Source organism: Cytobacillus mangrovibacter (assembly GCF_042865275.1).
GTDB lineage: Bacteria > Bacillota > Bacilli > Bacillales > Cytobacillaceae > Cytobacillus > Cytobacillus mangrovibacter.
In genome coordinates, this window is record NZ_JBIACJ010000002.1 from 287,545 (window position 1) to 402,887 (window position 115,343).

Sequence of the window (115,343 nt, forward strand, 5' to 3'; positions counted from 1 at the left end):
GAGGAACTACAGCCAATTGCAACATCTCTTTCAATTGAATGCAACCAGCAGCTTAAGCGAGCAGAGTTAGTTCAAATTCTTCTTCTTAAGTTTGAAAAGCTCTATACATTATATTTAGAAAAAGGTTTCTACCCACTTAAGCTGTTGTGGGAAAGTTATGCTATTAGTATTGGAAGAAATATAACAGCAAGAACGGTTACTGGAAGTCTTTACGGCAAAGCAATGGGTATAACCGATGACGGAGTTCTTCTGATTGAGGATTCGGCAGGGAAAGTCCATCAAGTGTATTCTGCGGATATAGAACTGGAAAATTAAAATTTCTATAGTCAGTTTATCCTCTATTTGTTATACTTTATTTGAAAAACGACAGTGTTTTTCTCGGGCAGTATCCTTTAGCTGAACTGCACCATCTTGTTTTAAACCAATTAAAGATTTTCTGCCTAGATCCAAAACGGACCGGGACAGAGGGATGAATCTCAAATCAAGAGCTGTAATGCGCAATCCTTCTGCTTTTTTAGAAGGATTTTATTTTTCCAAAATAGCTCTGCTATTATATCGCCCTCTTCCTTAAAAAAAGGAGGATTTGGAATGAAGCAAACTTCTGATTTCTTGAAAATGAAAGAGAAAGATGAAAAAATCGTCATGCTGACGGCCTATGATTACCCTTCAGCAAAACAGGCTGAAAACGCTAAGGTTGATATGATCTTAGTAGGCGATTCTCTAGGTATGGTTGTTCTTGGATACGATTCAACCGTTCCAGTTACGATGGAGGATATGATTCATCACGCAAAGGCTGTTAAACGTGGAGCGAAGGATACATTTATTACGGTTGACATGCCCTTTATGAGTTACCACTTATCCATCCGAGATACGCTTTTGAATGGGGCAAGGCTCATTCAAGAAACAGGAGCACATGCGGTAAAAGTTGAAGGTGCAGATGAAGTAATCGATCATATTAAAGCTTTAACAAAAGCAGGGATCCCTGTTGTTGCACATCTTGGACTTACCCCACAATCTGTAGGTGTACTTGGGGGTTACAAGGTTCAAGGCAAGAATGCCGAAGCAGCAAGAAAGTTAATAGAAGATGCGAAGAAATGTGAAGAAGCAGGAGCTTTTGCTCTTGTCTTAGAATGTGTGCCTAAACAGCTGGCAAAAGAAGTCTCTACATCAATTAATATTCCGACGATTGGAATTGGAGCAGGTGTTCACACGGATGGACAAGTTCTCGTCTATCATGATCTGCTTACTTATGGGGTGGAAAGAGTACCGAAATTTGTCAAGCAATATACACAATTGAACGGAATGATTGAACAAGGATTAAGTTCGTATGTAGCTGAAGTGAAACAAGGCGAATTTCCTGAAGAGAAGCACAGCTTTTCAATGAAGGAAGAAGAATTGCTTAGTTTGTATGGAGGGAAAGCATGAGAGTTATTACAACAATAGAGGAAATGCAATCAACAATCACTCAAGCGAAGAATAGCGGCCAATCTATCGGGTATGTCCCAACGATGGGCTTTCTTCATGAAGGGCATCTAACGCTTATTGAAAAAGCGCGAGGAGAAAATGATGTGGTTGTTATCAGCATTTTCGTTAATCCGCTTCAATTTGGGCCAACAGAGGACTTTAGCTCTTATCCAAGAGATTTCGAACATGACAAATGGCTGGCTGAGCAGCAGGGAGTTGACTTTATCTTTCATCCATCTGTTGAGGAGATGTATCCTAGATCATCATCTGTTACAGTAAAAGTGAATGAAAGAACAGATGTCCTCTGCGGTAAATCAAGACCAGATCATTTCGACGGTGTCGCCACTGTGTTGACTAAGCTTTTTAATATTATTCAGCCAGAGAAGGTTTACTTTGGGACAAAGGATGCACAGCAAGTTGCAGTTGTAGAAGGTTTAGTCAATGATTTCCACATCCCAATTAAAGTGATTCCTGTAGAGACTGTACGTGAAAGTGATGGACTTGCAAAGAGCTCAAGAAATGTGAACTTGCTTCCTAAGGAAAGAGAGCAAGCGCCAGTACTCTATCAAAGTCTTTTAAGCGCAAAAAAGCTTATTCTCGAAGGAGAAAGAAATCACGAGAAAATTATTTCCATCATTAAAGAGATGATTACGGAAAAAACAGACGGCATAATTGATTATATTGATATATACTCGTATCCAATGTTAGAAGAAATACAATTATTAGAGGGGAAAATCATCATTGCGTTAGCAGTGAAGTTTTCAAAAGTACGTCTAATCGATAATATAATCTTAGAAATAAGCGAGAAATAGGGGGAAACATCATGTTCCGCACCATGATGAATGGCAAAATCCATCGTGCAGTTGTTACAGAAGCAAATTTAAATTATGTTGGAAGCATTACGATCGATACAGATATTCTTGATGCAGTTGGAATGCTGCCAAATGAAAAGGTTCAAATTGTTAATAATAATAATGGATCAAGATTTGAGACGTATATTATCCCAGGAGAAAGAGGAAGCGGCGTCATCTGTGTAAATGGGGCAGCTGCTCGTCTTGTGCAAGAAGGGGATATTGTTATTATTATTTCCTATGCAATGATTTCAGAAGAAAATATTCTGAATCACAAACCAAAAGTAGCAATAATGGGTGAACATAATAAAATTAAAGATATGGTCGATCACGAACCAGAAAAAACAATTTACTAATGTATGCAGGAAAGGGCTGACTGGAAAATCTGGTCAGCCTTTCTTAAAAGCTCTTTTCTAAAATGTATGGGTATGGGTGAAAATAGTTAAAAATATAAATAGAGAGTATTATATCTTTTTCTTTTTCCGTTTTTATGATACCGTTTGAGTGACTCAAATGTTAGAGGTGTGTAGGATGGGTAATAAATATGTTGTGATTGATCTAGAAACGACAGGAAATGCCCCGAAGAAGGGCGATAGAATCATACAATTTGCTGCTGTTGTCATTGAAAACGGAAAAATTATTGAAGAATATTCTTCTCTCGTCAACCCTTTACAGCTAATTCCTCCTTTTATTGAAGAATTAACAGGATTAAATGATGAAATGGTTGAGGATGCACCTGTTTTTTCTGAGATTGCTCCGAAAGTACTAACCCTTTTAGAGGGAGCCTATTTTGTTGCTCATAATGTTCTGTTTGACCTCTCATTTTTGCAGGAAGAATTAATTGAAGCAGGATATAATGGCTTCTATGGTCCGATTTTAGATACAGTGGAGATGTCAAGGGTACTTATTCCAACAGCGGATAGCTTTCAATTATCTGAGCTTGCATTGAGAGAGGGCTTAAACCATGAACGGCCACATCAGGCTGATAGTGATGCCTATGTGACGGCCGAGCTGCTGTTGCTCCTTCTTGCAAAGCTTGAACGCTTGCCGCTTAATACAATCAAGCAGCTCCACAAGCTTTCAAGTGGTTTGAAAAGTGATTTAGATTTACTTATGGACAATATAATGATAAAAAAAGAATCATCGATCGAAACCATTCCTGACTTTCTCGAAATCCATCATGGAATTACGCTTAAAAGAGGTCAAGACCAAGAAGGACTTGATGATGGAGAAAAAATGGAATATCCAATAAGCCAATCTGCAAAGGCAGAAATGTTTAAGAAGGCTTTTTCAACCTATGAAACGAGATTAGGTCAATTTTCAATGATGGATTCTGTCTATCAGGCATTTAATCAGGAGAAGCATGCCATGATTGAAGCAGGTACAGGTGTTGGGAAATCTCTTGCCTATTTGATCCCGTCATCCATTTACGGGAAAGAGAATAATCAACCCATTGTTATCAGTACATATACGACCCAGCTGCAAGAACAATTGCTTTTAAATGATATCCCTAAATTGCGTCAGATGCTTCCTTTTTCGCTGAAAGCCGTATTGCTAAAAGGAAGAAGCCATTATTTAAGTATGGCTAAGTTTGAGCAGACATTAAAGGATTATGAAGATAATTACGATACGATCCTGACAAAGATGCAGATTCTTGTTTGGCTCACTGAGACAGAAACAGGGGATATTGATGAGTTGAATTTATCGAGTGGGGGCATGCTTTTCTGGAATAAGATTAAGAATGATGAGACGGTTTTTCTCAAAAGTAAATCATGGCTTTCAAGGGATTTCTATTTGCGAGCAAGAAAAGCAGCATTGCAATCAGATCTCATCATTACGAATCATTCATTGCTGTTAATCGATTTAGTCGCTGAAAATAAGATTTTGCCGGAATACAGTCATGTCATCATTGATGAAGGCCATCATTTGATGAAAGTATCTGGCAAGCATTTTGGCCACACATTGGATTATTTGACAACTCGCTTGCTGCTTAGTCAAATCGGTCTTATGGAGCAAAAGCAATTGTTATTTAAGCTTGAACAACTTTTAGAAAATGAAGAATTAAAGAATCATGAAGAGATTCATTCATTTGAAGTGAATCAAATGATGGTTGAGCTTAGCTATGAAACAGATGAATTCTTTAAAGTCATAAGCGTTTATGCAAAAAAGAAAACGAAGTCGAAAAAGGGATATAATCGAATTAGCTCTCGATTTACAGCAGATGAATCAAGTAAGGACTGGCAGACAGTTCATATAGAAGCAGAGCGATTTTTCTTCCTCTTAAAGGATTTCACTCAAGTTATGACGACTAGACTTGAATTAGTAAAAACAATTCAGGGATCAATGTCAGCTCGTGAGAAATCATTTATGGAAGAACTGACTTCATTGGTGGATGAGCTAAAGGAAACAGCCATTACCATCAAAAGAATGTTTTTGAACCCAACTGATGAGTTTGTTTCTTGGATTGAAATGGATGAGCGTTCCATGCAAAATGCGACTACAGTTTATGCACAGCCGGTTTCTGTAGGGCAGTATTTAAAAGAGCAGTTTTTTAGCAAAAAGAAGAGTGCTGTTATTACATCAGCCACTTTATCTGTGAAAAATTCGTTTAATTATATGTTAAAGGAGCTTGGATTACAGTCTACAGATTGTTCTGTTGAACAAATTCAATCACCTTTTAACTATGAAGAACAAATTAAGCTAATTATTCCGGATGATTTGCCAGAAGTGAATGCTGTACCATTAGAAGAATATGTTGCGTCCATTACAGAGCATATTATTTCAATTGCAGAAGTGACTAAAGGGAGAATGCTTATTTTATTTACCTCCCATGAGATGTTGCGAAAAACGTATGAGCTTATTAAAGAGTCCGGATTTCTCCATGATTATGCGATTATCGCTCAAGGGATCTCAAGTGGCAGCAGATCAAGGTTAACAAGGAATTTCCAGAAATTTGATAAGGCAATCCTTTTAGGAACAAGCAGTTTTTGGGAAGGTGTAGATATTCCAGGGGAAGATTTAACCTGCTTAATAATTGTTAGATTGCCTTTCTCGCCGCCAGATGAACCCATTACAGAAGCGAAGTGCGACCAGATCAAACAAAACGGCGGGAACCCTTTTTCAGATTACACATTGCCAGAAGCAATCATTCGTTTTAAACAAGGCTTCGGCCGATTAATCCGAACAAAAAATGATCGGGGACTGATATTTATTTTCGATCGCCGACTAGTAACAACGAAATATGGAAATGCCTTTTTACAATCCATCCCACCAGTAAAAGTTGAAAAAAGTACAATTAATGACACCATTACGTTAATTAAGCAATGGTTATAAAATAAAGGCTATTCTCTAAAAGATTGTTGTTTTATGAATAAATGTTGTGAGTGAAAATCGTAGACAAATTTGTCTAGTTGATTGTAGCGGAAGGCGCGAGACTCCTGCGGGAGTAGTGGGACAGGTGAGACCCCGCAGACGCTTTAGCGTCGAGGAGGCTCACCGCCCACCCCGCGGAAAGCGAGCGCCTGGAGCGGAAATCAACTTCTACCCAACCATGTGTTAAAGCAACCATGTTTGCGAAACCAGCCAAAATAAAAAAGTGCTGCGCTTTTTTAGCGCAGCCAATTGACGTAGTGGATTAGAAGTAAATTTTAAGTTGACTATTTCAATGCATTTCATTTAGCTGTTATACTAATTTAACAAGGTTAAACTGTTACGTACATATAGTTTGTCCTAGGCTTTCAAGCATATGAATTACAAATTTTGTTGCATATGAGGAGGAATTCCAGTATGGAAAGTAAAATAGAAATTTTATCGACAGTGAAAATCCAGCTAAGTCCAGATCTTTATAAAGTTGTTGATGCACTAAACCGAACGTTAAAAGAAAAAGATTTGATGTTTGGTTTGGCACTTGACAAAGAAGATCAAAATAAAGCTGTTTTTTCAATATATCGTACATAAGAAGAGTGACATTTGTGAAAAAAATAATTATTATAATAATAATCATAGTTGCAATTGTTCTTGTTTCTGGAATTTTTGTTTATCAAAATGCATTAAAGCCAATGAAAACAGCCGAGGATAAAGCGATTCAAATGGCTTTGGAGGAAACAGAGATCATAGAGGCTGAGGACTTTCATCTATATCATGGACAAGAAACCTATTATGTTGTAAAAGGCAAGAATGAAAATGGAACAAATCTCTATGCTTGGATTCCTGAAAAGGAAGGAAGAATCATTGTTCGTAAGCAGTCGGACGGTGTTTCAAAACAGGAAGCGATCGATAAGCTTCTGGAGGAGAAAAATCCGCAAGAAATTATTTCCGTTCGTCTGGGCATGGAAAAAAACATCCCATTATGGGAAATTTACTATCGTTCTGAAGGCGATTTAATTAATTATTATTATGTTGACTTCAAAACTGGTGAATGGCTAAAGAAAATTGAAAACTTATAGGTGGAGGAAAAAGGATGGACATTCAACTGGCGCAGAGAGTAAAAGCATTAACACCTTCTTCGACGCTGGCAATTACAGCAAAAGCGAAAGAACTGAAGGTACAAGGATTGGATGTGATTGGACTAGGGGCAGGAGAACCGGATTTCAACACTCCACAGCATATCATTGATGCGGCAGTACTTTCAATGAATGAAGGACATACGAAATATACTCCTTCCGCTGGGCTTCCGGCTTTAAAAAAGGAAATTATTAATAAATTTGCTAAAGATCAAGGGATTGACTTTGATCCAAGCGAAATTATTGTTACAAGCGGTGCAAAGCATGCATTGTATACGTTGTTTCAAGCATTGCTTGATGAAGGGGATGAAGTGATTATCCCAACTCCTTATTGGGTAAGCTATCCTGAACAAGTGAAGCTTGCAGGGGGAAAGCCTGTTTATATAGAAGGCAAGGAAGAGAACGATTATAAAATCACAGCAGAACAATTAATCTCCGTTATTTCTGAAAAGACAAAAGCGGTTATTATAAATTCACCAAGCAACCCAACGGGAATGCTGTATTCTGAATCTGAGCTGAAAGAATTGGGCGATGTTTGTCTTAAACACGAAATACTTATCATCTCTGATGAAATTTATGAAAAGTTAGTTTACGGTGAAAACAAGCATGTGTCTATTGCAGAACTTTCACCTGCATTGAAAGAACAAACAATCATTATTAATGGTGTATCAAAATCACACTCAATGACTGGTTGGAGAATCGGCTATGCAGCTGGAAATAAAGCGCTAATTAAGGCAATGACCAACTTGGCAAGCCATAGCACATCAAATCCAACAACAACGGCCCAATACGGCTCCATTGCCGCTTATTCTGGGTCACAGGAAATGCTTAACGAAATGCGGGAAGCTTTCGAACATAGATTAAATACAATTTATGATCAATTAATTGCGATACCTGGCTTTACATGCTTAAAACCACAAGGGGCCTTTTATTTATTTCCGAATGTGAGTAAAGCGGCAGAATTAACTGGCTATGCTGATGTAGATGACTTCTCCCAAGCATTATTAGAAGAAGCAATGGTTGCGGTCATACCTGGTTCAGGCTTTGGCGCACCGAATAATATCCGCCTCTCTTACGCAACATCATTGGATTTATTAGAAAAAGCAATTGAACGAATCCATCAATTTGTGGAGAGTAAATTAAAATAAAGATAAAACGTGATGATTTTGGTGCGCCACATGAACATGCTATTTATGACAAACCAATATTCATTACGAATTATCCAAAAACTATTTTATATGCAGCCGCTATACCCATAATCGAGAGGTTTAATTGGAGGAAATCGGTAATAAAGCCGATTTCCTTATCAATTTCTAGAAGAGAATCCGCATGAGCGGATTTTTCGTTTTTTTGTAAAGTCAATCATTATTAAAAGGAAATACTGCCTATTATATTCTCCTTACTAGCTTGGGACAGTTCATGCTATACTGATAGGGAGGTGTCAGGAATGTCAAAAACGAATTTATTAAAGTGGCTCCAGGAAGGAAATATTACAATTCCTGGAGTGTTAATTTCTCAATATAAAGATATGAATTTAAATGAGCAAGAGCTTGTACTATTACTGCAGGTCATCTCCTTTATTGAAAATGGAAATGAATTTCCTACTCCTTTTGAGTTGTCTTCCCGCATGACCGTATCCGTTTCAGAGTGTACAGAAATCCTCCGAAAATTAATTCAAAAAGGTTTTATTGAAATTAAAGAGAGTCATTCAGGAGACGGGATTCGATATGAACAATATGATATCAATCTTTTATGGGAAAAGCTGATTGATCATTTTCTGATGAGAAATAAACAGGAAGCAGTAATTGCCAATCAGCAAAATGAAACCGATTTGTATACATGCTTTGAACAAGAATTTGGACGGCCATTATCCCCATTTGAATGTGAAACACTTGCAATGTGGATGGATGATGACCATCATGATCCACATATAATTAAAGCAGCTCTGAGAGAATCAGTAATTTCCGGGAAGCTAAATTTCCGTTATATTGATCGAATTTTATTCGAATGGAAAAAGAATGGGATTAAAACAATTGAACAAGCAAAAAGTTATGGGAAAAAGTTTAGGCAGAATCAAGTGCCCCAGCGCAATAAACCGAATGAGGGTGCTACCCAAACATCAAAGTCTGTTCCTTTCTATAATTGGCTTGAGCAATAATGAATTGAAAAAATAAGTGGTGATCGATTTGTTAAATAAAAATCAAATTAGATATTGTCTTGATCAGATGGGAGAAATGTTTCCAGATGCCCATTGTGAACTCAATCATTCCAATCCTTTTGAACTAGTCATTGCGGTAGCTCTGTCGGCACAATGCACAGATGTGCTTGTTAATAAAGTAACAAAAAATCTATTCGAGAAATATAAAACGCCACAAGATTACTTAGATGTTTCATTGGAAGAGCTGCAAGGCGATATACGTTCCATTGGATTATTCCGTAATAAGGCGAAGAATATTCAGAAACTCTGTCGGCTTCTGCTTGATGAATATGATAATATTGTCCCACAGGATCGGGATGAATTAACAAAGCTTCCTGGTGTCGGCCGAAAAACGGCCAATGTCGTTATGTCGGTTGCTTACGGAATTCCTGCGATTGCAGTTGACACCCATGTGGAGCGAGTGAGCAAAAGATTGGCCTTCTGCAGGTGGAAGGATTCGGTTTTAGAAGTAGAAAAGACATTAATGAGGAAGATACCGATGGATGAATGGTCTGTTACCCATCATCGAATGATCTTTTTTGGAAGATACCATTGCAAGGCTCAGAATCCGCAATGTAATATTTGTCCATTATTAGACTTATGCAGAGAAGGGAAAAAACGAATGAAGGAGAAGGGGGCATCATGAACGAGCAAATGATTCTATCTATACCAGTTGAGCTAATTCATCCTTTCTTTTTTTCAACTAATGATCATTTAACTTTAGATAAAGATGATAGGCAAAATCTTAATCCTAAAGTCCCTTTTCTGTATGAAGCAGCTTTTTTTTCAAAGATTGATGCACTTAAACCATGGCAAATGCATGAGCAATGTATTCCATTATTAATAAATGAATGGTCCACTGAAAAAGTAAATTTGGAAAAGCTATTTACAATTAGGGATTATAAGAATACACTTGCACCAATGAAAAAGGGAATTGGTCTTTTTCTACAATTCGTTTATTGGGCAAATGACAATCCTGTTAATTTCCAAAAACCATTTACGAGTGAAGACTTGAAAGTACAGCCTGTAAATATGGGGGAAAGAATCGGATTTATTATTCAGCGTCCGACACTTTATCATTCATTTGCCCAATTGAATGAATTAATGATTGAAATGGAAAAGCAATATGTCAAGCATATGGCCATAAAAAAGGCGTCTAAGCATAAAGCTTAAGACGCCTTTTTTCTATCCTATTTATTGACCGCCTGATTCTTGGGAATCCCCATTCGGATTGGTAGGATCGATGTCTGGAATATCCTCGCCTCCGGAGTTGTTTCCGCCTCCTTGGCCGTTGCCATTCCCGGAGCCAGGGCCATTGCCGTTTCCGTTTCCGTTTCCATTCCCATTTCCGTTGTTTCCTGGCGTTCCATTTTCGATATCTTCATCATCTTCAAAGTCATCCATCGGATCACCATCTCCAAATCCATCATCAATCTCAGAATCTGGCAATGGAATTTCAACCCTTACAGTAGCAGGATCACTTCTCTGTTCCCCTCTAATGGCAATCACCTTAAATTGATAAATGCCTCCAGGGACAGGATTTGCAATCTTTAATCCTTTTTCTGTTAAGACTTGCAATGGCTGGTCAGATCCATCATCAAGGGCGACAGAGACTTCAAACTGAATATCCTCTGCCTCTTCTGGATATTCCCAGTTTAATAAGATTTCATTTGTAAGCTCATCAAAAGTCCCGCTTAAATTTCCAGGGGCATCAAGCTTATCGAATTTCTCAGAAACCTCTTTAGGTGCTTGGCCTTTTACTGCATATTCATAAATAATCTGATCTTTAGGTGTGAACTCACTTGCCAGCTTTGCAGGCATTGTCCCTTTTTCAATAGCAACCTTTTCGACACTATTAGGCATTTTAAAGTCAGGTGTATCAATATCTTCTGAAACATATGACATTAAATTTTTAAATAGTGCTTGGGCAATCTTTTGATCACTAGGAGCAATGGAGCTCTTCATGTTTGAATAACCCGTCCAAATAGCTGCTGTATAGTTTGTTGTATAGCCAGCAAACCAAATATCAGGGACACCGCCGCTTTGGATCTGCCAATCTTTCTTTTGTTCACTAGAATAGTTTGTTGTACCTGTTTTACCTGCTAAATGAAGACTTGGTACATTTGCCTGCTTTCCAGTACCGAAGGAATCCTTTACAACACTTTTTAAAACATCTGTGATCATGAACGCTGTATAATCATGCATAACAGCTTCCGTTTTTGGTGTAGTATCAATGGTTGTCTTATCTCGCATTTCAATTTTCTTAATGGAATGCGGTTCTGTATAGAAGCCTTCATTACCAAAAGCACTATAAGCACCAGCCATTTGTAAAGAAGAAACTTCCACCGTACCAATTGAGTGTGATTCATATACTTCATCCAACTCAATGCCAAGATTATTAACGAATTCCTTCGCCTTATCTAAGCCAACTTCTTTTTCTACTGCCTGTAAGGTTTGCAGGGCAGCTGTGTTACGCGAACGTGCTAACGCTTCCCGTAATGACATTTTCCCCATATGTTTTCGATCCCAGTTATTCATTGTTTGGCCACTTGAATAAGTGGTCGGCTTATCATCAAGTGTATGATAAGTTCCCCATTTTAAATATTCGATCGCTGGACCGTAATCCATAATTGGTTTAAATGTCGAACCTGCTTGTCGTTTTGAATCGATAGCATAGTTAAAGCCTCTTTTTACTTCTTGGTTTCTGCCGCCGCCAATGGCTCTAATTTCCCCTGTTTTCGTATCCAGAAGGGTAATCCCTGCCTGGAATTCATCATTTGGGAATTGAACAATATCGTTCGAATTAAGCATTTTTTCTACATAGTCCTGTGCTTTTGTATCTAAAGTTGTATAAATAGTTAATCCATCAGAAGAAATATCTAAATCAGGATATTTTTCTTCTACTTCCTCGATAACAACATCAACAAAGGAATCGTAAGGTGAATCATTGCTTTTCCGATCTTCAACCTTTACAAGGCTTGATTCAACTGGAATCGCTTGTGCAGCTTTCATTTCTTCCTCTGTAATAAATCCATGCTGGTTCATTAAGGAAAGAACAATATTTCTTCTCTTCTCAGCACGGTCAGGATGCTTAAATGGATTGTAATTTTCTGGGCTTTGTGGCATACCAGCAAGCAAAGCCGCTTCATGTAATTCTAATTCGTCAAGTTCTTTGCCGAAATAAATATGGGAGGCAGTCAATACACCATGGCTTCGCTGTGACATCCAGATTTTATTGACATACATCTCAAAGATTTGCTGTTTCGTATATTTTCGTTCTAGCTGGAAGGCAAGCCATGCCTCCTGCGCTTTTCTGCTTAATGTTTTTTCATTATTAAGGAAGGAGTTTTTAACAACCTGCTGTGTAATCGTACTAGCTCCTTCTGATCCAAAGCCACGTGTAACGTTAGCAAGTACCGCACCGCCTAAGCGGATTAAATCCATGCCATTATGTTTGTAGAACCGAACATCCTCTGTAGCGAGAAAAGCATCCTCAACTAATTCAGGGATGTCTTCATAATTCACATATTCCCGATTCTCTAGGCCGACTTCAGTAATTAACTCTCCATTAATATCTAAAATTTTTGATGAAATCGGATCTTTCAATGCTTTCTCATCAAGCTTAGGTGTATCCTTTACCATAAAGGCAAAAGTGCCAGCTCCGATTAGCATACCAGCAATACCAAGGGCTATCAAAATTAAAAAGATTCGTTTAAAGACACCTTTCGGTTGCTTTTTACCCTTGTTTTTCTGTTTTAATGTACGCTGCTTTCGGCGCTCCTCTCTTGATTGATAGTTTTCTGACATATATATTCATCCTTTCTGGACTGGTTAACACGGCTTTCAGTTTTCCTCTGACTCAGCTTTTCTTGTAAGATTATAAAGATAATCGATTTTTTTAATATAGTCAATTCTGGGGTTAAAGCCTAGTGGGATGTGATGACCATAGGTTTCAATTTCATCTTTCGTGATTGACTTCCTTCCCCCATCCTTCATTCTTTTCCAAAATCGAAGCAAGTGGTGTGCCTCAAGTAGAAATATTTCCTCTGTTAATGAAAATCTAAGAAGGACAAAGCAAATGCCATCTTGTTTCAAAATGGTTTCCATATGCTTTATTTGGTGTTCATGAAAGTTCTGTAATGGGAAGGATGCCGAGTTTTTTGTTTCCTTCGCTTCAAAATCAATATATTTTCCATTATAGACCCCATTATAGTCAGTTGTTGAAGCTTGTTTAAAATATGCCTCTTTAATGACAGCCGCACTTCTTTTTGGATAATCTACTTGGACAATTTGAATTGGTGTTGGCTTTTTATGGATTGAAGCAATATTTTGTACTAAGTAATAATCATTTGTTTCGTTGATGTCTTCCTCCAATGTCATGCCTCGATTACTATAAGACCATTTTTTCTCTTTCTTTATCCCTATTATCTCCTTTTTTGCCGGTATATATCTCTTGCCGTTAGGATAATGGAAATTCATTTATAATCACCTCACAAGCTATTACTAATCATACCAAAACTTTGTTCGGTTTGGTTGAATAAAACAAGTAAGTTTGCAAATGTTAAGCCATATCTGCATTTGGAGGCTATAAATAAATGCGTATAAATGAACTTAAGATGGACGAAATTCAATTAATACAACAAATTCAAGAAAAAACTAGAAAATATAATGTTGATAATATTTCTAGAACGAAAGCCTATTTTACATTTTATAATAAAAATCCTGAAATGAAATGGTCCTTTCTTGCTAGTATGGTGTCCCGGAATGCAGGATGGAATATGTGCGATCTTGAAGGAATTTCCTTTTCAAAAGTATTAAAGAAAAGTTTTCGGAAGAAGCTATTTTCTACATATGAACGGGCAAATTGGCTTATTTTTCAAGATGCTTTTCCACAATTGCTGCTCTACGAATATTCGACGAAAATAAATCGTCCAATGTTTCATTTATTGAAGTTTTTTCACATATCTTCATTTATGGAGAGGGAATGGTTTCAATTTTGGAATAAGGAAAATCGTGATCGATTAATGATTTCATTAATAATAAATGAACAAAATGTCATTCAGAAACCTGTTATTAAGCATCCCGTCTATCGATCAAGAGTGTTCAGGTCTGTTCTATTTTTATTCCAGGATTGGCTCCATTTCAGTTCTGTCGTATTTCCAACATGTGAGGGGGAGTTATTTGGGGCAAGTGTGAATGGATTTAAGTCAGTTACCAAACGAATTGATCTTGGAAAAAGATTAGCAGATATTTTATTTAATGAAGAATTATACCCTCGGTTTTATGAATTTGCGCAGAAAACGGAGCATACAGGTTCAAGATATGACTATGAGCATTACTTTAAAGAAAAACCAATAAGGTCAACGCCATTCTTACGCTTTACGTACCCGATTATCAAGCATAAACGTGATCGATGGATTGATTGGTCTGAGGAAACTCGTATAAAGAAAAAATGGGTTGAGGAAGCAGTTGAGCATCAGGAACCAATCCAATTAACTGATTGGTTTTTGAACAAGCAGAAGCAAATTCAAGCATTTGTCTATCTAAGTGAATGGGTAAACCCAAACAAATAACTGGAATCGACATCAGCGCCGATTTCCAGTTATTCTGACTTTGCTTATGTAGAGGGACGATCAGGTCCTTCTAGCTTTTTATCACCATAACCAGTTTTCACTTCTTCCTGCTTTTGGGGATGTCCCTTACCTTTTTCTTTAGGCTTTTTCATTTTATACACCTCCGGTAATTAGTGTGAACAAATTTAATTCCTTTATGCTTCCAAACATTTGTCGAATGGGAGGTTAATCACCTGAAAAAAACTTCTTTCTTTGCCGAATCACTTCTAGTTTTGTCAGCGGTGAAGGAATGGAAAAAGGGAAGAACGAATAGATGTAACAACACATAAAAAATCGAGGGTCAAGCTTTAACATTGTTGCTTTAATAAGGAGGACAAACAGATGAATGAGAAATTGATAGCAAAAGAAGAACTGTTAAATATGCTTACAGAAATTTCTGATCAATTAGAAGATCTAGAAAATATTCTCGAAAAAAATCTTTCAAAAGTTCGTCAAGCTGTTCAAAATGATCATTCAGAAAAAATGGTCAACTGTGAGGAGAGAATCACCGCATTGGAGAAGCAAACCTCTATGGATTTAGAGGCTGATGAAGCGATAGGTATAAAAAGTCAGTCCAATCGTCCAAAAACGATGAAGCTTGAACTTGGTTTTTAATTACATTAGAATATAGTCATTATTTAGTAGCTTGTATATTAAAGCTACTTTTATTTTTGGAGCTGATAATGTGATGCAAGAATATAAAGAACTTCTACAATTAACTCAAACTTTATTAGACTATCTTGATACACTTTCTAATAAATATGCAGAAGTGAAGGAAACAGGGGAGAAAGGTGACTTTTATGAAGAAGTCAAGCCGTTTGCCGATGAAGTGAAAGGGATAAATGATGCTTGGAAAGAAGAAGCGATCAAATGGGTGAAAAATGTGGGGCCAAAGAATTTATATAACCAGCAAATCGATTCTGCTCACGAGCATGTCGAAACCGTTTCAGTACAAGCTTTTTTTCCTGATACGAGCCGTTCAAGATTCAACAGCTCAATTGCTTCAGCAAGATATGTGCTAAATAACATGATTCATTTATTAATAGAAAAAGGGAAGCCCTCAAAATAGGGCTTCCCTTTTTAGTTTTTTACTAATTATTTGGGAACTAGATTAGAAGCTTTCCGGTATTTCGGCTCCTTGGGCTTCTAGCTCACGAACAAGCTTCCGATAAACACTAATACAAATATCGTTGTAAATATACGCCCTTTTTGTGAAATCTAGTAATTCATTTACATTTTCAGGCTTGTAATTTCGAATTTGAAGAAACTTCATATTTAGTTCGTGAACATTCATTTTAATTCCCTCCTCAATTTGGGTAAAAAATGTATATGCTTTTTAATATCCTACCATGAAAATCAAGCTGTCCTTTGTTTTTAAAAAATTTAGACTTCCGACAGTATATTTCATATTTTGACAAAGAGAATAGTGTTTATTTCAATCACAAGCTGGGCAATGCTGACATAAATTACATTAGTGAATAAATTTAAGGAGGAAGTCTGCCCATGTTTGACCGTAGAAGATATAGAGCACCTTTTGAACGTCACATAACTTACAACTCCCAATCAAACATGAATCCTTATACATTGGGAATGTATAATCAGTTCCATGTCCGGCAACAGCCGCAAGCTTATTATCCTAATCTTACAGAAAATTGGGGAGGACCATATTTGCCACAACAAGCTGTTCAAAATCAACCTTCACAGCCGGGATATCATCCTTTTCCGATCACACAAAATCCAATGAATCATTCATATCCTGGAATGAATCCTTATACTAACTATCATATGCAGCAATATGGACAGCCAAAACAACAAAGTTATGCACAAAGTATATTTCAAAACCCATTAGAGCCAGAAATGGAACCATCAATGACTAATTCTAATCAGCTATATGGAGCCAATCCATATATGAATCCATATCCAAAGCAGTCATTTATTCCGAAGCAGCCATCGGGTGTTAAATCTATTATGAACTCCTTTAAAGCCCAAGATGGTTCAATAGATATCAATAAAATGATGGATACTGCTGGGACGATGATGAATGCTGTAAATCAGGTTTCATCGATGGTAAAAGGACTAGGTGGAATAATTAAAGTTTAGAACGAATAATTTGTGAGAATATTAATCAATGGCCGAATAGGCCTTTTTTTCTTTTATAAAGGCTATTTTCGCAGACTTTGTAGACTGACTACTTTTTAAATTATATGAATTAGCATAATTTTATTGACAATTACTGATTAGAAGTGAAAAAATAGATTATTGACAACAGAGGGGGGTTGGATGTGTTAAGAGTTTTACAGCAAATAGTTATAATATTCCTCTTAATACTTACTTTAGCCGCATTACCTGCGATTATTGAGGTCAATTCAGCGGATAATAAATTAGAATGGAACTTTGAACAGCTGCCAACAATTTATGGTGATTTCATAAGTGAAATTAGTAAAGGTAGTCTTGGAAACTATCAATTAGGAGAACAGGTTCGGGCAATTGAAGAAGATATTGGGGATAACTTTTTTACGAGTTTGAAAGTCATGCTGATAGGTGTCAATTCAGCCATTATTATTAGCTTGATCTTTGGCATTTTTCTTAGTCGGTTTCATTTAACAAAAGTATTTAACCTAATTTTGAACATTCTCTCCACTATACCCGATTTCATTATCATTGTTATATCGATGATTCTTGCGGTGAACATTTATCGATGGACTGGGATTAGAGTGATTTCATTACGGCCTGATGCCGGGGCATTAAATACTTGGTTCCCAACTTTGCTTGTTGCTATTGCACCAACACTTTATTTATTCAAACTAATCACAGTTAAGTACTTCCAAACAAGCAGTGAAGATTATATAAAAACAGCTGTCGCAAAAGGGATGAGCTTAAACTATATTAATTTCCAGCATGTTTTCAAAAATATTGAGCCGTTTATAACTGCTGAATTAGTGAAAATTATTTCTTTAGCTATCGGCAATCTGTTTATTATTGAATACATAATGAATGTTTCAGGGATTACAAAATTTATTTTTCAAAGCAATGAGATTCAGCCGATTGCCATTGGACTGTTTTCTATGTTGCTCATATCTGCTATCGTCTACCTATCTGTACGACTAGTATTCTATCTTTTCAAACGAGGATTTATTTATGAATAAACTATTTAAAATCAACTACTCATTTTACATAGGTGTTTTCTGTGTTTCTGTTTTACTTTTTCTTTGTATATTTGGCCCGATAATGGCACCTCACTCATTGACAGAAACATTAGAAACACAATATACAAATGGAAAAGTAATATCTCCTCCAATGGAACCGTTTGAATCCAAGGAATATCCGTTAGGGACAGATAAGTGGGGATATGACTTAATGTCAATGATTCTTCACGGGATTCGTTATACTGTATTCATAGCATTGGCCATTACATTAATAAAAATGCTATTCGGTACAGTGTTTGGTTTATACATTGGGCTGTGGAAACGGACGCCAAGCTGGATGATTGCATTTGAAAATGCCTGGAGCTATGTACCGTTATTTTTAATTCTTTACTTTTTTCTAAGACCAATCAACTTTAATAGTCAATTAGAAACGAGTACACTCCTAGGCTATTTCATTTTCATTGCCTCTATTATCAGTATTCCAAGTATTGTTTCATCTGTGAGACTCAAGACTTCTGAACTGAATAAATCTGTTTATATAGAGGCAGCAAGGGCTTTAGGTGCACGAAGGAACAGGCTAATTTGGAAGCATATCTTTCCGCAGTTGAAAGAAACCTTGCTCGTAATGTTTCTGTTGGAAATTGTTTATGTTATTACGATTATGGGACAGCTCGCTCTAATGAATATCTTTGTTGGAGGAACCATTGTACGATTTGACCCACTTATTTATCTTTCAGTAACAAAGGAATTATCTGGGTTAGTCGGGCAAGCAAGAACAAATATTTATGGGAATACCCATATTCTTACCGTTCCGCTGATTGTATTATTAATAACAACGATTTCATTTAGCCTGCTAGCAAATGGATTAAAAAATCGATTCCAATCTAGCTATGCACGAACACCTTGGATAAAAATTGGTCAAGTACCAAGGTTGAAGCCTGTTAGAAAGCAGTTTGGTCAAAATCGTAAATTTTGGCCGCCAAGCGGTGAAAAGCTAGCTATTATTACGCTGCTTCTTACCTTTATCGGTGCAGGCGGATATGTTTATCTGACTAAAGATGCAGATGTCGGTGTGAAGAATGGCAATAAGGCTGCATATGATTTGCAGCTTGTGATGGATGAAAATGGTGTATTTGATACAGTTGCAAATATTCAGGTGAAAAATAAATCAGATGATGAATGGGATGAACTCGTGTTTTATTTTATTCCAAATGTATTTAAAGAAGGACATTCTTTCGAATCTGTAAAAGGTCATTCCGAAGTGGAAATGAAGGGAATCGAAATTAATGGGGAGAAGGCCGAGTATAGCCTTGAGAAAGATACATTAAAAATCACTCTTCCTGCAAATATGAAAAAGAAGACGAAACATCAAGTGAAAATTGCCTATCAGTTTACCCCGCCGGAGCAGGGAGTCCGCTTTTCTAAAGAAAAAGATAATTACTATTTAGCTCAGTGGTATCCAATGGTTGCTACTTACCAAGACGGCAAGTGGAATAAAGAGGATTATTCTGATGGGGCGGAAACATATCATACAGATTTCTCGAATTATAAAATTGGCTACAAGATTCCTGAGGGCTATTCATTTGTCTCTACTGCTGAAAGTGATGCAGAGCTTGGAAAGCATGAGGGAAACGTAAAGATCAAAAAGGTACGGGACTTTTTTATTGCCGTTGTTAAGGATATGGAGACCAATGAAACGACAGCCAATGATGGTGTGAAAATCAGGTTGTTTTCAACAAAAGATCATGATAAAAATGTGGAGGACACACTGGAGCTTGCAAAAGATGCTCTGACATTCTATCAAGAAAAGATTGGCGAGTATCCATATAAGCAATTAGATATCATCCTTGATAACGGGCCGTTTATGGAATATCCAGGAATTGTGACGATTAATCCATATATTCAGGATACAAATTTTTATCGAAATGCGATCGTTCATGAAATTGCACATCAATATTTCTATGGAATTGTTGGCAATGATCAGTACAATCAAGCATGGGTTGACGAAGGGATCACAGAGTTTGCGACTTCGATGTATTTTTACGTCGGGAAGGGTCAGGCTGAGGGACAAGCCTTTGGTATGCCTAAACGACGAATGGAAATGGCAAAAGAAGCGGGACTTGGGAGACAGTACTCAAATGTACCGATTCATGAATTAAAAGGTACAGCCTTTATATATGGACAGCCAGCGGTAGAACTGCTGAAAATGATGAAGGATAAATATAGGCTTAAAGGAGAGAATGTGAAAGCAGTGGGTATGCAGTATCTCTCAGACTATTATCATCATTTTCAATATAAAGAAGTGGACACAGAAGAATTCATTCGCTTCACAAAGAATTATTTCTTAGTGCCATCAGGGTATTTTAATAGCTGGCTTAATAATTAAATCCTAAATAGATTTCTGACAAACCTGGTATGTAAATGTCGGTCTGTCTAATTTCACTGCACTGGTTATTCCTGCGTCATAAAGGCTTGTTCAATTAATCAGACCGACCATTTAATTTTTCACAGAAAAAACAAGCAGTTCAAGGGCTGCTTGTTTTTTTAATCTAGATGATCAATCATTATTTGTTTTCCTTTTTGTTTCGGCACTCGAATTTGCAATAGACCATTTTGATAGGAAGCCTTTACCTTACTCTCATTTATTAGCTGTGGCAGGGGGACCGTTCGAATTGATTTTTTGATGGATGTCTGTTTTTTGATCGTTTTCTGATGTTCATTTTCTTCAGTCATTGACTCTGTTGAAAGGACAGTGATTGTAACATAATTATCTAGAACATCGATCTGTATCTGTTCTTTGTTTATACCTGGAAGTTCGGCTGAGATGATATGTTCATCATTTGTTTCGCTTACATTTACATGAAATGATGATGTGGAGGAAGGAAATGGATTTTTGAAGAATTCATCCATTGATTGTAAGAAACCTTTAACCGGCTTTTCTTGGAAAAATTGATTCATTGATTTCATTAAATCGCCAATCGGTTCATTTTTCCCTTTATTATTATTATTACGTTCATTCATATTTTCTGCCCCTTTCATATGAAAAATGGCTTTTGATCTATTTACGCCATGATATATTATGAGAGCGACTAGGTATTTGTTCCATTTATGATCTAATAAAAAAGAACCGCGGTAAACCGCGGTACTCATTAAATAATTTCCTCTAATAAACGTTCAGAGTCAATAATGATATTGCCATGCTCGTCTGTTTCAATTAATTTCTCTTTTTTTAGCTTTGTTAATGTACGGCTGACAGTTTCTCTCGTCGTGCCAATCATGTTGGCTAAGTCTTTATTCGTAAATTCAGCCTTAAGAAGGAAGGTGCCGTCTTCAAGTGCTTCTCCGTGGAGTTTTGCTAACCGTACAAGCAGCTTAATGATTTGTTCATACGTATTATTGAGTACCTGTGCCTCTAGCCGTTCTTGTAAGTCGACTATTTTTTCGCCGAGTACATTAAATACTTTAATGCATAGCTCAGGATTCTCGATTAATACATTTTCAAATTGGTCAATAGGAACGACAACTAATTTGGAATTTTCGAGTACCTCTGAAAATGCCGGGTAACCACCCTTGCGGAAGAAGCCAACATGGGGGAACATCTCCCCGTTTTTTGCAATTGTAACAATCTGTTCTTTTCCGTTTATATCACTTTTATAAATTTTAATGCGGCCACTTTGAATGAAATATACATTCTCAAGTGGATCATCCTGCATAAAGACATGGCTGCCCTTCTTCCATTCTCTTGAGATTGAAATTTCAACGATTTTATCCATCTCTTCATCGCTAAGCCCACGAAAAAGAGTAAATTGAGAAAGCATTTTTTTAATTTCTAATTTCTCCATTTTTTTCACCTCTGCTGCTAAAGCCATTATTACCAATATTGTAACAAAAAAAACATTTGAAAAACGCTTATTAATGACAAAAGTATGAACTTTATTTGAATGTCAGACATAATGGTGGTTAAATTTGGCAATAAAAACAAGAAAAAAAGTAGCAGGATTCCCTTTTTAAACGAACGCTTATTCGCTAGAATAGTAGATACGAGGTGAATGAGATGAAAGTACGGAAAGACCTTTTTGAAATAATGAAAGAATGGAAAGGAATAGACTCGTTCAAAGAAAATATCGTTCATTGGCAGACAATCGAGGAAAAGGAAGCGAAAAGCGCGGACCTGCCAACAGATATCCATCCTAGACTTAAGGAAGCATTGCAAAAAAGGGGAATTACTAGCCTGTATACCCATCAGAAATCAGCTTATGATACAGCGATGACTGGAGCTAGTCTTGTTGCCGTAACCCCAACTGCTTCCGGGAAAACTTTATGTTATAATCTTCCAGTCTTACAGACTATCATAAATGACTCTAATTCTCGAGCTTTATATATATTTCCGACAAAAGCATTAGCACAAGATCAAAAAAGTGAAATCAATGAAATCATAGAAGAATCAGGTTTGAAAATTAATAGCTATACATATGACGGAGATACCTCTTCGAATATTCGCCAAAAAGTTCGCAGGGCTGGACATGTCGTGATTACCAATCCAGATATGCTCCATTCAGCTATTTTGCCTCATCATACGAAATGGGTCTCCTTATTTGAAAATCTGAAGTTTGTAGTTATTGATGAACTCCATATATACAGAGGGGTCTTTGGGAGCCATGTGGCAAATGTCATTCGGCGGTTGAGGAGAATCTGCCGTTTTTATGGGAGTGATCCAACCTTTATATGTACATCAGCTACCATTGCGAATCCGTTAGAACTAGCGGAAGAGCTAACAGAAAAGCCTGTTGTGCTTATCGATAATAATGGAGCTCCAAGCGGTCGGAAGCATTTCGTTTTTTATAATCCGCCCATTGTTAATAAGCCATTAAATATCAGAAGAAGTGCCACTTTAGAAGTAAGGAAGCTAGCTGGAGAACTATTGAAGAATAAGATTCAGACGATTATTTTTGCAAGAAGCCGAGTTCGAGTCGAAATATTGCTTACCTATTTACAAGAGTTAATCAAGCATAAACTTGGGCCAAAGGCAATTCGGGGCTACCGGGGCGGATATTTGCCGACGGAAAGACGCGAAATTGAAAAAGGACTCCGCTCTGGTGAGATTTATGGGGTAGTAAGTACTAATGCGCTTGAACTAGGCGTAGATATTGGTCAGCTCCAGGTTTGTATTATGACTGGTTATCCGGGAACAATTGCAAGTTCATGGCAGCAAGCAGGCCGAGCGGGCAGAAGGCATAGTGAATCGCTTGTAATTATAGTTGCTTCAAGTAGTCCGCTGGATCAATATGTAATTCAGCATCCAGATTATTTTTTCAATCGGAGTCCTGAAACAGCTAGGATCAATCCAGATAATTTAATCATTTTAATCGATCATATCAAATGTGCAGCATACGAGCTCCCATTTAAAGATGGAGAGCGCTTCGGTTCGTTTGAAACAGAAGAAGTTCTAGAATACTTGGCTGAGGAACGCGTTCTTTATCAAAATGGTGATAAATTTTATTGGATGAATGACTCTTTTCCTGCTCATAATGTCAGTCTTCGTTCAGCTTCTCAAGAAAATGTAGTGATAATCGACCAGTCTGATGTTGCAAATGTGAAGGTAATTGGTGAAATGGATCGTTTTTCAGCGCTGACTTTATTGCATGAGGAGGCGATCTACCTTCATCAAGGGACGCAATTTCAGGTTGAGCTGCTTGACTGGGAAGAAAAGAAAGCATTCGTAAGAGAAGTGGATGTTGACTATTTCACAGATGCTAATCTTGCTGTTTCACTCAAAGTTCTTGAACAAGATAAAGAGCGGTCTGCTCATTCAGGTGAAATTGGCTATGGAGATGTAAGTGTTACGGCAATGGCAACCATTTTTAAAAAGATTAAGTTTGAAACACATGAAAATATCGGTTCAGGGCCAATTTCGCTTCCAGAAGAGGAACTGCATACGAGCGCTGCTTGGATATCCTTAAATAAGGAAATATTACCGTACAATGAGGAGCGTTTGGAACAGGGGTTGATCGGTACATCCCATGCATTAAGGCATATTGCGCCGCTGTTTGTTATGTGTGATCCGCAGGATATTCATGTGGTCCCTCAAGTAAAAGCTGCTCATAATGAAAAGCCAACGATCTTTTTCTATGATCGCTACCCAGGCGGAGTGGGGTTAAGTGAAAAAATATACGATGGAATCACGTTTGTTCTGAAAGAGGCAAGAGAAATGGTAAATAAATGCCAATGTGAGAGCGGGTGCCCTTCATGCATAGGGACAGATAGCTCGTCAGAAACAGCCAAAAGAGATGTATTGAAACTATTGACCTATTTCAATGTTGGTGAACTACATGTCAATTAAAAAGAAACTAAATCGGCTAAAATCACATCTAACTCATGAGGTGAGTGAGAAAAGTGTTGTTACTAATCAGTCACATCCAGCAATCGCCGATATCCCGTTCAGTGATGTGTGGGAGAAAGCAGGAGTGACCCCCTATTACTTTGAAGGAAGCTATTGTCTAATTAGAGAAGTTAAATTTCCTCTTGATCAAAAACATGGAAGATACTCTTTTTCACAGTTTGCAGAAGCTGTAGCCGCATGGAATAACCAACCGATTAATCACCCGCTATCTGCATTGGACCATAAACCAGAAGATTTCTTTTTCTTTGATACAGAAACGACTGGATTAGGTGGAGGAGCGGGTAATTCAATCTTTATTCTTGGCCATGCAAGCTTGAATGAAAATCAGATAATATTGAAACAGCATATTTTGCCGCATCCTGGTGCAGAAGTGCCTTTCTACAAAAGCTTTCTTGAACATGTCGATTACACAACAATGGCCACCTATAATGGGAAATCCTTTGATTGGCCACAAGTAAAAACACAGCACACGCTCATACGGGAGCATTTGCCTAAGCTTCCGTCATTTGGGCATTTTGATTTATACCATGCATCAAGAAGAATGTGGAAGCATAAATTAGATCGTTTGAAGCTTTCGATTGTAGAGAAAGAAGTATTAGGAATTGAGCGAAAAGATGATTTGCCAGGCTTCCTTGCCCCAATGATTTACTTTGATTTTGTTGAACGAAAAGATCCTGAGGGGATGCTCGGAATATTAAAGCATAATGAAATAGATATCTTATCACTCATCAGTTTATATACCCATCTTTCTTTTCAGATTCTCCAACTTGATAAAGAACAATCCTCCCAGGAGATTTATGAGGTTGGAAGATGGTTTTCTCATTTAGGTGAATCATCCGCGGCAAGACAAGCTTTTTCGCAGCTATCTGCAGGCAATGATGATGGCGCTTTAAAAGCAAAGCATGCGCTTGCTTTTGAATACAAAAAGCAGAAAAGGTGGCAGGAAGCCTTACAATTATGGGAAAAGGTTGTAGATGAAGGAACGGATGAGATAAGGCTAATAGCATGTATTGAATTAGCAAAAATCTATGAACACCGAGAAAAGAACTATCCTAGAGCCATCTTTTTTACTAAAGAGGCAGAGATAATTATGCAAAAACAGGAGAGCCATTCTACTAATAAAAGTCAAATGAGTCATGATGAGGCCGCTAAAAGACTGGAAAGACTTCACAGGAAATTAGAAGCCTAAGGGTGATTTAGAAGGATATTTGCTTGTATTGTTACAAATATCAAAAACCCACAAATTCCTAGTTGTCTGTACATTTCGAAAGCTGTAAAATAGATTAATGTGTGATATATTAATTTGGAATAAAATGAGTGAGGCTGGTATCATGTATAAGGCAGTATTGTTCATATTTTTTATCGTGATTATCTTTACAGCAGTTCTTTTTTCTAACTTTAAGGATAATTTTTATAGTATGTTCTAAACAAGAGCTTCCAATTCATACATCGTTAGGCAGATTGTTTTTTGAAAAAATAGGTTTAAATTAGACATTTTCATTAGTACAAGATTCACCCTTTCATCATAGGCTGTTAATGTAAATAAACTTTGATGAAAGGGGATCTTTAAATGTATTGCGGACCTAGACCTACAAATGTATTACCAGCAATCGTTCATCCGACAAAATGCTGTGTAAACAATACGTTCCAAAATAATGTGGTACCACATATTCATCCTACACATACAACAAATGTTAACCACATTAACTTCCAGCATCAACATTATTTTCCACAAACACAATCAACTGTGAATCAAGTAACGAATCAACAGTTTATTGCTGGTGGAGGACCAGTTCCTGGCGGTTTCGGAGGACCTGGACCAGGTGGTTTTGGAGGCCCAGCTACTGGAGGCTTCGGTGTTCCTAGACCTGGATTTTTTGGAAGATAATAAAAAGCGGAAGAGTCTCTTATAATAGCTTATGACTTCTGATAGGAATGGCGTACTAGTATGGATATTGTACATGTGCGTTGCTTATTGGACGACCGTGAAGTAGACAAGGGCAAAAGCTGCCCTTGTTTTCTTGTAATGAAAAGCACCTAATGAAATAATAATTGACTCTAAATGCCTTTTAGGGCAAAATTTCAATTAATAGAAATACATAAAGAGGGGCTTTTGAAAATTGGCAAAGGTTGCTATCGTTTCTGGTTACAAGCCTTTTGAGATTGGAATCTTTAAGAATGACGACCCTGCAGTCGATTACATCAAAATGGCATTAAGAAATCAGCTTATCTCTCTATTGGAAGAAGGGCTGGAGTGGGTAATTATTAGCGGTCAGCTTGGTACGGAATTATGGGCTGCAGAGGTTGTCTTTGCATTACAATTAGAGGGATATAGTGAATTACAGCTTGGTGTGATTACGCCTTTTTTAAATCAGGAAGAAACATGGAAGGAATCAAATAAGGAATGGTATGAATCGATTCTTGCACAGGCAGATTTTATTGATTCGGTCTCACGAAAACCATATGAAAACCCTATGCAGTTTCGTTTAAAGAATCAATTCTTTGTTGAAAAAAGTGATGTTCTACTAATGTTTTATGATACAGAAAAAGAAGGCAGCCCCAAATTCCTTTATAACACAGCAATAAAACATCAAGAAAAGACAAAATATGAAATTCGACTGATCCAATTTTATGACTTACAGGTTATTGTAGAAGAAGAGCAAATGAAAGAACAGGACTATTTTTAAGTCTTATCTAAAAGGTTAGTGTTTTTGAATGAGTTGTGTGAATCAAATGGTTGACAAAATAGGTCTGTTGATTGGAGCGGAAGGTGCGAGACTCCTGCGGGAGTAGTGGGACAGGTGAGACCCCGCAGGCGCTTTAGCGCTGAGGAGGCTCACCGCCCACCCCGCGGAAAGCGAGCATCCTGAAGCGGAAATCAACTTTTACCCACTACATTTTATAAGCACCATTGTTTGCAAAAAGACCCATTTTTAATAATTGCATTAGAAAAATTGACAAATATGCATATCTTTGAAAAAATATAAATATTGATTGGTGTATACTGAGGTGAGTGTCATGCTATCGGATAAAATTAATTTAACGGCAAAAGATATTTTGGAAAAAGAATTCAAAACAGCTATGCGCGGTTACAAACCTGAGGATGTTGACAAATTTTTAGATATGGTTATTAAAGATTATGAAACATTTCAACAGGATATTGAAGATTTACAACAAGAAAATATACGCTTAAAAAAGCAATTAGAAGAAGCTTCTAGACGACCAACACCGCCGCAAACAGCGGGTACTACAAACTTTGATATACTGAAACGGCTTTCTAATTTAGAAAAACATGTTTTTGGCAATAAATTGTACGAGTAACAGAAATCCCTGTAATTCCCAGTTAATAACCATTGCTATATGCAGGAAAGTTGCATATAATAACCTTTGTACTCATTAATGACGTTCGGGTAATCGCTGCAACAAGCTTTTAGCATTGTTGTAGAGGAAAGTCCATGCTCGCACGGAGCTGAGATGCCTGTAGTGATCGTGCCTAGCCAATTCATAAGCTAGGGCAGTTTGGCTAACGCTAGACTGACGGCAGGGAAAATGCCTAAGTCTTTGGATATGGCATGAATACCTTGAAAGTGCCACAGTGACGTAGCCTTTTCAGAAATGGAAAGGGTGGAACGAGGTAAACCCCGCGAGCGAGAAACCCAAATAATGGTAGGGGCACTTTCTCTTAGGAAATGAACGAGGAGAAGGACAGATTATTTCTATAATCTGTAGATAGATGATTACCACCTAAGTACGAGGCCTATGGTCGTTTGTAGTACAAAGGAACAAAACATGGCTTACAGAACGTTATTAGTGAATTATCTTTGAAATATGAATCCAGCTCTCCTTTTTTTTAAGGAGAGCCTTGTTGTATTTATAGATAAATACATATATCATGATTGTGAATATACGTGTAATATTTAAAATGTTTCTTCTATCGTTATCATGTAAATAGTTGAAATGGACCGATCGTAACGTTAAATGTATAAGGATGAAACCAACATGTGGGAGTTAACAAAACAATTAGATTTACATAATATCGTTAAGATTGCAACGAAGGTGTTTGAGAATACGAGTGAAGGAATTATGATTACAGACGTCCGCGGTAGAATTATTTCTGTAAATCCAGCTTTTGAAATTGTTACAGGATATAGCGCGGATGAAGTAATTGGCAATAATCCTAGTATTCTTCAGTCTGGAATACATGATGAAGCATTTTATAAATCAATGTGGAAACAAATAGCTGAGATCGGATTTTGGAAAGGTGAAATTTGGAACAAACGCCAAAGTGATGAACTTTATCCAGAATGGCTAACCATTAGTGTGATCAAAGATGAACAAGGAAATGTAACAAATTATGTTGGCATTTTCAGTGATATTTCAGATCAAAAGCATACGGAGAAACAATTAAGGTTTTTAGCCCATTATGATTCATTAACAGGTGTTGCCAACCGGTACAGTCTAAATAAGCGGCTAGAGGGTCTTCTGCAAACGGCAAAGAAGTATGATCAGCAGTTAGCAATCCTTTTTCTTGATTTAGACCGATTCAAGCAAATAAATGATACTTTAGGCCATAATTATGGGGATTTGCTTCTTAAACAAGTATCCTCCAGATTGAAAGGTTTGCTCAAAAATAAAGATATGATTGCTAGGCTTGGCGGGGATGAATTTGTTATCGTTTTGCCTAATCTCAAGCACCCAAAAGAAGCCATCCATATGGCTGATAGGATTATAGATGGTTTGTCCAAGTCGTTTCTGCTTGAGAACTATGAATTATATGTCACGACAAGCATTGGCATTAGTTTGTATCCTTTAGATGGAACAAATATGGAGAAATTACTAAGGAATGCAGATAAAGCCATGTACGAAGCTAAATCAAGCGGCAAGAATCAGTATGAACTTTATCATTTAGAAATGCATCAAAATGAATCGCGGCATATGATTCTTGGGACATATTTACGTAAAGCACTGGAGAGAAACGAATTTTACCTTGTGTATCATCCTATAGTAGACGCTAACACGAAGGAAATAGTAAGTGTAGAGGCCTTAGTAAGATGGAAACAAAAAAAATTGGGTGAAATAGCGCCATCTGAATTTATACCTCTTGCCGAGGAAATAGGATTAATCATTCCTATAAGTGAGTGGATTATTCAAAAGGCATGCGAGGATCTTAATAATTTCCATTTCAATGGTCATTCTAAATTAAAAATGTGTATTAATATCTCTGCATTGCATTTCAATCAAGAAGGATTTATCAAATCACTTAATGACATTTTTGTGAATACGAATGTCAGTACCCATCATATTGAGTTAGAATTAACTGAAAGTATGGTCATGCCGAATGCGGTTGAAACAGTTGATAAGCTTATCAAGTTAAAAAAGCTTGGAATTAAATTGTCTATTGATGATTTTGGTACAGGTTATTCCTCACTAAGCTATTTAAACCGTTTTCCGCTTGATACACTTAAAATTGATCAAAGCTTCATAAGTGGAATTTCAGATTATAAAGAGGATAGTTCAATTGTTGAAGCGATCATCATGATGGCCCATCGCCTGCATTTAAAGGTTGTAGCTGAAGGGGTAGAGAATAAAAAACAATATGAACTTCTTAAAAGGGAAAAATGCAATTTTATTCAAGGGTTTTATATAACAAAACCCCTTCCAAAACATAAATTATTGGCATTTCTAGAGGACTGGGACGGGGAATTATTAAAGTAAGGGTGAAATTATGTTTGATATTATTGCTACGTCAGCAATGGGGCTTGAAGCTCTTGTTGCAAAAGAAGTACGCGATCTAGGGTATGAATGTGAAGTGGAGAATGGCAGAATCTCATATAAAGGGGATGCACTGGCAATTGCACGCTCCAATCTTTGGCTTCGTACAGCAGATCGTATTAGAATCAAAGTAGGCGAATTTAAAGCAACAACCTTTGATGAGCTTTTTGAAAAAACAAAAGCACTTCCATGGGAAAACTTTTTGCCAGAGGATGCGGAGTTTCCTGTAACAGGCAAATCCGTGAAATCGCAGTTGTTTAGTGTCTCTGATTGTCAGGCAATCGTAAAAAAGGCAATTGTTGAAAGAATGAGAAAGCACTATAAAAAAACAGGTTGGTTTGATGAGAACGGTCCATTTTTCAAAATAGAAGTAGCGCTGCATAAAGATGTGGCACTATTAACGATTGATGCAAGCGGAAGTGGTTTGCATAAGCGCGGATACCGGGCAGGGCAAGGGGAAGCTCCTTTGAAAGAGACGCTTGCTGCTGCACTGGTTATGCTGACAAATTGGTCGCCAGATAAGCCATTTGTTGATCCGTTTTGCGGTTCAGGCACAATTCCGATTGAAGCGGCTTTAATTGGACAAAATATTGCACCTGGTTTTAACCGTGAATTTGTTTCTGAAGGATGGCATTGGGTTCCTGAAAAAGTGTGGGAACAGGCGAGAATGGAAACAGAGGATTTGGCTAATTATGATCAGCCCTTAGATATTACAGGTACCGATATTGATCACCGAATGGTCAAAATTGCTGAAGAAAATGCCTTTGAAGCTGGTCTTGGAGATTTAATTCAATTCAAACAAATGCAGGTGAGAGATTTTACGACAATGAAGGAATACGGCGTCATTGTAGGGAATCCTCCATATGGAGAAAGACTAGGCGATAAGGAAGAGGTTCAAAAAATGTATGCAGAAATGGGTGCGGCACTTGCTCCATTAGATACATGGTCTGTCTATATCCTTACTTCAAACGAACAGTTTGAACAATTCTACGGCAAACCAGCAACGAAGAAACGAAAGCTGTTTAACGGATTTATCCGAACCGATTATTATCAATATTGGGGTAAACGCCCGCCAAGAACAAAATAAAGTCCTGGAAACAGGGCTTTTTTTTTGTATTGAAATTTTGGGGGGTTTTTGAATACTGATATTATGCGAAGAGACGGGTAAATCGTGGAAAGTGACGGATAACATAAGGAAAGAGACGGGTAAACTAAAGAAAGTGACGGAAATGTCAATAAAAGTGACGGATAACATACATGAGGCAGTAAGGAAAACATAGAATAATGAATTAAAGAGCTTTGATCCGGTTTTTCTTAGCAAATATGATTGGTTTTAAATATATAAAGAATATATTCTCCTGATCATGAATAACATATATTTATATCAGAAATGGTCAGGAGGGCTTTAGAAGATGTACAGTTCAATGATCGATTTTAATAAAATATCCCAATCCTTAGCTGAAACAATTGAAGCGATAAGGAATGAACAGGATTTATCTCCATTTGCTCTCGAACAATTGGAAAATGCACAAAATGAACTCCAGCAGGCAATGTCCTATTCATTATCATCTTTACATAAATAAAAATGAAAGCATGAATCCCCGATTGCAAAGGCAAGCGGGGATCTGTTTTTTATTATGACACTTTTTCGTTTACATCAACCGCGTTTCTAAGCTGCTTAAATCTGAAATAGAAGGAAGCTGTCATAATCAGAGATAGGATCCCGAAAATGATGGCCATATGCTGGAGACCGACTGTATCGAGCAGAAATCCTGTCATTAAGAGAACGACCTGGAAGGTAACACGGTCAAGCATATTTCGGAATGAAAAGAATCTCCCGTGAAACTCCTTTGGTACTCTTGTTTGAAAAATGGTTGCAGCTGTTGGGAAGAAACAGCCAACAGCAAAGCCGAACACTAAAAAGGCCAAAACGGTTAGTATCGGTACATCGGCAAAATAAAGCAGCAGCTGGGAGAAGCCAATCACAAATGAAAACAAAAACAGAATCGTGTAAGGTGAGCTTTTTAAGCTAATTTGTTTGACAAGAAAAGCGCCAAGCATGAAGCCAATCCCTTCAGTCGCGTATATCCAGCTTTTAATGACTGAGCTATCCTGAATCTCGCTTATATTAATGACCATTAAGTTAAATCCGCCGATAAACAAAAGAGGGACAAGCGTTAATACTAAGGTCATAAATACAATCGGAAGTCCTTTGATGATCGGGAACACATCTTTAAAGCTTGTGCCAGCTGCCGAAGCCTTGCTTGATAGGCTCTGTGCATTGTTATTGTTTGGTTCATCGATCTTTAGGAAGCATGTAATAATGAATAATCCTGCGTATGCTGCTAATGACATAACATAAAGCATGGATAGCGGCATGATTACTAATAATATACCGGCAACTGCCGTTCCTAGCACACGAGAAAGGGTGGAGACATTCATATGCACCCCATTCAGCTGCAATAGGTTCTTTTCTTCAACAACAAGTGGAATCGCCGCTTGTAGAGCCGGGAAATAGAAGGCTGCTGAGATCTGAAGAAAAACAAGAAAGACGACCATCCACCAAACAGAACCCGTTTGAATGGCGATAAGCATAAAGACGACACTTAATGTCCGGACAGCACCAGAAACAAGCATAACTGTTTTTTTATTAATTTGATCCGTTATTTTTCCTGCCCATGGACCGACGGCAATCCCAGCAAGCAAGCCTCCGGCAAGAATAAGTGATTTAACAAAATCAGAGGGAACCATTTCCTGCATAAATTCAAGGTTTCCAATAATACCAAGCCACAGTCCTAAGCCCGCAATAAATTCACCGGTGAGTAAAATCCATACATTTTTATTTTTCCACATGTTTGTGCCTCTCGTTCGTGTTTATTTCGTTTCTCTAAAGATACTATAAATATTTACAAAAATGAATCAATTTGAAAAATATTTTTACAGATACATAGTGGAAAGAATCGTATACTTAAACTAGTTTTGTTAAAAATCTAAAAAAAATTAAAATGATTCCAACACTTTGAGCTAGTTAGCCGTTATCTATATGAGAAACAAAACAGAAGTGAGTGATCCATGTGGACGGGTTAGGGCTATTCTTTTGTTGAAATAAAAATGGAAAAAGTGAAACCATCTAGATTGGACAAGCGTATTTCATGTGAGAGGGGTGGATAAAATTTTGAAAAAAAGACTGATTTTCATATTTTTAATATTCATAATAATTTCTATGATTACTGCTTGTGAAGCAGAAAAGAATGAAGTGAGAACAATCCCAGAAAGCATTACAGATACGATTGAAAATCCAGAGACAGGGCAGATGTATACAATTGTTCATGCATATGAATTATATGATGGTTTTCTAGAAAAAAGAGAAAATACGCCTAGAAACGAGCAATTGGATTTATACAAGAAAGAAATTATTAAGCCAATCTATGACTCATGCTTTCAAGGTGCAGAATACTTACATATGGTTGATTCACTGCTAAACGAGCTGCCATATAACTTCACAGAATTAAAGGAGATTGCAGATGGCATCAGCAGGGAAGAGACGAATGAAGTGATTAAGAGTGCACTGATTAAATCCTCTGAATTACTGCCGTCTGAACATGAACAAACAGTATGCATATTTCCTAATACAAAAGAAAGAAGTTCAACTATGATTGCAGCAGGAGCTGGAAAGATTACAGTTCTATATAATCGGTTTTACACAGATGATGTAATTAAAGCAGGAATCGCCCATGAGTATCATCATAGCGTTTGGACAGAGAAGCATTTCCAAAAGAAATTGAATTTTACTGTATTAGACAATCTTATTTTTGAAGGAAAAGCCGTTTTCTTTGAAAAGCTTGTGTATCCAGAAATTACGTTTACACAAATTGACCCCGTTTTTTATCAAGAGCACTGGGGGGAAATTGAAATGGATTTAGATAAAGTAGATGGAAATCGGTCGCATCAAATTATTATGGGCGGTGGAGGTCTTCCGCCATCTTACGGATATAGTGAAGGCTATAAAATGGTCAGATCTTATATAGATTTGCACCCAGAAATTAGTCCTTTAGAATGGACAGAAAAAAGTGCACAGGAAATATTTACACAAGGTAAATATATACAAAATTATCGCTAACTGGACAGGATGATCCGAGTGGCAAGGGGATGAAGGACAAAATCTAGTAAAAAGAAGAAAAAAAGTCCTTCATCAAGCGAATGAAGGACAAAATCTAGTGAAATGGTGAAAAAAAGTCCTTCATCAAGCGGATGAAGGACAAAATCTAATAAAAAGAAGAAAAAAAGTCCTTCATCAAGCGTATGAAGGACAAAATCTAGTAAAATGGTGAAAAAATGTCTTTCATCAAGTGAATGAAGGACAAAATCTAGTAAAATGGTGAAAAAATGTCTTTCATCAAGTGAATGAAGGACAAAATCTAGTGAAATGGTGAAAAAATGTCTTTCATCAAGTGAATGAAGGACAAAATCTAGTAAAACGGCGAAAAAATGTCCTTCATCAAGTTTTCATTCGAAATATGCCCATTGATGAACACCTAGTAGGGTAAAATTTTCATTTAAAATTCTTTGTATTCTCTTTTTAGAATTCACTATTCTACACCACTCATGTATAGCATTTGTAGTGATTTTTCTTTCGGGGAAAAGCAGTTTGAATTCCTTCACACTTCTTAATACGCCAGCTTCAACCGCTTCTTCATTTCCACATTCACGACAAACGCAAAGTTTACCCTCAATTGAAACCGAAATAGAGGTGCAACTTCCACAGGTGATTCCCTTTTGGAGCTGCTCATATTCATATGAAGGTAATTGTTTAAAAGGAGAATCCACAATATGATGTGAAATTAGAGTGTCAGCTAGCTTTATATGTTTTTTATTTAAAGTTGAAGTGTTCTTATTCAGTTTTTTCAAATAGCTGTTAACTTGTGTTGGCAAAATAAATGGTTTGTTGAGAGGTAATTGGTACAAGGTGAATTCAGGATTGATAAAAACGACAGAAGCATGGATGGGGATATTGAATCCAAGTGTTTGAAGTAACTGGCGCAGAAGCAATTCACATCTATTTAATTGATTTAATGGATTAGTAACTTCAGTATTAGGTAATTTGTATAATCTATCTGATTCGTAATTATAGTCTCCTCCAAAATTTTTCACTTCGAAAACATAAATCTTAGTAGGCATGATAATAATTGAGTCAATTTGGAAGTGAGTGTTATTATGTTTGAGCAGCAGATCATTTAAGATCAGACATTCACATTGAAGTGTTTCTGTCAATGAATCAAATAATACCTCCCCTTCGTATCCTTTTTTAAGGGTAAAATAATGCTGCTTTTCTGTGGGCAATAAACAAATTCGTGAGTTTAAGAATTTCAGCATTAATAATTCTATAGATTCGAAACGAGGTTTGTAAGGCATAATCCACACCCTTTCTTAGTTTTAAAGTTACAATTCTATTATATTAAAAATACGAATATATCTCACTTAAAATAGTTGAAAATTCTAAATGAGATACATAGTTTCTCTCCTACCTTACTCTTATTAAATTCTCATTTTCTATCGTATACACACCATAACCTTCACTCGCTTCAACAATCCCATTAAGAAAGTAGATTCCAGTTTCTTCATCAATTCCAAAATTGAGATGATTTTTAAATTTACTGATAGCATATCTTAAATGATCTTCATCATTCCATTGTGAAAAATGTACAGCAATTAATACATTGGGGATTAAACCTAATCCCTTCCTTTGTTGAAATTCGCAGTTCACACTATCCTTAGGAGAAATAATACACCATGTAGGACATATTAGTGCACCAGCTGAAAATCCAGCAACAGGGATACCAGACTCATAGCTCTCCATGATTGATTTAGAAATTTCAGTGTCAACGATATAATCGGCATATAAATTCGTATTACCGCCTCCAATAATAAGACCAGAACTATTTTTTATGGAGTAAATGACTTGTTCAATAGGGGTTGATGGAAGTGGTAAAAAAGTAAACTTATTTAAACCTAGCTCCTCTAGTAACCTTGTATATTTAGGCATGTACTCTTCCCAGCCTTTTCTTTCTACTAATAAAATAGAAACGGGTGCATCGACTTTAGAGGCTAATTTTACAAATTGTTTGGCTATTTTAATAGTGAATGGCGGACTACCTCCGAAAAGAAATAAATGCTTACTCATTGGCTCACCTTTTGTTTTTAGGATAAGTGTATTCTCATATTTTTAATAGTTACTATTATACTGTACAAGGACCACATATTTACAATATGTTACAATAAAAGTGACAAATAATTACGTAAGGAGGGGACGATCCTGGACAAAATCATCTTGTTTGATGGTGAGTGCAATTTTTGTGATCATAGTGTTCAATTTATTATTAAGAGAGAGAAAGGAGCGCTCTACAAGTTTGCTGCTCTTCAAAGTGAGGCTGGACAGGCGTTATTAAAAAAATATCGTGTTCCTTCAGAGATAGATAGTATTGTCCTGCTTGATGGCGACCGATGCTACTTTAGATCGTCCGCAGCTTTGAGAATTTGTAAAAATTTAAAGGGCGGATGGCAGCTGTTATACGGTCTTCTAATTATGCCAAAACCGATACGGGATTATTTCTATCGTATTTTAGCAAAGAACCGGTATAAATGGTTCGGAAAAAAGGACAGCTGCATGATACCACCACCAGAAATAAGAGACCGTTTTTTATAATATAAGGTTTAAATACTGTAATTCTAAGCGCTGTTAACTAAGCAAACAATGAAAAAGCGGGCTTTCTGCCCGTTTTTTCATTGTTTGCAACACAGACTTTATACGCCAGAATGAGAGATCTCACTTGACACTGTCCTAATATAAGATACAATAATTGTTGGTCTTTTTGTTTATATAACAAGAATAATGAAATACTGATATCATTTAGAAATATTAAATTCCTAGAGCGGATTGAAATAGAGTAGGAATGTTGAGGTAGATATTGCTGATTCCATTCATACCTTCTCTAACCTCCAAAACTCTAGAACGGAGGGGTACTATGCAAAACAGGATGCCTTTTGCATTGTCCAAAAGTGAATCTTTTTTTGAAAAATTAGGCGAGTGGATCGGTGATGTGTTTTACGATATATTGCCTGAGGCTGGCTTTGAACTGCGTGATGAACAAATCTTTATGGCCTTTCAGGTTGAAAAGGCATTTAAGGAAAAGAAGGTTATTTTTGCAGAAGCAGGAGTAGGAACAGGAAAGACTCTTGTTTATTTGCTTTATTGTATTGCTTATGCAAGATATGTGAACAAGCCTGCAATAATCGCTTGTGCAGATGAGACATTAATAGAGCAGCTTGTGAAAAAAGAAGGAGATATCGCTAAGCTTGAAAAGGCACTAGATTTAACGATCGATGTAAGGCTTGCTAAATCGAGAGATCAATATTTATGTTTGAATAAGCTGGATAAACTTGTGGCAAATGAAGATATGGATGCCTATAATGCCATCTATGACAGGCTGCCAGAATTTGTTCATTCTGGTTCTTCTATGCAGAGTTTTGAAAAATACGGTGATAGGAAGGAATTCCCGGAGCTTGCAGATGAAAAATGGGGAAATGTTGCATGGGATCCGCTTCAAGATTGCTTTACTTGTGAGAAGCGTCATCGTTGTGGACAAACATTAAATCGTGATTATTACCGTAATGCCAAAGATATTATTATTTGCTCTCATGATTTTTATATGGAACATATTTGGACGAAGGAATCAAGAAAACGAGAAGGCCAGCTTCCATTGCTGCCGGAAAGCTCCTGTGTTGTATTTGACGAAGGACATTTACTTGAATATGCTTCGCAAAAGGCACTGACCTATCGTCTGACAGAGCAAACACTGGAATCTTTGCTCACTAGGCTAATGGAAAATGATGTAAGAGAAAAAACATTGAATATCATTGATGATGCAATTGTCCAAAATGAGCTGTTTTTCTCCGTTTTAACAGATGCCTCGACTGTGACGGAAGGATCAGACAAAAGAACCATTCACAAAACAGCAGTAGTGATTAAAGAAGGAAAAAAACTGCTTGATTTAATCAGTTCCCTTGAAGAAGAACTTGTATTTGAAAGTGAAATGTATGTGATCAATGAATATGATTTAAAAATTGTTGAGGAATATTTAGAACAGATTTCGTATTCTCTTTCCCTGTTCTTAAAAGACTTAAAAGGGATCATCTGGTTTGAAGAATATGATGGAGAGCGAACCCTCGTCATTATGCCGCGAATGGTCGAAGATATTATGAGAGAAGAAGTTTTTTCGCAGAAGAAACCGTTTATCTTCTCATCTGCAACCTTATCAGAGAATAAGTCATTCGATTATATGGCGAAGAACCTTGGGATAGACAGCTATCTATCATTTTCTGTTTCCTCTCCATTTGATTATGAGGAAAATATGGTCATATCAATGCCGCAGTTTTCTGAAACTGATCTAACTGCTAAAATGCAATATGTACATGAGCAATTGGAAAAATCAGAGGGCAGAGCATTAGTATTATTTACTAATAAAGGAGAACTTGCGAGCTTTAAGGCATATATTCAAGGAAAGACAAATCTCACTCTTTATTTTGAAGGGGATGCAGAAATAAGTACACTAGTCTCAAGTTTTCAAAATGATGAGCAATCTGTGCTTTGTTCTGTTCATTTATGGGAGGGCTTGGATATTCCAGGAAGATCGCTTGAGAACGTTATCCTTTTTTCTCTGCCATTTCCTCCACATGACCCAGTTTTTACTGCAAAGAGAGAAAGTGTAGAAGATCCATTCAGAGAAGTTGACCTTCCGTATATGCTTCTCCGTTTAAGACAGGGAATAGGCAGATTGATTCGTACACATGAAGATAAGGGAACTGTTCATATTTTAATGAAAAATAACGAAAAACAGGAAGTTATCGAATTAGTGAAGAGTGTGCTGCCAACTGCATTATCAGTGAAATAAATAGCTACAAAAAAATCCCCTCGGCTGAGGGGATTTTTTAAAAATTATCGGCCTAATTGTTTTAATCCTTCAGGAGTCATCTTCTCAGGCGACCATGCAGGCTCCCAGACGAGATTGACATCTACATTAGATATTTCATCCATTTCCTCAAGACAATACTTTACACCGCTTGTGATGCTGTCATGCAGTGGACATCCTGGCGTAGTCAATGTCATTGTAACGAGAACGGTACCTTCCTCTGGAAACTCTACATCATAAATTAAGCCTAAGTCGACAACATTTATATTAAGTTCAGGATCCAATACTCTTTTTAAATTGTTCATAACCTTTTCTTTTAATTCCATGATCTTAACCTCCTATTTTGTAACTACTTTGGCAATGGCAAAGCAAAACATGAAGCATGCGAGTGTAAACAATAGCTGACTTGGAATGAACAATGCATGACTGCCAATGATGATAGCAACGGCAACACCTAGTATTCCTAGCACTAGGCAGACAAACACAGGGGTAGCATTCCGGTCATTTACCATATCCTTTAATGCTGGAACTTCTTTCTTGCCAATCTCCTTGCTATATTTGGCTGTCCACCATAGGAAGGGGACAATTTTGTATAAATAACCAATAATACTAAAGGCGATCCATAAGAATAAATATAAAAGCATTAATGGGCCAACTGCACTTTGAAATACACCAAATAGAGCTGTAATAAACGCTGCTAAATGGATGAGCCCGCCACTAAGAATAGCGATAAGGGCAAATGAAAATGAGCGGTCAAGCTTCTTCTTCACTCTTTTCTTAAGGATTAAGGAAATATGGTAGATAAATATTCCAAAACCAATTAATTGAAGCAATAATCCAATCGTTAAGGCTCCTTGCGACTTGATAAAGAAAGAGACGATTGCAACAATTAGTCCACCTGCATAGAACGGATAAACAAAATTCGCTGGCTTCATGCTATATCCATGGGATAAAGAGAACATCGGTACCATCTTATAGGAAAACCCGAAGATTAGCATTGTGAACCAGCCGGTCGTTCCAAGCATTAAATGACTTTTAAAAATAGCAAGATAATGATCGGCAGCAGCACCTGTCTTCATGCTATACAGCATAGTGATCCCCAGTACGATCGTTAAGAACAAACTAATCAGTGCAGTGCCAACATATAAGGTTAAAATATTTGGTTTCGCTTGTTTGCGTAAAGTCATTCCCATTTGAAATACAAACATGAGAATTCCAATTAATGTAATGATCCCAGGGATTAATGCATGCTGAGGATCATGAAATAGAAAATGAGCAAAAGAGAATGTCCCAATGGCCGTCACACCAAACTGGATAAAGCCAAACTTTTCATTCCATATAGGTGTCAGAAACGCAACAGGGACAAGCTGGTACATGGCTCCCATCGCAATCATTAGCGCCCAGCCAAGAATAAACAAGTGGGCAGCAGACCAGATGCCTGGCACACGGAATTGTCCGTTAAGTAAGAAATCACCTTGGAACAGGAGTAAAATCTGCGATGCCATCAATGAGACCATGCTTAAAAAGATAAATAGAAACGGCAGCTTTATATTTGTTTCATTGCCTGATTGTGAAGGAATCAACTTTAACACCTTCTTTATTTCGTGATTTCAATTAAAAAACTTCCATCCTCACGCTCAGATGTTACGTGTTTATATCCTTTTTCTTCTAATTGTTCATATAGAAACATCGGTCTTCTATCATTAATAATTGATAATGTTTCACCTGTTGATAAGGATTCAAGTGCATCAAGGGTTCTCATCATTGGTTGGGGCGGTTCAAGTCCGCGATTATCTAGAATCATCATGATTACCCTCTTTTCGTAAATGTAACTTTCCAATGTTTACTTTCGATTTCTTCCACTTCATTATCAAACCCTTTTGCTTTTAATACTGTAAAAAGGGGTGCTGGCTTAAATGGCGCGTGAAGAATAAAAACATCACCTTTTTCAAGTCCAGTAATAGCTTGCATAATCTTTTGGAAGGGCTCCAATTTATTTTTGATATCTTCTCTAACGTCTAGTTCAACAATTTTATTTTCCATTATTATTCTCTCCCTTGGATAATATATATATTTAATTAAAGAATTTCCTGTTTTAGGCCGTCTCGATTAACTAAGAAGAATCCTTCTTCATCTGTTAAAAGGAAGTCTTTCTTCTTCAATTGATTGATTGTTCTGCTGACTGTTTCTCTTGATGTTCCAATCATATTGGCGAGCTCTCGGTTTGTGAAATGGGTGGTTATTTTATATGAATTATCTAATCTCATTCCATTTGTTTTGCATAATCTAAGCAGCAGCATAATAATTTGCTCATACGTATTATGGAGGATTTGTTCCTCCAGACGGTTTTGTAAATCAACAATTTTTTCACCCAAAACTTTAAATAGCTTGATACAAAGAATGGGATTGGAAAGAAGAAGTTTTTCGAACTCATCGATAGGTATAGCGATTAATTGTGCTTCTTCCATTACTTCCGCATGGGCAGGATAATTCCCTTGTCTGAAGAAACCTGCATGTGGAAACATTTCTCCCGCTTCCAGAACGGAAACAATTTGCTCTCTTCCAGATGAATCTGTTTTATAAATTTTTATTTTCCCTGAGTGGATGAAGAAAACACGATCAAGCGGGTCCCCTTGCATAAATACATATAGTTTATGCTTATAATTCCTTGTTTGAGCTATTTCAACAATACGAGATAGTTCATCCTGCTCAAGTTCCCTAAATAGAGGAACAGCTTTCAATCGTTTCTCGATATCCTCAATTCTCAATTAGTTCACCTTCTTACCTGTTTCTATCTTTATTTAACCCAAGTGTAGCATTATATTTTCACTAGTTAAGTGACGAGAATCATAGTATTTTATTATTTTGATTCTCATTCTCAATAGTTCAGCTTATTCCTATTCAAAAAAAAGAACCCACAGGTTAATCTGTGGATTCCTTCTCTTCTTTAGCACAATCAAAGCAAAGTGTTTGTTGATCCTTCGTAAGTACTCCATTGAAAAAGCCATCCATGCAATAAAGGTTTTTTCCGCATAAGTGGCATTTATTAACGAGTTCTTTCAATTAAATCACCCCATACTTTTCTTTATCCTTGCTATGTTTTTAAAATAAACAAATATTCCAATAGTGGTTGTGAATAAAATGCATGCAGCAATAATAAATCCTGTTCCAAAAGAAACGGCTAACACCCCTGTTAATGAAGAGCCAGCAACAACACCGAGAGAGAAAAAGGCATAGAATAAACCAAAAGCCTTTCCTCTCGTTTTTTCATCTGTATGTTCAACAAGCATGGCTGAAATAGATGGGAACAAAAAGGCAAAGCCAGTGCCATAAAGAATCATACATATAAATATAAAGGGCAATGAAACAGCCATACTTAATAAAATGAGAGCAAAACCAATAATACTCATTCCAAGCATCATGATATGACGATGCTGAAAATGATCAAAAATTCGATTCGTTGGCAACCCAAAAATCAAAATGGCTGTGATCCCGAATGTGCTTAGAAGTATCCCGCTATAGTGGCTGCCATATTGAAGTACTTCTACCTGTAAAGGAAGCATATAGGCTAAGACCCCTTGAGCAAACATGAGTGAAAAAGCGCCTATGAAACTAATGGCTAGGGCCGGTTTTTTCAAAAGTGTCATAAGTGTTTGGATGGGCGGCTCTATCTTTCTTGTATTTTCGGCAGGTTTATTAGGCAGTACAAAAAATGAAAAAACTGCAATCATGCCCATTGAAATCGCAATAATGATAAACACCCATTCAATGGTATATTTCGAGGCTACAATACCTCCAAAGGCTGGACCGATAATGGCAGATATACCAACCGCAACTCCTGAAATAGCCATCGATTTTCCTTGTTTTCCTTTATTCTCTTTGTTCGCAAGCACAGTAAAGGCCGCTGGAACAAGAAACCCGCTAAATAAACCATGGAAGAATCTTACTGCCATTAACTGTTCTGGGGAGGTGACGATTGTATAAAGGAGTAAAATAGCTCCGGTAAAGGAAAAGCCGAATAGAAGTACCTTTTTTCCGCCATGTTTATCAATCCAATAGCCTGCAAGAATATTTCCGAACATATTGGAAAAGGAATACATTCCAACAATCATCCCGATTAATGCGGGAGAGGCTCCTAAACTTTTGGCAAAAGGACTCATAATGGGTAACTGGGAAAACATATCAATAAAAGAAATCAAAACGATGATTAAAATAAATTGTCTCATACAATCTCTTCCTATTTTATAGATTCTTTCTCATTATAACTGTTTCTTTTGTATAAAACGATTATAGTATCTTATTAATAGGAAAGGATTTGAGTATTTCATTTATTTGATGGGAAATATCATAGTCTATATGTGACACCCCTCACTCATCTCTTAGTCTTTATTTTATAAAATAAAGATGTTAATTAAAGATGATTAGGGGGAAATAAAAATGTTAGAATTTGCTCAAACTGTTGTGGCACCAGATTATCCACCTCGTGAAAAACATCCAACTATTTTTAGAACATTTGATTCATTACAATCAGGGGAATTTATGCAATTAGTTAATGATCATGATCCAAGACCTTTACAGTATCAATTTATGATTGAAAGAGAAGATCAATTCACTTGGGAATACATTGAAGAAGGACCAGATACTTGGAGAGTAGCAATCGGAAAGAAATAAACTTTAAGTTTCTTATATAGAGAAGGCCAAAAGACAACAGACATTACGCTGTTGTCTTTTTTCTATTTTTTTCAGAAGAATATGATAAAATAAAAAGAAATTTGATTATAGGAGGAAACAGAATGAGTGAGACAACTAAACAAGTTGAAAAGGAATTCCTGGATTATGTGAAGAAGATGGAAGCATACAAGGAAGCCCTTGCATTAATCTATTGGGATTTACGTACAGGTGCGCCGAAACAAGGAATGGAGCAGCGTTCTGAGGTAATTGGCATGTTATCTTCAGATGTATTCAAAATGTCTACATCAGAAGAAATGGCATCATACATAGCAAAATTATCAGGTGCTCAATCCGAACTTACAGAAATAACAATAAAGACATTAATGGAATGTAAAAAAGAATATGATCGCAACAAAAAGATTCCTGCGGAAGAATACAAGGAATATGTAATCCTTCAGTCAAGAGCAGAAAGTGTATGGGAAGATGCAAAGGAAGGATCTAATTTCGATATGTTCCGCCCATATCTTGAGAAGCTAGTAGAAATGACAAAGCGGTTTATAGATTATTGGGGATTTGAAGGGAATAGATATAATACATTACTAGATATGTATGAACCGGGAATGACGGTAGAAGTGCTTGATGAGGTGTTTGGGCAGTTGCGAGAAAAAATTGTTCCGTTAGTTCATCGCATTTCACAATCAGAGAATAAACCGGAAACAGGCTTCTTGTTTGAACATTTTCCAAAGGAGAAGCAGCGTGACTTCAGTTTGGAAATTCTTAAGCAGATGGGTTATAACTTCCAAGCAGGGCGCCTGGATGAGACGGTTCATCCGTTTGCAACTGGATTGAACCCTGGGGATGTCCGTGTAACAACGAAGTATGATGAAAGTGATTTCCGTACAGCTGTATTTGGAACAATCCATGAAGGCGGCCATGCATTATATGAGCAGAATATCTCCATGGATTTAATCGGAACTCCTTTATGTGACGGTACGTCTATGGGAATACATGAATCACAATCATTGTTTTACGAAAACTTTGTAGGACGGCAATATTCTTTCTGGAAGAAGAATTATCAATTATTAAAGTCGTATTCAAGTGGGCAATTTAATGAAGTTGGCTTAGATGACTTTTATAGAGCGATTAATGAATCGAAGCCTTCACTTATTCGAATTGAGGCAGATGAATTAACCTATCCACTTCATATTATTATTCGGTATGAGATTGAAAAGGGATTGTTTAATGGAGAAATGGAGGTTAAAGATTTGCCGGAAATTTGGAATCAGAAATATGAGCAGTACTTAGGAATTAAACCAGAGAATGAAGCACAAGGAGTTTTGCAGGATGTCCATTGGTCAGGTGGAAGCTTTGGTTATTTTCCTTCCTATGCTTTAGGGTATATGTATGCAGCGCAACTAAAGAACGCCATGCAAAAGGATATCTCAAATTACGATCAATTAGTTGAAGAAGGAAACTTATTACCAATTAAAGAATGGTTTACCGAACATATTCATCAATATGGAAAAATGAAGAAGCCACTTGATATCTTAAAGGATGTAACTGGCGAAGAACTAAATGCCAACTATCTAATTGATTATTTATATGAAAAGTATAGCAATGTTTATCAACTAAATTAGGCTCTTTTATTAAAGCTTGTTGATTGGAGTGGAAGGTGCAAGACTCCTGCGGGAGAAGTGGGACAGGTGAGACCCCGCAGGAGCGAATGCTCCGAGGAGGCTCACCGCCCACCCCGAGGAAAGGGAGCATCCTGAAGCGGAAATCAACCTGCACCAACTATGTGTTAATTAGCAGTAATGTTTGTGAAAACAGCCAAATAATAAGATAAAGGGGATGGCTACGGTCATCCTCTTCCATCATATTTGGAGGAGGTATATATTGAAAAAAATACTGCCTTATCTAATGATTGCTTCTGGGGCTAGTCTCTGGGGAATTATTGCTTATTTTGTAAAGGGATTAGCAGACTACGGATTTACATCAATGGAAATTGTCGCAATTAGAGTCATCTATGCAGCTATTTTTCTATTATTAATTGGCGTGGCTCGATATCGCAATCAAATGAAGTTAAAAAGTTTAACGGATCTTCGGTTATTTGTCGGGACAGGCATCTTTAGTATTGTCTTTTTTAATTTCTGTTATTTTACAACAATTAGCCAGATGAATATCTCTATTGCAGTGATTCTGCTATATACGGCTCCAGCTTTTGTAACTGTGCTTTCATTTATTTTCTTAAAGGAGAGCCTTACTTTACCGAAAATACTTGCTGTGGCAGGAACGATCATGGGCTGTGTGCTTATTGCAGGAATAACAAGTGGGCAAAGTGACATTACCATGCTGGGGATAATAACTGGTTTAGGATCTGGCCTATTTTATGCCTTATATACGATCTTCGGAAAGTTCGCTCTCATGAAATATAAGCCTTTTACAATTACGATGTATACCTTTTTAGTTGCAGCAGTCTCACTCATTCCTGTAACAAAGCTTTGGCAAAAGCTTGATCTGCTCTTAAATGGGGAAGTCCTGTTGTATAGCATAGGCTTAGGTTTAATCCCAACCGTTATTGCCTATTTCCTATACACATGGGGCCTTGAGAAGACAGAAGGAAGCAAAGCTGCAATTATTGCAACCATTGAACCAGTTGTTGCCACGCTGCTGGGAGTATTTCTTTATGGAGAGAAGCTAGTCGCTATCCAACTAGCTGGTGCACTACTCATTCTAAGCTCAGTCATCATCGTTAATCTTTCTTTTGGAAAAAAGAAGATAACTAAATCTGTAGAAGAAACAGTTTAGTTAGAATAAGACTGTTTTTGAATAGGTTTGCATAAGTGGGGAATATTCACAAATAAGATTGTTGATTGTAGCGGAAGGTGCGAGACTCCAGCGGGAGGCTCACCGCCCACCCCGCGGAAAGCGAGCATCCTGAAGCGGAAATCAACCTCTACTCATTCATGTTAAAAGAAACCATGTTTGCGAAAACAGCCTAAAAAAAACACTCCGATCAGCAGACCGGAGTGTTTTGTGTTTGTTACCAGAGTTTAAAGCCTTTAGATCCTGGTGGTGCATTTTGAATAAGATCAACAAGCGGAAGAGTGTAAGCGAAAATGATAAGTACAACTGAAATACCAAGCCATAACTTCCAATTATCGAATACTAATGGAGTTTTTTCCGCTCCCTTAGCTACTTCACCAATAGGGAATTCTTGTTCACCTTTAGGTGCAAAGAATGCAAGATTAATGAATACATAGACCATAAGAATGATTGAAATGAATAGAATAGATCCGCCAACTGCTTGTGCAATTTGATATGGAATCCATTCAGCTGCTTGAGCAGCTCCACCGTAATCAGAGAATGCAGAACGACGTGGTGCTCCAAGAAGACCCTCGATATGCATAGAGCTTGACATGAAAATCATACCAATTGTCCAAGTGATCCCTTGAATCATTGCTAATTTATTCATTTTCTTTGTTAAAATTCTACCAGTTAAGTGAGGGATCAGCCAGTATGCAACCCCGTAAAATGTTAGAATAACAGCAAATGCTACAGTCATATGGAAGTGTCCAGTAATCCAAATTGTATTATGGACAAGAGCGTTCATTTGGTGTGAAGCATTAACAATCCCACCAGCTCCGCCTGGAATAAATCCTAGCATACCAATGAAAGTAATCGTAAATCTTGCATCACCCCATGGCAGCTTTTTGAACCAGCCAAAAAGTCCTTTGGCGCCTTGTGAACGTCCATAGTTTTCGAACGTTGCGAATAAAGAGAATGCAGTCATTAAAGAAGGAATAACAACTAAGAAAGTTAGAACAACTTGAATGAATTTCCAAGCTGGGTCAATACCTGGTTCTACTAACTGATGGTGTATTCCAACAGGAATTGAGAAAAATAAGAGCAATACAAATGATAGACGTGCTAAAGAATCTGAGAATATTTTTCCGCCGATTATTTTTGGGATAATCGCGTACCAAACCATGTATGCTGGCAATAACCAGAAGTATACAAGCGGATGGCCGAAATACCAGAATAATGTACGAGAAAGACCAACGTTAATCGTTTCTACTAAACCTAATGACCAAGGAAGTATTTGGAAAAGAACAGTAGTTGCTACACCAATTGTAGCGATATCCCACATCATTAATGTGATTACTGCCATGAAAGTTAATAATGGACTTGTTTGGCCTGGATTAGCTTTTCTCCATTGACCATACTTCATGAAAACAGCTGCGCTTCCTACCCAAGAACCAACGATAACTAATGTAAGTCCAATGTAGAAGACTGCATGTGCTTGTAATGGTGCATAGAAAGTATATAGGACAGATGCTTCATTTAATAGAATCATAATAGCTGCTAAGATTGTACCGATCGTTAATAAAGCAAAACCGATCCATGCTAAAGTGCGTTGACGGTTTGTATAGGCACCTGCAGTTTTACTAACGACAGCGTGCAAGAAACCCATAATAAAGAAAGTAGTCATAACAAGTGCTAAAACAACGCCGTGAAGCGTTAATAATTGATAATAGCCAATTCCAAAGGGTAATTCAAATTTACCAGATCGAACTAAAGTTTGTAATAATCCTGCAAGACCACCTATTGCTAAAGCAACGATGAAAACATAAAAGTGGGCCATTGCCAGTTTTCCATCACGAGCGTCTACCTTAAGTTTCGCTTGAATGTTCATTATTCTACCACCTCAATCATCGAGTGCATCATATGGTGTCCAACACCACAATATTCATTACATACAATTAAGAATTCACCTGGGTTTTTAAATGTCGTAACAACTTCACTAATGTACCCTGGTTCAAGCATCATATTGACATTTGTGCCAGCTGCTTGGAATCCGTGCATAACATCCTTTGATGTTGCAATTACTTTTACTTTTGCTCCAAGTGGTACTTCAACGTGAGCAGGAGAATAGGAGAAAGCAGAGGCAACAAAGACTAATTCATAATCCCAATCTTTCCCTTCAACTTTTTTAAGTCCTGGCTCATCAAATGGTGCAGTAGTGTCAACTTTTTCTGGATCAATTGGTGCTAAACAGCTTGGTGGCTGGTTTCCAAGGTAGAATGCGCTGACACCGATGATTGTTAGAAAAACAAGCAGCGTTCCAAACCCGAAAATGAGCCAAATCTTTTCAAACTTATGCATATGCATGGTTTTTTTCCCCTCTCATTATTAACGGCTTAAAAATAACATATAAAGACCAACCCATGTGATAATTAGGATAGCTCCTAAGATAAATACGGAAGCAAGGGTACCTTTTAGATTTGAGCTATCCTCAACTTCAGTTTTTGTTTCAATTTTTCTGTTGAGTTCCGTTTTCGCCATTACATTCACTCCCTTCGAAAATTTGGAAAAAGTAAATGATTACATTTTCATAATACAAGACAATCGCGAAGAATCTAGACTGTTATTGGGATTTCACAAAATGTTCATATATACCTTTAATACTATACTAATAGTGAAAAGTTGATTTTTCAGTGATATATATCACGCTTAAGGTGTGATAAATGTGGAGAAATTGTGAAGGTTATTTTGGTATCTTGACAGATAGTGCATCCAAACTGAAGATTTGGCGAGAAAAATAAAGTGATAGGAAAGTAAAAGCGAAAGAATAAACACGAACAATTATTATAATTCAGATGAAATAATTCGTATTGTTTTCGATAAAAATATTGATTTATTGAAATAGGATGATATAATATTTTTATCAATTTAATAATCTTTCACTCATATAATCGCGGGGATATGGCCTGCAAGTTTCTACCGAGTTACCGTAAATGACTTGACTATGAGTGAGCAATGGAAAAAGATAGCATTGCTTATCTTTTTCTTACCGTCAACTTTATTTAATAAAGCCTGAAGGTCATTGCTTCACTCAGTTTTTTATGATGTGAATGCATTTGTCCTTCAGGCTTTTTTGTATTCTTTGACCTGAAGAAATCATTAGAGGAGGAAACAAACAACATGGACTTACTTATTCAAACGATTAAAGAAGAAGGAATCGTACTATCAGACTCCGTTTTGAAGGTGGATTCTTTTTTAAATCATCAGATTAACCCTCGGCTAATGTATGAGATTGGCAAGGAATTTAGCAACCGGTTTAAAGAGGATAGAATTACAAAGATCTTAACAATTGAATCATCAGGAATTGCTCCATCTGTTATGACAGGCCTGCAGTTGGATGTTCCAGTTATTTTTGCTAGAAAGAAGAAATCACTTACTCTAGTAAATGATCTGCTAACTGCCAAAGTCTATTCCTTTACGAAACAGGAATCGAATGATATTTCGGTATCAAATAAATATTTGAATGAAAAGGATCGTGTTCTTATAATAGATGATTTTCTTGCCAATGGACAAGCTGCTATTGGTTTAGCGGAAATAGTCAAGCAAGCGAATGCTGAGATTGCTGGGATAGGGATTGTAATTGAAAAAGGTTTCCAAAATGGAGGACAGTTATTACGAGAACAAGGCCTACGGGTTGAATCATTAGCTAGAATCCATTCATTAGATAACGGAGAAGTAAGCTTTATCAAGGACGGAACGAAGGAGGCAGTACGATGAACGGAAATCGATTAAAGATCGCTTCATTAGGGATTCAACATGTGTTAGCGATGTATGCTGGTGCTGTGATCGTTCCATTAATTATTGGTGGGGCTCTTGGATTAACAGCTGAGCAGCTGACATACTTAGTTTCGATTGATATTATGACGAGTGGTGTGGCAACCATCCTTCAAGTATGGAGAAATAAATATTTTGGTATTGGTTTGCCGATTGTTCTTGGATGTACATTTACTGCAGTCGCACCAATTATCGCCATTGGTAATTCATATGGTATTTCAGCCATCTATGGAGCAATTATTGTATCAGGTATTTTCGTTGTTTTAATAGGAAAGTATTTTGGTAAACTAGTAAGGTTTTTCCCGCCGGTTGTAACTGGATCGGTTGTGACGATTATTGGTATTACACTCGTTCCAGTTGCCATGAATAATATGGCTGGTGGAGAAGGCAGTTCAGATTTTGGATCTTTATCCAATATTGGCCTTGCCTTTGGTACATTATTATTTATCGTTCTCCTTTTCCGATTTTCGAAAGGATTCATTCGTTCAATTTCCATTTTGATTGGCTTAATTGCAGGAACGATTGTTGCCTTTTTTATGGGGAAGGTTGATTTTAGTGCAGTTATGGAGGCATCATGGTTTCATATGGCTAAGCCTTTTTATTTCGGAATGCCAACATTTGAAATTACTCCGATTATCACGATGATTCTCGTTGCCATGGTAAGCTTAGTTGAATCCTCTGGCGTTTATTTCGCCCTTGGGGATATTTGCGGAAAGAAAATTGAAGAAAAAGATCTTGTAAAAGGGTATCGTGCAGAAGGATTGGCAAGTATAATTGGTGGTATTTTTAACTCATTCCCATATACTACCTACTCGCAAAACGTCGGCCTAATCCAAATATCAGGAGTAAGAACTAGCAATGTCATTTATACAGCTGCCGGAATGCTCATCCTGCTAGGGTTTGTTCCGAAGATCGGTGCAATTACAACTGTTATTCCTCCTTCTGTGTTAGGCGGAGCGATGATCGCAATGTTTGGGATGGTAGTTGCTTCAGGGATTAAAATGCTGAGTCACGTGGAGTTTGCTTCACAGGAAAACTTATTAATCATTGCCTGTTCAGTTGGAATGGGACTGGGTGTCTCGGTGGTACCGGGGTTATTTTCACAGCTCCCAGAAAACATTCGTATTTTAACTGAGAATGGAATCGTGGCTGGAAGCTTTACAGCTATTCTGTTGAATATCTTATTTAATGAATTAAAAATAAAACAAAAAAAACCCGACATAATTGGAGAACCGAAAGCTTCTTAAAGTAAATAGTATTATTCGAATCGCCTGTAGGGTATGCCGCAGAATGTTGATCTATTTTTTGGATCACTTTTTGAACGCGTATCCCATAGGTTTTTTTTATGGTTATTAATTTCTATAACAAAATTCTTCACATTTTCGTAAGTGAAAAAATATGATAGCTTATAGTTCTTAGTCAGGATGTGGATTGGACATGATGGAGAAATATTATTGTGATCATTGCAAGCTATTATATAATGAAGAAGGAAATTGCAAAGCATGCGGCACTTCAGTAATGAATAAGTTAATCATTGAAGTGCATAAGCAAAATAATTCGAATAATTATGCAGCACCGGAGTAATCCGGTGTATTTTTTTTTGAGGAATGTGCGGTCAATGGGACAAACGTATGAGGGGAAGAAAGAAAACTGACTCATTGGGGTCACCAATGGGACAAACTCTTGAGAAGAAGCAAAGAAATTGTCCCATAGAAGCAGTCTATGGGACAAAAATATGTGGGAAATCAAGATACCGTCCCATAGGCTCACATTGGAATAACCTTGGCATTCCTGTGAATATACTAATGGGTAGTCTGAGAGGAGAGACTATGAGCACACAGTTAAATTCTTTTTATGTAATTCAGAAGTGAAGCTGGTACGATGTAAGAATCGTTTTAGCTTCCTTCTATCATAAGAACAACCATTAACTCTCCGACATTTTGAATTTGAATAGGCAGCTTTAAGGCTTTAGAAAATCCATAAACCTTGGTACCGCCAACAAGAACGGTCGGTGGGGTAATATCCATCTCAAAACCTTTGCCAGAAACAAAGGTGGAAAGATTGCCTGCAATCATATTGCCAAGTTCCCCTGCAAATGATTCAAGCATTTCTCCTTCAAGTGCCATTCCGAACATGGCCTCGCCAATTTTTCCAAAAACAAACGACTCTCCGTCAATAATAATTCGGCCTCTTACATCGCCTGTCATTCCGATTAAGACACCAATTGAATGCTGCGTGAAAGGTTGTGTAAATAAGGACGGTTTATCAATAGTAATCTCTAACGGCAATACTGATTCTACAGCTTTGATCGTACCGTTCAAAATATCTGTTACACTTTTTGTTATCGTTGTCACACGGCATTCCTCCACTAAAAGAACTATTTTTAATTTTAACATATTTGTCGAAATATAGATGTATTGAATATAAAAAAAGTATATAAATTCTTCATCATTAAACAAATAAATGGATATGGAAAACATTTGTTAATGATTCGTTTAAGAAATAATCTTATAATGAAAAGGCACAACAACTCCTTCAAAACTATATGCTTCCCCCATTACGGGGGAAGTATTTTTTTTTGCATAATTATTTATTATATGGAAAAAATACCCTTAATCAATTAAAGGAGAGGGTATGTATGCCAACAATTGTCTCAGTAGGAGAGGCCATACCTAAGAATATTTTAAAGCAGGATGAAGTAATGGTTTTTGCTAAGGAATTATTCTCAGAATCTTTTCGAGATATAGGACGATTATTGAATGTGTTTCATAATGGCCAAATCGAAAAAAGGCATTTTGTAAAAGGGATGGATTGGTTTCGAACAGACCGATCATTCAAGGAAAGAAATGATGCATACATAGAGGGCGCAGTAGAGTTGGGGACCGAAGCGATTGAGAATTGTTTGAAAAGCGATCAATTCCTTCAAAAGGAAATATCAACAGGAGAAATTGATGCAATATTTTGTATTTCAAGCTCTGGTTTGGCAACGCCAAGTATTGAAGCACGAATTATGAATAAGCTGCCTTTTCCTCCTCATACAAAAAGAATACCTATTTGGGGATTAGGCTGTGCGGGTGGTGCTTCAGGACTTTCCCGTGCATATGAGTATTGTCTTGCTTTCCCAAATGCAAAAGTATTAGTGCTTACTATTGAATTATGCAGCTTGACCTTTCAAAGAAATGACCGCTCAAAAAGTAATTTAATTGGCACCTCGCTTTTTGCTGATGGAGTAGCTTGTGCACTCGTAATTGGGGACGATGTTGATAGAACTGCATTTCAAAAGCTTGAATATAGTCCTTCAATCATGGCGACACAATCAACGCTCCTGCCTGATTCCTTAGATGTTATGGGGTGGGAAGTGAAGGATGAAGGATTGTATGTTGTATTTTCAAAAGATATCCCCACCATTGTCGAGGGATGGCTAAGGCCGAACGTGACTGACTTTTTATCTGAACAGAAAATGAAGATGGAAGACATTCAGCATTTCATTGCCCATCCTGGAGGAAAAAAGGTACTTGATGCATATGTTCATTCATTAGGAATTGAGCCTGAAATGACAAATAAATCTCTAGAAGTATTAAAAGAGTATGGGAATATGTCTTCATCCACTATTCTATATGTTCTGAAGAGATTTATGGAAGATGGCCGAGCAGGAGATTATGGTCTCGCTACAGCGCTTGGGCCAGGGTTTAGCTCTGAATTGCTCTTATTGAAATGGGGGGCATAAATGGATGTTATTCTATATTTTTCTTTTTCTTATAATCGGTCAAAGATTGTCTGAACTAATGATTGCCAAACGAAATGAGCGGCATATGAAACAAAAGGGTGCAATCGAATTTGGACAATCTCATTATCCATTCATTGTGGCGGTTCATAGTTTATTTTTTGTTTCCTTGATCATTGAGGTGGCTCTCTTACAAAAGAATTTATCCCCAAATTGGCCTGTTTTTCTTACCCTTTTTTTGCTTGCTCAGATGGGAAGAGTATGGGTGTTAGCCTCACTAGGGCCATTTTGGAATACAAAAATCCTTGTCTTGCCTGAAGCAAATATTGTGAAAAAAGGTCCATATCAGTATGTAAAGCATCCAAATTATATTATCGTCACAATTGAGCTGATTGTCATTCCGCTCCTTTTTCAAGCCTATATGACAGCTATTTTATTTACCATTTTTAATGCTGTTATCCTTGCTATCCGTATTCCAACCGAGGAAAGGGCACTTAAACAGTTAACTGAATACACAGAAGCCTTTGCTAAAAGCCCTTCTCAAATCAAGAATGTTAAAAAAGTGTGACAATTAAATAATTATGTTGATAATGATTATCGTTCGTGATAGAATTCTAATTGAAGATGAAAATTGTTCTCAGCTAAATTATTAAAAGGAAGGTGTTGTTACATATGGTAGCGATTTTTATTGCAGGCACAGTAACCGCCTATGCATTAGTCATGAAACATGTCCTAAACAATGTTGCCAAGCCGCATACTCGATAAATTTGATACTTATAGATGAAAACCAGGAGCCCCCCTGGTTTTTTTATTTTGTCTTAATTGTCTAAGCCAGGCGCTTACGCTTTTCTAATTAATCATAGGAATTATTAGAAAAATCATTTAAAATAGAAAGTAAATTATATGAACAAGGGGATACGAATTCATGGTTCAAAAGGTATTACAACTAGATGCAACGGAACTTATGGGCAAAATAACAGCTTTATATGAATATTTTCAAACAAACGGAGATGAGAAAACGGCTGAGAGGGCAAAGGATTTAGCCGTTAAGCTTCATAGACAAGAATATTCAATTGCTTTTTGCGGGCATTTTTCTGCCGGGAAATCGAGTATGATCAATCAAATTATTGGTGAAAATTTATTGCCATCCAGTCCGATTCCAACGAGTGCTAATCTCGTGAAAATCAAATCGGGTGACAGTTACGCTAAAGTGATTTTTAAAGAAGGGAAAGCAAGAATTTATCCGGCTCCTTATGATTATGAGCAAGTAAAATCATATTGTAAGGACGGCGACCAAATACATTCAATTGAAATTAGCTATGCGAACACGAGTCTGCCGAAGGATGCCGTCATTATGGACACACCAGGCATTGATTCAACAGATGATGCACATCGAATTGCAACAGAGTCTGCGCTGCATCTTGCGGATCTCGTATTCTATGTAATGGACTATAATCATGTACAATCTGAATTAAACTTTCTTTTTACAAAAGAATTAACGGCAGCTGGAAAAGAAGTCTATTTAATCATCAATCAGATTGATAAGCATCGTGACGATGAACTTAGCTTTGAGGAATTTAAGGGAAGTGTCCGTGATTCATTTGCGTCATGGGGAGTAAAACCAGCAAGAATCTTCTATACATCTTTAAAGGATTTATCTCATGAAGAAAATGAGTTTTTCAGCTTGCAATCCTTTATTGAGGAAACAATGGCAAATAGGAAATCATTGCTTCCTGAATCCGTTCTACAGTCATTAACAAAGTTAACGGAGGAACATTTAGTATTTCTAGAAGAAAAGCAGTGGGAAGAAAGAGATAAGTATGAAGAAATTTTAGTTGAATTATCACTTGAAGAAAGAACGTTATTGCCAGAGCAATTAGAAATCTTAAAAGATAATATATTAGAGATGAAAGCACTCATCACTAATACTGAAAATAGTCTGAATAATAAAGTAGATGAAGTCTTAAAGAATGCTTATTTAATGCCTTTTCAAACAAGAGAGTTAGCTGAAGCCTATGTGGAGTCACGTCAATCCAATTTTAAAGTCGGCCTGTTCTTTTCAAAACAAAAAACGGAACAGGAAAGAGAATCTCGATTGAAGCAATTTCATAAAGAACTTTCTGAAAATGTACAATCACAGCTCGATTGGCATTTAAAAGAACTGTATTTGCATGAAATGAAACAATTTGACCTTCATGAGCCTGCCTTATTAGCAAAAGCACAAAGCTTCCAGCTAGATGTATCAGAATCGTTGCTTGTTCAAGCAGTAAAGGATGGAGCCATGTTATCTGGAGACTATGTTCTCCAATATACGAATGAAGTAGCAGAGCTGATTAAAAAGCTGGCGAAAAATAGCTTATTACCATTAAAAACCGCATTTTTAGAAGCATTGAAATCAAAAAATGAACATGAAAAGCAAAAGCTGGAAAAGGAATTCGACCAACAAAAAGTGTATGCGGATGCATGGGAAGGTTTAATAAGAATAAAAGAAATGAAGGGCCTATCAAAGAAGCAAATCGCTGATTTTCTGGCTGGAGCATTCCAAATAGAGCAAATGAAACAAAAAACAGAGCAATTACTTGCTATAGATACCGAAGAGGCAGAAGTTGTATATCAAATAGAAGAATCTTTCAATCCTGCTGTCAACGAGGAGATGGAAGCTAAAGAAGAAATAGATTATTTAGTGAAAGACAAAAAAGGTCTGGAACAATCTACGGTCCATTCTTTAATAGAGAAGCTTCACTTTACAGCCAATAAAGTTCAAACGGTGCCAGGCTTTAAAAAAATGGCTGAGGAGTTAGTACAAAAGGCGGAAAGGCTACAGAATAAACAATTTACTGTTGCCCTATTTGGTGCCTTCAGTGCAGGGAAATCTTCTTTTGCTAATGCGCTAATTGGAGAAAAGGTGCTTCCGGTTTCTCCAAATCCAACAACAGCTGCCATTAATAAAATTATGCCAATAAATGACCAATATGGGCATGGTACAGTTTTAGTCAAAGTAAAGGATTCACAAGTATTATTTGATGATGTGAGTCGATCACTTAAATTATTTGATATGACTGCTTCTGATTTTGACGATGCATTAAGAAAAATAGCCAAAGTCATGAGTGGGAAAACAGATTTTGATGCAAATGAGAAGACACATTTTGCCTTTTTACAAGCATTTTTACGAGGATTTGAAGTATTCCGCCAAGCGCTTGGAACTACAATAAAGACGGACCTAGATCAATTAAAGGATTATGTCGCAATTGAGGAAAAATCATGTTTTGTTGAAATGATTGAAGTGTATTATGACTGTGCGATAACGAAGCAGGGAATCACGCTAGTGGATACTCCCGGAGCGGACTCCATTAATGCCCGTCATACTGGGGTTGCCTTTGACTATATTAAAAATTCTGATGCCATCCTTTTTGTTACTTATTATAACCATGCATTTTCAAAGGCGGATCGTGAATTCCTCATTCAACTCGGTCGTGTAAAGGATTCATTTGAATTAGATAAAATGTTTTTCATCGTGAATGCGATTGATTTAGCTAATAATGAAGAGGAAAAGGCTTCCGTCCTTGAGTATGTGAGAGAGCAGCTCGTCCAATATGGGATTCGCCGGCCGAATCTATTTGGCCTGTCAAGTCTTCAGGCATTGTTGGAAAAGCAATCACATAAAGAAGCAATCGAATCAAAATTGACTATTTTTGAAGAGAGTTTTTATTCATTTATTACGAATGAGCTAATGGAAATATCCGTAACTTCAGCTGAGATGGAATGGCAACGGGTACTAAACCAGCTTAGAAACTTTATTCAATCGTCCCAGGAAGATAAAGAAATAAAGATACAGAAACGAAATCACTTAGAAAATGAGCAAAGAACAATTGAAACAATCATTCGCAGTCAGGACTCTGCCATTTTTACACAAAGATTGGTTCAAGAAGCCGATGAGCTTGTCTATTATATAAAGCAGCGCGTATTTTTACGATTCAATGATTTCGTTAAAGAAGCATTTAATCCTGCACTTCTTAAAGAGGATGGACGAAATTTAAAGAAAGCGCTACAAACGGCGCTTGCTGATTTTCTGCAAAGCTTTGGTTTTGACTTTGCACAAGAATTAAGAGCGACAACTGTTCGGATGGAGGTATATATTGGAAAACTCCTTAAGGAAGCACAGGAGCGACTGATTGCCTCAACAAAAGAAGTCAATTCGGAGCTCATGTTTAGCCCATTTGAAGGAAAAAGGCTTGAAGGAATAGACTTTGAAACAGCTTTCCAAAACGAAGATCAAGTTCAATTTAAAAAGGCGCTTGCTCATTTTAAAAATCCTAAATCATTCTTTGAAAAGAATGAACGAAAATATTTAAGTGATGAACTGGAGCAAAATATGCAGGAGCCTGCTGCAACTTATTTGCAAACTGAGAGTACCCGCCTAAAGGATTATTATCAGGTAATCCTGAATGAAGAATTTGCCCGTTTTCTAGACGTGTATATGGAACAGGTAGATGAATATTATCATGGTTTGTTAGCCTTTTTAAGAGATGATTTCCCGATAGATCAGCTTAAAGCAATGGAAGAAGAACTTGCAAGCAAAGGGTGAAACGAATGAATATTGAAGCCTTTCATGCATGTGCAACCTGTATTCACTTTCAAGCTGATAAAACGACTAAGGGAATGCGCTATTTTTGTAAGCGTTTAGGCTTCGAAACGAAGCCAAATTATCAATTTAATTGCTGGACACCGAAAAAGCATGTACAAGAATTAATCAACAAGCGGATGGAGGAGAAGTAGCAATGAATCATTTTATTGAAAAAGAATGGCTAATGGAACATCTTGAGGATAAGAATATTCGAATCGCTGATTGCCGTTATAATCTTGGCTCATCTGAAGAAGGTTATGAAGCATATGTGAAAAATCATATTCCAGGAGCAGTCTATTTTCATTTATCAAAGGATTTATCTGGCCCTGTAGCTGCACATGGCGGGAGACATCCCTTGCCAGCAATAGAGAATTTAAAAGAAACGTTTGCACTCGCTGGCATCTCAGAAGAGACAACCGTCATTGCATACGATGGAGGAGAAGGCTCTTATGCCGCTCGTCTATGGTGGCTCTTAAGTTATCTTGGTCATGAAAAGGTATATATTTTAAATGGGGGATATAAAGCCTGGAAAGAAAGTGACTATCCAACGAACGACACAATCCCATCATTTCCAAAGGCAGAATTTAATGTTCGTTTGAACGAGGGAATATTTGCTTCACAGGATGAGGTAAGGACGATTGTTGAAGCCCAAGATAAAGAAGTAGTAATCATTGATTCAAGAGAAAATAAACGCTACCTAGGTATTGAAGAACCAATTGATAAAAAGTGCGGTCATATTCCAGGAGCAATTAATAAAGTTTGGACAGAGGGCTTCGAAAGCGGCCGCATCAAATCAAGTGAAGAACAAGAGAATAGATTTAAAGAAATAGATAAAGACAAGCAAGTGATTGTCTACTGTGGTTCTGGAGTAACCGCAACACCGAACTACATCGCATTAAAGATGGCTGGCTTCAATAAAGTCAAACTGTATGCCGGAAGCTTCAGCGATTGGATTTCTTATGAGGAAAATGAAGTGGAAACAAGCAAATAGAATGAATTAGCTTTTGTGCCTGTGGGGTATGCGGGCAGAATTTTGATCCGTTCTTTGGATCACTTTCTGAACGTGTGCTCCACAGGCATTTACTTATCTATATTATTTGCTGGTTTTAAGTTGTAAAAGTTTACATTCTTAATAGAACAAATCCCATGTTATAATAGTATCTATGAAATAAATGGACATGGGAGAGAAGATCTTGATAAATGAGAATAAACCTTCATTCATGCTTGTAGATGGAATGGCATTACTATTTAGAGCCTATTTTGCAACAGCCGTTACAGGGCAATTTATGATTAATTCAAAAGGAATTCCTACAAATGGGGTACAAGGCTTTGTAAAGCATTTTCTAACAGCTGTTTCGACATTTAAACCTTCCCATGTTGCTGTATGCTGGGATATGGGCAGCAAAACATTTCGTACCGAGATGTACGATGGTTATAAAGCAAATAGACCGGATGCACCAGTGGAGCTGATCCCGCAATTTGATCTTGTGAAAGAAATTGTTGAAGCATTCGATGTGCCTAATATTGGTCTAGCTGGCTATGAAGCAGATGACTGTATTGGCACAATTGCTAAGAGTGTTGGGGAAGAGGCAAGTGTTAGAATCTTAACGGGAGATCAAGACATATTACAGTTAATAGATGAACATATTACTGTTGCTTTATTGCAAAAGGGCTATGGGAACTACCTTGTCCATACGACGGATAGTTTCTATGAAGCAAAGGGTATTCATCCAAGACAAATGATCGACTTAAAAGCCTTTATGGGAGATTCAAGCGATAATTACCCAGGTGTAAAAGGAATTGGCGAAAAAACAGCCTTAAAGCTTTTACAGCAATATGAACATATTGAAGGGGTACTTGCTAATTTAGATCAGCTGACAAAGGGGCAAAGGTCGAAAATTGAACAGGATCTTGAAATGCTGCACTTAAGCCGACAGCTTGCAGAAATTAAATGTGACGTTCCTATTCAATACGATATGAATGAAGCATTTTTCAAAATGAATCGCGAAAAGGTATTAGACAAGTTTGATGAAGTTGAATTCCGAGGACTCCATCGTTTTCTTGAACTAAAAGAATATGCATAGAATAGTAGAAATGAAAATGCCTGTGGCTTACGTTAAATGGTGCTCCTTTTTAGGGGGAGTACTTTTGAACGTATGTTCCACAGGCTTTTTCTATCCCACGCAAAAGTACTTCGTATAAACTTCAGCAAGCACAGCGCCCCTTCAAGCCATATCCTTTCATAGCATGAGTAAAACTAAATTGATTATATTTTTAAATATTTAGAAAATATAATCAATTTAGTATTGTTATGCGTTGCTGACTCATATATAATGATAAAAAGTGAATACTTCAATAAAAATAAAAAAATAAAGTTTATACTTCAATAGATCGTTGAGAAAGTTTTAAACGGACTATATCAATAGCTGTTTCATTATTGTGGAGGGAGATAGAAATGAATGGAATAGAATCAATTACATATAAGAGGATTCAAGATATAGAGGATATTCATGAAGTTGTTTTACTTCAAGCGGAAATCTGGAGTCCGGAAACGGTTTCTCCACTCCCTCAGCTTGTTGCCTCCATTCATAATGGCGGGATTATCATTGGCGCATTCTTTGAAGATAAACTGATAGGTTTTTGTTATGGCTTTGCGGGTTTTAAAAATGGGGAGTCTTATTTAATCTCACATATGGCAGGTATTCTTCCAGACTTTCAAAATTACGGAGTAGGATATCAATTAAAGCTGAAGCAAAGAGAATGGGCGATAGATTATGGATATAAAAAAATTGTATGGACTTATGATCCACTAGAAATAAGAAATGGCTATTTTAATTTATGCAAACTTGGGGCGTATTCAAGGCAATATATTTCCTCGTATTACGGTGAAATGAACGATAAATTGAATAAAGGTCTCACTACGGATCGTTTATTAATTGAATGGGATATTTGTTCAAACCGTGTAGATAAAGCCATTCAAGGAGTGTCGTTGAATAAAACGAATAATGAATACAGTTCATTGCTGACTTGGGAGAAGAACGGAGAGTTTGCATCTTCCCCGTCTCTGTCTAAGAAATATATCAGCTATCAGCAAGATGGATACATTGTTCCGGTACCTTCAAATATACAATTACTAAAACAAAAAAGGCCAGAATTGGCCCAATTCTGGAGATATGCCATTCGAAAAGTGCTCAGTGAAGCGCTCCTAAATGGCTATGTTATTACTGGAGTCCATAAAGAAATGAACTCGTTGACTCATTTTTATATACTTGAAAACAAAAAGGGGGAGGCGTTAGATGATTAAGGAAATAAATGAGTGGGTCACTCAGCATGAAGAAACAATTAAATTAACCTACAAGCATTTACATGCAAATGCTGAAGTAAGCTGGAAGGAATTTGAGACTACTAAGTTTTTATGCTCCGAGCTAGAACAACTGGGCATTTCATATCAAACGTTTGATGATCATACAGGTGTGGTTGGATACTGGGGAAATAAAGAAGAGGGTCCAACGATCGGAATTAGATCTGATATGGATGCTTTATGGCAGCTAGTAGATGGGGAATGGATAGCCAACCACTCTTGTGGCCATGATGCCCATATGACAATGGTTCTTTATACGATTAAATGTTTAAAGGAAATTGGCTTTGCACCAAAAGGCTTAATAAAAATCATTTTTCAACCGGCTGAAGAGACAGGAATGGGTGCAAAAGCAATGATTCGAAAAGAAGTGCTCTCTGACATGGATTACTTGCTAGGCATTCATCTTCGCCCTATCCAGGAAATAGAATTTGGTTATGCATCTCCAGCCATTTATCATGGAGCTACTACTCTATTAAACGGAGAAATTAGAGGCGTACAATCACATGGTGCAAGACCCCATCTTGGGATTAATGTTGTTGATTCGATAGGAAGCATTATTCAAGCACTTAATTCTATCAAAATGGATCCAACCGTTTCAGCTTCTGCTAAAGTAACAATGGTAAAAGCCGGAGGAGATAATTTAAATACCATCCCTGATTTTGCTGAATTTGGCATTGATGTTCGAGCAGAAAATAATGAAGTAATGTCTGAACTATTAGAGAAAATTCAACATGCAGTTATTACCGCTGGTTCTGTAAATCATGCAAAGGTGACTTTAGAACCACAGGCTTCAATGGTAGCAGCTGAAATAAGTTGTGAAATTGAAGGAATTGTTAAAGCGGCAATTGTGGAAGTTCTAGGAGAGAATGGGCTAGTTCCACCACCAGTTACTCCAGGTGGGGAAGACTTCCATTTCTATAAAACTTCGTATCCTAATCTACAGGCTACAATGGTTGGTCTTGGTACAGGATTAACACCAGGACTGCATCATCCAAACATGAGCTTTAACTTGAACTCACTTCAAAACGGAGTAAAAATACTTAGCCAGACGATAATAAAACTATTAATAGCAAAGTAATAGGTGAAATACATAATTTGATTTTTTCTCCATTGTAATAATACAAGCAATAGATTATTTAAACGATTTGCCATCCTTCATAAGAAATAGGCTGTGTAAAAACAAATTGTTGATATTTGCACCCTGTTGATTGGAGCGGAAGGCGCGAGACTCCTGCGGGAGAAGTGGGACAGATGAGACCCCGCAGGAGCTTATGCTCCGAGGAGGCTCATCGCCCACCCCGCGGAAAGGGAGTGCCTGGAGCGGAAATCAACAGGCCAGCTTAACAGAGCCAAGCAGTAGGAAAGGATTCAACCATATGGAAATATACACAGAGAAAATTAGAAAGAACTATAATCAAATCACGAAGAGTCAGCAAAAAGTTGCGAAATTTATCATCGATCATCCAAGGGAGGTGGCTTTTCAGACAGCTAAGCAAGTGGGGCAGTCATGTGGAGCAAGTGAGACAACCGTCATTCGATTATGCTATATTCTTAGCTATTCCGGGTTCAGTGAGCTCCAGAAGGAGATACAAATGAGTTTACTAGATAGCCCTTCAAGCTCCGTTAACCCGATTGGGAATTTCCGTGAGGTATCTAGTTCATTAAAGGATAAAGATTTGATTCATTATGTGATTGAACAGGACAGTGCATATGTGAAATCCACCTTAGAGGATATTGATGTTAAACAATATCAGAAGGCGATAGATCAGCTCATTCATGCTAACAATAGAATTGTCATCGGACTTCGATCCTCATATGGCTCTGCAAGCTGGTTAATGTTTAGTTTGAATATCGTGATTGGAAATACACTTCAATACCGTGGAGAAATAGAAGACGCGAATTATTTATTATCACAGATAAATGAGAATTCTGTTGTGATTGCTATTTCTTTCCCCAGGTATACGGAGGAGACGCTTTTATTCGTTAATGCAGCTAAGAAAAGAGGAGCAACTATTATTGCGATTACTGATGATAAGTTATCTCCACTTGGCCAATATGCGGATATATTGTTTAGAGTTATTGCACCAACGCCGATCCCATTAAAAGGAATTACCCCAACGTTTTCATTATTAAATTTACTAGTTACGAGTATAGCTGCATCTGGAGACGAAAAGGTGCAAAATCATATGAAGCAATATAATCAAATAAGTAACGAGTTTTATCCATTTGCTAAGAAAGAGATTTAAAGTGTTATAGCGGCCAAATGTTCAAACTTTTATATAAAGAAGGTGCGATAAATGGAGGGAAATTTCTCTATTTCAGAGTTTCTAGATACATCGTTAATCATTGATGGTCACTTTGATTTATTAATGGATGTCCAGATCCAACGGGAAAGTGGCAGAACGAAGGTAATTGAAACAGACTATTATCCCCGATTTATCAAAGGCGGTGTGAATATAATCATTGCGTCTTTATATGTGGATAGCAGCTTTTTGCCAGAAATGGCACTTCGAAAGGCATTAGGTCAAATAAGTGCTCTTTATGAAGAAGTGAAGGAATCTCCTGACAAATTAATGATTTGCTATAACGGAGAGGACATGAATATTGCCAAACAATCAAATAAAATTGGATTTCTCCTATCAATTGAAGGGGCTGAACCACTAGGAACAGATCTTAGTTTATTGCGTGTATTCTATGAACTAGGTGTTCGTAATCTTGGGCTAGTGTGGAGCCGTCGAAATGCGATTGGTGATGGCAGTTTCTTTTATCCAACGAGAGAAGGAAAGAAAGGGGGAATTTCCAGCTTTGGCGTAAAGGTAATAGAAGAAGCAGAAAGACTTGGTATGACTATTGATGTATCTCACTTAAATGATGAAGGTTTTTGGGATGTTGTAGAGATTGCCAAGAATCCAATCATTGCTTCTCATTCAAATGCTCGTGCAGTATGTTCAACCATGAGAAATCTAACAGATGAACAAATAAAAGCAATCTCCTCATGTAATGGTGTGATTGGAGTTAATGCTGCAAGCTTGCTCGTTGGAGATGATGATTCCACCTCTAATATCGAACAGCTTATAAAGCATGTAGATCATCTTGTGGAGGTGGCTGGTATCAATAGTGTCGGACTTGGCCTTGATCTATGTGAGGATTTTATGAAGTATAGTTCTCTAGCTAGTTTGGACGGCTTGCCTAGAAAACCGTTTGATGTTATTTCTGGACATCAATCTATTCCGAAATTTTTGGAAGGTCTATTAAAACATGGATATAAGGAAAATGAGCTGACAGGATTAATGGGAAAGAACTTTCAACGGATTTTTTTGAGTAAGTAAACTAGTATTATTCTAATTTTAATATATTTTATGTTTAGGAGGACAAATGATGACCAATAAGTCTATTTCCATTCGGGATGTTACCCTACACCGTTTGGTCATGCGATTAAAGGACCCTTTTACTACAAGCTTCGGTACATTTCAAGAAAAGGAGTTTTTTGTTATTGAAATGGAAGATGATACCGGGTGCATTGGTTTCGGGGAATCTGTCGCATTTTCAAGCCCTTGGTATAGTGAGGAAACGGTTGAAACGAACAAGCATATAATCGAAAAGTTTCTAATTCCTTTACTACTAGAATCACCGATCGAACATCCTGACGAAGTATCAAAACGATTTGAATCAATTAAAAGAAATAATATGGCGAAGTCAGCATTAGAAGGTGCCGTTTGGGATTTATTTGCAAAAAGAAATAAGCTCCCTTTATATAAAGCACTTGGAGGTGAGAAACAGCAAATCGATGTTGGCATTAGTATTGGTATCCAACCAACAGCTAAAGCACTTGTTCATGTTGTTGAAGGCTTTGTAAATGAAGGCTACAAGCGCATGAAAGTGAAAATAAAGCCTGGGGCTGATTATGAGATGTTAAAGGAAGTGAGAAAACACTTCCCAGATGTCTTACTTATGGCAGATGCCAATTCAGCTTATACACTAAAGGATATTAATACTTTAAAAAAGCTGGATGAATTAGGTTTAATGATGATTGAGCAGCCCCTTGCCCATGACGATATCATTGATCACGCAAAATTACAGTCTGAGCTAGAAACCCCTATTTGTTTAGATGAAAGCATTCATTCCCTTGAGGATGCTAGAAAAGCGGTTGAGTTAGGCAGTTGTAAAATTATTAATATAAAGATTGGCAGAGTTGGAGGAATTACGGAATCGAAGAAAATCCATGATTATTGTGCTCAGCAGGAGATTGCGGTTTGGTGTGGCGGAATGCTAGAAGCTGGAATCGGCCGAGCACATAATATTGCCTTAACAACATTACCACAGTTTATTTTACCAGGTGACACAGCTGGATCTTCAAGATATTGGGATAGAGATATTATTGACCCAGAAGTCACCGTAGACAAGGGTGTCATTCATGTTCCGAATAAACCAGGTATTGGCTATGAAGTTAATCGTGAAGTACTTGAGTCGTTCCGGTTAGATAAAACAGTGTATTCACAGAAGAATTTAGTTACCTACAAACAATAAATTTTTAGTAGGGAAGAATCAATAGGATAGATACTCATGGTTATTAATTGTACTCCGGTACAATTTTATAATAATATTTCAGAATATTAAGTAAAAGGGAGAGATTTTTAATGACTCAAAAAACAGTTACTAGTGAATTCGAACAGTATTGTGAAGAGATTGTAAAAAAATATGAGATTCCAGGTTTTTCAATTGGTTTAGCAAAAGAAGGTCAATTATTCTATGAAAATGGTTTTGGTTACCGCGATGTTGAAAACAAACATCCATTATCTTCTGATACCGTTTTTGGAATTGGCTCAGTAACGAAATCATTTACAAGTGTAGCGATAATGCAGCTGCAAGAAGCTGGAAAGCTAAACGTAAATGATCCAGTTGTGAAATACTTACCAGAATTTAAAACGCCGAATGAAGAATATACAAAGCAAATGACGATTCACCATTTTATGACACATTCAGCCGGGCTGCCCCCATTGCCAACTCTATTTAAAGCTTTAAGTAAGAGTATAGCTAACGATCCAAAGTTTGAAGATGAAGGTCAAACTGAGGGCGATATTGGTAAGGTTGAGAAGGCTGCATCAGAGGAGCAAAATAAAAGTGTTGATACCTACGAGGAGTTAATGGCAGATATTGCAACCCAAGAATTCACATTACTTGGAGCCCCAGGAACCGAGTTTAGTTACTCGAATGATGGGTATGCACTTTTAGGGGCAATCATTGAGAGAGTTAGTGGGATTTCTTATGAACAGTATATTAGAGATTACATTTTAGATCCAGCAGGGATGAAAAATAGTGTTTTCCATTTAGAAGAGTTAGTTGATCATGAGGATATTTCATCTCTCTATAATTCTCGTAAAAAAGATGGTGAAACAATTATTTTCCAATCAAATAATCCTTGGGATGCACCATCCATGCGTGCAGCAGGATTTTTAAAATCAACTGTAAATGACATGCTTAAGTATGCAGAAATCTATCGTAACCAAGGGAAAGTAGGAAGTGCTCAGCTCCTGACACCTGAAAGTGTAGAAATAATCACTACACCGCATATTGAGTGTGATAAAGGCACTTACTATGGATATGGTGTCATGGTTACTCCTGACTATTATGGATACAAGCTTGTGGAACATGGAGGGTCAGTTAAAGGGGTGGCAGCCCAAATGAATATAATCCCTGAATTAGGACTATCCGGTGTATCATTTGCTAATTTAGCGGGTGTTCCATCTACGAAACTACTATATAGTGCCCTTGCCGATCAGTTAGGAAAATCAGTCACTGATTCACATTTAACTTACGAGGAAGCAGAAATTTCAGAAGAGGAATTAAAGCAATATGAGGGTGTATATGCTTCCGGTGAAGGAGCGAAATATACAGTAGCTGTTGAGGAAGGCAGACTCCAGCTTAAAGCTGAAGGATTAGATGTTAAAGGTGTCAAACCAATTGGCAATGATACATTTATGGTACCTTTCAGAGAATCGGAAATTTCACTGCGCTTTGTCAAAGATGAAGACAACAAGGTGATCCGTGCAGCATTTGGATATAGACAAAATCCTAAAGTGGAATAGGGGGGAATCGAGTTGGGTACAACGAAACATTTTCGTAAACCTATTTTATTTTTTACTATGCTAATTCTTTCCATGTTAGTAATGATTGGATGTAGTTCTAATACAACATCGACCCCTGATGGAAATTCAGATAATTCTCCTGATTCAAATAAGGAGACATCTGAAGAGACTTCTGCTCCACAGTCAGGTGGTACGATTACGATCGGTACGATGCAAGAGCCAGATACATTAGATGTTCACAAAACATCAATGAGTATTGCTAGCGTAATTACAAATCATCTTGGTGGGACATTACTTTCAGTAGACCCGGAAACAAATGAATTAGAACCGAATCTTGCTGAAAGTTATCAAGTTTCAGAAGATGGTCAAACCATTACATTTAAAATCCGTCAAGGGGTTACTCTCACAGACGGAACTCCATTAACAGCAAAGGTTTATAAAGATACTTTCGACCGTATTTTAAATCCAGAAACTGGTGCTACAGTGGCTGCAAGCCTTATAGGTGGAATTCAGGCAACAGCTGCACCGGATGATCATACTTTCGTCATTGAACTTGCTGCTCCATCTGCTCCATTCTTACGCAACCTAACAAGCCGAGGATACTTACAGCCATTGTCGATGGCAGCGATTGAGAAGTATGGTGCTGATTATGGCCGAAATCCAGTCGGTGCTGGCCCATATATTTTTAAGGAGTGGGTAACAGGACAATCAATCACACTTGAAAGAAATGATGACTTCAATTGGCCGCGTGCATCTGCTGAAAACCAAGGGAAAGCACATCCAGATCAAATTGTGTATAAATTCATCCAGGATCAGCAAACGATGCTGGCTGCACTAGATAGTGGATCAATTGATGTCGCGATGGAAGTACCGCCAAAGGATGTTCAAAGATATCGTGATAACCCTGATTACTATGTGTTAGAAGCAGAACGTCAAGGGCTAGGATTATTTTTAGAAATGAATCTAGAAGATGAAACCCTTTCAGATCTTAATGTTAGAAAGGCGATCAATATGGCGATCAATAAAGATGCCATCATCAAGGCTGTCATTAACGGAGAAGGAACACCTGCCTTTGGTCCAATTCCATCAGCGGTTTTTGGATATGACCCAAATGTTGAAAACTATGGTCATAAATTAAACAAAGACGAAGCAATAAATCTTCTAGAACAATCTGGCTATGCGAAAAATGGCAAGGGGATTATGGAAAAGGATGGAAAGGAACTTGCATTTGAGCTTTCAATCATGACGCAACATAACCAAGCGGCGCAAATGGTCCAAGCGATGCTCAAAGATGTTGGAATCAATGTAAGCATCCAATCCTTAGAAGCAGGAACATTAATCGAAAAAGTGTCTCAGGGAGATTATCAGATGTCATTTCTGGCATACTCTTACATTGATCCTGACATCCTTTATTTGCTATTTCATTCAAGTCAGATAGGCGGTTTAAATCATGTACGTGTGCAAAATTCAGAGCTTGACGATTTATTAGAAAAAGGGAGAACAACGATAGACCCTGAAGAAAGAAAACAAGTGTATGCTCAAGTTCAAGAAATTGTTGTTGAAAATGCATACTGGGCACCTATTTATGCTGAGAAGGTCTTTTTTGTAGTCAATAAAAGAGTACAAAATGTTAAAGCAATGGACACTAGTATTGAATTCCAAGATAGCTGGGTGAAACAGTAATGAAACATTTCATTATTAATCGGGTGTTATCCGGTATTTTAGTTATCTTTGGTATTTCCATCTTTTCATTTTTATTGATTCACTTGATTCCTGGTGATCCAGTAAAAATTATGCTCGGAATAAATGCATCACCAGAACAGGTAGAGAAACTAAATCACCATTTGGGGCTGGATAAGCCCCTTTTGGTTCAATATTGGCAATATATCACGAATGCTTTCCAAGGTGATTTTGGCACATCGTTAAAAACAGGCAGGCCGGTTTTAACAGAAATCTTAGATCGTTTCCCTGAAACGGTTAAGTTAGCCGTCTTCGGTTTATTGGTTGCTGTAGTAATAGGAGTGTCATTAGGAATATTAGCTGCAAAATTTAAAGATTCAATTATTGATAAAATGTGTACCGCTTTTGCCACATTAGGCATTTCCATTCCGAGTTTTTGGTTAGGTATTTTATTAGTGCTAGTATTTTCAGTTAAGCTCACTTGGTTTCCGATTGCAAATGGCACTGGCTTCCGTGATCTCATTCTTCCTGCATTTACGCTTGGTGTTGTCGCATCAACGATGATCATGCGCTTAACAAGGAATGGGATGGTAGAGGTTCTTTCGAATGATTATATTCGAACGGCTAGGGCAAAGGGACTTGATGATGGTCTCATCTTATTCCGGCATGCACTTCGAAATGTGTTAATCCCCGTTGTTACGGTCATAGGCTTACAGTTGGCGGCTTTATTAGGCGGGACGGTTATTATTGAGCAAGTGTTTAATTGGCCAGGACTTGGCACATTAGCAATTGGTGCAATCATGTCGAGAGATTTCCCGCTCATTCAAGGGATTGTTTTATTTATGGGTGTTGTGTATGTCACCATTAATATCTTTGTAGATGTTTTATACAGCATCATTGATCCTCGGGTGGAAATGGGTATGAAGGAGGCGTGATAAGTGGCAAAGTTAGAAACCTATAAACCAATCCAAGCACGTGTTACACATAAGGGTTCAATAAAGATTAAATCAGATACATTAAGAAAACTATTGAAAGATAAACGTGCCGTTGTTTGCATTTTCTTTCTTTCTATTGTTGTTCTTATCGGAATACTCGCCCCATTGATCGCACCATTTGACCCAGAAGAGCAGTTTTATGAATCGATTTTACAAGGTCCGAGCAAAGAACATTTGTTAGGAACGGATGCGATTGGAAGGGATGTTCTTTCACGTCTTGTCTATGGCGTTCGAGTTACATTAACTGTTTCCATGCTAGCTGTTGCGATTACGTTTTTCCTTGGAACCTTTATTGGATTATTAAGTGCCTATGTTGGAGGATGGCTGGACAATGTATTAATGCGAATTATGGATATTTTGTTAGCATTACCAAGCATTATTTTGGCCTTAGCGATTGTTGCTATACTAGGACCAAGCTTAACGAATGCAATGATTGCGGTTGGTGTAGCATCAATCCCGGGATTTGCCAGATTAATTAGGGGAGCAGCACTAACGATTAAGTCATCAGGATTTGTAGAAGCAAGCCGCTCAATTGGCAGTTCACATAGCTGGATACTACGCAGACAGTTTCTGCCGAATGTAGTAGGTGTACTATTAGTCTACACAACTCTTTTTATCGGTGTAGCGATTTTAGATACTGCAGCACTTAGCTTTATTGGTTTAGGTGCACAGCCTCCAACTCCAGAATGGGGAACCATGCTTAGTGAAGGGAAAAACTACATGTACGATGCATGGTGGCTAGCTACTTTTCCAGGAATAGCCATAACGATCGTTGTATTCTCAGTTAACTTTTTAGGCGATGCATTGCGAGATATTTTTGATCCGAAATCATCACGATAAGAGCAAGGAGGTGGAAAAAACATATGTCAAATCTGTTAGTAGTTAATGGACTAAGCACTCAATTTGAAAGTAAGAACGGTCCGTTAACGGTTGTAGATGGGGTTGATTTTACACTCAAAAAGGGCGAAGTTCTAGGACTCGTGGGAGAGTCGGGTTGTGGGAAAAGTGTCACTTCACTCTCAATTCTTAAACTGCTTGATAAGTACGGTAAAGTTTCGAGCGGGGAAGTATTATATAAAAATACGAATCTCGTAGATAAAACGGAAAAAGAAATGAAGAAAATTAGAGGGAAAGAGATTTCTATGATTTTTCAGGATCCAATGAATTCACTTAACCCTGTTTTAACGATTGGAAAACAAATAGGAGAGGTAATTGAAAAACATGAAAAAACAAAAGGCTCAGTGGTAAAACAGAAAGTTGTCGAGCTCCTTAAGCTTGTCGGAATTCCACGGGCTGAGGAAATTTTTCATGAATATCCCCACCGCTTATCAGGTGGGATGAAGCAACGTGTCATGATTGCGATGGCTATTGCCTGTAACCCTACCATGCTTATTGCTGATGAACCAACAACAGCCCTCGATGTGACAATTCAGGCACAAATTTTAGATTTGCTCAGGTCACTGAAGGACGAACTAGATATGTCCATTCTATTGATTACGCATGATCTTGGCGTAGTAGCGGAAATGTGTGATCGTGTTGTTGTCATGTATGCTGGGCAAGTAGTAGAAACAACAGATATAAGAATATTGTTACGGAATCCAAGGCATCCGTATACAGTTGGGTTAATCCAATCAACTCCAAATCAATCAAAAGGGGAAAAGCGTCTCAAATCCATTAAAGGACAGGTTCCAACACCTGACCAATACTCGATCGGTTGTCGGTTTGCAGATAGATGCCCGAAAGTTATGGATATATGTCAAAGCTCGGCTCCTCCATTACTTGAAATTGACGGACAAACATCTTGTAGATGCTGGTTATATGAGAATAAGGAGGAAGCCATATGACAGCTGCTCTGCTTGAAATAAAAAATTTAGAAAAAATATTTACAGCAAAAAAGACATTGTTTCAACCAAAACAATATGTCCATGCCGTTAATGGAGTGAGTCTTGAATTAAATGATCGTGAAACAATCGGCATTGTGGGGGAATCCGGGTGTGGAAAGTCAACAACAGGCAGATGTATATTACAGCTAATTAAACCTACAAGTGGAGATATTATTTATCAAGGGAAAAACATCACAACATTAACTAAAAATGAGATGAATAAACTACGTGAAAATATCCAGATGGTCTTTCAAGATCCGATGGCTTCTATGAATCCCAAATTGAGTGTAAGGGAAATTTTATCGGAACCCTTAATTGCACATAAAGTGCCAAAGAGTCAACATGAGCAGTTGCTAAAAGAGACAATGGATTTAGTTGGTTTATCAGATAGTCATTTAACTCGCTTCCCTCATGAAATGTCTGGTGGACAACGCCAACGGATAGGAATAGCAAGGGCGATTATTCTAAAACCAAAAATTGTTGTCTTGGACGAACCGGTGTCGGCTTTAGATGTATCGGTACAGTCACAAATTTTAAATTTGTTACAGGACTTACAGGATGAGCTAGGTCTTTCTTATTTTTTTATTTCCCATGACTTAGGGGTTGTTGAGCATATTGCCCATCGGGTAGGTGTCATGTATTTAGGGGAAATGGTTGAAATAGCCGATAAAGAACAACTATTTGAAAAACCGCTGCATCCTTATACAATGGCACTCATGTCAGCTATTCCAAAAACAGACCCTGATGAAGTGAAGGATCGAATTATTCTAAAAGGTGAACTCCCATCACCCTCCAATCCACCAACTGGATGTAAATTCCACCCCCGATGTAATTATGCAAAAGATATATGCAAAACAACTAGGCCAATAATAACCGAAGTAGAAGGACGGAAGGTTGCATGTCATTTATATCAAGAATAAGGGGGAGCTAAAAGTGAGTTTACGAGCTACAGTGCCAGAAGATATCTATAAATTTGAATGGCCAAGCAATCCAACCATTTCGCCGGATGGACAACATGTTGTATATGAAAGAACGATCGCACATGATAAAGAAAATATTTATGAAACACATTTGTATTTAAGTGATGTTCAGGGGAAATCAAGAAGAGTTTTGACAACCACCGGCACATGTAATATCAATCCAGTCTGGTCACCAGATGGAGAAACAATCGCATTTATCTCAAACCGTGCTTTTGGAATGCAGGTCTGGCTGTTATCCCTAAATGGTGGAGAAGCTAAGTGTCTGACAAGATTTCGCCAAGGAATTAGTTCAATTATCTGGTCTCCTGATGGTAACACTATTTTTGGTCTGGTTCCTGTAGAGGGAAATTCAAAGCCAGAAACATTTCCAGAAAATATGACGCTAAATGAAGCCAAAAGTGAAATGGAGCAAGAAAGTAAGTCATGGCAAGATGGGCATAAGCGCTATAATCATCTATATTACAAAAACGATGGAATTGGTTTTCAGAAATCTCATAAACGTCAAATGGTGTCTATTGATATAAATACGGGTATGATTACACAATTAACAAAAGGAACAAATGATGTGTATGAGCCTGTCGTCTCTCCTGACGGAAAGTATATTGCTTTTAGTTCAACACGTGAGGATGAAAATTTCCTTTTTGGAGGACAGATTTATCGAGTTCCGGTTTCCGGCGGGGAAGTGGAATTGTTGTACAGCCATACAAAAGCAAGTTCGCCTTCTTACTCACCTGATGGAAAGTGGCTTGCGTTTTTGGGTATTCATGAAGAACAAAGGCAATTGTTCGTTATGCCTGCAGATGGTGGGAACGAAAGGTGTCTGAGCAAGCAGTATCCGGATACACTCGTTGATATGAGTTTTACTGATATGCGTTACCTTCGATACTCACTTCGTCCTCAGTGGTCAAAAAATAGCAGCTTTGTCTATTGTCTTGGTACAAGGGAAGGGCGAAATGAAATTGTGAGATTTTTGATTGATGAAAATGATGATCGTGCAGTAATCATTATAGGAGGAGACCGAGCGATTTTTCATTATTCATATGATGGAGATCAAACGGTTGCGATTGCCTATTCGACAGTCAATCATCCTGGAAAAGTGGCAGCAATTAGAATGGATGAAACCAGTACAGTTGACTGTAAGTATCGACATCCAGAGGAAGCTTTTCCTCAAATCCGCGTGCCTTTATTTCCTGAAACTGAATTTCGTCTAGATGATTGTAACGATCAATTGTTATCCGAACTCATCGTAGTTGAACCAGAGGTCTTTTCTTATCGGTCTGAAGATGATTGGCAAATACAAGGGTTTTTACTAAAGCCGGCAAACTTTGATCCGGAGAAAAAATATCCCGTTCTTCTGGATATACACGGTGGTCCGCATTCTGCATATGGTTTCACCTATTTCCACCAGATGCAATTATTTGCTGCACAGGGTTTCGCTGTTATCTATACAAATCCAAGAGGCAGTTCAGGATTTGGTGAAGAATTCGCCAATGCAGTTCATGGGGATTATGGCGGGAAGGATATGAAAGATATTTTGAACGGGTTGGAAGAGGCGATACAATTAAACCAATTTCTTGACGGAAATCGGGTAGCGGTTAATGGGATCAGCTACGGTGGATTTATGGTGAATTGGCTCATCACCCATACTGATCGATTTTTTGCAGCTGTGTCTGAAGGCTGTATCTCCAACTGGATTTCCATGTATGGTACAAGCGATATAGCCCCCTATTTCGTTGACCAGGAGTTTCTTGGAAATACAGACGTGGAAACACTTTGGAAGTTTTCGCCGCTTGCTTATGTAGACAATGTAAATACACCGCTATTACTGCTTCATAATGAAAGTGATTTGAGATGTCCAATGGAGCAAGCAGAGCAGTTTTATTCACATATTAAACGCCGAGGAGGAGAAGTAGAACTCGTTCGAATACCACATTCAAGTCATGGCCTCCTACAATATGGTAAGCCTGAATTAAGAATAGCAAGATTGAATGTGATGCTTGATTATGTTAACGGACAACTGGAGAAAATCTCCGAACGTCAGCCAAAATTACTAAGCAATTAAAATCCCTAAGAGAACCTAAATATATATACCAGTATAATTATTGAACAAGCGCTTATTTCCTAAGGAATTTTCAACATTTAGTTTTATAAATATTGTAGCCAGTGGGGAAGTGGGCAAATTTTTTTGCTTCGTCTTTTGGATCATTTTTTACACATCCCCCACAGGCTTGCGCTAATCGAAGCTATTTCGTATTTTTCTTCTTCGCTGCATTCTCCAGCTTGCTTTTTGGTTCTTCAGCAAATTCAGCATCCTGACCATATCCCTGTGGTGTTACGCCAGGTGCCTTTGTTCCCCTATTTCTGTTCTTTCGATTACTCATTTGACATTTCTCCTTTCATCATTTTTCTTAGCATAAGTAGTATCTCCTTAAAGAAAATCTCTATGAAAAAATATAAATAAACCCTTCTTCATTGTTTATAATTACCCAAGAATAAATGCACCCCCTTTTCTTCACAATAAAGGAGAGGTGAGATCAAATATGAATAAAGGTGTTTATATTGCTTTATTAAGCATTGGATTGGCACAAGGCTTGAAAATCCCCATTCATTATTTCACGAAGAAAGAGTTTCGTCCTGAATTATTCTTTCAGACTGGCGGCATGCCAAGTTCTCATTCTGCAGGAGTCGCTTCATTAACTACTTTCATTGCATTGAAGCGAGGTTTGCCGACCATTGATTTTGCTCTTTCTCTTGTATATGGATTAATTGTTATGTATGATGCGCAAGGAATCAGAAGACAAACTGGAGAATTAACGTTAAAAGTAAATAGTATGGGCGAATTAATGGAGAAAATTCATAAAGATGAATCCGTTGAATTTAAAGAAGAAAAGCCAAAGAAGCTGAAAGAAATGCTTGGACATCAGCCAACAGAAGTCATTGGCGGAGCATTGCTAGGAGTTGTAACTGGAATGATTGGCCATAAATTAACAAAAAATAATAGATAATTGACAAAATTTGCGATAAAATATATAGGGCTTTGGGGATAAGGGAGAGGGATGACATGTCTTTGAGGACAGTGGATGAATATATACAGTTTTTACAAGGTAAAGGATTTCAGCTTCAAGAAGATGCAATTGGATTTATTCAATTTGGCAAACATTACACGAATGCTTCAGACGAATTAGCAAATACAGCGATTGAATTAACATTGAAAGCACAAAAAAAGTTTGACGGAAGTTTCTATGTCTCTTTGCTTGAAATGCTTGTATCCAATCAAATAAAAACCCGGCCTGAAGCCATTCAATATGTAAAGGAAAAACAATTACTTTCAATTTAATAACGAATAAATCAAAAAGGCGTATATGGAAATTCACGCCTTTTTTTATACATACAAAATTATATAATCTGATGTTGTGGATAACTTTGCGACAAGTTTGTCTGCGTCCAGCTCCAGCGCCTACCCCCTCGAGGTCACAAGCCAATCCTCCCAGAAAGGTAAAGGACACTTTTCCGTGAGGCTCGTCTTGTGCTTGTCGGGGGTGATCAAGGCGCTTGCGCATTTGGTTATACAGCTTCATTCTGCTTCTTTTTAAAAAGCTTTTGTGTCTTTTTAATGGGGATTTCTGCGAAAACCATTCCAGAAAAGATGAGAAGACAGCCAATGAGCGCACTATATGAAAGTCGTTCATCTGCCCAAAGAAAAGCTGTTCCCGCTGCAAAAACAGGCTCCATTGCAAAAATAAGGGCAACTCTCGTTGGTGTTGTGAACTTTTGAAATCGTGTTTGGGCAAAAAATGCTAGGGCTGTTGCAAAAACAGAAGTAATAATCAATGCAAATAAAACATTCCCTTGAAAGATCACTTCAGGATTAATTGCTTGTCTCCAGTCCTCAGTAAAAAAAGCAAATCCAATGGATAGAATGGAAACAGTTGTAATTTGGATGACTGTTAATAAAAGCGAAGGGAAATTGCTGCTGTATTTCCCAGTAAAGATAATATGCATAGCAAATCCAATTGCACATATAAATACAAGCCCATCACCAATATTTAATCCAACCCTATCAGTCATCGTTAATAAATATAAACCGATTGTGGCTATGGATACACCAATGATCGCATTTATTCCTGGTTTGTTTTTTAATAATAGGAAAGAAAATAGCGGAACCAATACAACGCTTAGTCCAGTAATGAAGCCAGCTTTAGATGAGGTAGTATGTAAAAGTCCCATCGTTTGGAAGGCATACCCGATAAATAGCCAGATGCCAATAATAATTCCCGAGACAATAATTTTCCAATTTAATTGTTTCAGCTGTTTTTTCTCAAATAAGAAAAGCCATGCGCAAAGCAGAATAGCAGCAATGAAAAATCTTAACCCATTAAAGGAATGTGGTTCTAAAAAGGCAATAGCATTTTGGACAATGACAAATGTCGCTCCCCATATAAAGGCAACAAGCAAAAGGCTTGTATCTGCAAAGAGGACGTTTTTTTTCATGATATCTCTCCTTCTCTTTAGTTTAATCGAATAGCGGCTCTAGCGAGTTCATCAGCTGTTTTGTTTTCACTGCTAGGGATCCACTTCATGAAAAATAAATCAAATTGCTTGCTTAATCCTAGCGCTTTCTCTAAAAGAGGAGCATACTGTTTATTTTTTACATATTCCTTTTCGATTGCTCTATTCACAGCTTGGGAATCTGTTCGAAACGAAACGATTTGATAATTATTTTTCACGCAGATTTCAAGTGCTTTGATTAAGGCATGGAATTCTGCTGCGTGATTTTCCATTTCTCCTAAAGGAATCGAGAATCTTTCCACTTTACCATCATATTTTATAAAAATGCCAGCACCACTTGGTCCAGGATTGCCAGCACTTGCTCCATCTATGTATACTTCAATCAATGCGGACACCTCCAATTAGTATGTCAGTAACAATCATTCTTTTTATCATCAGACATATCAGGGTAAGATAAGGTGAAGCTTTCATTAGCAGGATGCATAATGCCTGTTCATCTGCGATAAAATTAGTTTATCATAAGAAAGGCTGAATATAATGAAATATAAATTAGAATGGAAATATAAACTAAAAGGGACACAAGGAACAGTATTCACATCAGATTGGATAGAGGGAGAACTGGCTTTACTAATAGGGGAAGACCTTGAAAAGAGTGGAAAGGCTGCGGATGTAATCTACCATGATGAGCGTGGCACAACTTGGATCACGAAAGAAATGAAGAAGTTATTAGAAGAAATTGAAGAGGAACCGCATGACTTGATTGTTTATTTTGACGGAGGTTTTCAGAAAGACACTTTTCAAGCGGGGTTAGGAGCCGTTATTTATTATAAGCAAGGAAAAAAGAAATATCGTATTCGCGCAAATGAGCTATTTGATGAAATTGAAAATAATAGTGAGGCAGAGTATGCTGCTATGTATTATACGGTTAACCTTCTTGAGGAAATGGGTGCGCATCATATGTCATGTGAATTTAAAGGGGACGCACAGGGGGTATTAATGCAGCTTAAAGGTGATTGGCCGTGCTATGAAGAAAATCTAAATCGCTGGCTTGACCGGATTGAAGAAAAGTTGAAAAAGCTTAAAATAGATGCGAAGTTCACTACAATCCCAAGAAATGAGAATAAAGAAGCGGATAAACTTGCGACTCAGGCTCTTGAGGGGAAAGTGATAAGTAGTAAAATGCAAATTATCTAGGCTGGTTTATGAAAGAAAGGAAGGTGGGTATGAGTGAAACGAAAGCAATTATTTAATGAAGTTGAAGAATTACTGAATAATTATTGCAATGGGTGTTTTCTTCATAAACATCATAAAAGTGAAAAAGGAAGACTATATGCACATAAGTTTTGTATAACGAACTGTACAGTAGGGGAGAAAATAAAAGCCATTGGCAACCGGTTATCATAAATAAAGGCTGGCAATATGCCAGCCTGATTATTTATTAAATTATAGTTTTACAACGTTTGCAGCTTGTGGTCCACGGTTACCTTCGACGATTTCGAAAGAAACTTCTTGACCTTCTTCTAATGATTTGAAGCCTTCGCCAGTAATAGCTGTGAAGTGTACGAATACATCGTCTCCGCCTTCAACTTCGATGAAACCGAAACCTTTTTCATTATTGAACCATTTTACTTTACCGTTTTGCATGTAACTTTTCCTCCTAAGCCGTATAAGACACAACTAGTGTCTTAGATAAATATTATCACTTAACATCATACAAATCAGATATTTATCTAGAGTGATATTCTGTTAAATGATGCCTTAAATATACATGATTACCAACCATCAGTCAAGGGATTTCACAGAATTTTCATATAAACTAGTAAAAATTCAAAATATTTTAAATTTATTTTTAACTATCATATTTTCTGGAATTCTTCATACCTATTATTAATTATACTCTTTTCAACAAGAGGGTGAGGGAATGTACCGATTTTCAATTGATGGCCAAGAATGGATATTAAGATTTTCTCCTCACATAGAAATTGAACCAGAGATAAAACAGGCGATTATTAGTACGATCCTCCAATTAGGAAAGGAGCTGCCGTCGTACTCACATGGGGAGTCTTTCGTTATTATGAATGACTATCTGGGCATTATCGTTTTTAATGTTGAAAAAATCCCTTCGTTCATATTAACAGTATCAAATATTGTCAGTGAAGAAAACTGGTACATTCAGAATAATTTAACGTTAAAAAAGTATAAGAAATAATAAAAATCGGCGAAAGCCGATTTTTTGTTTAACAAGGAAACGATTATATTACCATTAGCTAAAATTAGGGCTATTTTCGTAAACATTGTAGCTAATAATATATAGTGGGGTAGAGGTTGATTTCCGCTCCAGGATGCTCCAATCAACCAACCTTTTTCTGTAAACACTTAATTAGAAAAACAACAATCTTTTAAAAAACAGCATAAATGTAAAATAAAAATTCTAAGTGGTATTGAATAATTTCCTCCCCAATTAGGAAAATTAAGTGAGGAGCTCTTCGGACTAGTAATGGATCCACACAAGGAGCTATCAATCATGTACTAGTATTATTTAGTTGATAGGGAGGAAGAAGCGGATGAGTGTCAAATTAGCAGTTATTTATTATAGTTCTGGCGGCACAAATCATCAATTAGCAAAATGGGCAGAAGAAGGTGCGAAAGAAGTAGGTGCCGATATCAAGGTATTGAAAATTCCTGAAACAGCTCCACAAGCTGCCATTGAATCTAATCCAGCCTGGAAAGCACATGCAGAAGCGACAAAAGATGTCCCGATGGTGACCTTAAATGATTTAGAGTGGGCGGATGCGATTATCTTCAGTGTTCCAACACGTTTTGGTAATATTGCTTCACAGGTTCAGGCGTTTATTGATACGACAGGTGGATTATGGTTCCATGGAAAGCTTGCCAATAAAGTAGTAAGTGCAATGAGTTCAGCTCAGAACCCGAATGGTGGACAAGAAGCAACCATTTTATCGCTTTATACTACCATGTATCATTGGGGGGCCATTGTTGCTGCACCAGGTTTTACAGATCCATCAGCATATGCAGCTGGAGGAAATCCATATGGGACAAGTGTAACAGTAGGACAGGATGGCAATATGGTTGAAGATGTTCAGGCAGCAGTTAAACATCAGGCAAAACGCACAGTCACCATTGCAGAATGGGTGAAAAAGGGAAATCAATAATTAAATAATATCATTCAAAAAAATCGGTGAAAGCCGATTTTTTTATTTTGTCCAAGCTTAAAATGTTGCATTAGGGAAACTTTTATAGTTTAATATAAAATAAATGAATAGATAAAAAATGTGTGCACTTATATAAAAAACATGCATACACTCATCTAAGAGGCTGGAACGAAAATCATAAAAAGGGAGATGGGAAAAATGAAAAAATGGATTGGTTTATTTCTTGTTATTTCTTTGATGTTTGTCAGCGCTTGTTCGAAACAGACTTCTAATGAAGAAAATAATGAAGGCAAAATAGTCGTGACAACTACGATTGGTCAAATTGCTGATGCAGCTAAAAATATCGGTGGGAAAAAGGTAGTTGTCAATAGCTTGATGGGGCCAGGAACAGACCCTCATCTATACAAAGCAACACAAGGGGATATAGCTAAGCTTGAAAAAGCCGATATTATTTTCTATAGTGGCCTGCATCTTGAAGGGAAAATGCTTGATGTATTAGAGCGGATAAATAAGACGAAACCAACTTATGCAATTGCTGAAGCGATAGATAAAGAATCTCTATTATCTGCAAACGGAGGCAGCTATGCATATGATCCACATGTATGGTTTGATATTAACTTATGGAAACAGGCACTGGAGGAAGTGAAATTAGGTTTGATTGAAGTTGATCCTGATAATAAAGCGTATTATGAGGAAAATGCCGAAGAGTACTTTGCTAAACTTGATGAATTACATGCGTATGCCGCAGAAGAAATGGAACGAGTTCCGAATGAGCAGCGAGTACTTGTTACTGCACATGATGCATTTGGCTATTTTGGTAGAGCATTTGATATGGAAGTAATGGGTCTTCAAGGTCTAAGTACGGATTCGGAGTATGGACTTGGAGATGTTCAAAAATTAGTAGATACATTGGTTAAGAGAAATATTAAAGCAGTGTTTGTAGAATCAAGTATTTCTGAACGGTCCATAAATGCGGTCATTGAAGGAGCAAAAAAGAAAGGGCATGACGTGAAGATCGGTGGAGAATTATTCTCAGATGCAATGGGTGAAGACGGCTCAGAAGAGGGTACCTATATAGGCATGTATAAACATAATGTGAAAACCATTCTAGAAGCGATTAAATAGGAGGAAGCATAAATGAGACCAGTTGTTGTCGAAAACCTAACCGTTGCTTATCAGAAAAAACCAGTTTTATCAAATGTTAGCTTTGAAGTGCCGGAAGGAAAGTTAATCGGAATCATCGGACCGAATGGTGCTGGAAAATCGACCCTTATTAAAGCTGTTCTGGGACTCATTCCAAAAGCGGCAGGAGAAATAAAGATTTATGAAAAAAAATATCGCGCAAAAGATCGAGTCGTCGGATATGTTCCGCAAAGAGGCTCAGTTGACTGGGATTTCCCGACTAATGCCCTAGATGTTGTTTTGATGGGGCGATACGGCCATGTTGGTTGGTTAAAGCGACCTGGAAAAAAGGATACCGCGATTGCGATGGAGTGTTTAAAGAAAGTCGGGATGGAAGAATATGCAAACAGGCAAATTAGCCAGTTATCTGGAGGACAGCAGCAAAGGGTATTCCTTGCACGTGCGCTAGCACAGGATGCAAAGGTGTACTTCATGGATGAACCATTTGTGGGCGTAGACGCAGCCACCGAAAGAGCGATTATTGAGCTATTAAATGAGTTAAAAAGGCAAGGGAAGACTGTGCTCGTTGTTCATCATGATCTGCAGACTGTCAAAGAATATTTTGACCATGTCATTTTATTGAATGTGGAAACCATTGCTGCAGGGGAAACAGAGGAAGTTTTTACACTTGAGAATCTGCATCGTACGTATGGCGGGAAACTATCTTTCTTAGAAAAAGACCAATTGGTTGTAGAACAGAAATGAGGTGCTGATGATGAACGACCTTTTAAAAATGATTCTTTTTGATGCGAATACGCAGTGGGTATTGCTTGGGACGATGTTATTAGGAATTGCAAGCGGCGTTCTAGGCAGCATCGCACTTCTAAGAAAACAGAGTTTAATAGGGGATGCTGTAGCACATGCAGCACTGCCAGGCATATGTATGGCATTCTTGCTTTCTGGGGAAAAGTCTTTAATTGTCTTATTAATTGGTGCAACCATTTCAGGGTTATTGGCTGCCTATTGTATCCAATTTATTATTTCAAAGTCAATAATAAAAGAAGATGCAGCCATCTGCTTAGTTTTATCCGTATTTTTCGGCTTTGGAATTGTACTGCTAACAAAGGTTTCGCAATTACCATCTGGCAATAAGAGTGGGTTAGATGATTTCATTTTCGGTCAGGCAGCTTCACTTGTCGGAAATGATGTGAAACTTATGGCAGGGGCAGCTGCTGTTTTGATTTTTATTACAGCCATATTATTTAAAGAGTTGAAGGTATTAACCTTTGATCCTGCATTTGCAAAAGGACTGGGTTTGCCTACTGGCTTATTGAATTTTCTTTTTCTAACCCTTTTAGTAGCTGCCGTTGTTGTTGGTATTCAGGCAGTTGGTGTTATTCTAATGGCAGCTCTTCTTATCACACCTGCAATTGCAGCCCGTTTTTGGACGAATTCACTAGGTAAAATGGTTGTTATATCTGGGATTTTTGGGGCTTTATCAGGTATGGCAGGAACCCTGCTAAGTACGATAGGTGAAGGACTTCCAACAGGGCCATTCATCGTTGTAACGGCTACAGCTTTATTTTTCATCTCGATGCTGTTTGCCCCTGAAAGAGGATTAGTAACTAAGTGGATTAAACGAATAGTAAATAATAAGCAGTTAAGAAATAACGAACTGTTGCAGAGTGAAAAAAGGAGCGGTTTTCATGAGTTATGAGGCATGGATATTAGTAGTTGGTTCATTAGCCGGGATTACTTGTGGAATTACCGGCTGTTTTTTGATATTACGTAAGCTTTCGATGCTAGCAGATGCTATAAGTCATACTGTTCTGCTAGGGATTGTTCTAGCCTTTATTGTTAGTCAAAGCATGAGTGGGGTATATATGCTGATCGGTGCAGCAGTAGTTGGCTTATTGACTGCTGTAGGTGTACAGATGCTTCATCAAGCCGGGATACAGGAGGATGCTTCTATTGGAGTGGTTTTCACCTTCCTGTTTGCAGTTGGGGTCATATTAATTACTGTATTTGCGGATGATGTTCACTTAGACGTAGATCATGCGCTAATGGGCGAAATTACTTTCGTCCCATGGGATCTTGTTCAATGGGGATTTCTCCCAGAGCTTCCTAAGGCTTTCCTCATGCTTTCAACAGTGCTTGTCATTAATCTAGTTATTATCGGATTATTTTATAAAGAATTGAAAATAACTTCATTTGATCCGCAAATGGCCGCCGCTATCGGTATACCTGTCTTGCTAATTCACTACTTATTAATGGGATTAGTGTCTATTACAACAGTGGCATCCTTTGATAGTGTGGGTGCCATATTGGTTGTTGCAATGCTGATTGCACCAGGGGCATCTGCGTATTTATTAACAGATAGATTAAGTATTATGCTTCTTTTAAGTGCACTACTAGGGGTGGCTGCCGCTGTTATCGGCTATTACGCAGCAAGCTTGATGGATGTATCTATTTCAGGAAGCATGGCAACGGTGAATGGGATCATATTCGTGCTTGTGTTCCTATTCTCTCCAACAAAAGGACTGCTATCAAAGAAACTTTCGATGAAAAAGTTAAAAATGGATTAAGGGTCAGCTCCTCGTTTTGTTAATGAGGAGCTTTTTTAAATTGTAGAGCTGATCCATTATTATCCTAGTCCTTTACGGATTAATTGAGTAGAATTAAAATAAGTATCTAATCTAGTAACTGGAAGTGAGCAAAACAATGAAACTCATTATTGCAGAGAAGCCTGACCAAGGTGTAACTCTTGCTTCTATTTTTAAAATGAAGAAGCATCAAGGGTTTGTAGAAATTTTCCCCAATGATGTTTTTCCGGAAGGTGCTTATGTCACATGGGCCGTTGGACATCTTTGTCAACTCGTTGCGCCGGAAAATTATAATTCTCAGTGGAAAAAGTGGTCATTGTCGACTTTGCCAATCATTCCAACTCAATTTGAATATGAAGTAACGAAAGATAAAACAAAGCAGTTTGCTGTTATTAAAAATCTTCTAGCCAATCCTTCGCTGACAGAGGTTATTCATGCTGGGGATGCGGGGCGAGAAGGAGAATTGATTATTCGTAATATCCTTCGCATGACGAAATCAAGGCTGCCGATGAAAAGATTATGGATCTCCTCTTTAACACCAAAGGCAATCAAGGAAGGCTTCCTCTCCTTATTAAATGAATCAGATACGAGAAACCTCTATTTTGAGGCATATACAAGAGCTTGTGCGGATTGGGTTGTTGGGATGAATGCTTCAAGGCTGTACAGTCTCCTTCTTCAGCAGCAGGGATTCTCTGATGTGTTTTCAGTGGGAAGAGTGCAGACGCCAACACTTGCCCTTATTGTTAAGAGAGAAATGGAGATTCAAAGCTTTGTATCTGAACCGTTTTGGGAGGTACAGGCAAGATTTAATATCGATGGGAAAAAATATGCAGGGAAATGGGAAAAGGATGGGGAAACACGAATTAAGACGAAAGAGCTTGCTGAAAAGATTGCTGCTTTTTGTGAAAATAAAGAGGCAGAAGTTGCAGAAGTAAAGGCAGAGAAAAAGGAATTTCTCCCACCGATGCTTTATAACTTATCAGCACTACAAGCAGAGGCGAATCGTCGTTTCAAATTCCCGCCGAAGAAAACGCTCGATGTGCTGCAAAAGCTATACCAAAAAGGAATCGTTTCGTATCCTCGTTCTGATTCAAGACATGTGACACAAGGAGAAGCTGAAATGTTCCCTGACACGTTGAATAAAATAGCGGGGATTGATGAATACAAAACGCTCTTTCCATTGCCGTACAGCTCAATTATGGAAAATAAACGATATGTAAATGACAAAAAGGTAACCGATCATTACGCAATTATCCCAACAGAACAAGTGCCTAATCCGAATAAGCTATCTCCAGATGAGAAAATTCTCTATGACCTTATTGTCAGAAGCTTACTTGCTGCTCATTATGGAAAGGCAGTAACCGAGTACACGACAGTCACCACTCTTGTCGATGGCAGAGCAGCATTTCTATCGAAAGGAAAAGTTCAGCTTGAAGAAGGCTGGCGAAAGGTCATTCCACCGTTTGAAAAAGACAAGGAGCCGCTGCTTCCTTCGTTACAAACTGGAGAAAAAGGAAATGTCATGAAGGCAGAAGTAAAGGAAAGCAAAACACAGCCGCCAAAAAGGTATACAGAAGGCCAGCTCATTACACTGATGAAAACGGCTGGAAAGCATATTGAGGATAAGGAATTGGAAAAGGTGCTGATGAAAACAGAGGGCCTTGGTACTGAGGCGACGCGGGCAGGCATTATCACGATGTTAAAAGATCGAAAGTATATTGATATAAATAAGAACCTTGTCTACGCTACACCGAAAGCAAAAATATTAATTGGCGCGATCGGATCTGAAATCCTTGCTTCCCCTGAAATGACAGCGAAATGGGAGAAGCGATTAAAGGATATTTCTGAAGGAGAAGCTTCACCGAAGCAGTTTATGGAACAAACGAATAAAATGATTTCGCATCTTATTGAAGCATCAGTGAAAAATGCCGGAGAATGGGCTTTTGATGAAGAAGACAAAAACAGCTTTACCCCAGCGAAGTCTAAATTTAAACGGCCAACTCAATTAGGGAAATGCAAGCAATGTAATGGGCAGGTTGTTGATAAAGGAAGCTTCTATGGCTGTTCACATTACAGCAAAACAAAATGTAATTTTACAATCTCTAAAAAGATTCTAAGTAAATCAATCACACAAAAAATAGTCAAACAGCTTTTGAAAGACAACGAAACAGATATCATTGAAGGTTTTACCAATAAGGACAAATCATTCTCAGCTAAATTATCCTGGGATGACAAGGAACAGAAAATAAAATTTATCTTTCCTAATTAAATGCTTGCTAAAGCGCATTATTGATATTTGCACCCTGTTGATTGGAGCGGAAGGCGCGAGACTCCTGCGGGAGGAGTGGGACAGTTGAGACCCCACAGGAGCTTTGCTCCGAGGAGGCTCAACGCCCACCCCGCGGAAAGCGAGCGCCTGAAGCGGAAATCAACAGGCCATTTTAAAGAGCCTAAATAAAAGAACGAAGCCGCCTTGGCTTCGTTCTTTTTACTGTATCACCGAAAATCCTTTCCTAAATATTGGAATGGAATAACCATGTACATGCACCTTATAATGTGCAAATAGGAATCTATTTTAGTCAGTCTTATTTATTCCTTGTAAAAGGAGGGATAATCGTTGAAGGAGCTTCCGATTCTGTACTTATTTTATTACCCACTTATTATGGGAATTATTTGGTCAATAGGTGGACTTATTTTTTATATTAGACGAGAAAAAAATACATTAATGAATGTCTCAACCATTGATATGCCGTTTGTGTCCATTTTAATCCCAACCTACAATGAAGAAGAAACAATTGAAGAAACGGTCGTACATTGTTCAAATATAAAATACCCTCATTTTGAAATAATCGTTGTCAATGATGGAAGCAAGGATCGCACAATGGAAATATTGAAAGAAATGATGGAGACCTATCCGAATTTGCGGGTCGTCAATTTGAGAGAAAATAGAGGGAAAGCCAATGCGTTGAAACAAGGGGTTCTTGTTTCGAAGGGTGAATTTATTGCGGCTATTGATAGTGATGCGATTCTTGATCAGGATGCGCTGCTGCATATCATGCCTCACTTTTTACTCCCGAATAATGGGGAACGAGTAGGGGCTGTAACAGGGAATCCAAGAATTAGAAATCGGTCTACTTTGTTAGCAAAAATTCAGCTTGCAGAATATGCGAGCATTATTGGATTAATCAAAAGAACACAAAGAATTCTCGGGAAAGTCATGACGGTGTCAGGTGTTTTTGTCGTCTTCAGAAAAAAAGCCTTACTTGACGTAGGGATGTGGGATACAGATCTTATCACAGATGATATCGGAATTACCTGGAAGCTGCAGAGGAGATTTTGGGATATCCGTTATGAACCAAAAGCCCTTTGCTGGATGCTAGTTCCGGAAACATTGAAAGGGATTTGGAAACAGCGGTCAAGATGGACACAAGGTGGGATTGAAGTCGTCTTGCGACATAAGGATATCTTTTTAGATTGGAGACAAAGGCGTCTTTACCCGGTATATATGGAACAGCTACTTAGTATTATCTGGGCGTTTACTTGGTTTATTTGTACTCTCGTGGCAGTCTATAATCTATTATTTTTAAATACATTTTCCTCCCCACTTCTTTGGATGGGAAATTATCTTTCTATTATTTGTATTATCCAATTCCTTGTCGCTTTGATGATAGAAAAGCATTATGAAAAAAATATTTTAAAATATTTAATATGGACCATTTGGTATCCGTTGATCTATTGGCATATTGCTGCTCTTTTAGTTATTTTCTCATTTCCAAAGGGATTAAAAATTCTTAGAAAATCTAAAAATGAATTTGCTACATGGGAAAGTCCTGATCGGGGCTTTCATCTGAAAAATTAGAAAGGAGTCCGAATATGCTTGTCCAAAATAAGCCTTCACGTATTCGTAAAATAGTTGGAATGGTTATTACTGCGCTAGGCTGGCTCTTCCTTCTCCTCTTTCTGATTGTTTTAGGATCTAGTATGAGCTTTGAGTGGAATAGCCAATTTTTTAAACTATCTTTTGCTAATATGAATGCGATTATCCTATTTACATGCTTGATCATTGTATTATCATTTTTAGGCTTGCACTTGTGGGGAAAATATAATAAAAGGCGATACGGACACCTAAACCGGCGAACTTTCCCAAATCAAACAGATCTTGATGAAATCGCAAAGTATTATTCCATTTCATCGAGTGAGATTTTACAACTGCAAGAAGAAAACTTTATTGATAGATAAGTAAGATTGCTAAAGCCAACATCTGATGTTGGCTTTTTGTATATAGATAAGATAGTAGAACTTTAGAGTTAGAGAATTTTCTAGTCCAGCGCCTATCACCTACAAGGTTATCAGCCGTACCTCCCAGAAAGGAATAGACGTCTAGAGCCTTTCGGGGGTGATCAAGGAGCTTGCGCTTTTATTATTTTTTGATTGTATTAATTCTTTTTAACTGGTAATATTTAACTGCGTTGTAGTTGTTCATAACGGGTGTGAAAAACTTATTTTACTAATTTTTCTCTAAATCACTATGAGGAGGAGTTAGCCGATGCCTAGAAGACAGTTTTTGATAACAATAATAGTACTGCTAATAATAATTGTTTTCTTTTCTGCATGGGCCTTTTTCGGAAGAAATGATCCAAACGCCTCTTTCACCTTGTTTGGAATTAGCTTCATATTCGTCGGTGTTATAAACTTCCTATTTTGTGTTAAGCACTTTAAAGAGAAGAAAAAAGGATTAGCTGGTGTATATTTCATAATAGCTTTATCTTTTTGGGTATTATCCCTTGTTAATATTATTTTCTAGTTAAAGGCATACACTATGTAGAGTGTTATTAAAACAAATTAAAGTCTGCTTTTTAATTGCATTAGCTATTGTTAGGTCGTTAATCATTTAGTGAAACAAGTAAGTTAAGATCAAAAGTATACAAAGGGATAAGAATTGAAGGATGAAAGGGTATTAACGTTAGGTTGCAAATCGTTAATACTCTTTTATCCTTCTTTTTTTATGTATGGCATTGAGCCTTGTCTCGCTCTGTCTTATATAGTAAACTTTTTAAGGACCTATATTATTTATAATTACATTCATAATTAACTTATCCTACTTGAAGGTTGACACACTAAATCCATTTGCATATGCTGTAATAATTGACAAGTAGTGAGTATAGTAGGCCATTAGCACAGTTTTTTAGGAGGGTTTGGGATGCCAACACCTAGTATGGAAGATTATATTGAACAAATATATATATTGATTGATGAAAAAGGATATGCACGTGTATCTGATATCGCTGAGGCTCTTTCTGTACATCCCTCCTCTGTAACGAAAATGGTTCAAAAGCTTGATAAAGATGAATATCTTGTTTATGAAAAATACAGAGGACTGGTATTAACGCCCAAGGGTAAGAAAATTGGCAAGCGGCTTGTGTATCGCCATGATTTACTTGAGCAGCTTCTTCGCCTAATTGGAGTAAAGGAAGAGAATATTTACGAAGATGTAGAAGGAATTGAGCATCATTTAAGCTGGGATGCGATTGATCGTGTCGGGGATCTTGTCCAGTTTTTCGAAGAGGATGAGAGCAGAGTTGAGGCGTTAAGAGAAATTCAACGAAATAATGAGGAATAGAAAAGGGTCCATTCATTGGACCCTTTTAGTATACATTTGGAAATTCATCAAATGAGGATAAAGCTGGTGTAAGAAAAGCGGTTCCATCTTGTCCATCTTCAATCATTACACCAGTGATGCTTCCTTCCTCTGCTTCTAACAATGCTTTTCGATAAGAGATAATTCTCCCTGCTGACGTTTGAAATGAAATAATTTCCCCTTGGTGGTTGCGATGTACGGCAACTAACTGTTCTTCTGCCATATTGATCCCCCCATTCTCAATTATGTTTGATCGAATATTCTTCCCAATCTACTTTCCATTCTTGCACTATTTTCTTTTTTATAATCAGAGGGATAATAACTTTCTGCGGCGAAAATATAATAATCTGAAACTTTTTAGGTCAGTATACGTAAATAGGAAAGAGAGAAACGAGGGATAATATGAGTGAATTTAATTGGAGTGAAGAAGCTGAGAAGCAATGGGACGAGCGTTCGACCGGATGGAACTCGATAAGTAAGGATATGTGGGATTCCGGGAGTCGGAAGGACATTGCTCCCTTTTTTGCAAAGCATGTATCAGCTGGAGGAGCGGTTTGTGATCTTGGCTGTGGGGATGGATTTGGGTCATTAAAGCTAGCTGAATCAGGTTTTTTAGTAACGGGAATTGATGTTTCAGAGGAAATGATACATAAAGCAAGGGACACAAATGATGGGAATACGGCTCAATTTATAAAGGGAGATATTTCGAGTCTGCCATTTAACGATGATTCCTTTGATGCGGTTATGGCGATTAATTCGCTTGAGTGGACAGAGGAGCCGCTTCAAGTGATTAAAGAAATTCAGCGAATTGTGAAGCCTGGAGGACATGCTTGCATTGGCATTCTTGGTCCTACTGCCGCACCAAGAATAAATAGTTATCGTCGTTTATATAATGAAAAAGTGATCTGCAATACGATGATGCCATGGGAATTTGTCCAGCTTGCCGAAGAAAATGGCTGGGGGAAAGTTGATAGCTTAGGAGTATATAAGCGGGGGACTGATCAGATGCCGATTGGATCATTGTCAACTGAACTAAGACAATCCCTCTCGTTCATGTGGGTATCGATGCTAAAGAATAATAAATAAGAAGGGTTGGGATCCAATGAGTCGCTATTCGATTGAGGACTTTGTCAATCAAACACAGCAGCAGGACAAAGGGGAAGGGTTATTTGAACTAGAATCACCGAGGATTCTTGAAATCAATTTAACTAACCAAATTTGGACGAAAGCGGGCGCGATGATTTCCTACCGCGGGAAAATTAAGTTTGAACGGGAAGGCATCCTTGAGCACGGCTTAGGAAAACTGTTCAAAAAAGCATTAACAGGTGAAGGAACTGCTTTAATGAAAGCAACCGGGAATGGCAAGCTTTATGTTGCAGACCAGGGTAAGAAAATTTCAATCTTAAATCTGCAGGGAGACTCTATCTTTGTTAACGGCAATGATTTGCTCGCCTTTGAACCATCGATTAGTTGGGACATCAAGCTCATGAGGAAGGTAGCTGGCATGCTCTCAGGCGGTCTGTTTAATGTTCGCCTGGAAGGGAGAGGAATGGTGGCAATCACTTCACATTATGAACCATTAACCTTGCTAGTTACACCAGATAATCCGGTATTCACAGATCCGAATGCAACGGTTGCCTGGTCTGGGAATCTTCAGCCTGAATTTGTAACCGATATTTCCTTTAAAACCTTCTTAGGAAGGGGAAGCGGCGAATCTGTACAAATGAAATTTTCGGGGAATGGATTTGTCGTGGTACAGCCATTTGAGGAAGTTTACTATTCTGAACAATCATAGAAAAGTAGACTCATTATAATCATAGCTAAAACACCTGTAGGGTATGCGGGCGAAATTTTGATCCGTCTTTTGGATCACTTTTGGAACGCATGCCCCACAGGTGTTTTTTTACATAATTAATCCCATTCAAACGGCGTTTCTTGATATACATAATAGTTCAGCCAATTCGAGAACAGGATATGGGCATGTGAGCGCCATTTATTCGCAGGCTGTCTCGAAGGATCGTCATTTGGGAAATAATGCTGTGGTAGGATGTTCAGCCCCTTTTCTAGATCCCGTCTATACTCCTCTGCTAATGTGCTAGCCTCATATTCTAGATGACCAGTAATCATAATTTGCTTGCCATTGTTCGCACTCATGATAAATGGGCCGGCTTCATCGGAGGAAGAAAGTAATTTAACCGTTTGACTGGCCTCCAGCTGCTCCATGAATATATCTGTATTTCTTGAATGAGGTGCTAAATATACATCATCAAATCCTCTTAATAATTTTTCTGACTTATCATCAATATGATGCCAGAACACACCAGTGCATTTCTGGGGAAGCTCATATTTCATGATGCCGAAGTGATGATACAAAGCGGCTTGCGCTCCCCAGCAAATATGCAATGTTGAAGTGACATGGTCTTTCGTCCAATCCATGATTCCAGTCAGCTCTTTCCAATAATCCACCTCTTCGAATGCAAGCAGTTCGATTGGCGCCCCAGTGATAATCATCCCATCGTATTTCCGATGCTTAATCTCGTCGAAGGTTGTGTAGAATTGGTCTAAGTGCAGCGTACTTGTATTTTTCGATTCATGTGAAGCTGTTTTCAGAAATGAAATATTCACTTGCAAAGGAGTGTTTCCTAACAGTCTTAATAGATGTGCCTCCGTCTTCTCCTTCTCTGGCATTAAATTTAGAATTAGAATATTGAGCGGTCGAATATCCTGTGTTAACGCCCGATCCTCATCCATGACAAATATGTTCTCTTTTTCTAAAATCTCTCTGGCAGGAAGCAGCTTTGGAATTTTAATTGGCAATTCTTCATCCCCTTTTAGAAAATTCAATTAAATTTATTATAAAGACGATTAATCCCTGCCGCAATCATATGTTTAAAAAATCACAAAATTGACTATCTACTATTTTGGGATGGGATGGTACAATGTAGAAGTAGGAAAACGTTTTCAATAATTGGATGCTTAGGGGGATATTTATGAATGTAAAACCTGTTGTTAAATCAGACATTGAAATCGCTCAACAATCTTTTATGAAACCAATTGTAGAGGTCGCAGAAAAAATCGGCCTTCATGAGGACGACCTCGAATTATTTGGAAAATATAAAGCAAAATTATCAACAGAAGCATTGAAAAAGCTTGAAACAAAGAATAGTGGGAAAATCATCCTTGTTACTTCAATTAATCCAACTCCAGCTGGAGAAGGGAAATCAACAGTAACGGTTGGTTTAGGGGATGCCTTTACAAAAATCGGCAAGAAAGCAATCATTGCTATGCGTGAACCATCACTTGGCCCAACAATGGGTGTAAAAGGTGGAGCAACAGGCGGCGGCTACTCTCAAGTGTTGCCAATGGAAGATATTAATTTGCACTTCACTGGAGACCTGCATGCGATAACTACTGCGAATAATGCACTTGCAGCCTTCATCGATAATCATCTGCAGCAAGGAAATGAGCTAGGCATAGATCAGCGTCGAATTGTATGGAAGCGTGCACTCGATATGAACGACCGTGCCTTAAGAAAGGTAGTGATCGGCTTAGGCGGTCCTATGCAGGGGGTGCCTCGTGAAGATGGCTTTGACATTACAGTTGCTTCTGAAATCATGGCGGTATTATGCTTGTCAACTGATCTTCAAGATTTGAAAAAGCGATTAGGTCAAATGGTCATTGCCTACAACTATAATAAACAGCCTGTTACAGTCGCTGATTTAGGTGTTCAAGGAGCCTTAACAATGCTGCTGAAAGAGGCGGTTAAACCGAATCTAGTGCAGACAATCGAACATACACCAGCTTTCATTCATGGTGGACCTTTTGCGAATATTGCCCATGGCTGCAATAGTGTGATCGCTACAAAAACAGCATCAAAGCTTGCTGATTTTGTTGTAACTGAAGGCGGATTCGGTGCTGACTTAGGTGCAGAAAAGTTCCTTCATATTAAAGCTAGAAGTGCAGGGATTAAGCCTGAAGCTGTTGTTATTGTTGCAACCATTCGTGCATTAAAAATGCATGGCGGTGTACCAAAAGCAGAACTTGGCCGTGAAGATGTACAAGCATTAACAACTGGATTTGCTAACTTAAAGAAGCATATTGAAACGATTGAAAGCTTTGGCTTGCCATTTGTCGTTGCTGTTAATAAATTTATTACGGATACGGATCAAGAGGTTCGCACATTAATGGAGTTTTGTGAGAAGTCAGGCATTCCTGTGTCCTTAACAGAGGTTTGGGAAAAAGGCGGAGAAGGCGGCGTAGATCTTGCAAACAAGTTGCTTGAGGTTATTGAAAAGCAGGAGTCAAACTTCCAGCCATTATATGATCTATCTGATTCGCTTGAAAATAAAATCCTGACAATTGCTCAAAAAGTTTACGGAGCAGAAAAAGTTGAATTTTCATCGAAAGCAAAAAAACAGCTGAAGGATTTCGATAGCTTTGGCTGGAGCCACTTACCAATCTGTATGGCAAAAACACAGTATTCATTATCTGATGATCCGACAAAGCTTGGACGGCCATCAGGTTTTACAATTACGATACGCGAATTTAAGCCATCTATTGGTGCGGGATTCATTGTTGCACTAACAGGGGATGTAATGACAATGCCAGGACTGCCTAAATCGCCTGCCGCTCTGAAAATGGATGTCGATGAAAATGGCAATGCCATTGGATTATTTTAAAGAGTAAGTTATATGTTTGATCCAACTGCTTTTGAAAATATGAAAGTCGTCGTTGATGGTGCGATATATGATGAGGATTTAGTTGGTAGAATCCTGATTATTGATCGAAATGATTTTTTGAATACAGCCAAGCTTTCAAGAAAATATGAAGTTTCTTTTACAGATCGACAGGATGATCGTGTTGTCTGCACATTTATGATGGAGGCGGGATTGGAAAATTTAGCGGCCGAACTGTTGTCATCTGCTCAATCGGAACTTCTTGCGGGCTGCCAATTATTTGTGAAGTTTTCATTTACTCATCCAAATGAACATATCTATTTTCAAAAGGTAGAAAGCTGTCTGATAGACATTTGGGGTTCCGAGCGGACAATCAGACAATCTGCGATCCTTAATCCTTTTGAAAAAAGAAATAAGATAAAGAATGAGACAATCATTTCCTTTAACCGCTTAGTTTACGAGGATCAAATAGATGATATCCTCGCGATGGTTGATTATATGATTGTTAGTTTAGAAAGATTAAGAACGATTATTTGAATTGAAAGTTTTAGTTATGAATAGATAAGTAAAATTACCTGTGGATTATGCTGGCAGAATTTTGATCCTTTTTTTGGATCAGTTTCTGAGCGCATATTCTACAGGCTTTTTATTTTCTTTTTTTAAAAGCTCTTTTCTAAAAGATTGTTGTTTTTGAATAATTTGTGTGAATGATAACACTTAACAAAATGGCTGGTTGATTGGAGCGGAAGGTTGCGAGACTCCTGCGGGAGTAGTGGGACAGGTGAGACCCCGCAGGCGCTTTAGCGCTGAGGAGGCTCACCGCCCACCCCGCGGAAAGCGAGTAACCTGGAGCGGAGATCAACCTCTACCAACGACGTTTTATTTAGCAACAAAGTTTACGAAAACAGCCTTTATTAAAGAAAAAACAACTAAAAATTCAAAATTATCTTTACAATGTAATTTCCAGCTTTTACGATATAGAAGAATGTGGAAAGCATTCAAATAAAATAAAGGAGGAGAAAAAAATGAATAAGGAAAAGTCAAAAGGTGAAGGAATCAATAGAAAAAGGAATGAAGTAACCTAGTTTGGGAGGAACAAAAGATGAGTCAAATAACTAATACAATCAAGATCGAGGAATATCGGGAAGAGCATGCATCAGCCATTGCAAAAATGTGGAATCATAGCCGTGACAGCTGGGGCGGAGATACAAGGGTTCATACAGAGGAGTCTGTTAAAACGAAGGAAGCGAATGCAGGCAATATTGCTTTATATTTGGCTTTAGATGGGGAAGAGGTTGTTGGCTATTGCAGCTTATCCGAATATAAGGAGGATGTAGGCTCCTTATATATTCCACTCTTAAATGTCAGACCTGACTATCATGGCAAGAAGATTGGCAAAATGCTTGTCATGAAAGCAGTCGAACAAACGATTGAGCTTGGCTGGCCGAGGGTTGACCTTTACACATGGCCAGGGAATGTGAAAGCTGTCCCTCTATATAAGAAATGCGGCTTCTTCTGGGAGGACCGGGATGATACAACCCATTTAATGAACTTTATCCCTGCTGTAATGAACACACCACTATTAAAGCCGGTATTTGCAGGAGTAGATTGGTATGAAACGAGTGTAAGAGAAATAGAAGTAAAGCCGGACGGACTTAAAGAAAGTGGATTTACTTTCTATCAATATGAGTGGAAAAGTGAACAGGTGAGTGCCCGTGTTAGGTTTGAGCGGAGCGGACGAGGCATAAGCTTCATTGAAACGGATGATTATCTGCTTGAATTAAAAATGGCTGATCATGAAGTAATTGAAGAATTGCCACAGAAGGTTGAACTGATATTTGTTAATAAAACAGCTAAACCAGCCATTTTAAAAGTAGATGGGAACAATCATGAACGGGTCGTGTCTACATTCAAGGATGAATTATTAGTAGAGAAGCGAGCTGTTATTTCGGATCAGGTAATCTTTAAAAAAGGGGAAGAACCAAGTGAATGGAAAACACACCCATTTTTCTCTGTCAATGTATCCATTAATGGAGAAGAATGTGAGTTAAGACTTGGGGTGAAACCAAAACAACCAGCCAACCTAACCGCAAAAATGGATGGGAATTTAAGTTTCCTAGGCCAGCAGCAAACGATTGAGTTTGAGGTAGAAAATAATTTAAAGGAAGAGGCTGTGTTTGAACTAGAATTTTCACATGATGAACATGTCTCATTAGAGAAGAATACTTTCTCTGTTTCTTTAAAGAAGAATGAGAGAAAACTAGTTGCGATTCCTTTTGTTGTAAGGGAATTCGGTTACTATCAGCCGCATATAGCAATTAAGGCACAGAAAGAAAATGGAACCGAGCTTACTTTCGGAATTAGCTTAGTTGGAGTCGCTTTAAAGGGCTTTGGTGAAAAATTTGGCGGGGAAACGAAGGATTATTGGCATATTTATAATGGCAGCTACCAGGTGAATATTCGAAAACGGGATTATTTAATGACGGCTGGGAGAAATCAACAAATGAATCAGCCATTCACCTTCTTTGTTCCGAAGCTTGGAAAGCCGTATTCAACAGAGTTTTCTAAGAAGAAACCAGAGTCAGTAGAATGGTATGTAGAACAATCAGCAACTATTATAAAGATGGTCTTTCATTCTAGTGAATTTGAAGACGTCACCCTTACACTCTTTACGGCGCTTTATGGAGATGGGATCGTTAAGAAATGGGCTGAGGTTCAGAATGGCAGCAATGAGACAAAACAAGGGTTTTATTTAAATCAATCAATCTATCATGAAAAAAGTCATGCGTATTTTCCGCTTGAAAAAGAAGTAATCGAGTTCTCTGCAATTAAAGCAGTTGACTTTGGTGATATTCATTCGCAGCACTTAACAGGAAACTGGTACTTTTCACTCGATCATGGTGAGTCAACAGGCTTCTGCTGGCCAGCTGAATGCAAGGCGAATTTTGATGGCTGGCAATTTTACTTAGAGTATGAACTTGGCGCAATAAAGTCAAAAGAGAGAATTGTACTTGAACCATGCTATTTATCGATTGGTGCTTTTCGAACATGGCAGGAGCAGGAAGCCTTTGCAAATAAGGTTTCGAATATTGGGCATTCCCAATTAATAGGGGAAAAAGCGCTGCTACTAGAGGGAAATAATCCGGTAGTTAATAAAGAGCAACTATCATTGGAGCTGAAATCCTCTCGTACGAGTTTTCTTAATGGATCTATAGAGCTGTTCTTAAATGATGAATCTAAAGGATCTGTCCAAATTTCATCAGAAGAGGAGAAAACGAAGTATTCAGCGTCTATTCCAGTCATGGATGCACCACCGATTTCAATGGTAACAGGAAGTATTTTTAGCGATAGTACAACAACAAACGTAAACCAATTAGCGATTGTCCCTAAAGGGAAAGTGGATGCTTATACGGAAGAAGTTGAAGGAATTACATCCTATATATTAGATAATGGGATCATTCGGATAAAAGCAGCTCCGGCATTTTATCCTGGCTTGTACTCCCTTTCCCATGATGAGAATGAATGGTTTGATACATCTTTCCCTGAGAAAGTAGCAAAGGGATGGTGGAATCCTTGGGCAGGCGGAATGAAAACATTTCCTTCCCAGCTAACTACATTTTCATTAATGAAAGAGACGATAACAGCTGAATTTATAGATTTGGAAGATAAACTGGGGAATCAGTGGAAGAGTATTGCGGTTCATATGAGGATCTTGAACCATCCGATTTGGAAGGGTCTTCATTATACTCAATATTTTGCCCTTCTTCCTGGTGTTCCGATTCTCGCATACTTTGTTAAAATTGTTGATTCTGGCGGCAAGTCTTTTCTTTCAGAGAAGTTGGAAACAGACCTTTATTTAACAGGCGATTCCTTAACGGATTTATCGGTCTTATCATCCTTTGCAGAAAAAGAAATGAAGGTTGGAATTGAAGAGCAGGGACTAAATTTGAAAAACGTAAGCTATATCTCCTCTAAAGCTAGGAAAGAAAAGCTGTATCATATTGAGGGAGAGGAAATAGATGTATTTGAGGGGTATATGAATAAAGAGGCCTTTGAAATCATCCTGCACCAGCAAATACAGGAAACAACGAAACCAGGGTTTATTGTTTTTGATCAAAGAGAGATTTCTAAACCTATCCTTGAGAATCTTCGATGGATCGTATTTTAAAGGAGAAAACATGAAGATAATTGATGCACATATCCATTTCTCGAACATCCAATCCTTTCACCAAACAGCGAAAGAACTTTCTTATGTTGATTACTCATATGATGGATATGTTAAAGAATATAATGAGGCAAATGTCGTTCTAAGTATTGCGATGGGCGTAACGGAAACGAGTGGAATGGGCTTTCCGGACTATGAAGCAAAAACACCGATGGGGATTGACTTAACGGAGGCGATCCCTGAAAATATGGTATACTGTCCAGGTATAAACCCTTATGATTTAAGTGAAGAGACACTAGATAAGCTTGAGATGGAAATTCAAAAGCCTCAAGCTGTAGGGATGAAAATTTATCTTGGCTATTACCCTTTCTATGCTTATGATGAAGTGTATGAACCTGTTTATGCATTAGCAGAAAAATATGGCTTGCCGATTGTTTTTCACACAGGAGACACATACTCAGAAAGAGGGCTGTTAAAGTATGCACATCCGCTGACGATTGATGAGGTCGCAGTGAAGCATCGCAAGGTTAATTTTATGATGGCTCATTTTGGTGATCCATGGACATTAACTGGTGCTGAGCTTATCTATAAAAACTCCAATGTGTTTGCAGATCTTTCTGGTTTAATTGTTGGAACGGAGAAGGAATTGAAAAAGCATAGTGAAGGACGGTTTTTGGACCACTTAAGGCATGCACTAGTTTTTTCTAATTCTTATGATAAGCTGCTGTTCGGTACAGATTGGCCGCTAGCACCTATTGGGCCATACATTGAATTCATCAAAGCATTAATTCCAGAAGAGCACCATGAGGATGTTTTTTACAATACAGCATTAAAGGTGTTCCCGAAGATTAAACCGTTTTTGACATAAGATTTATTTTCGGGAGATTGACTTATATGGTCAGTCTCCCGATCATTTAATATACTATACTTACATAATTATTAAACAGAAAAGGGGTAGAGGTTTTGACAAAAATCGCATGGGTTATCGATAGTACAGCATTTATTGATGAGGAATTAATTAGCCATCCTGATGTGTATACCATTCCAATTACTATATTGCTTGATGAGAAGGAGTATACAGAAGGGGTGGATATTACACCAACTGAGCTCTACGAAAAATTAAAAACATTAAAAACTCCCCCGAAAACATCGCAGCCCTCTATCGGGGCATTTCAGGAATTATATGAGCGGTTGAAGGAGAAATATGAGATCGTTATCTCAGTATTACTCTCAAGTAAATTAAGCGGAACGGTGTCTTCCAGTGAGCAGGCAGCACAGCTGGTTGATATTCCTGTAATAACCATTGATTCGAAAATATTGACCTATCCATTAACGAGAATTTTTAAAAGAGGAATTGAATTAGCTGAATCCGGATTGCAGCCTGAAGCAATCAAAAATGCATTAGAAGAATTAAGCCAGACGAGTGAGACGTACGTTCTTATTGGTAGCTTAGAACAGCTCCATCGAAGTGGCAGAATGTCTGGTGTGCAATTTCTCCTTGGCAGCATGTTAAATGTGAAGCCAATTATCTCTATTGATGAAGGCGCCTTGAGTGTAAAGGAAAAAGCAAGAAGTGAACGGAAGGCAAAAGATAAAATAATTCAGCTTCTCAGAAAAGCTCATGAAAAGAAACCGTTGAAAGAAGCATCAATTTTATATGGATTACATGAGGCAGAAGCATTGAAATGGAAAGAAGAGCTCATTCAGGAATTCCCTGATATCGAATTCGGCCACTATCCGCTTGGTGCAGCAATCGGCGTTCATGCTGGAGAGAATACATTGGGGATTAATTGGTTTAATGGGTTGAATTGATTATTGAGGCTCATTAATGCTATATTATGTAAAATTAGGTATCGTAAATTAGTTTATGTGCAGTAAATTTCTATATTTTGGGAGAAATAGGTTCGTAAAAATGTTTTGGTACTCAATATTACCATCTAATGTAAAATCAGGGGTCATAAAAATGTTTTTGAGCTCTTTTATTCAATATATTGGAATAATACGGTTCCTACCCTTTATTAATAAACTAAAGTGCTGAATAAGCACTTTTTCTTTTGCTTATTTTTCTTCCAATCCAGCTCTTCATGGTAAAATAAATCTGGAATGAAAAAGGATGGTGCTTTTAATGAAAAAAGAGATAATTGTAAGAACGGAAAGTTTTGTGAAAGAAGTGCTAGGTGAAGATAGCACGGGACATGATTGGTATCATATTGAACGCGTAAGAAAAAACGCTTTATACATAGCTGAAAAAGAAAATACGGGTGATCGGTTTATCATTGAAATGGCTGCGCTGCTGCATGATATTCCAGATGAAAAATTGAATGAAACAAAAGAGGCTGGGGAAAAGAAATTAATGGATTTCCTCGAATCATTTGTACTCGAAAAAAATGTTCAAGAGAAAATTATTGAAATTATCGGTTCTATTTCCTATAAAGGTGGAAAGAAAACAGAATTAATGAGTGTGGAGGCAAAGATCGTTCAGGATGCAGATCGATTAGATGCAATTGGAGCGATTGGAATCGGCAGGACCTTTGCTTATGGCGGAAAAAAAGGGCATCTTCTTTTCGATCCTGCGATCAAAGTTAGGGAAGAAATGACAGAGAAGGAATACCGCACTGGAAAATCATCAACAATCCATCATTTCTATGAGAAACTCTTAAAGCTGAAAGATTTGCTTAATACAGATACAGCGCGGGAAATGGCTTCAAAGCGGCATCAATTTATGGAACAATTCCTTGAGCAATTTTACAACGAATGGGATGGTCAATCATGAAAATGATTTCAATTGAAAATGTAACAAAAACATATGGAGAAAAGGAGCTTTTTAATGAGATCTCCTTTACAATTTCGGAAAAGGATAGAGTAGGTCTTATTGGTGTAAATGGAACGGGGAAATCATCCCTGCTCAAAATTGTAGCAGGATTGGACTTTCCTGATTCTGGTGAAATCAGCTCTCCGAAAGACTACAGCATTTCCTATTCAGCGCAGCAGCCAGATTTAAATCCAGAGTTATCTGTTCTGGCACAGGTATTTGCAGGAGATGCACCAGTACTCGTCTTGTTACGTGAGTATGAAGAGACGCTAATCCAGTTAAATAAAACACCAGATAATCAAGCGATTCAAGAGAAGCTTTTCGAACAGCAAAAGAAAATGGATGCATTGAATGCTTGGGAAGCAAGCACGAATGCAAAATCAATTTTAACAAAGCTTGGTATTGAGGATTTTGAGAAAAAAATCGGGGAGCTCTCAGGCGGACAAAAGAAAAGGGTCGCTCTTGCACAAGCCCTCATCCAATCACCAGACTTGCTGATCCTTGATGAGCCAACCAATCATCTTGATTATGAATCGGTTAAATGGCTTGAAGACTATTTAGGCCGGTATCAAGGAGCACTCTTACTCGTTACCCATGATCGTTATTTCCTTGACCGTGTAACAAATCGAATGTTTGAGCTTGATGGTGGGAATCTGTATAGCTATAAAGGAAATTATGGTGCATTCCTAGAAGCAAAGGCCATTCGTGAAGAAAATGAAGCAGCTACAAATGAAAAAAGAAGAAACCTTTACCGAAGAGAGCTAGAATGGATCCGCAGAGGTGCAAAAGCAAGAACAACGAAGCAAAAAGCAAGAATTCAACGCTTTGATCATCTAGATAATCAGCTTGCTTCCGTTAAAACTACGGAAAAGCTCGATATGTCCTTGAATGGGAGCAGGCTCGGTAAGCAGGTTTTTGAATTAAAGGCGGCTTCTAAGCGTTACGCGGACCAGGTCATATTAAACAGCTTTGATCTGCTAGTTAAACCTGGTGATAGAATAGGCATTATCGGAAAGAATGGGACAGGTAAATCAACCTTGCTTAATATATTGGCTGGGAAAATTCCATTGGATTCCGGAGAACGTATAGTAGGTCAGACGGTTAAAATGGCTTACTATACACAAGAAAGTGAAGACATGGATGAGAATAAAAGAATGATTGAATATTTAAAGGAGACAGCAGAGGTTATCGAAACATCGGATGGAAAAACGATCTCGGCTGCCCAAATGCTAGAAAGATTCCTTTTTCCTTCATTTACTCATGGAACGCCGATACGAAAGCTGTCTGGTGGAGAAAAACGCCGTCTCTATCTATTAAAAATATTAATGACTGAGCCCAATGTACTGCTGCTTGATGAGCCGACTAATAATTTGGATACCCAGACATTAACCGTACTAGAAGATTACTTAGAAGATTTCTCTGGTGTTGTCATTACCGTTTCCCATGATCGTTATTTCTTAGATAAAGTGGCTGATCAGCTTCTTGTCCTTCAAGGCAACGCACAGATTAAGCCATTCTATGGCAGTTACTCAGAATTTCTTGAAAAAGAAAGTGAGAAGCCTGTTGTCCAGGTAAAGGCTCCAGCTCCCGTCACAAAAGATCAGGAACAGCCTAAGAAGAAAAAGATGTCCTATAATGAGCAGCGGGAATGGGAGAGAATCGATGAAGATATCGCAAATGCTGAGTCCCGTTTAGAAGAAGTAGCTGCAGAAATAAACAATACAGGCAGCGATTTTGAAAAAGCAAGAGCATTAATGGAAGAAGAAGCAAGCTTAAATGAGAAACTAGAGCAATTGATCGAAAGATGGAGCTATCTTTCCGAATTTGCAGAGAAATAATTTTAAAAAAGTCTATGGGATATCCGTCAGAACTTAGATCCATTATGAGGATCTATTCTGAACAAGTGTCCCGTAGGCTTTTTTGCTAAGGCTGTTTTATAAAGGCTTGTTGTTTTTTAAATAAATTGAGTGAATGCAAACCATTCACAGATAAGGTTGGTTGATTGGAGCGGAAGGTGCGAGACTCCGGCGGGAGAAGTGGGACAGGTGAGACCCCACAGACGCATTAGCGTCGAGGAGGCTCAGCGCCCACCCCGCGGAAAGGGAGTACCTGGAGCGGAAATCAACCTTTACTCACTCAAGTTAAAAGCAACAATGTTTGCGAAAACAGCCTTTGCTAATAAGCACATCTTATGATTCGTCTATCCTATTATGTTAAAATGAACTTAGTTAATAACGTGATAATAATGCAAAGGGTGGAAAATCTGTGAAAATAAATGCGATTGAACCAACTCCAAGTCCGAATACAATGAAAGTTATTTTAGATGAAGAGCTCCCAATGGGAAAAAGCAATAATTATAAGAAAGAGAAAAGGGAAGAAGCCCCTAAGCTCATTCAAGATATCCTTGCGATTGAAGGGGTGAAGGGTGTTTATCATGTGGCAGATTTCTTAGCAATAGAAAGAAATGCGAAATACGATTGGAAAGACCTTCTTCCACAGGTAAGAAACGCTTTTGGCGAAGAGGCCCATACGGAAATGAACAATCAATCCGCTGTCAATGATCACTTTGGTGAAATTAAAGTATTTATCCAGAAATATAAAGATATTCCGATGCAGGTGAAGCTGACAGATGGGTCGGAGGAGCGGCGTTTTGGATTGCCGGAAGTTTTCAGAAATGCATTAGCGGCTGCACAACAAGAAGGCGATAACGTCATTTTAGTACGTAAGTGGATTGAAGTGGGTGTTCGATACGGTGAATTTGATCAAATCGGGCATGAAGTAGTTGAGGAATTAGCAGCAGCATATCCTGATCAACGATTGCAAATACTCGTTGATCAGGCAAAGAGTCAAGAACAAAGCCGTGAGAAGCTTACTCGCAATCGTATGAATATTAAACTTGAAGATTTAGAAACACCAGATTGGCGAATACGCTATCAAAAGCTCGAGCAGATGACTGATCCGGAACTTGCTGATCTGCCGATTTTGGAAAAAGCTTTGCAAGATGAAAAAGCATCGATTCGAAGACTGGCGACTGTATATCTAGGCATGATAGAAGATCCAGTGGCTTTGCCGCTTCTTTATAAAGCTCTAAAAGATAAATCGGTTACAGTAAGAAGGACTGCTGGTGATTGTCTATCTGACCTTGGCTTTAAAGAAGCCATGCCAGAAATGATGAATGCACTAAAGGATAGCAGCAAGCTTGTCCGATGGCGTGCAGCCATGTTCCTCTATGAAGTGGGGGATGAACAAGCATTGCCTGCCTTAAAAGAGGCAGAAAATGATCCGGAATTTGAAGTAAGTTTGCAAATCAAGCTTGCCATTGAAAGAATTGAACAAGGGGAAGAAGCAAAGGGCTCTGTTTGGAAACAAATGACTGAGTCGAGAAAGAAATAGTCCCTCAATTAAAGGACTGTAAATGAAAAGGCAATTCGCTTCTTTTGCAAATTTGCTGTGGATTATAGTATGCTAAACAATACAATTGATGAAATGTAATGGAGGCGATAAATGATGTCAATGGCATATGAAGAATATATGAAACAAATGGTTCAACCAATGAGACAAGAGCTTACAAATGCTGGATTCAATGAATTATTGACTGCTGAAGATGTCGAGCAGTTTATGGCAACAACAGAAGGAACGACGCTTGTTGTTGTTAACTCTGTTTGCGGATGTGCTGCTGGGCTTGCTCGTCCTGCTGCTACCCAAGCCGTATTAAGAACAGATAAGAAACCGGATCATTTAGTAACAGTTTTTGCAGGTCAAGATAAGGAAGCAACAGCGAAAATGAGAGAGTACTTCGATGGATATGAGCCATCCTCTCCATCCATGGCATTATTAAAAGGGAAAGAGGTTGTTCACTTTATCCACCGCTATGATATTGAGGATCAATCAATGGAAGCCATTATGGAGAATTTACTAACTGCATTTGAGGCAAATAGTTAATTGCTTATTGGTAAAAGGATGTCATTGGACATCCTTTTTTCGTAGAAAAGGGAAAAAGGTGACAGGATGATTATTACAACAGCAGGCAGGACAAATGAAGAGATGAAGCGGCAGGCAATCAAGATTGCTGAGGAATTAAATGGCCGCTATATGGATAGAGAAAAGCGTTCTGTTAAAGGGATCCAGCAAGCAGAAGGGGAAGATTGCCTTGTTGTTGGAAAAGAAAGGCTTGAGCTTTACCCGATAGAAGGAGAGAGCCCTTTTTTCTTTCATCCGAACTCTGCTATGTTTAGAATAAAACGTGTAATGAAAGGTGAACATGATCCTTTTTTAGAAGCAACCAAGCTCGAATCAGGAAAGTGGCTTCTAGATTGTACTTTGGGACTAGCGTCAGACAGTATTGTGGCAAGCTTGGCAGTTGGAAAAGAGGGCAAAGTGACTGGTGTTGAAGGGAATCCATATTTAGCATATCTCGTGAAAAATGGGCTGCAGGCATGGGAATCAGGAATCTCTGAAATGGATCAAGCTATGAAACGGATCGAAATTATCAATGACTTTTCATTGCCATTTTTGAAAACTCTGCCAGATAATCATTATAACTGCGTTTATTTTGATCCGATGTTTGAAGAGCATATTCTTGAATCAGATGGCATACAAGCATTAAGCCGGTTTGCTGTTTATGAGGAAATGACTGAAGAGTTAATCAATGAAGCGATCAGAGTTGCAAAGGAACGTGTGGTATTAAAAGATCATTTCCGCAGTGAAAGATTTAAGAAGTTTCAATTTGAAGTATATAGAAGGAAGACGTCTAAATTTCATTATGGAGTCATCGAGAAAAATTGACTTGATCAATAAAAAAGGCTGTCCAAGGTCAAAAAATGACGTATTGGACAGCCCTGATATTTTATTCGGCAATCGCTAAATAGACAAAATACCCAAGCAAAATAATTGAAACAAAAGCAAACAATACCATCCAATCCATCTGATAAGCCTCCTTTCTTCTCTATTTACTCCAGATATATGACTTTTTTTCATTACTATTCCCGTTATATGGATATCTATTCATAGAATTTAGATTCCACTATTTTTTTTTGAAAAAAAGAAGCCCATTTTTCCATTTTTCCATTAAACAAAGTATAATAATAGAATAAGAGGGACATGACCAACAGTAATAAGAAGATGAAAAGTTGAAAAAGCGTGTAAACATAAGGATGAAATGAGTAGAGGGGGACTAAAACAATGCCAAAATGGCTCCGTAAATCATTTGTCGTCATGGTAACCATTTTAACATTCGGAATGGTTACGCCTTCACAAGCTTTACTCTATGATAACTCTAGTGCGGACAAGAACCCCAAAAAGGATATTGTCGAGCCTACAAACGAAGATAATCATTCATCGGGCAGCCTTGCTTCTAGTTTTGAAGAGATTGGATATATTAACAAGGAAGCCTTTATTAAAAAAATGTTAATTGAGGCTGAAATCCAGTCCTTTGCAAAATTTGGTGAAAAAATTAAACCAGTCATTGAAAATGAATTTTCTGAGGTTATTCTGCCTAATATTGAAATGGCTATACAGAACGTAGCAGAGCAATATCCAAAAGAGGAATTAGCATACTTAACAGTTACAGAACGTCCGGGAGGCGGCTGGTCAGAAAAGATTTTTCATATCAAAAATGAAATGACTAATGAAGATATTATTCGCTTTCATGTAAGAAGAGACCAACCACCTCAACAAGGATACTGGTTTAATTTTCATTACCATACGTATCATGATCAATTTCAGTCGCATCATGAATTAGGGAAAATCTATTGGGCTAAAAATACCCCGCCTAAATGGATGAGCTGAAAATGCTGGTAAGAAAATTAATAAATAATTTTTTGAAACTTTTTTGAAAGCCTATCGTATTAATATGTATTCTACTAAATGGAGGTAAAATTATTATGGCAGTTAGTTTATCAAAAGGACAAAAGGTAGATTTAACAAAATCTAATCCAGGTTTAACAAAAGTTGTAGTTGGTGTGGGCTGGGATGTTAATAAATATGATGGTGGAAATGATTTTGATTTAGATTCTTCTATTTTCCTTTTAGGGGAGAATGGCAAAGTCAGTACGGATAGTGATTTTGTGTTCTATAATAATACAAATGGTGGGAACGGCTCAGTTGTACACACTGGTGACAACCGTACAGGTGAGGGTGAAGGCGACGATGAACAGGTGAATGTGAATTTAGCTACTGTTCCTGCTAACATCCAAAGAATCACGTTTACTATTACGATTCATGATGGGGAAGCACGTAATCAAAATTTCGGCCAAGTATCGAATGCTTACGTTCGTATCATGAGTGAAGATTCTGGAGAAGAACTAATCCGTTATGATTTAGGAGAAGACTTCTCAATTGAAACAGCTCTAGTTGTAGGTGAGTTATATCGCCATAATACAGAATGGAAATTCAGTGCAATTGGAAGCGGCTACCAAGGCGGTCTGGCTGCACTTGCAAAAGATTTCGGATTACAAATTGGCTAATAATAAAAGACAACAATAAGAGACTTGGTTAGGCTGCAGTCTCTCGCATTAAAAACTTAGATTTATTATCAGGAGGAACATACAAGAATGTCGATTATAGAAGGTATATTACATACATATTCCCAATTTTTTAATTGGGAAATGTGGGTGGAAGTTTTATCAGATCCAGTCAGCTGGGGTTTAATTGGAACACTTGTCATTTTAGAAGGTCTTTTATCTGCGGATAACGCACTAGTTCTTGCAGTAATGGTTAAGCATCTTCCAGAAAAGCAGCGTAAGAAAGCACTATTCTATGGATTGCTTGGAGCTTATGTATTCCGCTTTATTGCCATCGGTATAGGTGTATTCTTAATTGAACTATGGTGGGTAAAGATATTAGGAGCAGGTTATCTTGCATGGCTTTCCATAAAATATTTTATTGATAAGAAAAAGGAATCAGATTCTGAAGACGAAGAATTAGAAGGTTTGAATCAAAAGGGCTTACTCATTCGTCTATTTGGTACATTCTGGGGAACAGTAGTTGCTGTCGAATTGATGGATATTGCCTTTTCAGTAGATAGCGTATTAGCTGCCTTCGGTGTTAGTGACAAGATTTGGGTGCTCTTATTAGGCGGAATGCTTGGGGTACTCATGATGCGAGGAATTGCTGGTGTATTCTTAAAGCTTATTGACCGAGTACCTGAACTGGAAACTTCTGCTTATGTTCTAATCCTGATCATTGCTGTTAAGATGTTATTAGGAGTCTTTGGTATTCATATTGACCATATTTATTTCTTCCTGTTATTACTTGTTGTTTTTGCGGCTACTTTCATTATCCATTTTATGAATAAAAAGAAAGAAGTTACGAGTGGAGAATAAATAAATTTTATAGAAAAATGTACAAAAAGGGAACAGACAAATGTCCGCTCCCTTTCTTTTTACCTTTTTTAGGGATTATAGGCATGATTATCCCAAAGATATTCAACGAATGGAAACATCTTGAAGAAAAATGAATCAATTAGAAATGGAGTAGCCGAAAATGAGATTATTTTCAGATCTACAAAAAGATGAATGTGTTCAAATTTTCCACAAAGAGCCTAAGAACTTTTCAAAGAGGTCCCCAAAAGAAATCTTATCCTATGCACTAGGTGCAACACTTTACATGCCGGCAACAAGGCCAAATATTCACCAAGATTTACTTTCCAAGAAGCATGCTGGTCTAACATCCATGGTTATATGTCTTGAAGATGCAATAGGGGATGATGAAGTTGAATTAGCTGAGGCCCTTCTAGTTGAAGAACTATATAACTTAAGTGAAGAAATGGAGAAGGGGCTTTTAATTGAAGATGATCTTCCATTACTCTTTATCCGGATTAGAAGCTATGAACAGCTTGTACGTCTAAAAAGTCAGATCCATAAGGGACTAGACTTACTAACAGGTATCGTTATTCCTAAGTTTTCTCCTGACCAAGGGGAGCTAATTCTTCAAGAAATTAAATCCCTTAATGAGAAAGGCTATCTTCTGTATGCATTGCCCATTCTCGAAACAAAAAAAGTAATCGAAAAAGAAACGAGATTGGAAGAATTACTTTCTATTAAAAAACTTGTTGATCAGTATGAAGATTTCATATTAAATATTCGCATTGGCGCAACTGATTTTTGCGGGCTCTATGGAATCCGCAGGAATTCAGATACAACCGTGTACGATATTGCGGTTATTAGGGATTGCATATCAGATATTATTAATGTGTTTTTGCGTTCAGATCATCCGTATGTCATCTCTGGTCCTGTATGGGAGTATTTTTCCTCAAAGGAAAGGATGCTGAAACCGCAATTAAGGCAGACACCGTTTCGTGAGCGTTATGGTCAGGATGGAATTGACCTTAGAACAGAGCTGATTGATCGACATATGGACGGATTCATTAGAGAAATTCTCATGGATATAACGAATGGACTAACTGGAAAGACGATCATTCATCCCACACATATCCGTCCGGTACAGGCGTTGAACACTGTGACATATGAAGAATATTTAGATGCCAGAAGCATTGTCGATCAAGCGAATGGAGAGATCGGTGTCATGAAGAGTGCGTTCCAAAATAAAATGAATGAAATTAAACCTCATTATTATTGGGCGCAAAAGATTCTCTTGAAATCAGAAATATACGGGGTGCTAAATGAAGAATACACATACATTGACCTGCTTACCAATGAAATTTACGCTTCCAGTCCTCAATCAGTTAATCGTTGACATAGAAATTACGGATAATCCATACGAGCTAAAAGCGGATGATTTATTTCAAATGGCTGCTAGGATTAATAAAAAGCGGTCTTTTTTATTCGTGAGTAAGATCCTGGGGAAACATATCCCGATTGATCCCAAAATAGGTCTATTAACTGGAGCCTTGCTTGCGAACAGGTATATGGAAACAAGGATGGAAATAGATACAGGACTTAGGGAGCGGCTGCTCTCTTTCTTCTCGAATCATCTGGATGAATATGTAGATGATCCATTTATCAATGAACAGGTAAATCCCGTGATTATCGGATTTGCAGAAACGGCAACTGCTTTAGGACATGCATTCTACCAATCCTTTCAGAAGGCAGATTTCTTCCATACAACAAGGGAACAGCTTCTAGATATTGAGTCTGTCATTATGTTTGAGGAAGAGCATTCACACGCAACATCACACCGCTGTTATGTTGATGAATCGATCCTAAATAATAAGCGAGAGATTATTCTAGTTGATGATGAAATGACAACAGGAAAAACAAATGTGAATATCATTCGTTCTATTCAGAAGAGGTTCCCGAGAAAGACGTATACAGTTGTGTCCATATTGGATTGGCGTTCGGATGAAAATATTCAATTATATCGTGAGCTTGAACAAGAGCTTGGTATCACAATTTATTCTGTAAGCTTACTTAAAGGGCAAATTCAAACATCGGGTACACCTGATATCAATGAGACAAATGCAATAGAAACAATGAATCATTCACACACGGAATTGTCCATTATACATTTAAATGAATTTTTCCCTAATCACTTAACTAAAGCGAATTATTCATCACTGTCTTTAGAAGGCGAAGTGGCGGATATTCCTTACTTGAAGGAAACGGGCCGTTTTGGACTAAGTTCACAAACAAACAAGCTGGTCAATCAATCATTAAAAGAGATGGGTCAATTTCTAAAAGGACAGCGGATTGGTAAGAGGGCACTCTGTCTTGGTACAGGTGAGTTTATGTACTTGCCTATGAAACTAGCATCATATATGGGGGACGGGATTAGTTATCAGTCGACAACAAGGAGTCCCATTTATGTTGAAAACCGTGAGCGATATGGAGCAAGATTTGGATTAGCATTCCCTCATCCAGAAGATAAGCAAATAAATCAATTTGTGTATAATATTCCGCCAAATGAATACGATCAAATATTTGTATTTTTTGAAAGAGCAGTTTCGATGGAAAACCTTCAACCTATGCTTAATGAGCTGATGAGGGTCAATATTCCAGATATAAAAGTAGTTTTCTTTAATGGGAGTTGTCAAGATGAATAGTTTAATTGAAAAAAGGAATACATTCAGTTCATATGATGAAAAAGATGTATGTTTTTTGTTAAAGGATTTGAGCCCCCATAAGCTGGAGGGTTCTATTGAGCAACGGGAGCAGAATATTCAGTCAGGTCAGCACTATAGCGAAACATTGCCAATGGAATACCAGCCGCCAGAGCATTATTTGCACGTTTTCAGGGATACCCTTGAAGAATATAAACAAAAAGTAGCATTATGTACAGGAATAGTTGCAGAGCAAATTTTTTATAATAAAGGAAAAAATACAGTGCTTGTCTCATTGGCTAGAGCAGGAACTCCAATAGGAATCCTTATAAAACGTTATATTCTACAAAAATATCAAGAAGAACTCCCTCACTATAGTATTTCGATCATTCGGGATAGAGGGATCGATGAAAATGCGATTCAGCATATTTTGCGCGAGCATCCAGAAAAAAGTATTCAATTTATCGATGGATGGACCGGCAAAGGAGCTATTTCGATTGAATTAACAAAGGCGTGTGAGTCTTTTCGTGAAAAGTATGGAGTGGTTCTTGATGATACACTTGCTGTATTAGCAGACCCGGGTCAATGTACGAATCTTTATGGAACGCGGGAGGATTTCCTGATTCCAAGTGCATGCTTGAATTCTACAGTTTCAGGTTTAGTCAGCCGAACAGTATTGAATCCAGAACTGATTGGTCCAGAGGATTTTCATGGGGCAAAATATTATGAGGATTTAATCGATGCAGACGTATCAAATGAATATCTTGATATAGTTTCAAATGAATTTACCTCCATCAAGGAAGAGGCGCTTGAAGCGGCCATGAATATATTGAACAATCATGAAGAGGCAAATTTTAAGGGTATGGATGAAGTAGTGAAGATGGCAAGTGAGTTTGATATTGACTCTACCCATTTTGTCAAGCCAGGGGTAGGAGAAACGACGAGAGTTTTACTCAGAAGGGTGCCTTGGAAAATATTAATCAAGGATATGACAAGTCCGTACATTAGACATATCTTGCTGCTGGCGGAGGAAAGAAATGTAGAAATCGTCCACTATCCAGAAATGAGTTATACATGCTGTGGACTAATAAAAAAGGTAGAGAAAAGCCAATGATTATGTTTGCATCAGATTTAGATCGTACACTTATTTACTCTAAACGGGCGCTTACTGAATTCAAGCAGTACTCCGAAAGCAATTTAATAGGTGTTGAGCAAAAGGATGGCCAGGAAGTAGCCTTCATGACAAATAAAGCATACGATTTATTAAATGTACTTGCTTCGAACCTTATGTTTGTTCCTGTAACAACAAGAACATATGAGCAATATAAAAGAATATTTATCTTGTCTGATCGAATGTCATTAAAATACGCAGTCACGTCAAATGGGGCAAATATTATCTATAATGGGCTTCCTCTTTTGGATTGGAGAAATCAAGTCCAGATGAGATTGGAACATGAATGTACAAGCCTTGAGAAAATGATTGTAAAAACAGAACAGTTAGAGATAAATGGCCAGTTGAAACAAGCTGAGAATCTTTTCTTCTATTATATTCTTGAGGAAGAGCTCACAGCAGAAAGGAAAGATACCATTAGGAAAATGGCTGATGCCAATGGCTGGAGAATTTCCATTCAGGGGAGAAAATTATATTTAATGCCCAATCCAGTTAGTAAAGGGGAAGCGATAAAATTTATTAAAGATCGAGAAGGAATTCATACGGTTTATGGTGCAGGAGATTCTGCACTTGACTATGATTTTCTCAAGCTTTGTCATTATTCGTATATCCCTTCCCATGGTGAATTAGTGAATGAGGAGTTAAATAAGGACAAGTATATAATTACTAAAAAGCATGGCGTGCAGGCTGGGGAAGAACTATTAAGTGAAATGGCGAATATTTTGCAAGAGACAAACATTTAATCTTGTGGTTCTCCCAGCCACTTCTTTAACGAGAAATATAGAATTGCCCCAAAAAGGTAAGAGCTAGTAAAAACCAGTGCTGAACCAAGCAATGAATAGTGTAAAGACAAGGTCATTAAAGTCATTAGCGTTGACCAAAAAAACAAATCTATTAATATAAAAGATCCTGAACACATAACCTCTTCTACTAATTGTAAATCAGATTCATGCATTCGATATTTTGTTCTTCTAATTAGAAACCTCATAACGGCTCACCTTCTATACATAGTACTCAACTATATGCACGGACAAGATAAAAGGTGAAAGCACAAGACAGGAGAAATCGTATTCAAAGGGAAAGCTGCAAACGAAATGAATCTTTTTGTCTTCTTTTTCGTATAAATTAAAGGAAACGTTTTAGAAATCAATCACTCGTATGATATGATGGTAATAAGTTTACATATTATTTTGTCAGCTACGTTCTTTTGGAGTTGGATTTTATTAGTTTTAACACTCACATTACAGTCTTTCGCTCATAGAGGGAAGGGATCATTAAATGAACGAAACATATAGTCAAATGAAAACACATCTGCTCCCTGTTTCTTTAGAGGATTGGTTAGTTATTCTAAAAAAGGCGACAAGGGACAGACCGCAATTTTCCATTGAACAGGGTTCCATTCATATTGGACAGGTGTTTGCTAAGTTTTTGGGAGTGCCATTAGATGAGGATGAGTACTACAACAAGCTGTATGATTTAATTCACACTGAACAGACTGGACTTGTATTGATTAGCGAAGATACATTGGATAAAACCATTGATAATCAGCAGTTTCAATCAATCCAAAAAGTGTTGAATATTAATCGTGAACAGAATTTATCGATCAACCGCTTTGTAGCATTTCTTGATGGGGAGCAGCTTCTATTAAAATCAAAAATTCCCTCCTTACATAGGAAAACAAGGGAAGCGATGATTGCCGTTCTTCAGCAGTTTTCAATGCTAGAGCCTGAAGGATTACGGAGTCAAGAGTTAAGACGGGTGCTTGTTGATCTGATTAAATGGACCTTTAATCATCTTGATGAAGGCTGGAACAAGGTAAATCCAGAACAGTCAATGCCGAAGTTTTTATGGTATGGAAGGACAAAGAAAAGCCATCATTATTTTCTATATTACTTATTGCAATTAGGCTGTGACATCATTGCCT

General features: G+C 37.7%; 112 protein-coding genes, 1 other RNA gene and 1 riboswitch (2 of these 114 only partly in view). Of the genes, 87 read left to right on the forward strand and 26 right to left on the reverse strand.

The window, feature by feature from the left end; translation table 11 throughout:
- The 11 genes from ACFYKT_RS04830 to ACFYKT_RS04880 form a co-directional block, all read left to right on the forward strand.
- A protein-coding gene (locus ACFYKT_RS04830; protein ID WP_389216230.1) for a biotin--[acetyl-CoA-carboxylase] ligase crosses the window boundary here: on the forward strand, positions 1–315 show its final stretch. 669 nt of this gene lie to the left of the window's left edge; 315 of the gene's 984 nt are visible here — the last part of the coding sequence; its start codon lies off the left edge, out of view; the stop codon is at positions 313–315.
- Between the two features lie 273 nt (positions 316–588).
- Positions 589–1,425 carry a 3-methyl-2-oxobutanoate hydroxymethyltransferase gene (gene panB / locus ACFYKT_RS04835; RefSeq protein ID WP_389216233.1) on the forward strand — a complete coding sequence of 279 codons (837 nt, stop codon included), beginning with the start codon at positions 589–591 and terminating at the stop codon, positions 1,423–1,425.
- Positions 1,422–2,276 (forward strand): pantoate--beta-alanine ligase, encoded by an 855-nt coding sequence (gene panC / locus ACFYKT_RS04840; RefSeq protein WP_389216236.1) that lies wholly within the window; start codon positions 1,422–1,424, stop codon positions 2,274–2,276. The genes panB and panC overlap by 4 nt, the downstream gene beginning before the upstream one ends.
- Before the next feature lie 11 nt (positions 2,277–2,287).
- Entirely contained in the window at positions 2,288–2,671 is a 384-nt protein-coding gene (gene panD / locus ACFYKT_RS04845; RefSeq protein WP_389216239.1) for an aspartate 1-decarboxylase, read from the forward strand.
- Positions 2,672–2,846: 175 nt separating this feature from the next.
- A complete protein-coding gene (gene dinG, locus ACFYKT_RS04850) occupies positions 2,847–5,648 on the forward strand; it encodes an ATP-dependent DNA helicase DinG (protein ID WP_389216243.1) in 2,802 nt (933 codons plus the stop codon).
- A 453-nt stretch (positions 5,649–6,101) separates the two neighbouring features.
- Positions 6,102–6,272 carry a YpmA family protein gene (locus ACFYKT_RS04855; RefSeq protein ID WP_389216246.1) on the forward strand — a complete coding sequence of 57 codons (171 nt, stop codon included), beginning with the start codon at positions 6,102–6,104 and terminating at the stop codon, positions 6,270–6,272.
- 14 nt (positions 6,273–6,286) lie between these two features.
- Entirely contained in the window at positions 6,287–6,760 is a 474-nt protein-coding gene (locus ACFYKT_RS04860; protein WP_389216249.1) for a cell wall elongation regulator TseB-like domain-containing protein, read from the forward strand.
- Between the two features lie 20 nt (positions 6,761–6,780).
- The gene (locus tag ACFYKT_RS04865; RefSeq protein ID WP_389217038.1) at positions 6,781–7,965 is read left to right on the forward strand and encodes a pyridoxal phosphate-dependent aminotransferase; all 1,185 of its coding nucleotides are present in this window, start codon (positions 6,781–6,783) and stop codon (positions 7,963–7,965) included.
- 299 nt (positions 7,966–8,264) lie between these two features.
- Positions 8,265–8,975, forward strand: coding sequence for a DnaD domain-containing protein (locus tag ACFYKT_RS04870; RefSeq protein ID WP_389216252.1), 711 nt, complete (start codon positions 8,265–8,267; stop codon positions 8,973–8,975).
- A gap of 28 nt (positions 8,976–9,003) precedes the next feature.
- On the forward strand, positions 9,004–9,660 hold the full coding sequence (gene nth / locus ACFYKT_RS04875) for an endonuclease III (protein WP_389216255.1): 657 nt from the start codon (positions 9,004–9,006) through the stop codon (positions 9,658–9,660).
- Positions 9,657–10,187: a YpoC family protein gene (locus tag ACFYKT_RS04880; protein WP_389216258.1), complete on the forward strand. Its 531-nt coding sequence runs from the start codon at positions 9,657–9,659 to the stop codon at positions 10,185–10,187. Before nth ends, ACFYKT_RS04880 begins: the two co-directional genes overlap by 4 nt.
- Before the next feature lie 21 nt (positions 10,188–10,208).
- Here the strand turns inward: ACFYKT_RS04880 and ACFYKT_RS04885 are convergent, their stop codons facing one another.
- Entirely contained in the window at positions 10,209–12,821 is a 2,613-nt protein-coding gene (locus tag ACFYKT_RS04885) for a PBP1A family penicillin-binding protein (RefSeq protein WP_389216261.1), read from the reverse strand.
- A gap of 36 nt (positions 12,822–12,857) precedes the next feature.
- Complete coding sequence (gene recU / locus ACFYKT_RS04890; RefSeq protein WP_389216264.1) at positions 12,858–13,493, reverse strand: Holliday junction resolvase RecU; 636 nt, start codon at positions 13,491–13,493, stop codon at positions 12,858–12,860.
- Positions 13,494–13,609: 116 nt separating this feature from the next.
- Between recU and ACFYKT_RS04895 the strand changes: the two genes are divergently transcribed.
- The 3 genes from ACFYKT_RS04895 to ACFYKT_RS04905 all read left to right on the forward strand — a co-directional run bounded on the left by ACFYKT_RS04895 (position 13,610) and on the right by ACFYKT_RS04905 (position 15,695).
- Positions 13,610–14,587: a DUF2515 domain-containing protein gene (locus ACFYKT_RS04895; protein WP_389216266.1), complete on the forward strand. Its 978-nt coding sequence runs from the start codon at positions 13,610–13,612 to the stop codon at positions 14,585–14,587.
- Between the two features lie 381 nt (positions 14,588–14,968).
- Positions 14,969–15,241 (forward strand): hypothetical protein, encoded by a 273-nt coding sequence (locus ACFYKT_RS04900; RefSeq protein ID WP_389216269.1) that lies wholly within the window; start codon positions 14,969–14,971, stop codon positions 15,239–15,241.
- Positions 15,242–15,314: 73 nt separating this feature from the next.
- The gene (locus ACFYKT_RS04905; protein ID WP_389217041.1) at positions 15,315–15,695 is read left to right on the forward strand and encodes a YppE family protein; all 381 of its coding nucleotides are present in this window, start codon (positions 15,315–15,317) and stop codon (positions 15,693–15,695) included.
- Between the two features lie 42 nt (positions 15,696–15,737).
- On the opposite strand, the gene yppF is transcribed toward ACFYKT_RS04905, so the two are convergent.
- Positions 15,738–15,920 carry a YppF family protein gene (gene yppF / locus ACFYKT_RS04910; protein ID WP_389216272.1) on the reverse strand — a complete coding sequence of 61 codons (183 nt, stop codon included), beginning with the start codon at positions 15,918–15,920 and terminating at the stop codon, positions 15,738–15,740.
- A gap of 209 nt (positions 15,921–16,129) precedes the next feature.
- Between yppF and ACFYKT_RS04915 the strand changes: the two genes are divergently transcribed.
- From ACFYKT_RS04915 to ACFYKT_RS04925, 3 genes are all read left to right on the forward strand, one after another.
- Positions 16,130–16,726, forward strand: coding sequence for a YppG family protein (locus ACFYKT_RS04915; RefSeq protein ID WP_389216275.1), 597 nt, complete (start codon positions 16,130–16,132; stop codon positions 16,724–16,726).
- 182 nt (positions 16,727–16,908) lie between these two features.
- Positions 16,909–17,772 (forward strand): ABC transporter permease subunit, encoded by an 864-nt coding sequence (locus ACFYKT_RS04920; RefSeq protein ID WP_389216278.1) that lies wholly within the window; start codon positions 16,909–16,911, stop codon positions 17,770–17,772.
- Complete coding sequence (locus ACFYKT_RS04925; RefSeq protein ID WP_389216281.1) at positions 17,765–20,158, forward strand: ABC transporter permease subunit; 2,394 nt, start codon at positions 17,765–17,767, stop codon at positions 20,156–20,158. The genes ACFYKT_RS04920 and ACFYKT_RS04925 overlap by 8 nt, the downstream gene beginning before the upstream one ends.
- Before the next feature lie 158 nt (positions 20,159–20,316).
- Here the strand turns inward: ACFYKT_RS04925 and ACFYKT_RS04930 are convergent, their stop codons facing one another.
- Both ACFYKT_RS04930 and ACFYKT_RS04935 read right to left on the reverse strand, forming a co-directional pair.
- A complete protein-coding gene (locus ACFYKT_RS04930) occupies positions 20,317–20,793 on the reverse strand; it encodes an Hsp20/alpha crystallin family protein (protein ID WP_389216284.1) in 477 nt (158 codons plus the stop codon).
- Positions 20,794–20,921: 128 nt separating this feature from the next.
- Complete coding sequence (locus tag ACFYKT_RS04935) at positions 20,922–21,614, reverse strand: Crp/Fnr family transcriptional regulator (RefSeq protein WP_389216287.1); 693 nt, start codon at positions 21,612–21,614, stop codon at positions 20,922–20,924.
- Between the two features lie 212 nt (positions 21,615–21,826).
- Here ACFYKT_RS04935 and ACFYKT_RS04940 point away from each other — a divergent pair, with 212 nt between their 5' ends.
- The 9 genes from ACFYKT_RS04940 (at position 21,827) to ACFYKT_RS04980 (ending at position 31,527) form a co-directional block, all read left to right on the forward strand.
- Positions 21,827–24,112 (forward strand): DEAD/DEAH box helicase, encoded by a 2,286-nt coding sequence (locus ACFYKT_RS04940; RefSeq protein WP_389216289.1) that lies wholly within the window; start codon positions 21,827–21,829, stop codon positions 24,110–24,112.
- Entirely contained in the window at positions 24,102–25,361 is a 1,260-nt protein-coding gene (locus tag ACFYKT_RS04945; RefSeq protein ID WP_389216292.1) for a ribonuclease H-like domain-containing protein, read from the forward strand. Before ACFYKT_RS04940 ends, ACFYKT_RS04945 begins: the two co-directional genes overlap by 11 nt.
- A gap of 381 nt (positions 25,362–25,742) precedes the next feature.
- Positions 25,743–26,060 carry a CotD family spore coat protein gene (locus tag ACFYKT_RS04950; RefSeq protein ID WP_389216295.1) on the forward strand — a complete coding sequence of 106 codons (318 nt, stop codon included), beginning with the start codon at positions 25,743–25,745 and terminating at the stop codon, positions 26,058–26,060.
- A gap of 232 nt (positions 26,061–26,292) precedes the next feature.
- On the forward strand, positions 26,293–26,859 hold the full coding sequence (locus tag ACFYKT_RS04955; RefSeq protein WP_389216298.1) for a DUF1273 domain-containing protein: 567 nt from the start codon (positions 26,293–26,295) through the stop codon (positions 26,857–26,859).
- A gap of 331 nt (positions 26,860–27,190) precedes the next feature.
- The gene (gpsB, locus tag ACFYKT_RS04960) at positions 27,191–27,493 is read left to right on the forward strand and encodes a cell division regulator GpsB (protein WP_389216301.1); all 303 of its coding nucleotides are present in this window, start codon (positions 27,191–27,193) and stop codon (positions 27,491–27,493) included.
- An 81-nt stretch (positions 27,494–27,574) separates the two neighbouring features.
- Positions 27,575–27,974: RNase P RNA component class B (gene rnpB / locus ACFYKT_RS04965), an RNA gene on the forward strand.
- Between the two features lie 197 nt (positions 27,975–28,171).
- On the forward strand, positions 28,172–29,887 hold the full coding sequence (locus ACFYKT_RS04970; RefSeq protein WP_389216304.1) for a putative bifunctional diguanylate cyclase/phosphodiesterase: 1,716 nt from the start codon (positions 28,172–28,174) through the stop codon (positions 29,885–29,887).
- A 10-nt stretch (positions 29,888–29,897) separates the two neighbouring features.
- Positions 29,898–31,031 (forward strand): THUMP domain-containing class I SAM-dependent RNA methyltransferase, encoded by a 1,134-nt coding sequence (locus tag ACFYKT_RS04975; RefSeq protein ID WP_389216307.1) that lies wholly within the window; start codon positions 29,898–29,900, stop codon positions 31,029–31,031.
- Positions 31,032–31,356: 325 nt separating this feature from the next.
- The gene (locus tag ACFYKT_RS04980; RefSeq protein WP_389216310.1) at positions 31,357–31,527 is read left to right on the forward strand and encodes a hypothetical protein; all 171 of its coding nucleotides are present in this window, start codon (positions 31,357–31,359) and stop codon (positions 31,525–31,527) included.
- Positions 31,528–31,579: 52 nt separating this feature from the next.
- Here ACFYKT_RS04980 and ACFYKT_RS04985 read toward each other — a convergent pair whose 3' ends face one another.
- Positions 31,580–32,797, reverse strand: coding sequence for an MFS transporter (locus ACFYKT_RS04985; RefSeq protein WP_389216313.1), 1,218 nt, complete (start codon positions 32,795–32,797; stop codon positions 31,580–31,582).
- A 322-nt stretch (positions 32,798–33,119) separates the two neighbouring features.
- On the opposite strand from ACFYKT_RS04985, the gene ACFYKT_RS04990 reads away from it, so the two are divergent.
- On the forward strand, positions 33,120–34,064 hold the full coding sequence (locus ACFYKT_RS04990; protein WP_389216316.1) for a DUF2268 domain-containing putative Zn-dependent protease: 945 nt from the start codon (positions 33,120–33,122) through the stop codon (positions 34,062–34,064).
- A gap of 386 nt (positions 34,065–34,450) precedes the next feature.
- Here the strand turns inward: ACFYKT_RS04990 and ACFYKT_RS04995 are convergent, their stop codons facing one another.
- A complete protein-coding gene (locus ACFYKT_RS04995) occupies positions 34,451–35,356 on the reverse strand; it encodes a nuclease-related domain-containing protein (protein WP_389216319.1) in 906 nt (301 codons plus the stop codon).
- A gap of 109 nt (positions 35,357–35,465) precedes the next feature.
- Positions 35,466–36,125, reverse strand: a complete 660-nt coding sequence (locus tag ACFYKT_RS05000; RefSeq protein ID WP_389216322.1) for a Type 1 glutamine amidotransferase-like domain-containing protein — start codon at positions 36,123–36,125, stop codon at positions 35,466–35,468.
- 147 nt (positions 36,126–36,272) lie between these two features.
- Here ACFYKT_RS05000 and ACFYKT_RS05005 point away from each other — a divergent pair, with 147 nt between their 5' ends.
- Both ACFYKT_RS05005 and ACFYKT_RS05010 read left to right on the forward strand, forming a co-directional pair.
- Positions 36,273–36,647: a thiol-disulfide oxidoreductase DCC family protein gene (locus ACFYKT_RS05005; protein WP_389216325.1), complete on the forward strand. Its 375-nt coding sequence runs from the start codon at positions 36,273–36,275 to the stop codon at positions 36,645–36,647.
- Positions 36,648–36,966: 319 nt separating this feature from the next.
- Positions 36,967–38,892: an ATP-dependent DNA helicase gene (locus tag ACFYKT_RS05010; protein ID WP_389216328.1), complete on the forward strand. Its 1,926-nt coding sequence runs from the start codon at positions 36,967–36,969 to the stop codon at positions 38,890–38,892.
- A gap of 44 nt (positions 38,893–38,936) precedes the next feature.
- On the opposite strand, the gene ACFYKT_RS05015 is transcribed toward ACFYKT_RS05010, so the two are convergent.
- The 6 genes from ACFYKT_RS05015 to ACFYKT_RS05040 form a co-directional block, all read right to left on the reverse strand.
- The gene (locus ACFYKT_RS05015) at positions 38,937–39,236 is read right to left on the reverse strand and encodes a metal-sulfur cluster assembly factor (protein ID WP_389216331.1); all 300 of its coding nucleotides are present in this window, start codon (positions 39,234–39,236) and stop codon (positions 38,937–38,939) included.
- 12 nt (positions 39,237–39,248) lie between these two features.
- On the reverse strand, positions 39,249–40,502 hold the full coding sequence (locus ACFYKT_RS05020) for a hypothetical protein (protein WP_389216334.1): 1,254 nt from the start codon (positions 40,500–40,502) through the stop codon (positions 39,249–39,251).
- A gap of 5 nt (positions 40,503–40,507) precedes the next feature.
- Entirely contained in the window at positions 40,508–40,714 is a 207-nt protein-coding gene (locus ACFYKT_RS05025; RefSeq protein ID WP_389217043.1) for a DUF2249 domain-containing protein, read from the reverse strand.
- Between the two features lie 5 nt (positions 40,715–40,719).
- Entirely contained in the window at positions 40,720–40,953 is a 234-nt protein-coding gene (locus tag ACFYKT_RS05030; protein WP_389216337.1) for a DUF2249 domain-containing protein, read from the reverse strand.
- Between the two features lie 35 nt (positions 40,954–40,988).
- Positions 40,989–41,678 (reverse strand): Crp/Fnr family transcriptional regulator, encoded by a 690-nt coding sequence (locus ACFYKT_RS05035; protein ID WP_389216340.1) that lies wholly within the window; start codon positions 41,676–41,678, stop codon positions 40,989–40,991.
- A 300-nt stretch (positions 41,679–41,978) separates the two neighbouring features.
- Entirely contained in the window at positions 41,979–43,136 is a 1,158-nt protein-coding gene (locus tag ACFYKT_RS05040) for an MFS transporter (protein ID WP_389216343.1), read from the reverse strand.
- Between the two features lie 211 nt (positions 43,137–43,347).
- Here ACFYKT_RS05040 and ACFYKT_RS05045 point away from each other — a divergent pair, with 211 nt between their 5' ends.
- From ACFYKT_RS05045 to ACFYKT_RS05055, 3 genes are all read left to right on the forward strand, one after another.
- Positions 43,348–43,581, forward strand: coding sequence for a DUF2249 domain-containing protein (locus ACFYKT_RS05045; RefSeq protein ID WP_389216346.1), 234 nt, complete (start codon positions 43,348–43,350; stop codon positions 43,579–43,581).
- Positions 43,582–43,703: 122 nt separating this feature from the next.
- On the forward strand, positions 43,704–45,218 hold the full coding sequence (locus ACFYKT_RS05050) for a carboxypeptidase M32 (protein ID WP_389216349.1): 1,515 nt from the start codon (positions 43,704–43,706) through the stop codon (positions 45,216–45,218).
- Between the two features lie 259 nt (positions 45,219–45,477).
- Complete coding sequence (locus tag ACFYKT_RS05055) at positions 45,478–46,389, forward strand: DMT family transporter (protein WP_389216352.1); 912 nt, start codon at positions 45,478–45,480, stop codon at positions 46,387–46,389.
- Positions 46,390–46,624: 235 nt separating this feature from the next.
- On the opposite strand, the gene ACFYKT_RS05060 is transcribed toward ACFYKT_RS05055, so the two are convergent.
- The 3 genes from ACFYKT_RS05060 to ACFYKT_RS05070 are packed head-to-tail and all read right to left on the reverse strand — an operon-like array spanning position 46,625 to position 48,927.
- On the reverse strand, positions 46,625–48,277 hold the full coding sequence (locus ACFYKT_RS05060) for a b(o/a)3-type cytochrome-c oxidase subunit 1 (protein ID WP_389216355.1): 1,653 nt from the start codon (positions 48,275–48,277) through the stop codon (positions 46,625–46,627).
- Positions 48,277–48,753 (reverse strand): cytochrome c oxidase subunit II, encoded by a 477-nt coding sequence (locus ACFYKT_RS05065; RefSeq protein ID WP_389216357.1) that lies wholly within the window; start codon positions 48,751–48,753, stop codon positions 48,277–48,279. The genes ACFYKT_RS05060 and ACFYKT_RS05065 overlap by 1 nt, the downstream gene beginning before the upstream one ends.
- A gap of 21 nt (positions 48,754–48,774) precedes the next feature.
- Entirely contained in the window at positions 48,775–48,927 is a 153-nt protein-coding gene (locus tag ACFYKT_RS05070) for a cytochrome c oxidase subunit 2A (protein ID WP_389216359.1), read from the reverse strand.
- 382 nt (positions 48,928–49,309) lie between these two features.
- Positions 49,310–49,411, forward strand: a riboswitch (purine riboswitch).
- A gap of 155 nt (positions 49,412–49,566) precedes the next feature.
- Between ACFYKT_RS05070 and ACFYKT_RS05075 the strand changes: the two genes are divergently transcribed.
- From ACFYKT_RS05075 to ACFYKT_RS05085, 3 genes are all read left to right on the forward strand, one after another.
- Positions 49,567–50,163: a xanthine phosphoribosyltransferase gene (locus ACFYKT_RS05075; protein WP_389216362.1), complete on the forward strand. Its 597-nt coding sequence runs from the start codon at positions 49,567–49,569 to the stop codon at positions 50,161–50,163.
- Positions 50,160–51,467, forward strand: coding sequence for a nucleobase:cation symporter-2 family protein (locus ACFYKT_RS05080; RefSeq protein ID WP_389216365.1), 1,308 nt, complete (start codon positions 50,160–50,162; stop codon positions 51,465–51,467). Before ACFYKT_RS05075 ends, ACFYKT_RS05080 begins: the two co-directional genes overlap by 4 nt.
- Positions 51,468–51,657: 190 nt before the next feature.
- Positions 51,658–51,804 (forward strand): hypothetical protein, encoded by a 147-nt coding sequence (locus ACFYKT_RS05085; RefSeq protein ID WP_389216368.1) that lies wholly within the window; start codon positions 51,658–51,660, stop codon positions 51,802–51,804.
- A gap of 311 nt (positions 51,805–52,115) precedes the next feature.
- On the opposite strand, the gene ACFYKT_RS05090 is transcribed toward ACFYKT_RS05085, so the two are convergent.
- Positions 52,116–52,616 carry a chemotaxis protein CheX gene (locus ACFYKT_RS05090; RefSeq protein WP_389216371.1) on the reverse strand — a complete coding sequence of 167 codons (501 nt, stop codon included), beginning with the start codon at positions 52,614–52,616 and terminating at the stop codon, positions 52,116–52,118.
- A gap of 242 nt (positions 52,617–52,858) precedes the next feature.
- On the opposite strand from ACFYKT_RS05090, the gene ACFYKT_RS05095 reads away from it, so the two are divergent.
- The 18 genes from ACFYKT_RS05095 (at position 52,859) to ACFYKT_RS05180 (ending at position 75,615) form a co-directional block, all read left to right on the forward strand.
- Positions 52,859–53,947, forward strand: a complete 1,089-nt coding sequence (locus tag ACFYKT_RS05095; protein ID WP_389216373.1) for a type III polyketide synthase — start codon at positions 52,859–52,861, stop codon at positions 53,945–53,947.
- Positions 53,948–53,951: 4 nt separating this feature from the next.
- Positions 53,952–54,512, forward strand: a complete 561-nt coding sequence (locus ACFYKT_RS05100; RefSeq protein ID WP_389216376.1) for an isoprenylcysteine carboxyl methyltransferase family protein — start codon at positions 53,952–53,954, stop codon at positions 54,510–54,512.
- A gap of 357 nt (positions 54,513–54,869) precedes the next feature.
- Positions 54,870–58,529 (forward strand): dynamin family protein, encoded by a 3,660-nt coding sequence (locus ACFYKT_RS05105; protein WP_389216379.1) that lies wholly within the window; start codon positions 54,870–54,872, stop codon positions 58,527–58,529.
- Positions 58,530–58,534: 5 nt separating this feature from the next.
- Positions 58,535–58,720, forward strand: coding sequence for a hypothetical protein (locus ACFYKT_RS05110; RefSeq protein ID WP_389216382.1), 186 nt, complete (start codon positions 58,535–58,537; stop codon positions 58,718–58,720).
- A gap of 2 nt (positions 58,721–58,722) precedes the next feature.
- Positions 58,723–59,559, forward strand: a complete 837-nt coding sequence (locus tag ACFYKT_RS05115) for a sulfurtransferase (protein WP_389216385.1) — start codon at positions 58,723–58,725, stop codon at positions 59,557–59,559.
- Between the two features lie 205 nt (positions 59,560–59,764).
- Positions 59,765–60,652: a 5'-3' exonuclease gene (locus ACFYKT_RS05120; protein WP_389217046.1), complete on the forward strand. Its 888-nt coding sequence runs from the start codon at positions 59,765–59,767 to the stop codon at positions 60,650–60,652.
- Positions 60,653–61,023: 371 nt separating this feature from the next.
- Positions 61,024–61,872, forward strand: coding sequence for a GNAT family N-acetyltransferase (locus ACFYKT_RS05125; RefSeq protein WP_389216388.1), 849 nt, complete (start codon positions 61,024–61,026; stop codon positions 61,870–61,872).
- Positions 61,865–63,007: a M20 peptidase aminoacylase family protein gene (locus tag ACFYKT_RS05130; RefSeq protein ID WP_389216391.1), complete on the forward strand. Its 1,143-nt coding sequence runs from the start codon at positions 61,865–61,867 to the stop codon at positions 63,005–63,007. Before ACFYKT_RS05125 ends, ACFYKT_RS05130 begins: the two co-directional genes overlap by 8 nt.
- 298 nt (positions 63,008–63,305) lie before the next feature.
- Positions 63,306–64,175 (forward strand): MurR/RpiR family transcriptional regulator, encoded by an 870-nt coding sequence (locus ACFYKT_RS05135; RefSeq protein WP_389216394.1) that lies wholly within the window; start codon positions 63,306–63,308, stop codon positions 64,173–64,175.
- A 51-nt stretch (positions 64,176–64,226) separates the two neighbouring features.
- Entirely contained in the window at positions 64,227–65,258 is a 1,032-nt protein-coding gene (locus ACFYKT_RS05140; RefSeq protein ID WP_389216396.1) for a dipeptidase, read from the forward strand.
- Between the two features lie 49 nt (positions 65,259–65,307).
- Positions 65,308–66,456: an o-succinylbenzoate synthase gene (gene menC, locus ACFYKT_RS05145; RefSeq protein WP_389216399.1), complete on the forward strand. Its 1,149-nt coding sequence runs from the start codon at positions 65,308–65,310 to the stop codon at positions 66,454–66,456.
- A 110-nt stretch (positions 66,457–66,566) separates the two neighbouring features.
- Positions 66,567–68,015 (forward strand): serine hydrolase domain-containing protein, encoded by a 1,449-nt coding sequence (locus tag ACFYKT_RS05150; RefSeq protein ID WP_389216402.1) that lies wholly within the window; start codon positions 66,567–66,569, stop codon positions 68,013–68,015.
- A 12-nt stretch (positions 68,016–68,027) separates the two neighbouring features.
- On the forward strand, positions 68,028–69,698 hold the full coding sequence (locus ACFYKT_RS05155) for an ABC transporter substrate-binding protein (protein ID WP_389216405.1): 1,671 nt from the start codon (positions 68,028–68,030) through the stop codon (positions 69,696–69,698).
- Positions 69,698–70,630 (forward strand): nickel ABC transporter permease, encoded by a 933-nt coding sequence (gene nikB, locus ACFYKT_RS05160; RefSeq protein ID WP_389216408.1) that lies wholly within the window; start codon positions 69,698–69,700, stop codon positions 70,628–70,630. The genes ACFYKT_RS05155 and nikB overlap by 1 nt, the downstream gene beginning before the upstream one ends.
- 3 nt (positions 70,631–70,633) lie before the next feature.
- Entirely contained in the window at positions 70,634–71,530 is an 897-nt protein-coding gene (locus ACFYKT_RS05165) for an ABC transporter permease (RefSeq protein WP_389216410.1), read from the forward strand.
- 23 nt (positions 71,531–71,553) lie between these two features.
- Positions 71,554–72,534, forward strand: a complete 981-nt coding sequence (locus tag ACFYKT_RS05170) for an ABC transporter ATP-binding protein (protein WP_389216413.1) — start codon at positions 71,554–71,556, stop codon at positions 72,532–72,534.
- Positions 72,531–73,493: an ABC transporter ATP-binding protein gene (locus ACFYKT_RS05175; RefSeq protein WP_389216416.1), complete on the forward strand. Its 963-nt coding sequence runs from the start codon at positions 72,531–72,533 to the stop codon at positions 73,491–73,493. Before ACFYKT_RS05170 ends, ACFYKT_RS05175 begins: the two co-directional genes overlap by 4 nt.
- A gap of 13 nt (positions 73,494–73,506) precedes the next feature.
- Complete coding sequence (locus ACFYKT_RS05180) at positions 73,507–75,615, forward strand: S9 family peptidase (RefSeq protein WP_389216419.1); 2,109 nt, start codon at positions 73,507–73,509, stop codon at positions 75,613–75,615.
- 181 nt (positions 75,616–75,796) lie between these two features.
- Here the strand turns inward: ACFYKT_RS05180 and sspL are convergent, their stop codons facing one another.
- Positions 75,797–75,934: a small, acid-soluble spore protein L gene (sspL, locus tag ACFYKT_RS05185; protein WP_053476731.1), complete on the reverse strand. Its 138-nt coding sequence runs from the start codon at positions 75,932–75,934 to the stop codon at positions 75,797–75,799.
- A gap of 159 nt (positions 75,935–76,093) precedes the next feature.
- On the opposite strand from sspL, the gene ACFYKT_RS05190 reads away from it, so the two are divergent.
- Together ACFYKT_RS05190 and ACFYKT_RS05195 are read left to right on the forward strand one after the other, a co-directional pair.
- The gene (locus ACFYKT_RS05190; protein ID WP_389216423.1) at positions 76,094–76,558 is read left to right on the forward strand and encodes a divergent PAP2 family protein; all 465 of its coding nucleotides are present in this window, start codon (positions 76,094–76,096) and stop codon (positions 76,556–76,558) included.
- Between the two features lie 62 nt (positions 76,559–76,620).
- Positions 76,621–76,890, forward strand: coding sequence for a DUF6123 family protein (locus ACFYKT_RS05195; RefSeq protein WP_389217049.1), 270 nt, complete (start codon positions 76,621–76,623; stop codon positions 76,888–76,890).
- 227 nt (positions 76,891–77,117) lie between these two features.
- On the opposite strand, the gene ACFYKT_RS05200 is transcribed toward ACFYKT_RS05195, so the two are convergent.
- Both ACFYKT_RS05200 and ACFYKT_RS05205 read right to left on the reverse strand, forming a co-directional pair.
- Positions 77,118–78,044 (reverse strand): DMT family transporter, encoded by a 927-nt coding sequence (locus tag ACFYKT_RS05200; RefSeq protein WP_389216426.1) that lies wholly within the window; start codon positions 78,042–78,044, stop codon positions 77,118–77,120.
- Positions 78,045–78,061: 17 nt separating this feature from the next.
- Positions 78,062–78,448, reverse strand: coding sequence for a reverse transcriptase-like protein (locus ACFYKT_RS05205; RefSeq protein WP_389216428.1), 387 nt, complete (start codon positions 78,446–78,448; stop codon positions 78,062–78,064).
- A gap of 151 nt (positions 78,449–78,599) precedes the next feature.
- On the opposite strand from ACFYKT_RS05205, the gene ACFYKT_RS05210 reads away from it, so the two are divergent.
- Both ACFYKT_RS05210 and ACFYKT_RS05215 read left to right on the forward strand, forming a co-directional pair.
- A complete protein-coding gene (locus tag ACFYKT_RS05210) occupies positions 78,600–79,256 on the forward strand; it encodes a reverse transcriptase-like protein (RefSeq protein WP_389216431.1) in 657 nt (218 codons plus the stop codon).
- Positions 79,257–79,289: 33 nt separating this feature from the next.
- On the forward strand, positions 79,290–79,466 hold the full coding sequence (locus tag ACFYKT_RS05215) for a zinc-finger domain-containing protein (RefSeq protein WP_389216434.1): 177 nt from the start codon (positions 79,290–79,292) through the stop codon (positions 79,464–79,466).
- 39 nt (positions 79,467–79,505) lie between these two features.
- On the opposite strand, the gene cspD is transcribed toward ACFYKT_RS05215, so the two are convergent.
- Entirely contained in the window at positions 79,506–79,706 is a 201-nt protein-coding gene (gene cspD / locus ACFYKT_RS05220) for a cold-shock protein CspD (RefSeq protein ID WP_053476725.1), read from the reverse strand.
- A gap of 277 nt (positions 79,707–79,983) precedes the next feature.
- On the opposite strand from cspD, the gene ACFYKT_RS05225 reads away from it, so the two are divergent.
- The 9 genes from ACFYKT_RS05225 to pgaD all read left to right on the forward strand — a co-directional run bounded on the left by ACFYKT_RS05225 (position 79,984) and on the right by pgaD (position 89,199).
- Positions 79,984–80,271, forward strand: coding sequence for a hypothetical protein (locus ACFYKT_RS05225; RefSeq protein ID WP_389216437.1), 288 nt, complete (start codon positions 79,984–79,986; stop codon positions 80,269–80,271).
- A 355-nt stretch (positions 80,272–80,626) separates the two neighbouring features.
- On the forward strand, positions 80,627–81,235 hold the full coding sequence (wrbA, locus tag ACFYKT_RS05230) for an NAD(P)H:quinone oxidoreductase (protein ID WP_389216440.1): 609 nt from the start codon (positions 80,627–80,629) through the stop codon (positions 81,233–81,235).
- A gap of 198 nt (positions 81,236–81,433) precedes the next feature.
- On the forward strand, positions 81,434–82,360 hold the full coding sequence (locus ACFYKT_RS05235; RefSeq protein WP_389216443.1) for a metal ABC transporter solute-binding protein, Zn/Mn family: 927 nt from the start codon (positions 81,434–81,436) through the stop codon (positions 82,358–82,360).
- A gap of 12 nt (positions 82,361–82,372) precedes the next feature.
- Positions 82,373–83,122, forward strand: coding sequence for a metal ABC transporter ATP-binding protein (locus ACFYKT_RS05240; protein ID WP_389216446.1), 750 nt, complete (start codon positions 82,373–82,375; stop codon positions 83,120–83,122).
- Positions 83,123–83,132: 10 nt separating this feature from the next.
- On the forward strand, positions 83,133–84,074 hold the full coding sequence (locus tag ACFYKT_RS05245) for a metal ABC transporter permease (protein WP_389216449.1): 942 nt from the start codon (positions 83,133–83,135) through the stop codon (positions 84,072–84,074).
- Entirely contained in the window at positions 84,064–84,942 is an 879-nt protein-coding gene (locus ACFYKT_RS05250; RefSeq protein ID WP_389216452.1) for a metal ABC transporter permease, read from the forward strand. Before ACFYKT_RS05245 ends, ACFYKT_RS05250 begins: the two co-directional genes overlap by 11 nt.
- A 136-nt stretch (positions 84,943–85,078) precedes the next feature.
- Positions 85,079–87,229 (forward strand): DNA topoisomerase III, encoded by a 2,151-nt coding sequence (locus ACFYKT_RS05255; protein WP_389216455.1) that lies wholly within the window; start codon positions 85,079–85,081, stop codon positions 87,227–87,229.
- A gap of 348 nt (positions 87,230–87,577) precedes the next feature.
- A complete protein-coding gene (gene pgaC, locus ACFYKT_RS05260; RefSeq protein WP_389216458.1) occupies positions 87,578–88,819 on the forward strand; it encodes a poly-beta-1,6-N-acetyl-D-glucosamine synthase in 1,242 nt (413 codons plus the stop codon).
- Positions 88,820–88,833: 14 nt separating this feature from the next.
- On the forward strand, positions 88,834–89,199 hold the full coding sequence (pgaD, locus tag ACFYKT_RS05265; RefSeq protein ID WP_389216460.1) for a poly-beta-1,6-N-acetyl-D-glucosamine biosynthesis protein PgaD: 366 nt from the start codon (positions 88,834–88,836) through the stop codon (positions 89,197–89,199).
- A 300-nt stretch (positions 89,200–89,499) separates the two neighbouring features.
- On the opposite strand, the gene ACFYKT_RS05270 is transcribed toward pgaD, so the two are convergent.
- The gene (locus ACFYKT_RS05270) at positions 89,500–89,715 is read right to left on the reverse strand and encodes a hypothetical protein (protein WP_389216463.1); all 216 of its coding nucleotides are present in this window, start codon (positions 89,713–89,715) and stop codon (positions 89,500–89,502) included.
- A 445-nt stretch (positions 89,716–90,160) separates the two neighbouring features.
- Here ACFYKT_RS05270 and mntR point away from each other — a divergent pair, with 445 nt between their 5' ends.
- The gene (mntR, locus tag ACFYKT_RS05275) at positions 90,161–90,580 is read left to right on the forward strand and encodes a transcriptional regulator MntR (RefSeq protein WP_389216466.1); all 420 of its coding nucleotides are present in this window, start codon (positions 90,161–90,163) and stop codon (positions 90,578–90,580) included.
- A 25-nt stretch (positions 90,581–90,605) separates the two neighbouring features.
- Here mntR and ACFYKT_RS05280 read toward each other — a convergent pair whose 3' ends face one another.
- Positions 90,606–90,821 carry a DUF3892 domain-containing protein gene (locus ACFYKT_RS05280; protein WP_389216469.1) on the reverse strand — a complete coding sequence of 72 codons (216 nt, stop codon included), beginning with the start codon at positions 90,819–90,821 and terminating at the stop codon, positions 90,606–90,608.
- A 179-nt stretch (positions 90,822–91,000) separates the two neighbouring features.
- On the opposite strand from ACFYKT_RS05280, the gene ACFYKT_RS05285 reads away from it, so the two are divergent.
- Both ACFYKT_RS05285 and ACFYKT_RS05290 read left to right on the forward strand, forming a co-directional pair.
- Positions 91,001–91,684 (forward strand): class I SAM-dependent methyltransferase, encoded by a 684-nt coding sequence (locus ACFYKT_RS05285; RefSeq protein WP_389216472.1) that lies wholly within the window; start codon positions 91,001–91,003, stop codon positions 91,682–91,684.
- 16 nt (positions 91,685–91,700) lie between these two features.
- Positions 91,701–92,393, forward strand: coding sequence for an AIM24 family protein (locus ACFYKT_RS05290; RefSeq protein ID WP_389216474.1), 693 nt, complete (start codon positions 91,701–91,703; stop codon positions 92,391–92,393).
- Between the two features lie 116 nt (positions 92,394–92,509).
- On the opposite strand, the gene metA is transcribed toward ACFYKT_RS05290, so the two are convergent.
- Positions 92,510–93,415 carry a homoserine O-acetyltransferase MetA gene (metA, locus tag ACFYKT_RS05295; RefSeq protein ID WP_389216477.1) on the reverse strand — a complete coding sequence of 302 codons (906 nt, stop codon included), beginning with the start codon at positions 93,413–93,415 and terminating at the stop codon, positions 92,510–92,512.
- A gap of 173 nt (positions 93,416–93,588) precedes the next feature.
- On the opposite strand from metA, the gene ACFYKT_RS05300 reads away from it, so the two are divergent.
- From ACFYKT_RS05300 to ACFYKT_RS05380, 17 genes are all read left to right on the forward strand, one after another.
- Positions 93,589–95,277, forward strand: coding sequence for a formate--tetrahydrofolate ligase (locus ACFYKT_RS05300; RefSeq protein WP_389216480.1), 1,689 nt, complete (start codon positions 93,589–93,591; stop codon positions 95,275–95,277).
- A 12-nt stretch (positions 95,278–95,289) separates the two neighbouring features.
- The gene (locus tag ACFYKT_RS05305) at positions 95,290–95,811 is read left to right on the forward strand and encodes a hypothetical protein (protein ID WP_389216483.1); all 522 of its coding nucleotides are present in this window, start codon (positions 95,290–95,292) and stop codon (positions 95,809–95,811) included.
- A gap of 565 nt (positions 95,812–96,376) precedes the next feature.
- A complete protein-coding gene (locus ACFYKT_RS05310; protein WP_389216485.1) occupies positions 96,377–99,442 on the forward strand; it encodes a GNAT family N-acetyltransferase in 3,066 nt (1,021 codons plus the stop codon).
- A gap of 10 nt (positions 99,443–99,452) precedes the next feature.
- Positions 99,453–100,307 carry an amidohydrolase family protein gene (locus ACFYKT_RS05315; RefSeq protein WP_389216488.1) on the forward strand — a complete coding sequence of 285 codons (855 nt, stop codon included), beginning with the start codon at positions 99,453–99,455 and terminating at the stop codon, positions 100,305–100,307.
- Between the two features lie 95 nt (positions 100,308–100,402).
- Positions 100,403–101,251 carry a DegV family protein gene (locus ACFYKT_RS05320; RefSeq protein ID WP_389216491.1) on the forward strand — a complete coding sequence of 283 codons (849 nt, stop codon included), beginning with the start codon at positions 100,403–100,405 and terminating at the stop codon, positions 101,249–101,251.
- Between the two features lie 313 nt (positions 101,252–101,564).
- Positions 101,565–102,212, forward strand: coding sequence for an HD domain-containing protein (locus tag ACFYKT_RS05325; protein WP_389216493.1), 648 nt, complete (start codon positions 101,565–101,567; stop codon positions 102,210–102,212).
- Positions 102,209–104,089, forward strand: a complete 1,881-nt coding sequence (locus ACFYKT_RS05330) for an ABC-F family ATP-binding cassette domain-containing protein (RefSeq protein WP_389216496.1) — start codon at positions 102,209–102,211, stop codon at positions 104,087–104,089. Before ACFYKT_RS05325 ends, ACFYKT_RS05330 begins: the two co-directional genes overlap by 4 nt.
- 427 nt (positions 104,090–104,516) lie before the next feature.
- A complete protein-coding gene (locus tag ACFYKT_RS05335; RefSeq protein WP_389216499.1) occupies positions 104,517–105,644 on the forward strand; it encodes a conserved virulence factor C family protein in 1,128 nt (375 codons plus the stop codon).
- 114 nt (positions 105,645–105,758) lie between these two features.
- Positions 105,759–106,193 (forward strand): BrxA/BrxB family bacilliredoxin, encoded by a 435-nt coding sequence (locus ACFYKT_RS05340; protein WP_389217052.1) that lies wholly within the window; start codon positions 105,759–105,761, stop codon positions 106,191–106,193.
- Between the two features lie 66 nt (positions 106,194–106,259).
- Positions 106,260–107,036, forward strand: coding sequence for a class I SAM-dependent methyltransferase (locus ACFYKT_RS05345; RefSeq protein ID WP_389216502.1), 777 nt, complete (start codon positions 106,260–106,262; stop codon positions 107,034–107,036).
- Between the two features lie 396 nt (positions 107,037–107,432).
- Positions 107,433–108,038 carry a YpjP family protein gene (locus ACFYKT_RS05350; RefSeq protein WP_389216505.1) on the forward strand — a complete coding sequence of 202 codons (606 nt, stop codon included), beginning with the start codon at positions 107,433–107,435 and terminating at the stop codon, positions 108,036–108,038.
- Positions 108,039–108,133: 95 nt separating this feature from the next.
- Positions 108,134–108,715, forward strand: a complete 582-nt coding sequence (locus ACFYKT_RS05355; protein WP_389216508.1) for a TerD family protein — start codon at positions 108,134–108,136, stop codon at positions 108,713–108,715.
- Between the two features lie 87 nt (positions 108,716–108,802).
- Entirely contained in the window at positions 108,803–109,573 is a 771-nt protein-coding gene (locus ACFYKT_RS05360; RefSeq protein ID WP_389216511.1) for a TerC family protein, read from the forward strand.
- 160 nt (positions 109,574–109,733) lie between these two features.
- Complete coding sequence (locus ACFYKT_RS05365; protein ID WP_389216513.1) at positions 109,734–110,945, forward strand: HpcH/HpaI aldolase/citrate lyase family protein; 1,212 nt, start codon at positions 109,734–109,736, stop codon at positions 110,943–110,945.
- Positions 110,872–112,251, forward strand: coding sequence for a phosphoribosyltransferase family protein (locus ACFYKT_RS05370; protein ID WP_389216516.1), 1,380 nt, complete (start codon positions 110,872–110,874; stop codon positions 112,249–112,251). Before ACFYKT_RS05365 ends, ACFYKT_RS05370 begins: the two co-directional genes overlap by 74 nt.
- Positions 112,244–113,362, forward strand: a complete 1,119-nt coding sequence (locus ACFYKT_RS05375; protein ID WP_389216519.1) for a cysteine protease StiP family protein — start codon at positions 112,244–112,246, stop codon at positions 113,360–113,362. The genes ACFYKT_RS05370 and ACFYKT_RS05375 overlap by 8 nt, the downstream gene beginning before the upstream one ends.
- Positions 113,359–114,162 carry an HAD family hydrolase gene (locus ACFYKT_RS05380; RefSeq protein ID WP_389216522.1) on the forward strand — a complete coding sequence of 268 codons (804 nt, stop codon included), beginning with the start codon at positions 113,359–113,361 and terminating at the stop codon, positions 114,160–114,162. The genes ACFYKT_RS05375 and ACFYKT_RS05380 overlap by 4 nt, the downstream gene beginning before the upstream one ends.
- Here the strand turns inward: ACFYKT_RS05380 and ACFYKT_RS05385 are convergent.
- On the reverse strand, positions 114,159–114,407 hold the full coding sequence (locus tag ACFYKT_RS05385) for a hypothetical protein (RefSeq protein WP_389216524.1): 249 nt from the start codon (positions 114,405–114,407) through the stop codon (positions 114,159–114,161). The genes ACFYKT_RS05380 and ACFYKT_RS05385 overlap by 4 nt on opposite strands.
- 290 nt (positions 114,408–114,697) lie before the next feature.
- On the opposite strand from ACFYKT_RS05385, the gene ACFYKT_RS05390 reads away from it, so the two are divergent.
- On the forward strand, positions 114,698–115,343 hold the beginning of the coding sequence (locus ACFYKT_RS05390; protein WP_389216527.1) for a YceG family protein. The gene runs 992 nt beyond the window's last position; only the first 646 of its 1,638 coding nucleotides appear in the window; the start codon lies at positions 114,698–114,700; its stop codon lies off the right edge, out of view.

Excerpts from the sequence above, each read along its gene's own strand:
- panB (WP_389216233.1), top strand. The coding sequence starts at position 589 with ATGAAGCAAACTTCTGATTTCTTGAAAATGAAAGAGAAAGATGAAAAA.
- panC (WP_389216236.1), top strand. The coding sequence starts at position 1,422 with ATGAGAGTTATTACAACAATAGAGGAAATGCAATCAACAATCACTCAA.
- panD (WP_389216239.1), top strand. The coding sequence starts at position 2,288 with ATGTTCCGCACCATGATGAATGGCAAAATCCATCGTGCAGTTGTTACA.
- dinG (WP_389216243.1), top strand. The coding sequence starts at position 2,847 with ATGGGTAATAAATATGTTGTGATTGATCTAGAAACGACAGGAAATGCC.
- ACFYKT_RS04855 (WP_389216246.1), top strand. The coding sequence starts at position 6,102 with ATGGAAAGTAAAATAGAAATTTTATCGACAGTGAAAATCCAGCTAAGT.
- ACFYKT_RS04870 (WP_389216252.1), top strand. The coding sequence starts at position 8,265 with ATGTCAAAAACGAATTTATTAAAGTGGCTCCAGGAAGGAAATATTACA.
- ACFYKT_RS04880 (WP_389216258.1), top strand. The coding sequence starts at position 9,657 with ATGAACGAGCAAATGATTCTATCTATACCAGTTGAGCTAATTCATCCT.
- ACFYKT_RS04885 (WP_389216261.1), bottom strand. The coding sequence starts at position 12,821 with ATGTCAGAAAACTATCAATCAAGAGAGGAGCGCCGAAAGCAGCGTACA.
- recU (WP_389216264.1), bottom strand. The coding sequence starts at position 13,493 with ATGAATTTCCATTATCCTAACGGCAAGAGATATATACCGGCAAAAAAG.
- ACFYKT_RS04895 (WP_389216266.1), top strand. The coding sequence starts at position 13,610 with ATGCGTATAAATGAACTTAAGATGGACGAAATTCAATTAATACAACAA.
- ACFYKT_RS04900 (WP_389216269.1), top strand. The coding sequence starts at position 14,969 with ATGAATGAGAAATTGATAGCAAAAGAAGAACTGTTAAATATGCTTACA.
- ACFYKT_RS04905 (WP_389217041.1), top strand. The coding sequence starts at position 15,315 with ATGCAAGAATATAAAGAACTTCTACAATTAACTCAAACTTTATTAGAC.
- yppF (WP_389216272.1), bottom strand. The coding sequence starts at position 15,920 with ATGAATGTTCACGAACTAAATATGAAGTTTCTTCAAATTCGAAATTAC.
- ACFYKT_RS04915 (WP_389216275.1), top strand. The coding sequence starts at position 16,130 with ATGTTTGACCGTAGAAGATATAGAGCACCTTTTGAACGTCACATAACT.
- ACFYKT_RS04925 (WP_389216281.1), top strand. The coding sequence starts at position 17,765 with ATGAATAAACTATTTAAAATCAACTACTCATTTTACATAGGTGTTTTC.
- ACFYKT_RS04930 (WP_389216284.1), bottom strand. The coding sequence starts at position 20,793 with ATGAATGAACGTAATAATAATAATAAAGGGAAAAATGAACCGATTGGC.
- ACFYKT_RS04935 (WP_389216287.1), bottom strand. The coding sequence starts at position 21,614 with ATGGAGAAATTAGAAATTAAAAAAATGCTTTCTCAATTTACTCTTTTT.
- ACFYKT_RS04940 (WP_389216289.1), top strand. The coding sequence starts at position 21,827 with ATGAAAGTACGGAAAGACCTTTTTGAAATAATGAAAGAATGGAAAGGA.
- ACFYKT_RS04945 (WP_389216292.1), top strand. The coding sequence starts at position 24,102 with ATGTCAATTAAAAAGAAACTAAATCGGCTAAAATCACATCTAACTCAT.
- ACFYKT_RS04950 (WP_389216295.1), top strand. The coding sequence starts at position 25,743 with ATGTATTGCGGACCTAGACCTACAAATGTATTACCAGCAATCGTTCAT.
- gpsB (WP_389216301.1), top strand. The coding sequence starts at position 27,191 with ATGCTATCGGATAAAATTAATTTAACGGCAAAAGATATTTTGGAAAAA.
- ACFYKT_RS04970 (WP_389216304.1), top strand. The coding sequence starts at position 28,172 with ATGTGGGAGTTAACAAAACAATTAGATTTACATAATATCGTTAAGATT.
- ACFYKT_RS04975 (WP_389216307.1), top strand. The coding sequence starts at position 29,898 with ATGTTTGATATTATTGCTACGTCAGCAATGGGGCTTGAAGCTCTTGTT.
- ACFYKT_RS04980 (WP_389216310.1), top strand. The coding sequence starts at position 31,357 with ATGTACAGTTCAATGATCGATTTTAATAAAATATCCCAATCCTTAGCT.
- ACFYKT_RS04985 (WP_389216313.1), bottom strand. The coding sequence starts at position 32,797 with ATGTGGAAAAATAAAAATGTATGGATTTTACTCACCGGTGAATTTATT.
- ACFYKT_RS04995 (WP_389216319.1), bottom strand. The coding sequence starts at position 35,356 with ATGCCTTACAAACCTCGTTTCGAATCTATAGAATTATTAATGCTGAAA.
- ACFYKT_RS05000 (WP_389216322.1), bottom strand. The coding sequence starts at position 36,125 with ATGAGTAAGCATTTATTTCTTTTCGGAGGTAGTCCGCCATTCACTATT.
- ACFYKT_RS05010 (WP_389216328.1), top strand. The coding sequence starts at position 36,967 with ATGCAAAACAGGATGCCTTTTGCATTGTCCAAAAGTGAATCTTTTTTT.
- ACFYKT_RS05015 (WP_389216331.1), bottom strand. The coding sequence starts at position 39,236 with ATGGAATTAAAAGAAAAGGTTATGAACAATTTAAAAAGAGTATTGGAT.
- ACFYKT_RS05025 (WP_389217043.1), bottom strand. The coding sequence starts at position 40,714 with ATGATTCTAGATAATCGCGGACTTGAACCGCCCCAACCAATGATGAGA.
- ACFYKT_RS05030 (WP_389216337.1), bottom strand. The coding sequence starts at position 40,953 with ATGGAAAATAAAATTGTTGAACTAGACGTTAGAGAAGATATCAAAAAT.
- ACFYKT_RS05040 (WP_389216343.1), bottom strand. The coding sequence starts at position 43,136 with ATGAGACAATTTATTTTAATCATCGTTTTGATTTCTTTTATTGATATG.
- ACFYKT_RS05045 (WP_389216346.1), top strand. The coding sequence starts at position 43,348 with ATGTTAGAATTTGCTCAAACTGTTGTGGCACCAGATTATCCACCTCGT.
- ACFYKT_RS05050 (WP_389216349.1), top strand. The coding sequence starts at position 43,704 with ATGAGTGAGACAACTAAACAAGTTGAAAAGGAATTCCTGGATTATGTG.
- ACFYKT_RS05060 (WP_389216355.1), bottom strand. The coding sequence starts at position 48,277 with ATGAACATTCAAGCGAAACTTAAGGTAGACGCTCGTGATGGAAAACTG.
- ACFYKT_RS05065 (WP_389216357.1), bottom strand. The coding sequence starts at position 48,753 with ATGCATATGCATAAGTTTGAAAAGATTTGGCTCATTTTCGGGTTTGGA.
- ACFYKT_RS05070 (WP_389216359.1), bottom strand. The coding sequence starts at position 48,927 with ATGGCGAAAACGGAACTCAACAGAAAAATTGAAACAAAAACTGAAGTT.
- ACFYKT_RS05075 (WP_389216362.1), top strand. The coding sequence starts at position 49,567 with ATGGACTTACTTATTCAAACGATTAAAGAAGAAGGAATCGTACTATCA.
- ACFYKT_RS05080 (WP_389216365.1), top strand. The coding sequence starts at position 50,160 with ATGAACGGAAATCGATTAAAGATCGCTTCATTAGGGATTCAACATGTG.
- ACFYKT_RS05085 (WP_389216368.1), top strand. The coding sequence starts at position 51,658 with ATGATGGAGAAATATTATTGTGATCATTGCAAGCTATTATATAATGAA.
- ACFYKT_RS05090 (WP_389216371.1), bottom strand. The coding sequence starts at position 52,616 with ATGTTAAAATTAAAAATAGTTCTTTTAGTGGAGGAATGCCGTGTGACA.
- ACFYKT_RS05095 (WP_389216373.1), top strand. The coding sequence starts at position 52,859 with ATGCCAACAATTGTCTCAGTAGGAGAGGCCATACCTAAGAATATTTTA.
- ACFYKT_RS05100 (WP_389216376.1), top strand. The coding sequence starts at position 53,952 with ATGTTATTCTATATTTTTCTTTTTCTTATAATCGGTCAAAGATTGTCT.
- ACFYKT_RS05105 (WP_389216379.1), top strand. The coding sequence starts at position 54,870 with ATGGTTCAAAAGGTATTACAACTAGATGCAACGGAACTTATGGGCAAA.
- ACFYKT_RS05110 (WP_389216382.1), top strand. The coding sequence starts at position 58,535 with ATGAATATTGAAGCCTTTCATGCATGTGCAACCTGTATTCACTTTCAA.
- ACFYKT_RS05115 (WP_389216385.1), top strand. The coding sequence starts at position 58,723 with ATGAATCATTTTATTGAAAAAGAATGGCTAATGGAACATCTTGAGGAT.
- ACFYKT_RS05125 (WP_389216388.1), top strand. The coding sequence starts at position 61,024 with ATGAATGGAATAGAATCAATTACATATAAGAGGATTCAAGATATAGAG.
- ACFYKT_RS05130 (WP_389216391.1), top strand. The coding sequence starts at position 61,865 with ATGATTAAGGAAATAAATGAGTGGGTCACTCAGCATGAAGAAACAATT.
- ACFYKT_RS05135 (WP_389216394.1), top strand. The coding sequence starts at position 63,306 with ATGGAAATATACACAGAGAAAATTAGAAAGAACTATAATCAAATCACG.
- ACFYKT_RS05140 (WP_389216396.1), top strand. The coding sequence starts at position 64,227 with ATGGAGGGAAATTTCTCTATTTCAGAGTTTCTAGATACATCGTTAATC.
- menC (WP_389216399.1), top strand. The coding sequence starts at position 65,308 with ATGACCAATAAGTCTATTTCCATTCGGGATGTTACCCTACACCGTTTG.
- ACFYKT_RS05150 (WP_389216402.1), top strand. The coding sequence starts at position 66,567 with ATGACTCAAAAAACAGTTACTAGTGAATTCGAACAGTATTGTGAAGAG.
- nikB (WP_389216408.1), top strand. The coding sequence starts at position 69,698 with ATGAAACATTTCATTATTAATCGGGTGTTATCCGGTATTTTAGTTATC.
- ACFYKT_RS05170 (WP_389216413.1), top strand. The coding sequence starts at position 71,554 with ATGTCAAATCTGTTAGTAGTTAATGGACTAAGCACTCAATTTGAAAGT.
- ACFYKT_RS05175 (WP_389216416.1), top strand. The coding sequence starts at position 72,531 with ATGACAGCTGCTCTGCTTGAAATAAAAAATTTAGAAAAAATATTTACA.
- sspL (WP_053476731.1), bottom strand. The coding sequence starts at position 75,934 with ATGAGTAATCGAAAGAACAGAAATAGGGGAACAAAGGCACCTGGCGTA.
- ACFYKT_RS05190 (WP_389216423.1), top strand. The coding sequence starts at position 76,094 with ATGAATAAAGGTGTTTATATTGCTTTATTAAGCATTGGATTGGCACAA.
- ACFYKT_RS05200 (WP_389216426.1), bottom strand. The coding sequence starts at position 78,044 with ATGAAAAAAAACGTCCTCTTTGCAGATACAAGCCTTTTGCTTGTTGCC.
- ACFYKT_RS05210 (WP_389216431.1), top strand. The coding sequence starts at position 78,600 with ATGAAATATAAATTAGAATGGAAATATAAACTAAAAGGGACACAAGGA.
- cspD (WP_053476725.1), bottom strand. The coding sequence starts at position 79,706 with ATGCAAAACGGTAAAGTAAAATGGTTCAATAATGAAAAAGGTTTCGGT.
- ACFYKT_RS05225 (WP_389216437.1), top strand. The coding sequence starts at position 79,984 with ATGTACCGATTTTCAATTGATGGCCAAGAATGGATATTAAGATTTTCT.
- wrbA (WP_389216440.1), top strand. The coding sequence starts at position 80,627 with ATGAGTGTCAAATTAGCAGTTATTTATTATAGTTCTGGCGGCACAAAT.
- ACFYKT_RS05235 (WP_389216443.1), top strand. The coding sequence starts at position 81,434 with ATGAAAAAATGGATTGGTTTATTTCTTGTTATTTCTTTGATGTTTGTC.
- ACFYKT_RS05240 (WP_389216446.1), top strand. The coding sequence starts at position 82,373 with ATGAGACCAGTTGTTGTCGAAAACCTAACCGTTGCTTATCAGAAAAAA.
- ACFYKT_RS05245 (WP_389216449.1), top strand. The coding sequence starts at position 83,133 with ATGAACGACCTTTTAAAAATGATTCTTTTTGATGCGAATACGCAGTGG.
- ACFYKT_RS05250 (WP_389216452.1), top strand. The coding sequence starts at position 84,064 with ATGAGTTATGAGGCATGGATATTAGTAGTTGGTTCATTAGCCGGGATT.
- ACFYKT_RS05255 (WP_389216455.1), top strand. The coding sequence starts at position 85,079 with ATGAAACTCATTATTGCAGAGAAGCCTGACCAAGGTGTAACTCTTGCT.
- pgaD (WP_389216460.1), top strand. The coding sequence starts at position 88,834 with ATGCTTGTCCAAAATAAGCCTTCACGTATTCGTAAAATAGTTGGAATG.
- ACFYKT_RS05270 (WP_389216463.1), bottom strand. The coding sequence starts at position 89,715 with ATGAAATATACACCAGCTAATCCTTTTTTCTTCTCTTTAAAGTGCTTA.
- mntR (WP_389216466.1), top strand. The coding sequence starts at position 90,161 with ATGCCAACACCTAGTATGGAAGATTATATTGAACAAATATATATATTG.
- ACFYKT_RS05280 (WP_389216469.1), bottom strand. The coding sequence starts at position 90,821 with ATGGCAGAAGAACAGTTAGTTGCCGTACATCGCAACCACCAAGGGGAA.
- ACFYKT_RS05285 (WP_389216472.1), top strand. The coding sequence starts at position 91,001 with ATGAGTGAATTTAATTGGAGTGAAGAAGCTGAGAAGCAATGGGACGAG.
- ACFYKT_RS05290 (WP_389216474.1), top strand. The coding sequence starts at position 91,701 with ATGAGTCGCTATTCGATTGAGGACTTTGTCAATCAAACACAGCAGCAG.
- ACFYKT_RS05300 (WP_389216480.1), top strand. The coding sequence starts at position 93,589 with ATGAATGTAAAACCTGTTGTTAAATCAGACATTGAAATCGCTCAACAA.
- ACFYKT_RS05305 (WP_389216483.1), top strand. The coding sequence starts at position 95,290 with ATGTTTGATCCAACTGCTTTTGAAAATATGAAAGTCGTCGTTGATGGT.
- ACFYKT_RS05310 (WP_389216485.1), top strand. The coding sequence starts at position 96,377 with ATGAGTCAAATAACTAATACAATCAAGATCGAGGAATATCGGGAAGAG.
- ACFYKT_RS05315 (WP_389216488.1), top strand. The coding sequence starts at position 99,453 with ATGAAGATAATTGATGCACATATCCATTTCTCGAACATCCAATCCTTT.
- ACFYKT_RS05325 (WP_389216493.1), top strand. The coding sequence starts at position 101,565 with ATGAAAAAAGAGATAATTGTAAGAACGGAAAGTTTTGTGAAAGAAGTG.
- ACFYKT_RS05330 (WP_389216496.1), top strand. The coding sequence starts at position 102,209 with ATGAAAATGATTTCAATTGAAAATGTAACAAAAACATATGGAGAAAAG.
- ACFYKT_RS05340 (WP_389217052.1), top strand. The coding sequence starts at position 105,759 with ATGTCAATGGCATATGAAGAATATATGAAACAAATGGTTCAACCAATG.
- ACFYKT_RS05345 (WP_389216502.1), top strand. The coding sequence starts at position 106,260 with ATGATTATTACAACAGCAGGCAGGACAAATGAAGAGATGAAGCGGCAG.
- ACFYKT_RS05350 (WP_389216505.1), top strand. The coding sequence starts at position 107,433 with ATGCCAAAATGGCTCCGTAAATCATTTGTCGTCATGGTAACCATTTTA.
- ACFYKT_RS05355 (WP_389216508.1), top strand. The coding sequence starts at position 108,134 with ATGGCAGTTAGTTTATCAAAAGGACAAAAGGTAGATTTAACAAAATCT.
- ACFYKT_RS05360 (WP_389216511.1), top strand. The coding sequence starts at position 108,803 with ATGTCGATTATAGAAGGTATATTACATACATATTCCCAATTTTTTAAT.
- ACFYKT_RS05365 (WP_389216513.1), top strand. The coding sequence starts at position 109,734 with ATGAGATTATTTTCAGATCTACAAAAAGATGAATGTGTTCAAATTTTC.
- ACFYKT_RS05370 (WP_389216516.1), top strand. The coding sequence starts at position 110,872 with ATGAAGAATACACATACATTGACCTGCTTACCAATGAAATTTACGCTT.
- ACFYKT_RS05375 (WP_389216519.1), top strand. The coding sequence starts at position 112,244 with ATGAATAGTTTAATTGAAAAAAGGAATACATTCAGTTCATATGATGAA.
- ACFYKT_RS05380 (WP_389216522.1), top strand. The coding sequence starts at position 113,359 with ATGATTATGTTTGCATCAGATTTAGATCGTACACTTATTTACTCTAAA.
- ACFYKT_RS05385 (WP_389216524.1), bottom strand. The coding sequence starts at position 114,407 with ATGAGGTTTCTAATTAGAAGAACAAAATATCGAATGCATGAATCTGAT.